A 113192-nucleotide genomic window follows, 5' to 3' on the forward strand; every position below is an offset into this window, starting at 1 on the left:
CGCCAAAGGCGCAGGCGCAGGACTCTCCAAAATCGGCGACATCACCAAAGGCCTCAAGGGGATCGGCAACGTCGAGATCCCCACGCTGCCCGACGATGCGATCGTGCTGCCCGAGGGTGCGCTCAAGCTGCCCGACGGGGCCGTGCACCTCCCCGAGGGCGCAGCCATCCCGGACGGGGCGGTCAAGCTCCCCGACGGCAACTTCAAGCTGCCCGACGACGTCCCGGTCCTGCCCGAGGGCGCCACCAAGCTGCCCACGGCACCCGGCGCACCGGCCCGGTATTTCGACAACGAGTACAACCTCCTCGACGAGAACGGCAACGTTCTCCAAAAGGTCGACGACGCCCGCGTCGAAGGCTCCCCCGACATCACCCCCGACACCGGCGCCGACACCCCTCACACCGAAACCCCTTCACCGGACAGGGAACCGGCGCTGGTCGGCGCGGGCGCGCACACCGCCGACACCACAGCCCACGTCGGCGCCAACGCGGGCGACCACGTCATCCGCATCGGCGACAGCCTCGGCAACGACCTCGGCGACATCGGCCGCACCGGCGACGACATCCCGGGCGCCGACATCGGCGACAACCTCCCCGGAGGCAACGCAGGAAGCCACCTCCCCGGAGGCGGAGTCGGCAACCACATGCCCACCGGCCACGCCGGCGACAACCTCCCCGGCAGCCATGCCGGCAACAACATGCCCAGCAACAACCTGGACAACGCCGCACCCGGCACCCACGTCGGTGACCACGTGCCGGGGCCCCGCACCGAGACCCCGGGCACGGGTCCCGCCGTCGGCCACGACGTACCCGGCGGCCCCAACGCCGACAACGGGCTCCCCCACACCGGCGGCCACGACCCGATCGGCCCCGGCAACCTGGACGACCTGGGACACACCGCGGACGACGCGGGCCACGTCGCCGACGACGGGGCCGCGCCCGCGAATCACGCGGACGAGGGCACCGGAAACGGCGGCCACAACGGGGAGCGTGAACTGACCCCCGCCGAGCGGAAGCAGATCCAGGACGAGCACATCCGGAAGGCCAACGACCCCGACAAGACGTGGTTCGAGAAGTACTACGACAGTCGGGGCCACCGATTGGACAAGTCCGCGACGGAGAGCGGCGTCGAGCTGCCCATCCTGGCCAAGGACAGCAACGGCAACTGGATATCCAAGTACGACCTGCCGCACGGACCGTCCGAGATCAGGTTCGATGAAACGCCGCTCAAGCGGGAGTCAGCCAGCCCTGGGGCTCTCGCACACCTTGACGATGTGGCAAAGCACCGCAAGGTCTCCATGGACCTCACCCATGCGGAGAGGACGTTCGAGAAGAACCCGTCCGCGGCGGCACAGGAGGCCCTCGACAAAGCGCAGGATGCGTACGCCAAGCAGCTCGGCGAGACGCCCAACAACAGCTCGATAGCCGAAAGGCTCGGTGAAGACGCGGCCGCATACCACGTCGTCCCCGAGAAGTTCCCCGACGCCCAGCATGTCCCGCTTCCGAAGACGCCCAACGGCGCCAACATGTTCGACCAGCTCTACAAGCGCGGCGACGGAAGCTATCTCATCGTCGAGGCGAAGGCGCCATCTGCGAGACTCGACTGGCGGCAGGGAGGCGGCGCCGCAGCCGGAATGATGGTTAAGCAGGGCACCAAGGAGTACGTCCAGACGATCATCGCCGAGATGCAGAGCCGCGCGACGCAGTCGGTGACGGACAGTGCGGGGCGCACCGTGACCAATGGTCAGTTGGCGCTCGAACTGATGAAGGCACTGGATAGCCAGAAACTGGAATACGTCCTGGTCAAGGCCAATGACAGTACGGGCACGTACGCTGGGGCGATGCTCGAACATTTCAAGATCAACTAGAGGAGAGTCAGTGGCTACGAGCATTCCCCGCCATGACTACCCCGTGGCCGGCATGGCCGACGGGATTGCAGTTCTCGACGAGACCGCGAGCTGGGTGCTTGAGCGCCTTGAGCAGTCGGACATCGCCCGTAGCCAGGCCCTGAATGCCATGCTGACCCTCGCGAAGTCGCGCTGCGCGATGGACCCACAGGTAACGAAGTTCGCGACCTGGGAGGCATGGGTCACCGCCATGCAGGTCGGCTCCGCGCTGTTCGCCGCGGCCACCACGACCGAAGACGGTGTGTCCTGCCGGATCAGGGAAGAGACACGGAACCTCCCCGCTACCGGGCCCCAGACCCACGTGAACGCGGGAACCTGGATCACCTCCTTCTACCTGGCCGTAATCTGCCGCGAGAAGGAGCGCCTAACGGAGCTGGCACAGGTTCCTGTCTCATTCCTGCGTGAGTCGGGTGCTGTGTTCGACGAGTACATCTACGCGTGGGTGGAGACTCTGCAGAGCTTCTGGTTCAGCCGGGACGACACATGGGACAAGCTGGTTACCGCGGTCGACGGCACGAGCCCGGAGGCGACCCAGTACGCCGATTCAGAGCTGATGCTCAAGATCCTGTATCCGCCGATCATCCTCTTCTACCGCTACCTGAGTCGGGATGCCGAGCAGTTCGGCGAAGCTCTGACCGATGCCCTCAAGTGGCACAAGGAGTACTGGTCCGCGGGCGAGGATCGGTCGACGAACAGCGACGGCCTCGTCGCCCTCGGCACGCTTGCCATCGCCTGCCTGGCCCGCGATGCCGGCATGGCGATCGAGGTCGAGTCCGAGTACCTGCCCAAGGAGCTCCTGGAGTTCGGCTGGGTCGGCGAAATCGACACCTGACCCCCAACCCGCGGCTGCCGCAGATCGCCGACTCATTGCGGACCGGCGCCCGGGGGGGAACTGCCGTGAGTAGTACAAGGACGGCACGCTCAGGTCCGAGGGAACAGCCCGAATGGGGCTTCCTGTAGGGGTTTCCAAAGAGTGGCACCCGAACGGCACCCTCGCCGCTGAGCGCGTGTTCGCCGAGGACGGGTTGACCTTGCTGGAGGATCGGCAGTGGGACGAGAAGGGTCGGCCCACGAAGAACTGGCGCAAGGGCGAGGGGTAAACCCCTCCGCGGCATAAGCCGGGTCACCGGACTGGTTCATCTCTCCGCTGAGCGGCATGTCCGCGACCACCCGTATTCCGGTCCAGGGTCCGTTCGACGAAACGGAGTTGCCACTGTGTCCGCGCGCCGGGCGTCCCGAGTGGCTCATCGTTGCAGGCCGGTGCCCCCAATTGCCCCGTACATCCTCCTGGTCGACGAAGAGGAAAGAATCAGTGAGCACGCCCGTTTCCCGTCATCAGTTCCCCATGGATGGTGTGGCGGAGACCATGGCGGCTCGCATCCAGAGCGCCGGCCGTGTACTCGACCGGCTTGAGACGTCGGAGACATCCCGCTCCCGTGCCCTGAGCAGCATGCTGACTGTGTCCAAGTCGTACTGCTTGGCGGACTCCACAGCGCAGAAGTTCCCGACGTGGGAGGCATGGGTCACAACCATGCAGGTCGGCTCCGCACTGTTCGCCGCGGGCACGGCGCCCGAGGGACCTGTGCCGTGCCGTATCGGGGCCGACGGCGAGGTGAAGAACCTGCCCGCGACCGGACCTCAGGACTACCTGCACGCCGGGAGCTGGCTCACCTCCTACTACCTGGCGGTGGTCTGCCGCGAGAACGGCCGCGCCAACCAGCTGGCTCAGGTACCCGTCTCGTTCCTCCGCGATTCCGGCGCGGAGTTCGACGAGTACACATACGCGTGGGTGGAAACCCTGCAGAACGCGTGGTTCGGCCGACAGGAGACTTGGGACACCCTGGTCACCGCGGTCAACGGCACCGACCCCGAGACCACACGGATCGCCGGTAAAGAACTGATGCTGAAGGTCCTGTATCCGCCCCTAGAGCTGTTCCACCTCTACCTGCGCCGGGAGGCCGAACGGTTCAACGAGTCGCTGGCCACGGCTCTCACCTGGCACAAGGAGTACTGGACCGCGAACGAGGCACGTTCCCTGAGCGGCGAAGGCCTGGTCGCCCTCGGCCCACTCGCCATCGCCTGTATGGCCCGCGATGCCGACATGCCGATCGAGGTCGAGTCCGAGTACCTGCCCAGGGAGCTCCTGGAGTTCGGCTGGGTCGGCGAAATCGATACCTGAGCCCCAACCCGCAGCTGACAACGATCGTCCAAGACGGCGCGGTCCCGTGCACGAGGATTCTTCGGTGTTCGGTCAGGCACCCGCGCGTACCGAGGCCGATGCGTGAGCAACTGAACCGCACGACTCGGCGGGCGCAGACCCACCGGGCCGAGCAGTACCGGCCGTTCACCGGCAACGGTGCGGGCAACGCGGCCCGGGCGCCCCGCCGTTCCGCATCCCCGCCCCACGCCGCACCGGTGCACCGGTGCACCGTCTGTATCGCCCTGATTCCTGTCCTTTGGAACTGCTTCATGATTGTCCGGGGTCTGTCCCACTCCCGGCTCCGGGTTGTACTGCTGACTTGTCCATGCCTTATGTTGCGGAGGCAAAGCAAGGGGGATTCCGTATGCCGCAACACACGCAGCCGACTGCAGCGCCGTGGACGACATCGGCCGGCGCCGGCGCGCTGACGCGCGTCGGGCGTGCCCGATGGGCAGCGGCCGGGCGAGGCGACGTTCATGCAGTGGACGCAGGACGCGGTACGCGCGACGGTTCGCCGACGACCGAGGCAATGGACGACTGAGGCAGCGGACGACGAATGGCACGGGATTACGACAGCCAGCTTCTGGAGTCGGTGGCGGTACGCCGCCGCAGGATGCGTGACGCGCTGCTGTTCGGTGTGCAGCGGTCGCGGCGCACGGCGGACGAGCGGCTCGGGAAGGTGTTCGCCGGGATCGCCATCGCGGCCGTCCTGTGCGCGGGATGCGTCGGGTGGTCCTTCCTCCAGCACACGCTGGCGAAGCAGAAGGCCGAGCAGGAGAAGCAGCAGCGCCAGGAGCAGCAGTACGAGCAGCCGACGCCCGCGGCGAAACCGGACGGGTCCGGGAAATCCAGCCCTGGTTCTCCGTAGCGCCGGCCGCCCGATGACGATTTCCATGAACAGCACCCTGGGCGCGTCCAGCCGGCCCCCGTCCTCAACGTCGCGACGATAGGTTCCCGTAAAGTGGTGAGCACAGCAATGACTTCCCGGGCTCAGCTGAGCCGGGTGACCCTGGTGGGCGAGCGACGCCGGGCCGACATCGTCCTGCCGTCCGACACGCCGATCGGCCAACTGCTCCCGGACATATTGCAGTTGCTGGACGACCGGGCCGCATCGCGTCCGATGACACGCCAGTTGATCACGTCGGACGGCTCCGCGCTGCCGCACGACAGCACGCTGTCCTCCGCCGAGATCGCGGACGGTGCCGTGCTCCGGCTGGTCCGGGCCCACTCCGCGCCGCCCGCCCCCGTCGTGCACGACGTCACCGATCTGGTGGCCGACGACCTCGACCTCCAGGCGTGGCGCTGGCGTCCCGCCGCCCGCCGGGCCAGCGCGGGCGTGGCGACCGTGGCATTCGCGGTGATCGCGGCACTGCTCGCCCGCCGCGAGTTCGCACTCGACGCCCTCGCGGGCGCGCTCGTCGCCGTGACGCTCCTCCTCCTGGTGGCCGGCGCGCTCGTCGCCAGGATCGGCCAGGGCAACCGCGGCCTCGCGACCGCCCTGCTGCTCGCCTCCGGCGGCCTCGGCATCCTCACCGCCTGGACCGCCGCGGACGCCTACGACTGGCCGGGCACCGCACGGCTCGCGGCCGTCGCGGGCGCGCTCGTCCTCGTACTGCTGCTGCTCGGCTACTTCTCGCCGCTCGGCCGCGGCGGACTGATCGGGGCCGTGGCGACCGCCGCGATCACCGTGGTGTGGGAGGCCGTCGCCGCCGTCCAGAGCGACCTGTCCCGGCTGGGCGCCGTCATGGCCGTCTTCTCCGTGGTACTGCTCGGGCTGCTGCCTCGGCTCGCCCTGATGGCCTCCGGTCTGACCGCACTCGACGACCGCCGCTCCGGCGGCGTCTCCGTCAGCCGCCACCAGGTGGGCAACGCGCTCGCGGCCACCCACCGCGGCCTCGCCCTCGCGACCACGGTCACCGCCGTCTCCGCGGCGGCCGGCGGCTGGCTGCTCACCCAGGCGCCGACACCGACCGTGTGGACCGGGGCGCTGCCCGCGCTCGTGGCCCTCGTGCTGCTCTCCCGGGCGCGGGCCTTCCCGCTGGTCGCCGAGGTCGTGGCACTCATCGCCGCCGCCGCGGTCCTCGTCGTACGCCTCGTCATGGTGTGGATGCAGCACTCCGGAGGCGCCGGGCCGCTCGCCGTGCTGTGCGCGGCCGCGGTCCTGCCGCTGCTCGTCCTGGCGGTGCAGCCGCCCGAGCATGTGCAGGTCCGGCTGCGGCGCATGGCCGACCTGGTCGAGTCCATCGGCGTCGTGGGGCTCTTCCCGCTCGCCGTCGGGGCGTTCGGCGTGTACGGACAGCTGCTCAACAAGTTCTGAGTCGACGCTCAGGCGCTCCGAGCGGGGCAGCAGGGCGGAAAGAGGAAGGCTGACATGCCGAACGGAGACAACTGGCAGGGCGATGTGCTGCGCGACCTGCGCGGCGCCGCCGGCCGGCAGAGCGCACCGCAGCAGGGCCCGCCGCCGCAAGGAGCGGGGCAGCAGGGCGCGCAGGACCCCGCCGGGTACGCGCAGGGCGGCCCCACACCGAACGCCGCCCCCGGGCATGCGGCACCCCAGCAGGGCGCCCCCGCACCGGAGCCCGGCTACGGATACCCGCCCCAGCAGGGCACCCCCGCGGCACCCGACGGATACGCCCGGCCCGACGCCGCATACGGATACGCACCACAGCAGCAGAACACCCCCGCACCGGACCCCTCCTACGGCTACCCGCCCCAGCAGGCCGCCCCCGCAGGCTCCGCCGGATACCCGCAGGCCGCGCCGGACCCCACATACGGCCACGCACCACAGCAACAGGCCGCCCCCTCACCTGCCCCCGGCTACGGCTACCCGCCCCAGCAGGCCGCCCACCGGGCCGCCCCCGCGCAGCAACAGCCCCCGGCCACGCCCGCGCACACCTCCGCCTACACCCCCGCCACCCGCCCCCACCACGCCCCCGACTCCCGGCCGGTGGTCGACAAGGCCCTGGTCACCGCGGGACGCAAGCCGCGGCACGGGCAGTCCTTCGCCTCGCGGGCCACGCGCGCCGTGCGCCGCACCGTCTCGTCGTCGGCCGCGAAGGAGGTCGCCGAGATCACCCGGATCGCCGAGGTGCTCCAGCAGCCCGTGACGACCGGCCGGCAGATCGCCGTCACCTCCATCCGGGGCGGCGCCGGCAAGACGACCGTCGCGGCCCTGCTCGGCACCACGTACGCGCACTACCGGCAGGACCCGGTCCTTGTCGTCGAGGCCGATCCTGCGCTCGGCTCCCTGCCGCTGCGGCTCGGCGCGGAGACGCTGCGCTGGACCATCGGCGACTTCGCGGACATCGTCGAACCGCAGATGTCGCTGCTCGACATCACCGGCTACCTCGTCCAACTGCCCGGCAACGCCTGGCTGCTGCCCGGCAGCCAGGGACAGATCGGCGCCATGCTGGGCAGCAAGGCGTACGAGGGCGTCATGGTCTCGCTGCGCCGCTACTTCGGTGTCACGGTCGTCGACTGCGAGACGCTGCCCGCCGAGGTCGCCCGGGTCGCGCTCTCCGCCTCCCAGGCCCGCATCCTGACCGCCCCCGCCACGCTGGAGGGCGTCACCAGTACGTACTCGGTGCTCCAGTGGATGCAGGGGCTGCCGCAGCACGTCATCGCCGGCACGGTCGTCGTGCTCACCGAACTCGTACCGCACGCGGGACTCGACCTGGCCGAGGCCGCCGAGAAGCTCAGGTCCACCGGGGCGAGCGTCCAGGTCCTGCCGTACGACCGGCACCTCGCGGCCGGCGGCCTGATCCGTACGGAGCTGCTCGCCCACTCGACCCGGGAAGCCGCCACCCGCCTCGCCGCGGACGTCTTCCAGCTCTCCCAGAAGCGCCACTGACCCAGATGCCGAGCCCGACCGTGAGTGACGGACGCCGATGAGTACCCGACTGATCCACCGCCCGGCGAGGACCACCCGGCCCGCGCCCCCCTCCGAGGCACGCACCATCGAGGCGCCGCCCAACCTCCCCGAGGGGAAGTCGGGCAACATCGCGATGTCGCTGCTGCCCGTCGCCGGTGTCATGTCGTCCGTCGTGATGATGACCGTCGTACGCAACAGCCAGTTCGCCGGGCTCGGCGCGATCATCCTCGTCGTCACCGTCATCGGCTCCGTCGCGCTCGTCTTCTCCCAGCGCGGCAAGGCCCAGCGCACCCGACGCACCCAGCGCGAGGCCTATCTCGCCTATCTGGAGGACCTGCGCGAGGAACTCTCCGGCGAGGAACGCGAACGGCGCGAACGCACCGAGATCCTCACTCCGCCGCCGGACGCCCTTTACGACATAGTGCGCGACCCGGCCCGGCTGTGGGAGCGCCGCCGCTCCGACGGCGACTTCCTGCGGGTCCGCGTCGGCACCGGCGAAATGCCCGTACGCGATCTGAAGGTCGCCCAGCAGGGCTCCTCGGTCCTCACCCCGCCCGACCGCTTCATGCTCAACGAGGCGTCGGCGCTGATGTCCCGGTTCCGCAGCGGCACCGAACTCCCGCTCACCGTACCGCTCGACCGCGTCGGCAACGTCAGCGTGATCGGCCCCCGCGAGGACTGCCTGCGTGTCGCCCGCGCCCTGCTCGTCCAGACCGCCGCCACCCACGCCCCCGACGACGTGGCGATGGCCCTCGCCGTGCCCGGCGACCGGCTCGCCGACTGGGAGTGGGCCAAGTGGATGCCACATCTGCTCGACCCCGAGCAGCTCGACGGCCCTGTCGCCGCCCGCCGCATCGCCCCGTCCGCACCCCAGCTCGCCCGGCAGATCGGAGCGGAGCTGCGCCGGCGCGCCTCGTACGCGGCCGAGGTGCGCCGCGGCCTGTCCGGCAAGGACGCCCTGTCCATGACGTCGCGGCTGCTCGTCGTCGCCGACGGACACGGCGAGGACGCCGTGGACCTGCCCTGTCCCGACGACGCGGTGGGCCTGCGCGAGATGAGTGTCACGATGCTGCACCTGCTCGAACAGCGGGTCCAGGAGCCCGGACACGTCGGCGTACGCATCACCGTCGACGGCGACCAGGTGCTCATCGAGGACCTGCGCGAGCAGGAACCGATCAGTGCCCACGGCACCGTGGACGAGGTCAGTATCCCGTTCGCCGAGGGCCTGGCCCGGATGCTGGCGCCGCTGCGGCTCGCCGCCGAGTCCCTCGTCGACGCCCCGCTGTCCGGCCCCGTCGACTTCGCCGACCTGCTCGGCATCGACGACGTCGCGCAGCTCGACCTCTCACGCCTGTGGGCGCCGCGCGGCGAACGCTCCTTCCTGCGCGTGCCGATCGGTGTCAGCGACGCCCGCGAGCCGGTGCTCCTCGACCTCAAGGAGTCCTCCGAGCTCGGCATGGGCCCGCACGGCCTGTGCGTCGGCGCCACCGGTTCCGGAAAGTCGGAGCTGCTGCGCACCCTCGTCCTCGCCCTGGTCGCCACCCACCCGCCGGAGGACCTCGCACTCGTCCTCGTCGACTACAAGGGCGGTGCGACGTTCGCACCGTTCGCCGACCTGCCGCACGTCGCCGGTGTCATCACCAACCTGGAGAACCAGGCCGGCCTCGTGGAGCGCGTCCACGCCTCGCTCGCCGGTGAGGTCAAGCGCCGCCAGCAGGTCCTCAAGGACGCGGGCAACGTCGCCGACATCGGCGACTACGCCGCCCTGCGGTCCGACAAGCGGCCCGACCTGGACCCGCTGCCTCACCTGTTCGTCGTCATCGACGAGTTCGGTGAACTCCTCACCGCCAAGCCGGACTTCATCGACCTGTTCCTGTCCATCGGACGCATCGGCCGCTCCATCGGCGTGCACCTGCTGCTGTCCAGCCAGCGCATCGAGGGCGGCAAGCTCAAGGGCCTGGACACCTACCTCTCGTACCGGCTCGGCCTGCGCACCTTCTCCGCCGACGAGTCCCGCACGGTCCTGGACACCACGGACGCCTTCCACCTGCCGCCGCTGCCCGGCTTCGGTTACCTCAAGGTCGACACCAGCCACTACGAGCGCTTCAAGGCGAGCTACGTCTCCGGGGCCTACCGCGGCCCCGTACAGCGCGCCCAGGAAGCGGACTCCGGACCGCTCGCCCTCGAGTACGAGGCGTTCAACACCCTCGCCAAGAAAGAGAGTTCCGGCGAGCAGGAGCCGACCGTACGGCGCCGCGAGACCGGGCCGACCGAGATGGGCGTCATCGTCGGACAGCTGGAGAACGCCGCCGGTCCCGTACGCCGCATCTGGCTGCCGCCGCTGCCCGACGCCATCGCCCTGGACAAGGTCGCCGGCCCGCTGGACGTCGGGCCGCGCGGCATGCAGCTGGCCAAGCGGAGCGGCCCGCTCCGAGTTCCGCTCGGTCTGCTCGACGACCCCACCAAGCAGTGGCAGGGCCAGTGGTACCTGGACCTCACGGTCGCGGGTGGCCACGCCGCCGTCATCGGCGGCCCGCAGGCAGGCAAGACCACCCTGCTGCGCACACTCGCCCTGTCGATCGCACTGACCCACACCCCGCAGGAAGTCGGCGTCTACGGCCTCGACCTCGTCGGCGGCGGCCTCCAGGCACTGGCGGACCTGCCGCACGTCGGCGGCGTAGCAGGCCGCGCCGACCGCGAACGCGCCGGACGCACCGTCGAGGAAGTACGCAACGCACTCGCCGCCCGCGAGGAGCTGTTCCGCGAACACGGCATCGACTCCGTCGAGCAACTGCGCACCCTGCACGCCGCAGGCCGGCTGCCCCAGCTGGCCTCCGCCGAGATCGTGCTCATCATCGACGGCTTCGGCGCACTCCGCGACGACTTCGAGGAGCTCGACGACGCCGTCGTCGACGTCCTCAAGCGCGGCGGCGGCTACGGCATCCATGTCGTCGCAGGCATGCTCCGCTGGAACGACGTCCGCATCGCCACCCAGTCGAACTTCGGCACCCGCGTCGAGCTGCGCCTCAACGACCCCAGCGAGTCCAGCATCGACCGCAAGCTCGCCCAGACCCTGTCGCCCGACGAGCCCGGCCGCATCCTCACCGACGGCAAACTCTTCGCACAGGTCGCACTGCCCCGTACGGACGGCCTCCCGGACACGTCCGACCTCGGCGCCGTCCTGGAACGGACGGCCCGCACCGTCCGCGCCACCTGGAGCGGCGACGTCGCCCAGCCCGTACGGGTCCTGCCGCACGTCCTGGAACCGCACCTGCTGCCCGGCCCGGTCGCCGAGCCCGAGCGGGTGCCGATCGGCCTGGACCAGACGGCCCTCGCACCCGTCCTGCTCGACCTGTTCCACCACGACCAGCACCTGCTGATCATGGGCGACAGCGAATGCGGCAAGACGAACCTGCTCAAGACCGTCGCCGGCGGACTCATCGAGCGCTACAGCGAGGACGAACTGGTCTTCGCCGTCATGGACCCGCGGCGCGGACTGCGCGGCGCGATCCCCGAGGAGTTCCGCGGCGGCTACGCGTACAACGCCAAGATGTGCGCCGGCCTCGCCGCCGGCATCGCCACCGAACTCGAGAAGCGGCTGCCCGACGACAGCGCGGGCACCGAGGACCTGGAACCCGGAAGCTGGGGCAGCGGCCCACGGATCGTGGTCCTCGTCGACGACTACGACGTACTGACCACCGCGGGACTCGCCCCGCTCGCACCCTTCCTGCCGTACATCCCCTCCGCGGTCGACATCGGGCTCCACTTCGTCCTGACCCGCCGCGTCGCGGGCGCCTCACGGGGCATGTACGAGCCGCTGATGCAGGGCCTGCGCGAATCCGGCGCCTCGGCGATCGTCATGGCGGGCGACCGCAGCGAAGGCCAGCTGTTCCCCGGGGTGTACGCCACCCAGCAGCCGGCCGGCCGCGGCGTACTCATGCGCAGAGGCCAGTCGAACCGCCTCATCCAGACCGTGTACACCACCGGATGACGCCCGCGGGAACCGTCCCGCGCACCGCACCGACATCCACGCCCCGCACCACGAAGGACCGGACGACCAAATGACCAAGGACGTCATCGCCCTCACCCGGAGAATGCCCGACCCGCTGACCGTGCTCGCGGGTCTGCTCTCCGGAGGCCCCGACAAACTGGTGGAGACCCTGGGCGAGGACGCCGTCGTACGGCTCTGCGACGAGGAGGGCCGACCCCTCGTCTCCGTCGAGGCACCGCTGCTCGTACAGGTAGCCGGCGAGGCCGAGCGGCTGCTCGGCGCGACCTCACCCGCCGTCCCGTTCTGGTGGACCGAAGCACGCGCCACCACCGGCGTCGAGGAGGCCGAGCGGCTCGCGGGCACCTTCGCGGCCCGCCTCATCGCCCTCGCAGGGGGATCCGCCTGGCCACCGGAGGCCGCGCGCTCCGTCGCCGTGGTGAAGACCGACGGCGTCAGCGTCGCACCCACACCCGCCGCAGCCCAGCCCGCGATCGACGCGCTCACCGACAAGGTGGCCGTCGTCATCCAGGACCGGCCGGTGGTCGCCATGACCGCCTGGCTCTCCGACGCGTTCCGGGCCACCGCCGACGCCGAGCTCGGCCTCCAGATCGTCACCTCCCCGGGCACCACGCTCTCCCCCGCCGTACGCAACAGCCTGACCGGCTGGCCGTCGCGCTGGGTCGTGCAGGACGAGCGCGACGGCTACTACGACGGCCTGTCCGGCGCCGTACTGCGCTGGCAGAACGGCATGTTCGCACCGGTCGAGGCGGCCGACGCGACGCCCGACGACCCACGCACCCCGGTGGCCGCCTCCTTCAAGGAGTTCACCGACACCGGCGAGCGTCAGCTCGCCATCTCGTTCCGCACCGTCCACCCCGCCGACGACCGGCTCGTGCTCGGCGGCGCCCTGGAAGCGGTATGGCGCGAGCTCACCGGCAACCCCCCGGCGGGCTGGGGCACCGCCGAGCCCGCCAACCTGCCCTGGTCACTGCGCCAGCTCACCGATGTCGCCCACGACAGGTCGCCCGCGCCGACCTGGGTGGTGGTGGTCGGCAGCCCGGACCGGCCCGGCCTCGCCACGGTCCGCGTCAGCCGTACGACAGGCGGCGTGGAGGAGGACGTCACCCTGGCATTCGGCTACGGGGCCGGCGAAGAACCGCCGGTGGACGTCCTGTCCCGGGTCGCGGAGATCCTCGCCACCCGCCACCACCTGCAGTCGATGCTGATCCAGATCCGCAAGGCCCGCCGCGACCTGGCGGTACCGCCCCGCTTCGAAGGTCCCGGCGTCCCGGTGGCGTTCGTGCTCGGCGCGGAGGAGGTCCGCGAGATGCCCGGCGACCGCGCCCGGCGCACCCCGCTGTCCGAGCCCCCGGTCCAGCTCGGCCCGAAGACCCGCCCCGCGCTCTACTACCCGCTGCCCGGCGACCCTTCGGACCTGTCCGGCTGGCAGGACTTCGAACGCCTGATGCGCCATCTGAAGGGCGCCTGACCGTTCTCCCCGGGGGCAACTCGCCCCGCAGCGGCACACACGCACGGCGACCGCCCCGCGGCAGCCCCCGCGCGCGGCGGCCACCCCGCCGGTCCGCAGCCCCCGCGATCCATATCGACGGGGGCGCGACGCCCTCACTTCACCGCTCTGCTGACGGACGTTCATCACCGGTGCTCAGCCTGGTCCTTCACCGTTTTCCCTTGTGGAGGTACCCACACATGACTCGACCGGCCCGCCGCCGGATCGCCGTCGCGGCAGTCCCGGCACTCGCCGTTTCCCTACTGCTGCCGGCCGCGGCTGACGCCACCACCCAGCCGGGACGCGAGCAGGGTGTCTCCGGCAAGGTCGTCCGCACATCCACCCTCCCGGACATCCCGCTCGCCGCCTTCTCCAACGCCCTGCTGCACCACTCGGTGGCCGACGACCACGGCGTCGACCTCGGCGGCATCGGCAGCGACCTCTTCCCGGCCGGACGCCGCGGGGAGTTCTGGACCGTCACCGACCGAGGCCCCAACGGCCAGATCAAGATCGACGGCGTCAACCGGCGGACCTTCCCGGTCCCCGGCTTCGACCCCGCGATCGTCAAGGTCAAGGTCGACGGCTCCCGGCTCGAAATCCTCAAGGCGCTCCCGATCCGGACACGCAGCGGCGCACCCGTGACCGGCCTGTCCAACCAGAGCGGCCGTGACGAGAGCCCCTACACCTACGACGCCTCCACCCCGCTGGGGTTCAACCCCGACGGGCTGGACACCGAAGGCATCGTGCGATCCCACGACGGCACGTTCTGGCTGGTCGACGAGTACGGCCCGTCACTCGTCCACGTCTCGACGACCGGCCGGGTGCTCACCCGGTACGTCCCCAAGGGCCTGGCCCTGAAGGGCGCCGACTACCCGGTGGTCGAGGGCCTTCCGTCGGTGTTCCTCACCCGCAAGGGCAACCGGGGCTTCGAGGGCCTCGCCCAACTTCCGGGCGGGGACCTGGTCATCGCCCTGCAGAGCCCCCTGCTCAACCCCTCCAAGCAGGTCGGCGAGGCGTCGGGGACCACACGTCTGCTGCGCTTCTCGCCCCGCCGGGGCAAGGTCACGGCCGAGTACGCCTACGCCTTCGACCCGGTCGGCACGGTGGACCCGGGCGAGGACGACCCGACCGAGCTGAAGCTCTCCTCGGTGGTCGCGATCGGCCCGGACACCCTGCTGGTGCAGGAGCGCACGGACCGGGCCGCCCGTCTCCACCGGGTGGTACTGCGGCCCGGGAGCGACATCCTGGGCACCGCCTGGGACTCGACCGCCACCACCCCGTCGCTGGAGGCGCTGCCGGACCCGGCGGCCGCGGGGGTGCCGGTGCTGTCGAAGAAGCTCGTCGTCGACCTCAACACGGTGCCCGGCGCGCCGAAGAAGATCGAGGGCGTCGCCGTCGTCGACTCGCGGACGATCGCGGTCATCAACGACAACGACTTCGGCATGACCGACGGCGCCGGGGCGTTCGGCCCCGACGGCCGGCTCGTCGACAGCGGTGTGGAGACCACGTTGGTCCAGATCCGTCTGGACGCACGGCTGCGCTGAGTCCCCGGCCGCCGACGGCGGCCACGAGCGGCCCCGGCCCGCGTGGAAGAGGGTGGCGGACCTGGGCGCCTGGCTCTGCTTCGAGGACGAAGCCGGCCAGGGCCCGAGGCCGCCCAAAGGCCGCACCTGGGGCCAGCGTGGCACACACCGGTCGTGCGGGTCACCGCCCAGGGCACCGAATGCGTCTCTATGGCGGCGCTGACCTGCACCAGGCCCGGCCGGCGGCCCCGGCTGATCTACCGCATCCACCTCGACCGCGGCCCTGCCAAGGGCGTTCAGGCGTCCGGTCTCTTTCCGCACCGGTCGTACACCGTCCGCCGCCCTCGGACTTGCGCGTCCGCCACCACCGTGAATCACGGGACAGCCCTCAGAGGCCGGCCCGAGCGCACGCGATGAGCTGACAGTCAAGCAACCAGGGAATTCTCATCGACTGCGAAGACGGAATCGCATCGGTCGCGGACCCGGTCGTCATGGGTGGCAATGACAACGGCGCATCCGGCATCGCTCATCTCACGGAGGATGTCGATGACTGCCGTGGCATTGGCATGGTCAAGCGCTCCCGTCGGCTCGTCAGCGAGCACCAGGGCCGGCTGCTTGACCATGAGCCGGGCGAGCGCCACACGCTGCTGCTCCCCGCCGCTCAGATGATGGATCTTCTCTTCCTCCCGCCCCGCAAGACCGACGCGGTCGAGGGCTTCGCTGATACTCGCGCCGGTCGCGCCTCGCAAAGCCCGCCTCGGTTTGACAGCAACCTCTAGATTAACGGCGACAGTGGCGTTCTCTATCAAGGCGTAGTTCTGGAAAAGGTATCCGAGGACATCACGACGGAATCGCCGGGTCTCGCCTCGCCCGAACCGGGTTATATCTTTTCCTTCATGACGGATTTCTCCTCCGTCCGGCTTGTCGAGGAGACCGATGCAGTTGAGGAGAGTTGACTTTCCAGATCCGCTGGGTCCGACGATTGCGACCATCTCACCGCGATTGACGGTGGTGGTGACATCGGACCACAAGGTGCGGGTTCCAAATTTCTTGGACAGCTTCAAAATATCGATCACGACTGTACTCCTGCTTGGCGGAGGGATTTCACCTGCATGGGGCTCAAGTGGCGATTGCCCCTTCCTTTACGATGCGCCGATGAAACACTCCGAGAGCGAGAAGGACGGCACAGAATTCAATGAGAACCAGCCCACCGATAGCACCCAGGTCCAGCGTGGTGATCTGGACGGGAGGGAAGGGGGAAGGGATGCCTCGAGAGGTGAATTCTTTTACGTCCTGATGCTCCTGCCACACCTGAATCGGCACCCACCAAGCAAGGAAAGCCGCAACAAGACCCTCCACAGCGAGTATCAAGCGGTGGTTGGCAATGAATCTCCAACCGTTGATGTGTTGAGCGAACACGGATTGGGCATTCTTGCGTGAGTGAATGATGCAGACACCGAAGCCGGTGATGAGAAGCACGGCCACGGATGCGATGAGGTTGAAGAGAAGCAATCTGAAGTCGTTCACGGCTTCCCTCAGTCCTAGTGCGGCGTTCTGCCCCACTGGATTCACCGCCGCCACATAGGCTTGCAAGCCGTTTTTGTTTGCATCAAGGGGTTTCAGGACGTCGCCAGGATGAGGAAAGACGATCCCGTCCTGCGTCGCGAAGGTGGCATAGGCGTCATCGGTGAGAATATTCGAACCATTGGGGACCACGACGAGGACCGGATCGCGAAGCAAAGTCCGATCATCGTCCGGAGTGTAGGCGGCATTGGGGCTTCGATCACCGGAGTTGTACCCGAACACACGCTGACCGCTCTTGGCCTGGAGCACGTCCACCTTGAGCCGCCGACGCACATCCGCATCCAGTCTGCCGAACACATCAGGGACCGTTGCCCTGATGTCCGCTGCATGGCGGCCGAGAGATGCAGGGATGATCAGCCGCACCGAATCGGCCTTCTCGTCCCTCTTGCTGCGCGGCACCGGCAAGTACCGCTGCCCCTTCAGCCCGAGGACCGGTTGTTTGTCGAGGAAGCTTTCATTGACGACAAGCATCTCGCCCTTGGGGAGGCGAGCACTGGAGGAGATGTTCTGGAGATCCTCGCGCCCGGCAACGATGATCTCGCCTGCCGCATCGGCTTGGCGCAGCCAGCGCCCCACCTGCGCGACCACCGACTTCGAGTCGCCTCCCCAACTGCCGTTGAGACGGATCGTGACGGCATCGCCCACCTTGGCATAGATGTCCTGGTTGTCCTGCCGTGCCATGACGTGCTGGCTCGCCAGTGTGACGTCCATGGCGAAGCCAAGGGCAAGCAGCACTGCGGGGATGCGCACCAGGTACGTAGCGACAAACGCCGTTCTGGCAGGCAGCTCACCCTTGAGGGCTCGCAGTGCACCCACCCTGAAGGTGAGAGCGAGCGCAGCGGCATGGGCAACCAGCACGAACAGGACGAGCAGGCCGGCGAGGCACGCAGCCACCACCGTGAACAGACCCAGCCAGGCGAGACCGTTGTAGAGGCTGAGGATGACCAGTACCGCCGCCCCGACAGTGCCTGCGGCCGAGGCCCAGAAGACCGCCAGCTGTTTGAGATCACGAGCAAGGAGATCCATGAAGGAATGGCCTTGCAGGCGCAGTACTCCATAGTTCTTGGCGCTCAGCAGCACACTTGCGCCAGTCATGGTCACCGCGGCGAGAGCGACCACCCAGAAGGACCAGAGCAGATCATCGCCCGAGAAGAGAAGGGCCAGCTCACTGCGCGCAAGAGGATGCTGCACACTTGCGCCCAGGCCCAGATCGGCGAACTCCGCCACCAACGCGTCAGCGGCTTCGCGCGGTCCGAAGACGTAGTAGAAGCCCCGTGGGTCACGCTGTCCGATCTCGACGATCGGATGCACGTCCGTGGTGATGTGCCCGCTGAACGCCGGGTAGCCCTCCTTCAGCCACGACGCTGCCTCGGAGTTCGAATCACCCGAGGCCAGATACAGGTGCCGGCGACCATCGGGATTCTTCACATCCGGCAACTCGCGAGCCACCGCTACCCCGTGCTCATGCGAGAACGCGGTGATCGCCCGGGCAACCTGAGCACCGCTCACCGAATCGTCGGACTCGGACACCCAGATCTGAGCCGAACTGCCCAGCACCAGCTCCTCGTCCAGTCCTCGAACGAACAGAAAGGACATCATCGCCGAGAAGACCAACACGGCGGCATGGACGAACTTGATACCTCGGTGGAGCATCGGTTACCTAGGCTCGGGCACTCCAGGAGCGCGCATTCACGTTGATTGAAGATGAAGACCTGGCTGCGGAGCCAAAGCACAAGCCCGCAGCCAGGAGCAGCGGCTCAGGATTCAGGGCCGCGTGCGCGACGCATCAGCACGCCGGGTCGTAGTACGCCTTACTGACCGTCAGAGCCTTCTCCGCGGAAGCCTTGGACCACAGCTTCTCCTTGGTGCAACCGCTCTTCGCCCAGTACTTACCCTCGACCGACGAGGCGTGGTAGTTGTCCTTGTGATAGTAGTTCGAGTACACGTAGTCGCCGCCAACGGCGTGGCTCCACCTGCCGCCGCCGACGTCTTCGGAGGTGGCCAACGCGGGAGCCGCAGCGGCCACGATTATGACGCCGGCAGCGGCAACAGCCTTGATTCCGTTCATCTTCTTCATAATTGACTCTCTTTCGCTTTTCGATCTGGCTGGCATTTTAATTCGGAGCACACCGCACAGACGGCCGAAAGACCCCCACCGTCTGAATGACATCGCTATCGACCGGCATCCTGCCAGAAATTCTCCGCCTCAGCGGTTGTGCGCTGCCGAGTTCGAATGACTGGCTCGCCCGGTATCCCATGTCTGGGAGAACTCTCAGCGCTCACCCCGAAGTCCCTTTCCGGGTGGATTTCCAATCTTCCGTGCGATGCGCGGTAGTTTTGCTACGGCGTTCCACAGAAAAAAACAGACCGCAGGAAACGGCTCAGGCAGCAACCCATGGAACGGGACAGACATGTGGGTCCAGGCCCTCAGGGCACAAAGCCTTGATCACTGCCTTACGGATTGTCCGCCAGGTCCTCAGGGAGCACACCACATGGACGCACAGCTCAACCGGCTCCCGGGCACCGCTGCTCTGGCCAGGATGCTCCGCGGCCCACTGTTCCGCCAGAAATTCGTACACGTCAGCGGTCTTCAGTTCGCTCCCGAAAACCGTGTGCGCGACCCTCTCTTCGACGATACGGGCGCTGCGGAAACCGACGGCCTCCTCAACAAGCTGTCTGGCCCAGGCCAGCCCCTGCTCATCTGCGTACAGGCCGAAGTTCAGCGTGCGCGTCCTCATTGCATCAGCCCTTCACGATCTTCTTCTTGTCGCAGTGCTTTGCACGATAGCCCTGGGACATCTGGTCGTTGGCGTCCTTGAGGGCCGCCTTCCATGCGTCCGGCTGCGTCTTGGCCCAGCCGTGCCCGTTGAAATACCCGTGGGCGGAGCTGTCTGAGATGCGCCACTTGACGCACTGCACGGTCGCATTCCATCCCCCGGCCGCCTGCGCGGGTGCGGCAACTCCAAAGGCGAGCGCAGCCGATATAGCAGCGGCGACAAGGGGGGAGACGGCAAGCAACTTGCGCATGTCTGTTTCTCCAAGAATTCGATGTGCCAAATGGCAGGGGGCAGTCAGGTTGTTGTGGCCCACACCTGCCCTGCTACTGATAGGCATGCCAGATAACGCCTCGGCCACACAGGCCGGGCGAAATCTGAGAGTTGGTCCCCCTACCCCCTGGGTCCACCCGCCGTCGGAGGTCAGCCGACCGGGTGAGCATGCCAAAACCTACGGGACGTGAAGGCTTTTTATCAAGCGATTACCGATGTTTGAATCCTCAACCTCCGCTGGTACATGCGTGCTTGGGAGGATTTCACGTCGAAGTTGATTTAGTTCGCAACGAATTGATGGCTCATCACACTCCGCCAGAACAACGCGGAGAGCCTTTTCCGCCTTCGGGCCGAGGTCGGCCGGCGCTTGTCAGTGTCGGGCCATAGACCCTGGCGGTCGACGAAGATCTTCTGCTCGTCCGGGTCGATACTGCCGACCGTGCTCGCCGGGAGCAGGACCTCCAGGACCATGACACCGGCCAGCACACCGCGGACCACCATGGCAGGCCACCGCCGACCCGTCGGGTCGCACGTTATCGATCAGCTCTCGGAGCCCCCACGCCGCAGCGCCGCAAAGGCGTCGGACCAAGTCGCCATCCCGTATTCGGTGACGAGCCTCGATACCCCGTCGGACATCACGGCGGCGGCACGCACACCTCCGAGTGCCGTCGTACCCGTCAAAGCGTGTTCCGCTGCGTCTGAGCTGGCGGCCGCAACCCAGTAGCTGTTTCCCCGATAGAACCCTCTGAAGTCGCTCAACTCGCCTTCGCGGATTGGCACCTGCGGCGGTACCCACCGGACCGTCGCTGAGCAGGGCGAGAATGGTCGGTAGCCGTCGTCGGTGGCCACCCTCGGACGGCCCACAGACGGCCCGGCCCGCCGGTGGAGTGGGCGCGGGACAGCCAGAGGGCCTGTGGCTTGGCGCGCGGCGCATACCGGTTCCTGAACCTCAGCCGACGGGGTCCGGCCCCATGTAGCGTCAGCGTCAGGGGGATGAGATGAGCTTCGACGAGAATGAACCGCAGTCTGTTCGTGAGCAGCGCTTCGCGGCAGAACGGGCCAGGCGCAGAACGGCACGCAAGGCTGCGTCGCTCGACCTGTGGGGAGCCCACGTAGGCGCGGTCATCGTGACCGTTGCCCTGGTGTTCCTCAGCTGGTACGGCAAGCTGGTCGCTCTGGGCATCGTCAGCGGAGTCTTTCTGCTCTGGTTCGCCGCAGCCCTCGCGTGGGCCTACGCAGACGGGGACCACGGTCGGCACGCCCTCCAGCGCGCGTACAACGTCACCTTCGGATGGGGCAACGGGCTCTGAGCACCAAGTACCTCGCAGCACATTGGCCATGCCCCGGGTCTCCTATGTGGGCGCCGGCGCGAGTCCATCGGCAGATTTACAGTCCGCCCCCAGCCTCCCCGCGGACCAGACACTTCCTCAGTCGCTGAATGTGGCGCCCCACACCAACCCCACGGGCCACCACGAGAGTTGGGGGTGGCAGAGAATGTCGGGATGGCCACTCCGAGAATCCGTGTCGCCGCGTACGTGATCCGGCATTCCACCGTTCCCGAGCTCCTCGTGTTCGACCACGTGGGCATTCCAGAGGCCGGTACTCAGGTCCCCGCGGGCGGTGTCCGACCTGGCGAAGACTTGAGACATGCCGTCCTACGAGAAGTCGCCGAAGAGACCGGGCTGCTGACCGCCTCAGTGATCAGGAAGATCCTTACCGAAGACAAGCCCCACCCCGACACGGGGCAGCCCCGGAGAACTACCTTCTTCTGGCTCCAAGCGCCCACGGGCACCTCCAACGCATGGGACCACCGTGTGTGGGGTGATGGAGACGACTCTGGGTTCACCTTCGCCTGCCGCTACTTGCCGCTTCCTCTGAAACGGGCGCTGGCCGACAACCAGGACACCCATCTGAGGCACATCAATCCGCTATGGGTCTTGCCGGCGCAGCATCGGGATGTCGTTGGTGAAGGCTGCTGATCATGCCGCCACAGCGGGTCAGTGGGCTCAAGAATCGAGCACGGCCGCGACGGCCTCGATCTCGACGAGTTGATCCTTGTAGCCGAGCACGGTGACGCCCATCAAGGTGCTGGGGACGTCATGGTCGGCGAACGAGTCCCGGACTACCTCCCAGGCAGCCACCAGGTCCTCTCGCCGGGCCGACGCGACGAGGACCCTTGTACTGATGACGTCCTGGAGCGATGCGCCTGACGCAGCGAGGGCGGCCTGCATGTTCTCGATGGCCTTCGTTGCCTGACCCGCGTAGTCACCGATCGATGCCGTGGAGCCGTCATCGTTCAGCGGACACGCCCCGGCGAGGAAGATCAGGCGTGACTCGGCGGGCGCCGTGGCCGCGTAGGCGTACTCGGCGACGTCGGACAGGGAGGCAGAGCGGATCAACGTGATGGCACGAGCCATAGTCGGCGGGTCCTTTCCTATCGGGTGCTGAGCTCGCACATCCTGCCAACACCCCGTTGGTTCCCTCCTTCCCTTTTTTTCTTCGCCGCCCGCCCTGTGCCGTCACTTCTGCTCGACAATCACGAGCCGAGTGATCACCAACCGGATCGGGATACGGGCGGTGGCCGGCTGCCCCCGGCTCTGCCGGTACTTCCTGGCCGGCGGCCGGACCGCCCCTGTAAGGTCTCGCCGCTCGTGACATGTCGATCTTGCGTGACCTGGGCGTTCTTGGCTGTCTCACGGCATCGTCACCCATGATCAGTCTCAAATCCGTGGCATTTCCTCGCGAGGGCGAGGTCGAGATCAGGCGGCTTGCCCGAGTCGGCCGAGTACACCACGCTGAGCCCCGAGCACGAGGACTACCGGCGAGCCCGGATCGCGCACCGATGAGTTTCCCGCGCCGCGCTGGTCTATACGCCGGACACCCACGGACGGAAGGCTGGGCCATGCGGAAACTGATCTACGGCATGAACCTGACCCTGGACGGCTACATCGCCGCGCCCGGCGACGACATCGGCTGGAGCGGACCGCCGAGCGACGAGCTGTTCCAGTGGTGGCTCGACCACGAGCAGGCGAGTGGCCTGTCGCTGTACGGGCGCAAGCTGTGGGAGACGATGAGCTCCTACTGGCCGAGCGGCGACCAACAGCCCAACGCCACCCCGGCGGAGATCGAGTTCGCGCGGAACTGGCGGGACACGCCGAAGGTGGTGTTCTCCTCGACGATCGACAAGGTCGACTGGAACACCCGCCTGGTCACCGGCGACGCGATCGCCGAGATCACCCGGCTCAAGGCCGAGGACGGCGGCCCGATGAACATCGGCGGCGCGACGCTCGCCGGGGCGGCCATGCGCGCCGGGCTGATCGACGAGTACGCGATCGCCGCCCATCCGGTCCTGGTGGGCAGCGGCACGCCGTTCTTCACCGCGCTGGACGGCTGGGTGAACCTGAACCTGGTGGAGACGCGGACGTTTCCCGGCGGCGTGGTCCTGACCAGGTACGAGACGAGGCGCTGAGCAGCAGCACCCACGCGCTAGTTGTATTGATCACGAGCGTTGTTGACACGTCGTGGGGCTTGATCATGACGAAGACCTCCGGTGTGGTGGAGCTGTCTAGGACTGCACCGCACCGGAGGTCTTCGTGTCCCACCGTAATGCCCGTCTGACCGTTCATGGCAGGCGGCTCCTGGTCGAGCGCGTCAGCTCCGGGCGTCCGGTCGCCCATGTCGCGGCCGAGATGGGCATATCCCGCACCACAGCGCACAAGTGGGTCCGCCGGTTCGCCGCCGAAGGCGACGCGGGCCTGCACGACCGATCCAGCCGACCCCGCACCACCCCGCACCGGACCCCGGCCGCCACCGAGGCCGAGGTCTGCCGGCTGCGGCAGGAACGCAAGCTAGGCCCCGCCCGGATCGGCCCGATCCTCGGCCTGCCCGCGTCGACCGTGCACCGCGTCCTGACCCGTAACCGCCTGAACCGCCTGGCGTTCCTCGACCGGCCCACCGGACAGGTCATCCGCCGTTACGAGCGCGAGCGCCCAGGCGAGCTGGTCCACATCGACGTCAAGAAACTCGGCCGGATCCCTGATGGCGGAGGCCACAAGGTCCTCGGACGACAGGCCGGACGCGCCACCCGCAGCAGCATGGGCTTCGACTACGTACATTCCGCCGTCGACGACCACACCCGCCTGGCCTACAGCGAGATCCACTCCGACGAGAAGGTCGCCACCTGCACAGCCTTCCTCCTCCGCGCCGCCGCGTTCTTCCAAGCCCACGGCATCAGCCGCATCGAACGCGTCCTCACCGACAACGCCTGGGCCTACCGCAAAGGCCTCGCCTGGAAAGAAGCTCTCGCCCACCTCGGTGCCACCGGCAAGCTGACCCGCGCCTATCGGCCCCAGACCAACGGCAAGGTCGAACGCTTCAACCGCACCCTGATCGAGGAATGGGCCTACGTCCGCGCCTACACCAGCAACGATGAACGCACCGCGGCCCTGGACGACTTCCTCCACAGCTACAACTACCATCGCTGCCACACCGCACTCGGAGGCCAGCCGCCCATCAGCCGAGTCAACAACGTCGCAGGGCAATACAGCTAGTCCCACGGTGATGTCGTATACGACATCGATACCTTGAGCAGATGTACCGGGCCATGCTCGATGCCGGCCATGCGCCGTCCCACGTGGTCAAGGTGCACCGCATCCTGTCGCGGGCCCTGAAGATTGCCCACCGTCGCCGGATGATCGGCGAGAACGTCGCCGGACTGGTCGACCCGCCCGGCATCGCCGAGACCGGGGCGAACCCGTTCACCCAGGAAGAGGCGAAGGCGTTCCTAAGGGCCGCTCGCATCTCTCCAAGACGCCATGCGCCGCATGGGAGACGCCTTCCTGCCCGCCCCGGAACAGGTGCCTAGGCCCGCGACTGAGACCAGAAGTGAGACTGGAGACCGCCGCGCGGCCCGCTCCCGCGCCCGCCGCCGCATCCGCTAGAGACAAAAGCCCAGGTCAGAGCACATCTGACCTGGGCTTCATCGGAGCCCCCTGTCGGATTCGAACCGACGACCTACGCATTACAAGCTGTCCGGGCTTGTTCCACGACGGTCCGGGGGTGTCCAAGAGAGGGCTCGCCTCGCAGGTCAGGTGACGCGCTGGACGTTCGTGGACGGGTGCAGACCGCGTCGGATTAGGCAGCAATCGAGACTAGAATTGAGACTGGCGGCCGCCGTTGCGTCACGGCCACGGACAGCCCAGCACTGCGAGTGCCCCGGGAAGCGCCCGAGACCGAATCGGTCTGCCGGCGCGCCGACGGACTGCCCTTACGACCTCTTGTCGGAGTCGTGTGGGGTCCAGGACGTCCCTCGGGAGCAGCTCGCGGACCTGCGCCAGCAGGCTGAGGAGAAAACCGTGACCCGCGTCCGACGATCGTGGGACGTCACGGAGCGCCAGCGGTCGGTACTCGCCGCGATACGCGCCCACATCGCCGATCACGGCGAGGCGCCCACCGTGCAGGAGATCGCTGCGGCCGTCGGCCTGGCTAGTGCCGCATCAGGCAACGTTCGCCCTGTGGAAGCGTCACTGGATTGCTGCGCTGGGGCGGCAGCTGGACGACGAACCCGACCCGGCCGTCCGCCTGAGCGGGGATGGCTGCTCGGTGCGGGTGAGCACGGCCTGGACGGCGTCACGCTGGAGCCGCAGGTAGATGACGACGGTCTCGTTCCCGGTGAGCTGCTGGTTGAGGTGCGCCAGGATCGCGCGGAGGCGTGGCGGATCGGGCGGCAGCTCGGACATATGTTCGATTGAATCACCCGGGTCGCGGTCGGTCGAGACGGCCCCCGGCCGGACAAGAAACGGCCCCCGCCTCGACGGAGACGGGGGCGATCCAGCGCACTACTCGGATGCCGGAATGTCTGCCGGTCAGCCTACGGATGCCCGTAGCGCACGCACTTGAAGTACGTGGGCGGAGGCGCGGACCCGTCATCCAGGCAGACCCGGACGACCGCAGCTCCGCCAGGGGCTTCAGCCGGCACGGTGAAACTGAACGGCACGATCTCGCCGGCACACGACCTGGTGTTGCTGTATCCGACTCCCAGCTGCCCGTTGCCGGCGTCAAGGGTGAACGCCGTGGTGCCTCGGCAATTCTCCTGGTCAGCCGACTTGTGGACCCCCTCCACGAGGACCGACCGGCCGTACCAGGTCAACGTGCCAGTCGTGTACGTGTTCGTGACGGTGACGTTGAAGGGGGTGGTGGGGTAGGCCGCGGGTTGGGCGCTGGCTGTGGGCGCGGTCAGGAGCATGCCCGTGGTCAGTGTGACGGCGCTGAAGGCTGCGGCGAGATGGGTGCGCAAGTCGTCTCCAGGAGTGAGGCCGGTCCGGTGGCTGAACGCCCAGTCTCCTGGCCAACATTGGGTCGCGTCCACGACAGATCGAGCCAACCGCCGCTACCCCGGCCGACGCCGACACCAGCTCATCCGTCCGGCGCCTCCCTCTTCGGCCACTCCCACTGTCCTTCTCATCGGGCCACGTCGTCAGAGTAGCCATCGACAGGGCGAACGTTGCCTGATGCGGCACTAGCCCTTCGTCAGTGCTGTACCAGCTGTGCCGCCTTGAGGAGCCAGGGGTCGTTCGGCGCGCTCGGGGCGCCGACTCGCGGGACTACCGGCTCAGCTGACGTCCGACGACGCCCGCCCCTCGTCGAGCATCAGCTGCTCAGGCTGGCCCAACTCCCGACGCCCGTACTCGACTCCGCATGAACCCGTACAAAGAATCTGTACGGGTTCACTCGGCCTCTCGGTCTACGGCGCGCTGGCTAAGAAGTCGCGTCGGCGCAGGTGGCGTAGACATTGATGAGCGTCGCGATCGGGGAATTCTCGCGGATCGCGATGAGCCACCCGTCGCCACTTGGGGTGGGCGAATCCCGGGAGATGACGGGTCCGGGGTCGAAGAGGAAGTAGCCGCCACCGATGACGAGCTTCCCGGCGGGGCAGGGGGCCTCGAATGACTGCGAGCCGCCTGTCCCCGCTTCCACGGTGAACTGCTTCTCCACGAATTCGTACCCGGTGAGCCCTCCGGCCCCGGCGGGCCCCTGCGCGCCTGTCGCGCCCTGCGGTCCGGCGGGGCCAACAGGCCCCTGCTGGCCCTGCTCGTTCCAGGTGACGAGGACCTCGGAGCGGCGGCATCGCTCGCCGCCCTCGTAGTCGATGACGCGGAGGTTGCCCGTGCCCTGGTTGTAGTTGCTCGTGCCCTGGTTGTAGTAGCCCGTGCTCTGGTAGTAGTTGCCCTTGCTCGGGTTGTAGCAGCCGGTGTAGACGCCGTTCGCGTCTGGAATATCGGCGTATGCCGTGCCGCAGAGGCCGACCGCAAGGCCGAGAGCCATAGCGGTGGTCACTGCGATCCGGGATGAAAGCATGAGTGCACTCCTGAAGGCGGGATGGATGTCTGCTGAGCCATTCCTGACGCCCTCTCTCCCAACACCGACCATCGTGAATCTCCCCCGCTTGCCCTGCCCCTGAGCGGCATACGTGGATCAGATGGGCGAACCCTTTCACCAGCGATCTGGCCGATTATCGAGGTCAGGGATGGTGTCGCGCATGAAAGTAGGCGGCCCGCCGGTGTGGTCGGCGCGGTGATCGTCTCCAGTGTTCGTGAACGCCACACGCAGCAGACCCCCTCAGGATCAGACAGGGGCGCTGACGTGCCCCGCAGTGCAGGCCGGGATGCGCGGGGCCCGGTCCGGCACGAGGATCGATGTACGGGTGGTGGCATAGATGTCCCTCCCTGCTGCGGCCTGGACTGCCGCCCGACAGGAGGTACCCATGCCGTCGACGATCTGGAGCGGCGCTATCAGCTTTGGCCTGGTCACGATCCCTGTGCGTGTATCGTCCGCCACCGAAAACCGGTCGATCGCGTTCCATCAGTACCACCTCGAAGATATGGGGCGGATCCGCACCCGCAAGATCTGTGAGATCGACGGCGAGACCCTGAGCCAGGACGAGATCGGCAAGGGCTACGAGCTCACCAAGGACGAGGTGATCCCGGTCTCGGACGAAGAGCTCGACCAGATGCCGCTGCCCACCGCGAAGGCAATCGAGATCGTCGCGTTCGTCGACCGCGAGTCCATCGACCCGGTCCGGATCGCCGACAGCTACTACCTGTCGGCTGACGGCGCCGTGGCGGCCAAGCCCTACGTTCTTCTGAGGCGGGCCCTGGAACGAACTTCGAAGGCGGCGATCGCGAAGTTCGCATGGCACAACCGGGAGCGCCTCGGGTTGCTCACCTTCCGCGACGACGCCCTCGTCCTCCACTCGATGAAGTGGCCGGACGAGGTGCGCGCACCCGACGAGCTCGCCCCCGACGCGATCGACCTGGACGAGGACGAGATCAAGCGGGCCATGGCGCTGATCGACTCCATGGCCGCCGACGACCTCTCCAGCTACCGCGACCACTACCGCGAGGCCCTGGAAGAGGTCATCGAGGCGAAGCGCGAAGGGCAGGAGCTGCCCGAGCCGGCTGCCAAGGAGGACAAGGGCACCGGCGGTGTTGTCGACCTGATGGAAGCGCTGGCCGCGAGCGTGCAAAGGGCCAAGGAGTCCCGCGGGGAGACCGGTGAGGATGCCACGGTCCACGAGATGAAGCCCCGCAAGAAGGCGGCCGCGAAGAAGACGGCGAAGAGGGCACCCGCCAAGAAGGCCGCAGCGAAGAAGGCCACGGCGAAGAAGAGTGCCAGCCGGAAGCCACACAGCGCCTGACTACCCGAGCACCCCGAGCTCGGTGTCGGGCCGGCAGTGGATACAGGCCCGGACCCCATCGGCGAGCGCGGCGAGGGCCTGCTCCCGGGTGATGATGCGCTGCCGTTTCCCAGCCATCCGGCACCCCCCGACGTGCACCTCGACGGGCGGTCGGCCGACGCCGATACCGAGCTCGACAATCCAGTCCGGGGTCGGCGCGCGCCGCTCCTCGCCCTGCCGCTTCTCCCGCTCCCGCTGCTCAGCCGCGGCAATGGCTTCGTCGATGCGGGCCAGCCACATCGCGTACCAGGTCCGCAGGGTGCGGAGGCGTGGCAGGTCGGGGGGCAGAATATCGGACACATGTTCGAGCTTACGCCCCGGCGGGTGTGCAGTATTGGGGTGTCGCCGTGCCAGCATGGTGCGCACCGCGAGGCAGTCAACGAGAGGAGCCGCGGCCTCATGACTGACGCTGACCTGCTGCGAACCCTCGGCGTGGACCCGCCGAAGCTGGACCCGGCCCCGTCGTCGCCGTGGCGAAGCGCAGGCGTCGAGCGGCTGGACGGCCGTCATCCGTGTGTGCGTTGCGGCAGGCCTTCGAACGTGGCTGGGGTCGTCGACGTACCCGGGCATGGCCGGCGCTGGCTGGACCGTTGCGTGCCCTGCCTCATCGCCACCACCCCCCCGCGGCGGCCCCCGCGCACCGCTCACGAACACGCTGGCTCTGCTGCGGGAAGCAGCCCGGGAAGCAAGAGTCACCCTGACCGTTGTGACTGACGAGTCGTAGCCTGCCGTTGTGGACCTTCAGCGCTTTCACGTCACCCTGTCGCACAGCGGCCGGCCCATCATGCACGGCTGGTGGCCCGACCTGAGGACGGCCGAGCGGAAGTTCGCGGCCTGGATAGGTGAGCGCGGCGGCAGGGACGGCGCCCGCATCACGCTGGTCGACGAAGTCGATGGCGGGCGGCTACTGAAGTCGTGGCCAGACGAGGACCGCTGATACCGCAGGCATTGCCAACGGCGCCTGCTGTAGGGTCTCGCTGCCCATCGCCAGCGGCGGTGCCGTGACCTGGTAGTTGTCGTCGTGTCTCACGGCTTGGCCAGCCGTCCAGTCTCACGATCGTGTCCGAATCCTCGGGGCGGCTGGCTTGCTGGCTCGACAGCTCGCTGGCTAATCACCAGCTGACGGAGTGCAGAACGCAAGCGGGGCGCCAGCCGGAGTGGCTGGCGCCCCGCTGCCATGCCGTCAGGCCGGTTCGGGTGTGGGCGTCACGGTCCGGCTGCCGCTCAAAACGTCCACGATGCGGAAGTCGTCGCGCTCCAGGGCCTCGACGATCGCCACGGCCACGTTCTCAAGGCCGTCCGTGTCGGCAGGTAGGCCGCCGTGCGCCTTCCGGTAGGCGACCATGGTGTCCACGATCCTGAGCACAACATCGATGTTCTCCGCACTGCTCTGCATCACGCCTCCTGTTCGTCGTCGCTGCCGCCGTTGACCGCGCGGAGCCGCTGGTGAGCCTTGAACCCCTCCCCGGGTTCCGGCCAGTCGTCGGCGTAGATTCCGTAGCCGGGCGGCACCAGACCCCGCTCACCCATGTGAGTGAAGGGCCTGACCTGCCAATCTCAAACTCGTGTCAGATCTGCCATCGCTTGGCCATCGATCGTGAGATTTGGCCACGAAATCTGAGACCCTACACCTGCCATACCGGCTGTGGCCCCGCTGCGTCCCCCGTCGGCGGGGCCACCTGCTGTACCGCCCGGTTGCCATACCGGCTCGCTACCGTGGCCTTATCACCGTCGAGCCTTTGACTGGCGCAGCTACCTGACCGCCCCGCCCGGTTCAGGGCGGACGCTTATCAGTCCTCGGGCGCCGGCTCCGGATGCAGGACCGCCTTCTTCGCGGCCATTTCCAATGCGTACCGGCCTTGTTCGGTTGCCTCGGCTTCGGCGATCACGGCTGCCTGGAACGTTTCTGCCGCCTTACGCCACGGCGCCCAGCGCTCCTCGGAGTACGGCTCACTCAGGGCCTGCTCCTGCGCGGACAGAGAGGCACGCGCCAGTTCAATCAGCTTGTTGCTCGGTTTCGCCACGGCCGGATCGTAAGCGGCGGCGCTGACAATCGGCCGGAGCCGCATAGCCCGTGGCGTGCACCAAGTGCCTCACCGAGGACACCTGCGCAGCGGCGGCGAGCTGCGGGAGACGCAGCAGGCAAGGGCCATCGCTAAGGCTCCGTCACCCTCCGCGCCCACCCGACCATACAAATGGAGCTTGCCCGGCTAACCTCCAGGTGTGATAACCCGCGCGCGACCAATAAAACCCCAGGTCAGGAGCGGGTTGCGCGACTAACCCTCCGCTGTTCCAAGGTGTCGCCACCCACACGGCAACCGTGTGGCACGGACACAGGAGCACACCCATGAGCAAGCGCACGACGGTCCAGCACCAGCCTGCGAAGAAGAAAGAAGCACGCCAGCCCAGCATGGAGTTCCGGGCGGGTGGATTCCACATCAGCCTCTACCAGGTTCCGTGGAAGGTCATCACCGCACTCGCAAGTGCCACAGTGACCATGCTGGCCAGCAGTCACCCCTGGATGCTCTGAACACTGGTCTAAGGGGTTGGTCCTGCGAAACCGACGAAGTGTCCGCAGGACCACCCCGGGAGCCCGCCCGCAGGACATCCAGAGGTGACCGTAGATCCACCCCCTCCCCAGGCACGTCAGGAGCATGCAGAACCCCCCGCTGATCTGCTGTGTTAGCAGGTCAGCGGGGGTTACCCGTTCTGTGGCGGCGCTAGAGTCCGAACCTGGGTAGGCCGAGCCGGCAGATTTACAGAGGGTCTGCTTCGACGACTCTGACCAGGGGATTCAGAACTATTGACCACCGTCGGGGGACACTTGGGGGAATCTGCGGTCCCAGGGCCTGTCGACCGTCGGCTCTCTCAGGCCCTTCCGCGCCGGCTCGGAACGGCGATATATAGCTGCTGAAGGCCGTACAGAGCAGCGTGGAACGCAGCCGCGATCTCGCGTGCCCTCTCCTCGCTCTCGATCGCCCACATGGAGACGTAGTCAGGCCCAACGGTGGCTCCACTCGCCACAGTGCCAGCGGATACCAACTGCTCAGCTGCGGACTGCAAGACCATCGTCGCCTGGTGCGGAACGATCGGCTTGCTGCTGGCCATGGCGTCAAGCTCCACCTTCCAACGCCGCCCCTGACGAGCGACGCACACAGAGATCACGTCGTTAGTCCTGGCACTTCTGTAGGCCGCGTGATGGGCCTCCGCTTTGGTGCAGTCGGGGATCAGTGCAGCGCGAAGAGGCATTCCAGGCGTCGGCATGCTCGCATCGTCGCAGGCGCTCGCACCACTAATCAGGCGAACACCAGTACAACGCGCTCCTTCAGCCGAGATGCCATCTTGGGCGGCGCACGCTTCGGAACTCTGCATGATCTGGTTCGTCTTGGTTCACGAACGTCCACCAGCCACGCCACGACTGCGCCTACTCGGAAGCTGAACGGCTGCGGATGAGACTGTGAAAGGTGAGAGACCTCCGGGCGGCGTGCTCTAGCCCGGGCTGGAGCACCAACTGACGTCTGGCCCACTACCGCTGGCCCACATGGATCACGAAGCCTACGGTGTCGCCGGCTGGGCGCGGAGGAGTTGAATGGCGGTCGGCATGGTTCCCTATCCGCCTCTCCCCCCGTAGATTGGTGCAGCCTAACCAGCTGCAGCTCATGGGTCAGTCACCACGTTCCTCGGGTGTGACGCCGCGTGAGATGGGGGGACAGTTGCCGGAGCTCTTTACGATCCTGTCGGACAGGGTCGTCGACGACCACAGATACGTACACGTTGTTCCAACAGATCAGGCGCTGTTCGCACAGAGCGTTGCACCTCTGGTCACGGCTCACTACTTCGACGAAGTCGACACCCGAGCGCGTCTGCTCCGGTCCGCTCAAGAACTCTCGCTCTTCAGTGGGGAATCTTTTGAGGTTTCCGAGGAAGACGTTCAGCTAGCTCTCGGCGAGGAGCTGGACGCGGTACTCCCGGAAGCTTGGAAAGGCGACAGGAAGCAGCACCTAGATGTTCAGCGAAGCGAATTCGGGGAGATTTTGGCAGCCGAAGCCCTGAAGCAGGTTTTCGGTACGGTCATCCCAGCCTCAAGGATCAAGCACAAAGAAATCCCCGACCAACAGACCAGAGGTGCTGACGTGATCGGCATCGAGAATCTTCAGCAACCTAGAGCAACGCTGGTTCTTGGCGAGGTGAAGGGGTCCCAAGACCGCAGAACACCGCCAGGTGTCGTGTCTGGGATGGAGAAGAAGCTTGGTGAGCTCGTTGGAAATCGCCGCGCCCTACTACAAGAATTGTGCTGGCTCCGAGACCACGCCGACGACCCTTACATAGCGATATGTTCACGCCTTCATGCCTCGTTCATCCTTAAAAAGAACCAGTTCGAAATAGTATTAGCTCCGCTGCTTGTGCGCACATCAGATACGCATCACGACGACGATCCAGGATCATTTAAAGAGGACCCGGACAGTTTCGGAAATCCTATTCGGTGGGTTAGCATTGTAGTCGAAGGCGACCTATTTGAGATCGCCCAGGAGGTATACCGCGTCGCTAGAGAGGGGGCCGCATAGTGGATCGCAATCAAATGTTCGTAGACGCCTTCATGAGTGAGGGCGGAGATGAGCATATTGGGTCCGTGCGCCTCGACTACCTAGCCCAGTTTCTCGACGCCGACATCGCCTCCCTTGAAGAAATCGACCCTGAGTCGATCGATGAGATTTCGTGGTCATTTGAGTCATTGGCGATTTCTGCTACACGCACCGAGCAAGACGAGGGTCGCGTGGCAGAACTGGCTCGGCGGTCATTCCATCTCCGCACAGCCATGTGGACATCATCAAACCAAGCATCTCTTTATGACCTGTGGATGTTGATTGTTTCCGGCACTTTGGCGCAGAAGCAACCTGAACTTCGACTTCTGTTGAGCGGGAATCAGCTTGAACAAATTCCTGATCGGGAAAGCTTTTCCTCGTGGAGCGATCAGGTATGGGCCGGATCGGTTCACACTCTGGCTATGCTGGCCCGTAAAAGTCGTTCGTGGGACGATGTCGATGAGGGCATAAGTTCCCTTACCCAGCTCTCCGATCTGCAAAGTGAAGCAGAGTCCGCAATTTTCGCAGAATCTCCCCAAAGGGATTGGCGGGAAGATAAACAGAAGTGCAGGCTGCTTGGCCTTTATCACGTAGGTGAAGCTCTCGCCGTACTAGGTTCGTATCTCCGAACCGGTGCTCCCGAGAGTGTTCTAGTCACGCTCCAACGGCACAGTGAGAACGCTCGCCTGCTTCTCGGTTCCAGCGGTGACTTGGAGCTTGAGCGAGTTGGAGAAAGCATTGAGCCACTAACTATTGCCATGGCGAAGGCTTCGATTTGGTACAACACATCTAGGCTATCTACAGCAGCTCGGGAATTTGCTCAACAGATTGCATCTGAGGATAGAGAGTTCCCAGTATCCGAACTGTGGTGGTCGCAACGGGAGGCCCTCTCACAAAGCCTACTCGACCCATTTAAGACGGCGATCAGTGTTCAGATGCCCACGAGCGCCGGAAAAACATTGCTAGCCGAATTTTCGATCGTGCAAACCATGGCTCTCAATCCCGGGTCAGTCGTTGCTTATATTGTCCCAACGCGCGCCTTGGTTAATCAAATGACGCGACGCCTTCGGCGAGATCTTTCCGGAGCAAGTTTTGATGGCTCCGATATCTCTGTTGAGGCGGCAGTGCCGGTTTTCGAGTTGGACCCAACCGAAAATACCTTGCTCGGCGTTCGTCCTGATGTCCTCGTGACCACTCCCGAGAAGCTCGATCTACTCGTCCGATCGGATCACCCAAGCGTTCGGGATCTGTCACTTGTTGTTGTCGACGAAGCACATCACATCGCTGACGAAAGTCGCGGTCCTCGCCTCGAGCTGCTCCTTGCTACCTTGAAGAAAGAGAGGGGGCGGCGCTGCCGCTTCCTTCTCTTGACTCCATTCCTTCCCAATGCGTCGGATCTTGCCAAATGGCTTGGTGCCGGCGAAGGGGCAGCGATTGAGCTCAACTGGAAACCTAGCGAGCAAATCCGTGCTCTCGGTCACTGGACAAGAGACCGAAAGGCTAAATGCTACAACGATACGCTTGAATTGGTACCATCAGCAACACAGCCCTCCAACTGGGATGGCGTGGTTATGGATCTCGGTCGAGCATCTGTGACACTCGATAGCCGTCAGAGGGAATCTCTGTCTACTTCCCTGGCGATATCGCTGAGTGAGCGAGCGCAAGGTGGCACGCTTATCCTTACTGGTGGTCCTGGCAAGGCAGAAAAGCGTGCCTTGCAGGTGGCTTCTCAGCTACCCGAGTCTGCCCTCACCGATTGCCCAGACCGGCAGCTACTTAGTGCCGCAATCGATTACATCGAAAACGAGCTAGGCATTGATTACCCGTTGGCTCGCACACTGCGATCTGGCGTTGCCTTCCATCATGCCGGTCTGCCTCCAGAGGTTCGGAGCCTCGTGGAAATATTGCTCGATAGGGGATGTATTCGAGTAGTAGCGGGCACGTCCACGTTGGCTCAAGGCGTTGACTTTCCGCTTTCCTCTGTAATCATCGAGACTTTGAAGGTCCCTCAGAAACGCGGCGAAAAATACCGACCTTTGAGATATTCGGAGTTCTGGAATATTGCAGGGCGGGCCGGGCGCGCACTGAAGGATCGCGTGGGCGTTGTGGTCTACCCATCGACTGGGATGGCCCAGGATAGCGAGTTTCGCAATTATCTCGAAGGGGAAGCGGTTCACGTCGTATCAGCTCTCCTCAAGGCAATCACGCTACTCGACGCAAACCGTCCTGAGTACAACTTGAAGCTAGTTAGAGGCCATCCTCAACTAAGTCACTTTTTTCAGTACCTTGCACACGCTTTGAAGGTGGGAGGATTCGAGTCTGCAAGCGCTGAAGTCGAAGAGATTCTCCGCTCGTCTCTTGTATTTCATGGACTACAATCGGACGATCGAGAGATCGCTGAACGATTGGTCAGCTGGTCGCGCGGTTTCATGGAGGAGTTTCGGTCTAACTCGTTCCTAGGGATTGCTGACGTTACAGGGCTATCGCTTCCAAGCGTCGGTCTCTTGTCTGCTTCTTCCCCTAGAGTTTTCAAGGAACCTGAATTCTGGGCTCCGGAGAACTTGTTTGGCGACAACCTCAATCCTCTGACGCAGATCATTGAGGTTCTTGCGGAAGTTCCAGAGATGTCACTAGCGCCATCCGATGAAGCCGGTGGACTGAATTCTCGACGGGTTGCCGGCGTTCTTCGCGACTGGGTAGCCGGCAAGACGCTTCCAGAAATTGCAGATAATTGGTTCCCTACGGCAACAAAGCCATTGACGGACGCGGGCAAGTATCTTTTCCGTGAAGTCTCGGGGTATTTGCCTTGGGGGCTCGGCGCGTTGCAGCTCATCGAGCTTGCAGGAAATGATAGCGAAGAGGCTGCAAGGGCCTTCCACGTTCCTGCCATGTCATTTTATGGCGTCAACACCATCGAGGCGTTGCCTCTCCGCATGGTGGGTGTCCCTCGAGCTGCCGCTACACACTTCGGAGCTAGCGCCCCTCAGTTCGCGTCTTTCCAGGAAGCCAGATCCTGGGTTGCGAGCCAGCCAATGGCCATGTGGCAGACAGCCGCCACAAGGACCTTCTCGCCGGAGACGTTGAAAATCATCTGGGACGCCGTAGGGGGTTCCACCGCGTGACGCTGGAGGCTTCGCCTGCTAGGGCCGTCCCTACCGCAGCGTGAGTGCCCGGATTGAGATGGTGACGCCAAAGGCCCCCAAGATGACCTTGGGGGCCTTTGGGCACTTGGCAGGATTCGAATACGACCTGACTTCAGGTCAGTCCGCCGGAGTGTGCTGAGACGGGATCGGAGCCGACCTGCCCTCGTGAGTCGGGCCCACCGTCAGTGGCAGGTGAGGAAGGCTGAGCGCGGTAGTCGGCCGTTGAGCGAGCCACCCAGAAAGGCGATGTGACGGGCTCTCAGTCCTCACGTGCCTGAACCCCAGTCGCTCGTAGTAGGAGTGAAGGCCCCCGTTCGTTCGCCAGGTGTCTATGCGCACCCAGTCACGACCTTCCATGGCAGCCAGCCTTGATGCCCAGTCAACGAGGCGCGCCCCGAGGTGCCGCCCGGCAGCTTGGCGAGCGACGATGAGCTTGTAGAGGTGGAAGGCAGTTTCTGGACGGTCCTCATCTGTCCAGAAGTCCCGATCCACGGGGCCTCTACTCACGGTGCCGATGACCTGGCCGGAGTCGACGACGACCCAGGCGCGCCCCTCATCGATCGATGCTCGCCACTTGTCGATCGCTTTGGCCCCGGTCTCGGCATCGCTCCATTGATCAGTGCCCTTTGAGCTGAGCCATTTCTCGGCTTCTGTCCGGAGAGCCATGAGGGAGGGCACGTCCTCCGCCCGCGCCGGGCGAAGGTACTCAGTCAGTGTCGACTTCATAGAGGATCTTGTGCCTATCTCCGGGGAGGATGGTGACCATGCAGCGCAGAGGCTTTCCGTCTGCGTCATAGCCCGTACGCGTGTGCTCCGCTACCGGAGTTGCCGCAGGTAGCGCTAGCAGTTCCGCCTCATGCCGTGTCGGCATACGCACCGCGATCTCATCCCTGTACTTGATCTGGATGAGCCCAACGGATGCGAGCACGCCACCCGGTGCTGCCACGTCGCGCGGCTCCATAAGGAGCGTCCCGGCGACGAGTTCCTGAGGGAAGTACGAGTCAGCGAGCGCGTAGGGGCGGTTGTCTATGTACCGGATGCGCTTGCGGGCCACAGCTAGACCATTGTCGGGCAGCGCGAGTGCGTCGCGAACGTGCGCGGGCGGCTCGACGATGGACACGGTGATCTCTTGCCGAGGGGACTTCCCATCCTCTGTGATGGCGCTCGCCCACTGGTCACCGGCGGTCTGACCCTCCACCGCGTTTGCGTGCCGGCTCCGGCTTTCCAGGGTCGTCCAGTTCCAGACCACCGGCGGATAGTCCTCACGGACGTACTTGCCTTGGCCCCACCCGGTGACAACGAGTCCCTCTTCGATGAGAGCACGGACGCCGGCGCGCACGGTCTCACGGCTGTAGCCGTACTGACTCATCAGCTTTGATTCGCTCGGGAGCACCGCCCCGGGGGCGAGCTCCCGATTCTCGATCTGCCTACGCAGGTCAGCTGCGATCTCCTGCGCCTTAGTCATTCCGCGTCGCACGGGCATCTCCAACCCTTCTGCTCCAACTCCTCCGTACAAGTTAGACGAGAGGGCTTGACGTTCCAAGTAGCCAGTGGGCAGACTCAGGTCGTGGCACTCCTCCAGACAGGTCGTACGGGGTGTCACGTACGTTGCTGCGCTCCGCTCAACAACTCCACAGCGTGATCCACCGCAGCACGACGGTCGTGACCGTTCCGGCCGAGGCGAGTGGAGACCAGCCGATCGAGACCGGGCCCGGCATCAACCGAGCCCCACCCCTCCGTGTGGGGGACACGCCATCGGCTCTAAAGAACCGCTACGGCACACCTTGAAACTGCGACGACTTCCGGGATCTCGGAACTCCCCGGAACGAGCAGCGCCGTGCGAGCAGGAGAACCGAACCCGTACCAGCGCTCACGGTGCCCGACATTCGCCCTGCCATTCCGGCGGGCTGCGGTGTCGGGTCGCCGCGGTCGCTCGTACCCACGAACGACCCACAAGACGGCGCGCGGCCCCGGTGTTGGAGCACCGGGGCCGCTGTTTTGGGCCGTCCCACTGTGAGGAGACAACGACCCATGAAGACCATCGTTGCTGGTCACGAAGCTGTTACCGCCACTGAGTTCGCTGAGCTGGCGTTGGGGATCGATCTGGAGCTGTTCACCGGTTCGGCCGCCGAGTCCGCGTTGGAGCGGGCGGCGCGGCTGGATGTGGCGCATGAGGTTCTCGCGGAGCTCCGCGAGAGCGACCCGGAGACCGCGGCGTACGCGGAGAGCCTGTTGCGGACGCTGCTTCTGAAGCAGCCGCGCCTGTCCGGTCGGCGTCCGCGTCGTGCGGTCCGCCGCCCGGTGAAGGGCTGCACCGCTCGTACGGCGGTCGCCGCATGAGCGCCCCACTGTCTGGCCTGTGGGCGTGGTGGCTGCGCCACGGCGGCGCGCTGCTGGTCGCGGCGTGCGTCGTGTCGTGGCTGCTGCCGTTGCCGCCGTGGGCCCGGTTCCTGTGGAACCTGCTCGTGGCTGCCGGCTGCTTCCGCCTGATGGCCCTGCACCGCGCGCACCGCTTCCGCGGTGGGGACGGGGGCCGTGATGAGGCGTAAGGCGAGCGCGGCCGAGCAGATCGCCGCACTACAGGGGCTGCAATCAGGCCTGACGAAGGTGCTCGTTGCGGTCGCGGTGGTCGCGCTGGCGTTCACCGCGACGAACGTGACGCTGTTCGCGATCGACCACCACATCAGCGTCTGGATCGCCTGGCTGCTCGACCCCATGGTCGCCGTCGCCCTCGGGGCGGTCCTGATCGTGGACGGCCGCCTGTCCGAACACGGGGTGCACCCGTCCGGATGGGCCACGGGGCTGCGCTGGTTCGCCGGCCTGGGCACGTGGCTGATGAACTGCTGGGCCTCGCTCTGGCCCGCGGGCACCGCCTTCGGTGTCCCGCGGGAAGTGGACCCGGCCGGTCTCGTCCTCCACTCGATTCCCCCCGTCCTGTTGATCGTTCTCGCGGAGGCGATCACGTTCTACCGGCGCGCGATCCTTGATCGAATCACCGTGCTGCGCGATCAGGTGGACGCCGTGGTGGAACGGGTGGAAGCCCCTCCCGTCCACCCCGCTTCCACCCCGGCATCCACCCCGTCCACGCTCACCGCCCCGGCTGCGCCTGCGGTGGCCGGTCGGAAAACATCGCCGCTGGTCATCTGCGGTGGACACCGGGTGTTCCCCCTCACCGTTCCTCCCACTTCCACCCAGAGCGGTGGCAACGTCCGGGAGGCGGTGAAACTGCCGGCCGATGAGGCTGCCCGGATCATCCGGGAGTGCTGGGTGGAAGGCGTCACCATCCCCGCGGCGGCGGTCCGTTCCACCCGTTCCACCTCCTACGTCCACAAGGTCTACAAGCAGCTCGAAGAGGACGGCGTGACCCGACGCCCGCACCTCGTCCCGGTGCCGGAGACCACGGGGGCGGCGCTCTGATGGCCACCGTCCCCGACTACCGGTGGCGCATGGCCCCGGACGGCTTGGCGACCCGTCGGCAGCTTCGTGAGATGGGGCTGTGGCCCGGCGGACAGGACGTGGCCGCGGAACTGCAGCGGCCCCGTCGTCGTCGCGGCCCGCTGGTCGCCTGCCTCTACCGCATTGACCGGGCCAAGCCCGTACGCCCGATGACCCCCGGCCGCGCCGCTGCGCTCGCCAAGGCGATGCGGGCTCGCCGGACCTGCCCCAACTGCGGCACGGACGCCGGGCACTGCATCCCGCGGTCGCTCGGCATGTGCGTCACCTGCGATGACATCCGAAGGGAGCGTTCAGCATGACGGAACTCACCACCGAACCGCTGGTGACCGACAACCAGCCCGCACCGACCACACCGCCCTCAGCCAACCGCGCACCGGCGCCGGCCGAGGTGACCGTGGAGCACACGGCGGGCGGCTGGCCCGTGGTCCCGATCGCGATGACCGGCGCCAACTCCACCGTGACGGCGCTCGCCGCGGCTGCCCTGGCTGGCGGGCCCATCGCCGCCGCGGTCGCCGCGACTGGCGCATGCGTCCTCGGGGTCGCCGCCGCAACCCGCAACCACCGGGCCCACCGCAAGCACGCCACCGGCCGCACCAACCGCGCCACGACCCACCACGGCGCCCGGATGGTCCGCGGAACGGGCGGTGGACACGGCGCATCCTCCCGCGGAACCGGCGGACGATCCGCGAAGCACACGGGTCGCGGCACCTCGCGCACCGGTTCCACCGGAAGCGTGCCGCACCAGCGCAAGACCACCAGCAACCGGCCAGGGAAGGCCACCGGCCACTCCTCCGGGAAGCCCACCCGGCAGCACGGCCCGGGGCGTGCGGGACAGGTCAAAGCGCTGCGCGCGTCGGCCCGCCAGTCGGCCCCGTCACGGGCAGCCCGCAGGGCCGAGACGGCCGGGGCACGTCGGGCCGTGGCCGATGCCCGCCGGGACGCCAAAGCGGTGGCCCGGTCGGCGTCGCTGGCTCGTAAGGGGCCGATCGGCCGGTCCGTGGGCAAGGCCGCGGGCCGGGTCGGAGCGGCCAAGGGCGCGCTGATCGACAGCAACAGGCAGACACGCGACCAGCGGACCGCCGGGAAGGTCGCCGCCCAGCGCGGCGACGTACGCAAGGCACCCGCCCGGAAGAAAGCCCGCAAGGCCCTGTGGCGGTCGGCCGCCCGGTTCCAGGGCCGCCGACTCCGAGCCGCCCTGCTCGCCGGGGCGTTGGGCCTGGTCGGCATGCTCACCACCCCGCTCGGCCGCAAGCTCGGCTGGGCCTGGCTCATGTATCCGGGCCGCCGCCTGTACGCCCGGATGACCCGTACCGCCGAGGAACAGCGCCACCAGCGGGACGACGCGATACGCGCCGCCCTGCAGAACGACGAGGCCGCCGCCGACACGGAGGCGATCGAGAACACCGACCAGATCAGCGACACGGCGGCACGCCCGACTGGGCCGCCGCCGGCAGCAGCCACCACCAGTGCGAGTGAGGGAGAGAACGTGTCTGGTTTCCGGTTCGAGGAGTACGCGGCGGAGATGGAATCCGCGGCCGGGCAGTACGACCCCGAGAACGCCATGGAGATCCTGGCCATGGTCGAAGGGCTCCCGGCCGCGCTCACGAGCGTGGCGAACGTGATGAAGGTCCTCGCCGAGCGGGCCGATTCCGAGTTTCCGCTGGAGAAGGACGTCGCGGACGGCTTCAACGACATCTTCGGCGCCGTGATGAGCGCGGTCGCGGTCGCTGAGGACATGGGGCCGCTGTTCCGCCAGTCCCACGAGCAGGACATCGCCCGTCACGAGGACCCGCGCAACGGGCCCGAGGCCGAGAAGGGATGGAACGTCTGAGATGACCACCAACACACAGGCCAGCACGGGGCCGGTGTGGGACTGGGCTGCCGGTCACGGACCCGTGACCGGCGCCATGTCCGCCACCACCGGATGCCTCGCCGTCGCCACCACCGGAGCCGCCACCGGCATGCCCCCCGGCTGGGCACTCGCCGTCGGCGCCGCCGGCGCCCTCGGCCACACCGTCTCCAGCCTGCGCGAACGACTGTCGGGCAGGACGATCGCCATGCGCTCCGCGTCCTGGCTGATCGGTGCCGGGTGGACCACGTGGGCCATGACCACCGGCCCGCTGACCTGGGCCGCTATCGGGTCTCTCGCCACGATCGGCGTGGGCATGGGCGCGGCCGCCCGCTCCACCCTCCTGTACGAGGAGGCCCGCGAACTGGAAGCCATCGCACAGGCCGAGCGCCAGGTCGCCCGCGAACTGTCCGCCGAACGCCGGGCGATCGCAGCGGAGTGGGTGGACCGGGTACAGCGGGTCTGCAACATCACCCTGCGGATCCTCGCGGTGGAGATCTGGCCGACCGGAACCGGCTTCACCATCGACGCCGAACTCCCCCCGGGCGGCACCACCTACGACCGAATCGCCCAGCACTCCGCCGCCCTGTCCGCCGACGCCCGCCTCCCGCACGGCTGCACCGCGGTCGCCTCCCAGGGCATCCACCAGGGCCGCGTCCTGATCGACGTGACCACAGTCAACGTGCTCTCCGAGGAGCGCACTTACCCGTCCGACTACAGCCCGCTGTCGATCTACACCGGCATCCCGTGGGGCTACCGCACCAACGCCGAAGAGATCTGCGTCTACCTGCGCGAGCAGTGCGCCCTGGTCGTCGGCCCCACCGGGTCGGGCAAGACGAACATGGTCCACGTCATCCTCGCCGGATTCGCCCGCACCACCGACGTGCTGACCTGGGTGATTGACCTCAACGCCGGATCCGCCGGCCTCCCGTGGATTCGTCCGGCACTGGACGCCAACGGGGTACCCGTCGACGGGGTCCGGCCAGGCATCGACTGGCTCGCCTCGACGTATGAAGAAGCCGTGCTGATGCTCGATGCGGCTCTGGCGGTCGGGCTGCGCCGCAAGGTCGCCTATCAGGACCTCATGGCCCAGGCGAACACCGACCAGCTCCCCATCAGTGCCAAGATCCCGCAGATCATGCTGGTCGTCGATGAGGGTGCGGAGATCCTGACCAGCACCGACCGGCGCATGAAGGATCTCGCGAAGAAGATCCTTGAGGTGATCCGGATGCTGCGGGCCATGGGCATCCGGACCGTGCTCACTGCATTGGGTGCCACGGGGTCCGTTCTCGGGAACCTGATGATTCGCCGGGAGGCCAAAGCCCGGGTCTGCCTCACCGGTGGGGAAGTCGAAGGGATGGACCTGAGCAAGGTCTTCCCCGGCTCTCGTGGGCTCCGCCCGGACCAGGCCCCGTACAAGGGGGCCGGGTTCATGGGGACGCCGGAGTCTGCGGCGGCGCTGTTCAAGAACTGGCGGATCCTGCCCAACCAGATCCGCGACATCGTCCACGCCACCTCCGACATGCACCCCGCCCTGGACGACATCTCCCGCAAGGCCGCGGGTGACGCCTACGCCTCCCGGTGGGATCCGGAGCGCACGGCCTGGATGCGGGACACCATCCACACCCCGGCCACCGACGCCCCGGCACAGACGGCCGGCAGCAACGGCGGGCTGAACCTGTCCGCGCTCCGGGACGATCGGGAGTCCGCTGAGGAAGCACTCGCCCGGAAGTTCCGCGAGCAGATCGACGCCGAGTTCGCGACCTTCGCCGAGTCCGGGACGACCACCGAGCACCCCACGGCGGGCGGGCTGAACCTGTCCGCGCTCCAGAACGAGGACAACGCCGCCCGGCATGCCGCGCTCTCCTTGCTGCTCGCCGCGGGCTCGGACGGGACCGGGGCATCGGCGATCGCCAGGGCGCTCGCCGACGAACACGGCACCACTCGGCAGACAGTCGTCGGCTGGCTCAAGACGTGGACCGAGGACGGCACCGCCCTCCGCGTCGGCACCGGCACCAAAGCCCGCTACGTCCACCGCCAGCACGCCCCCGACAACCCCAGCGAGGACTGAGCACCTGTCGCTTGTCGCCACCGGCACGAGAAGGGCCCTGGGCGGCTCTGGGCGGGCCGGAAACAGCTTGTGACCTGCAAGGCGACAAGCGACAAGACAAGACAAGCGACAAGGCACACGACAAGCCAGACGACAAGCGACACGACAAGTCAGCGCGGGCGGCACTCCCTCACATCACGGGGTGCCGCCCGCGCTGCTGAGGGAGCCCCGTCGTGCATGACACCGCGTACGAGATCACCACCCAGCCCCGTCCGGCCGACTACCCCGCCTACCTCCCCACCCCCGAGGGCCCGGTGATGCTGCCCTCGGAGATCCCGCCCGGCGTCCAGATGGTCACCCTGCCCGGCGGCATACGCACCCTCGCCTACACCCAGCCGTCCGCGCCGGCCGCACCGCTGGTGCCCGTCTCGCAGCCGATCCCGGCATGGGCCAAGACCACCGCGCTCCTTACGCCGACGATCGGCGGGGGCATCGCCGCCGCCGGCATCGGACTCTCCTACGCAGCCCCGGGACTGATCGCCGTGAGCCAAGCCCTCTGGTCCGCCGTCGCCCTCATCGCCGCCGCGGCCGTCGGCGTCCCCGTCCTTCTTCGCCTCGGGCGAGCCGCGACCGGCACCGGCCGGGGCAGTACGCACATCACGCAAAACATCACCGCGTCCGGGATGTTCGGCAAGGCCAACGGCACCATCAACCACCACTAACCCGGGAGTCGGTCGTGCCGCTCCTGGACTGGCGGGACGCCCGCCACTTCGACGCCTCCCGGAACCTGCCGTGCGTGCTCTGTGGCAAGCCCACCCCCATGCGCTCTCACGACCGCGAAGCGGTCCACAAGGTGTGCGCCGAGGACTGGTGCGACCAGAACCCCCACTCCAACCGCTTCCACAGCTGAACGCCGAGAGCGGCCCCCGTCTCACGCCAATGATCTGGGGCCGCTCTCGTCTGCCAGCACTCATCAGAACTGGAGACATCCAGCATGACGCAACCTGTCCCCATCCGGGAGCTCCCGCCGCCCGCGGGTGGCCTGAGGTTCTACCTGACCACCCACAAACGCCACTGGGTCAAGCTCACCCACGTGCCGCTGTTCCTGAAATCCGAACACTTCGCCGTCGCACGGACCCTGCCGGAAGCGCTCGGCCCCTACGCCGTGGACTCCGGCGGCTTCTCCGAGCTCCAGCGCCACGGCCGCTGGACCCGCACCCCACGCCAGCACGTCGATGATCTGCGACGCATCTGGGAACACGTCGGCCCCTACGACTGGGCCGCCGGCCAGGACTGGATGTGCGAAGACCTCATCATCCACGGCGGCCAAGCCGGACCCAACCACTTCGTCGGCACCCATCTCAGCGTTGCCGAGCACCAGCGGCGCACCGTGGAGAACTTCCTCGAACTGCGCTCACTGGCCCCGGACCTGCGGATCATCCCCACGCTTCAGGGCAGCACCATCCCGGAGTACGAGCACTGCCGGGACCTCTACGAACGCGCCGGCGTCGACCTGCGGGCGGAGCCGACCGTGGGGCTCGGCTCGGTATGCCGGTTGCAATCCACCAACGAAGGCGCGGCCATCGTCACCGCCATGGCCGCCCACGGATTACGCCTACACGGGTTCGGCTTCAAGACCCTGGGCCTGGCCAAGGTCGGGCACCTACTCGCCTCCGCGGACTCCGCTGCCTGGAGCATGCACGCCCGCAAGCGCCCGCCCCTGCCCGGCCACACCCACAAGAACTGCGCCAACTGCATCGACTACGCAATGCGCTGGCGCACCCGCGTCATCAACGCCATCCCCACCTGGCACCAGCCCACCCTCGAAGGGAGCGAAGCCGCATGAGCAGCCAACTGCATACCGCTCTCTCCCTGGCAGCCTCCGGCGTGCCCGTGCTGCCGTTACGAGCCGGGAAGGTGCCGTTCGGCAACTGTCGCCGCTGCGCCAACAACGCGTGCGGTGGGCGGCCGAACATGAAAACCCCCGGGCCCTGCACCTGCCTGGCGCCCTGCCACGGTTGGGCCGCCGCCACCACCGACCCCGGCGTCATCAACGCGCCGACGTGGGCCCGAGCGTGGCGGGAGGCGGCCGGGGTGGCCTATCACCCCGGCGGCGCTGGCCTCACCGTCGTGGACCTCGACAACGCGGCCGCCATCGCGTGGGCCCGTGCGAGCCTGCCCACCACACGGACTGTGCCGACGACCCGGGGCGAGCACTGGCTCTACCGGGGCGCGATGCAGGGTGCCAACGGGGTACGTTCGGGCGTCGACATCAAGTCCACCATGGCCTACGCCCGTTGGCTCGGCCCTGGCGCCGGAACCATGGGGGCCCTGCCGGACGTCGTGCGCGCACTGATCGTGAAGGACCCTTCCCCGGTTCGACCGGTGGCCATCACAGTGCCTGCGCTGGTCGGGGTCGGGGCGTGCCCGCACCGCACGCCCACCTATCTGGACCGTGGCATTGCTATGGCGGAGCAGCGCATCTCCGAGGCACGTGAGGCGGTGCACGCCACCGTCTATCGGGCGTTCCTCGCGGTGCTGTCCACGCACGGCCGGTGCGGCTGCCTCACCGAGGCGCACACCTTGCGTCTGTTCGCCGCGGCGCAGGCCAAGGGTGAATCGGCCCGGCACTGCACCGACGCGTGGACCAACGCCCTGACCACGTTGGGACTGAGCCATGGCTGAGGACGACAAGACTCCCGCCCGCGAGGTCATCGCGGACTACGCGCAGGAGCACTTCCGGTACTTCCGCACTGCCGACGGGACCGTGTACGCGCAGAAGAAGGGGCACCCCGTGGCCCGTCCGATCCGCTCCCAGGGAACGACAGGAAGCCACCGACAGGAACTGATGGTTGGTCTGTTCAAGGACGGTCGCGGCGCGTTCAACGGGTCCGCGCTCAAGGAGGCTTTGGACTTGATTGAAGCGCTCGCGCTGACCGAGGACGTCCAGCCCGTACATATCCGCGTGGCCCCCGGATTCAACGGAGCGACGTGGCTGGATCTGGGACGCAACGACGGGCAGTCCGTCCGCATCCACCCCACCGGCTGGGACATCCTCACCCCCGACCCGCATGAGGTCTGCTGGCGGCGGACCCAGCTCACCGGGGAACTGCCCCTGCCGGCCAAGGACACCGACGGCAAGGGCATCGACCTGTTGATGCGGCTGTGCAACTTCGCCAACGCCGAGACCGAATGCCTGGCCATCACATGGCTCATCGGCTGCCTCGGGCCGTCGGTGCCCGTGCCCGCGCCGTTCCTCACGGGACCGCAGGGCGCGGGAAAGTCCACGGGCGGGCGGATGCTCGTGCGGATCGTCGAGGGCATGAGCGGCGACCTGCGGCGAGCGCCGAAGGACGAGGAGAACCTGATCGCGGCCGTGGCGGCGGGATGGGTCACCGCCCTGGACAACCTCTCCCACATGACGCCGGACCTGTCCGACGCCATGTGCTGCATCGTGACCGGAGCCGAGAGCGTCAAACGAGCCCTGTTCACCGACGGGGACGTGTTCCGCGTCGGCTACCGCCGGCCCCTGCTCCTGACCGGCATCGATGTGGGAGTCATCCGGCCCGACCTCGCGGAAAGGCTCCTGCCTCTGCGGTTGGAGCGGCCCCGCGTCCGGCGCACCGAAGCGGAACTGTGGGCGGAGTACGCAGAGGTTCTGCCGGTCGTTCTCGGCTCGCTCCTGGATCTCACGGTCAAGGTCCGTGCCGTGGAGGCGGAGACCCCCACTGACCTGCGGATGGCGGACTTCGCGCACCTGTGCGCGCAGTTCGACGCCGCGACCGGTCTCGGGGCGCTCCCCGCGTACCGGGCCAGTCTGGACGACCTGAACGACGATGTGATCGAGGGCGACCTCCTCGCGCAGACCGTCCTCAGGCATGCCGAGACCATCGAGCCGGGCGCGGCGCAGCAGATGACGTCCACGGAGTGGCTGTCTTGCCTCAGCCGCCTCTACAGCGGCGACGAGTGCCGTCCCCTGCCCAAGGGGTGGCCGACCACGGGCAAAGTCCTCTCCGACCGGCTCAAGCGCCTCCAACCGACGCTGGCGGCCCGGAGTGTGCTCATCGACTCGGGCCGCACCAAGGCGGGCCGCTACCTCGAAATGACCCGCACGCTCCCCCCGGCCCCGCACGAGCAGGCACGGGCGTTCTGATCCGCGATCCGCACGCTCACGCGAACGGCAAGAAGAGCACGTGCTCCTCTTGCTGTTCGGCGGAACGCCGCCCCAAGGTCGTGCCGCGAAGCGGCTCCTTCTTCGCTCTGTAAGGCGCACCGAACTACTACAGGCAGCCCCTTCTTTGTCCTAAGTAGGAAGATGCTGCGTCACCTGCGTCACCCGGGCCGGAAAACGGCACCTGACCTGTGCCGACAGCGATGACGCAGACGGCCGGCTCTGCGTCATCCTGCGTCACCTGCGTCACCCGGTGACGCAGCCGATGACGCACGGGTGACGCAGAGCCGATCCGTAGCGTCACCCAAAATCGCAGGTCAGAGGCTTAAGTGACGCTGATGACGCGGTGACGCAGAAATCCGAACTTCGGACACACACGGCGCAAGGGCCCGCGCCCAACTCCCCTGCACGGCAATGCCGAACTGCCCTGGAGGCACCCCGGATGAGTACCGCGACTGCCGCCCCCGTCGACCGGCTCCTGTACAAGCCCGGAGAGGCGGCCGAAGCACTCGCCATCGGCCGCTCCACCGTCTACGAGCTGATGGCCGAAGGCTCCCTGAAGTACATCAAGTTGGGTCGCACGCGCCGGATTCGACGTGCGGACATTGAGGCGTACGTGGAGAGCCTCGTCACTCTGCCCAACTGACCAGAGCCCGCACTAGAGGCGCCCCGAGCACTCCGCTCGGGGCGCCTCTCGCATGGAGGAACAGATGAGCCCCCGCAAGTCCAACCTGGAATCCACCGTCTACTTCGGCGATGACGGCTGGTGGCACGGCCGCGTGACCATGGGCGTGCTGCCCGATGGGAGCTCCGACCGCCGGCACCGCATGGCGCGTACGGAGCCTGCGGTGCGCCGCAAGGTCCGCGAGCTGGAGAAGCTGCGCGACGAGGGGCGCACGACCAAGGCAGGCCGCAAACCCACGGTCGGACAGTGGATGGAGACCTACCTGACCGACATCGCGAGCCTGAAGCTCAAGCCTCGCTCGCTGGATGATTACTGGTCCAAGACCCGAAACGACATCATCCCCGGCGTCGGGAAGCACCGCATCGACAAGCTCGCCCCCGAGCACCTTGAGCAGATGTACCGAGCGATGCTCGATGCCGGACGCGCGCCGTCGCACGTGGTCAAGGTGCACCGCATCCTGTCGCGGGCCCTGAAGATTGCCCACCGTCGGCGGATGATCGGCGAGAACGTCGCCGCGCTGGTCGACCCGCCCAGCATCGACGAGACCGAGACGAACCCGTTCACCCAGGAGGAGGCGAAGGCGTTCCTGGAAGCGGCGGCCAAGCGGCCCACCTTCATGCGGTGGATCGTCGGCGTCGGCATGGGCTTCCGGCAGGGCGAGACCCTTGGACTGCGCTGGCCCTACGTCGATCTACAGGCGGAGCTGTTCCACCCGCGGTGGCAGCTCCAGCGGCTGACGTGGCGGCACGGCTGCGGCGACGCGCACGCCTGCGGGGCGCGCCTTCACCGCTTCGAGCCCTGCCCGCCGGACTGCGCCACGCACAAGGGCTACAAGCGCGGATGCCCGAAGCCGTGCACCAAGACGTGCGTCAGGCACGCGAGCATCTGCCCCGATCGCAAGGGCGGAGGTCTGGCATTCACCCGCCCCAAGACCAAGAAGAGCACCAACCCGGTACCGGTCCCGCCCGCGTTCATCCCCTACCTGATCGCGCACAAGGCACAGCAGGACGAACTGCGGAAGGCCGCCGGCGAACTCTGGCAGGAGCACCAGGCCGTGTTCACCCGGGCCGACGGACGCCCCATCGACCCCCGCGACGACTGGGAGGAATTCAAGGAGCTACTGGCGGAGGCGGGCATCGCGGACCGCCGCCTCTACGACGGGAGCCGCCACACGGCCGGCACGATCCTGAACGAGCTTGGGGTGGACATGCCCACGATCATGGAGATCCTGCGGCACACCCAGATCAGCCAGACGCGCCGCTACGTCAAGGGCCGCTCGCATCTCTCGAAGGACGCCATGCGCCGCATGGGAGACGCCTTCCTGCCCTCCCCAGAACAGGCGCCTGAGCCCACGACTGAGACTAGAACTGAGACTGGCCACCGCCGTGCGGCCCGCTCCCGCGCCCGCCGCCGCATCCGCTGAAGACAAAAGCCCAGGTCAGAGCACATCTGACCTGGGCTTCATCGGAGCCCCCTATCGGATTCGAACCGATGACCTACGCATTACAAGTGCGTTGCTCTGGCCAGCTGAGCTAAGGAGGCAACGCGCACACCAAAGCCGCGCGCGCAAGTTCCCTCACTCTACACAGCGGCTCGCCTCCCGATCCACGAAGTTCTTCGCGCCCGCGACCACCTGGCCGGTGCGAGATATCCGTCCCCCTCGAACTACTGACAGATTCTTAATGGCCAGGTAGCGTCGCTACGGGTTCACGCAAGTGGACCAGACCACTCCCTTACTCGGATCGTCCGGCACGTTCCTGCCGGTGGAGGAGAAGATTCAGCATGGCCAGTGTCACGTTCGACAAGGCGTCCCGCGTCTACCCCGGCTCCACCAAGCCCGCGGTGGACCAGCTGGAGATCGACATCGCGGACGGTGAGTTCCTCGTCCTCGTCGGTCCTTCCGGTTGTGGCAAGTCGACCTCCCTGCGCATGCTCGCGGGTCTCGAGGACGTCAACGGCGGCGCGATCCGCATCGGTGACCGCGACGTCACGCACCTGCCGCCGAAGGACCGGGACATCGCCATGGTGTTCCAGAACTACGCGCTCTACCCGCACATGTCCGTCGCGGACAACATGGGCTTCGCGCTGAAGATCGCCGGTATCAACAAGACCGAGATCCGGGCGAAGGTCGAAGAGGCCGCCAAGATGCTCGACCTCACCGACTACCTGGACCGCAAGCCGAAGGCGCTCTCCGGCGGTCAGCGTCAGCGTGTCGCGATGGGCCGCGCCATTGTGCGTGAGCCGCAGGTCTTCCTCATGGACGAGCCGCTGTCGAACCTCGACGCCAAGCTCCGTGTCTCCACCCGTACGCAGATCGCGTCGCTCCAGCGCCGCCTCGGCATCACGACCGTGTACGTCACGCACGACCAGGTCGAGGCCCTGACCATGGGTGACCGCGTCGCGGTCCTCAAGGACGGTCTGCTGCAGCAGGTCGACTCGCCGCGCAACATGTACGACCGCCCGGCCAACCTCTTCGTCGCCGGCTTCATCGGCTCCCCGGCCATGAACCTGGTCGAGGTCCCGATCACCGACGGTGGCGTGAAGTTCGGCAACAGCGTCGTCCCCGTCTCCCGCGAGGCGCTCACCGCCGCCGCGGACAAGGGTGACACCACGGTCACGGTCGGCATCCGCCCGGAGCACTTCGACATCGTCGAGCACGGTGGCGCCGCCGCCAAGACGCTCTCCAAGGACAGCGCCGACGCCCCGGCCGGCCTGGCCGTGTCGGTCAACGTCGTCGAGGAGCTCGGCGCCGACGGCTTCGTCTACGGCTCCGCGCACGTCGGCGGTGCCGACAAGGACCTCGTCGTCCGCGTCGGCGGCCGCGCCGTGCCGGAGAAGGGCACCAAGCTGCACGTCGTGCCGCGTCCGGACGAGCTGCACGTCTTCTCGACCTCCACGGGCGAGCGTCTCGTCGGCTGACGTCGCGCACAACGCCGTACGACGGCCCCGCACCCTTCGTGATGCGGGGCCGTTCGCGTATCCGAGCGCATGTTGAGGTTTGGGCGACGAGACTCCGGGGACACCGCCAAATACCCAGGGACTTCGGTCATTTCACCCGTGGTCGTCAACACGGAATTCGAAATGTTCTCTCGAACCGTCCCCCGCCAGGGTGACGAAATGTCGCCAAATCATCACTGCCCGCTACGCTCGCTGCGTGACCCACACCGCGCGCCGCATCGGCCGAACTCTCGCTCTCGTCCTGCCCGTCGTCATGGTCCTCTCCGGGACCCTCGCGGTCACCCGTGTGCCGTGGGCAGCGCACAATTCCACGTCGCAGGTACTCACCGCGTCGGCGGAGACCGTATCGAAGAAGCCCGCCGCGGCGCGCGCCCCGCAGGACGTGCTGCGCGACCGGCTCCTCGTGGAACTCCGGCAGAAGGACCCGGGTACCGCGCTGACGGACCTTCAGCGAACCGTCGAGGGAAGGCCGTCGCTCGCGCGCCACTGCATGTCGATCGCCAGGGCCCTGGGCCGGGCCGCGGTCGAGCAGTACGGTCCCGCGCGGGCGCAGCGGTTCTCCCGTCCCGTCTGTGACACGTCGTTCGCCTCGGGTGTCGCGCAGTTCAGCTGACCGGTGCGGGACGGGCACGGCATATCGTGCCTGGCATGCATACGTATCCGACGCAGGCCGTGATCCTGGCGGGTGGCCAGGGGTCGCGGCTGCGCCCGTACACCGACGACCGCCCCAAGCCGATGGTCGAGATCCCGGGCACCGGGACTCCGATCATCGGCCATCAGCTTTCCTGGCTGGCCGCGGAGGGCGTGACCGATGCCGTCGTGTCGTGCGGTCATTTCGCCGAGGTGCTCCAGGAGTGGCTGGCCGAGGCCGTGTTGCCGCTCCGGGTGACCACCGTGGTGGAGTCGGAGCCGCTCGGCCGTGGCGGCGGTCTCAAGTACGCCGCCGCCCGGCTGCCGGATCCTTCGGAGCCCTGGTACGCCACGAACGGCGACATCTGGACCCGTTTCTCGCTGCGTGAGATGGCGGCGTTCCATGCGGAGCGCGATGCGACCGCCACGCTGGCCCTGGCCCGTCCGCGGATCCCGTGGGGTGCCGTGGAGACGGATGCGTTCGGGCACATCACCGACTTCATCGAGGCGCCGCCGTCGCCGTATCTGATCAACGCGGGTGTGTACGTCTTCTCGCCGACGTTCACGACGCTGCTGCCGGACCGGGGCGACCATGAGCGGACGACGTTCCCGCGGCTGGCCCGAGAGCGTCGGCTGGCCGGGTATCCGCTGCCGCTGGGGGCGTACTGGCGGGCCATCGACACGGCGAAGGACCTCACGGAGGCGGCGCGGGAGCTGGACGGCCCGCAGGCCCGCTGAGGCGGACGGACGACGGGTACGGAGGAGGGGCGGTCGCCGGGTTTCCGGTGGCCGCCCCTCCTCCGCGTCTGTCGGGCGCCGGGCTCAGCCGAGCAGGCCGCCGATCGGGTTGCGGCCGCCGCCCGACGTGCCGCCGGACGTCGATCCCGTGGAGCCGCCGTCGGTCGAGCCGCCGCCGGTGGAGCCGCCGCCCGTTCCGGTGGAGCCGGACGAGGTCGGTCCCGAGCTGGTGGCCGGGGGCTGCTGCGGAGTCGTCTGCTGCTGGGGCTGCTGACCGGTGCCCTGCGTCTGGCTGGGCTGTCCGGCGCCGGCGGCCTGGCCGGACTCGCGGACGGTGTCCGTACCGGGCGTGGACGCCTGCGCGGACGGGGTGGCGGAGCGGGACAGCGACGGTGACGGCTTCTGCCCGGCGGGGGTGTGCGACGCCTGGCCGCCGGTGGACTCCTGCGGGAGCGGGGTTCCGGGCAGCTGGTTGGTCGGGTTGTCGTCCGGGCCGGGCACGGTGACGACCTGGGAGGAGCGGACGGCGCCGCCGAGCATCGAGCCGACCAGAAGTGTGAGCCCGACGACGACGGTGGCGACGACTGCGCCGCGGCGCAGCACGCGACGGCGCAGGTCCCAGATCGGGGAGCGCGGGCCGAGCCTGCGCCATGCCTCGCCGGCCAGCCGTCCGTCGACGGAGTAGACGGGGGCGCCCGCGATGACCAGCGGGCTCCAGGCCGCGAGGTAGATGATGTCCGGCGCGTCGTAGACGGCGACGGTGCGCCAGCTGACGGTGACCAGCAGCGCGGCGGACAGCAGGGCGCCGACGGAGGCGGCGACCCGCTGCCACAGGCCGAGGACCGTGAGGACCCCGACGACGACCTGGAGGAAGGCGACGGTGAGCCCGGCGCCGACGGGGTGGGAGAGCGCGAAGTCCCGCAGTGGTTCGGCGAGCGCCCAAGGGTGCAGTGACGACAGCCACTTGACCATGGAGCCGCGGTCGCCGCCGTCGAAGTACACGGGATCGCAGAGCTTGCCCATGCCGGCGCAGATGGAGATGAAGCCGAGGAAGACCCGCATGGGGAGGAGTACGACCCCGAGGTTCATCCGGCGGCCGGGGTAGTACGCGTGCCGGACGGTGTCCGTGCCGTGGCGGTGCGACCTGCTCCCGACGGTGCCGTCGAACTCGCCGTCTTCGTACCGCTCTTCCTCGTACGGCTCCGGCCCGTACGGGCCGGTGTCGACGGCGTCGTAGGCGCCGACCGCCTGCCGCATGGGCGGCAGCAGCGGGCCGTTGCCGGTGCGGCGGGGCTGCTGGGGTGCCGTGATGACGGGGTTCGGCTGGGTCTCGTCCAGGCGCGGGATGACCTGTGTGGCGCCCGGACCTCGACCGTCGTCGAACTCGGTGCCGTACGAGTGGTACGAGCCGTCGGGGCGGCCCGCGGTGGAGTTCCGTACGGCCTGGAGGAGTCCGGTGGCGCCGGGGTCGCCGGGGGCGGACCTGCCGCTCCACACGACGGGCGAGCGCCGGCCGCGCCCCGCGCCGGGGCCGCTCATGGCGGGGATCCCGACCGAACCCGCGGGAGCGGCACCACGCAGCCGTGCGTGCCGGCCGGGCGTGAGCTGCACCCGGAAGCTGGCGTGGTTGACGATGACCTGCGCAGGGTCGCAGTCCACCTTGGCCATACTCAGGGCGGGTAGTTCGTCGAACCGAGGCGTTCTGGTGTCCACACTCATCTAACCGAGTGATGTGTGTTTAGGACACTGCCTTGACGGACCCGATGTGTCCGAGGCCCGTCAACAGGTGGTGGCGGGTGCACACTCCGTCGGCCGACGTCCGACCGGGTGCATTTCCGTGGAGCGACTACTCGCGTTACTGCGGCGGGCGTAGGGGAATTGGCTCCGCCGCCCCGCGCCGAGGGGCATGTCCGACGGCGGCCACTGCCTGCGGTCCCCCGGCGCACCGGTTCGTGCCTGCGCGCCGACTCCGCCGACGGTGCCGCGCCGGCTGCCGGGAGGGTCCGCTGACCGGTCCGGTCGGCCCGGACCGGTCACCACCGGCGCGTCAGGCGCGGCGGCGTGCCGTCTCGTACAGCACGATGCCTGCCGCGACACCCGCGTTCAGCGACTCCGCGCCACCAGGCATCGGGATCCGTACCCGGTAGTCGCAGGTCTCGCCGACCAGGCGGCCCAGGCCCTTGCCCTCGCTGCCGATCACGATGACGACGGGGCCGCCGAGGGCCTCCAGGTCCTGCACGGTGTGCTCGCCGTCCGCGGCCAGGCCGACGACCGTGATGCCGGCCTTCTGGTAGCCCTCCAGGGCGCGGGTCAGGTTCGTCACCCGGGAGACCGGCGTACGGGCCGCCGTGCCCGCCGAGGACTTCCAGGCGCCTGCCGTCATCCCTGCCGCGCGGCGCTCCGGCACGACCACGCCGTGGCCGCCGAAGGCGGAGACGGAGCGGACGATCGCACCCAGGTTGCGCGGGTCGGTGACCCCGTCGAGCGCGACGATCAGCGGGTCCTCGCCGTTGTCGTACGCGGCGGCGGTGAGGTCCTCCGGGTGCGCGTACTCGTAGGGCGGGACCTGGAGGACGAGGCCCTGGTGGTTCAGGCCGTTCGTCATCCGGTCGAGCTCGGGGCGCGGCGCCTCCATCAGGTTGATGTTGCCGCGCTCGCCGGCGAGCTGGAGCGCCTCGCGGACCCGCTCGTCGTTGTCGATGTACTGCTGGACGTAGAGGGTGGTCGCCGGGACGCCGTCGCGCAGTGCCTCGTAGACCGGGTTACGGCCCACGACCATCTCGGACGTGCCCTTGGCGCCACCGCGTCGGGGCGCGGGGCGGCGGGCCGCGGCCTGCTTGGCCTGGGCGTTCGCCACCCGGTTCTTCTTGTGTCCCTTGCGGGCGGAGGCGGGCGGCGTCGGTCCCTTGCCTTCGAGACCACGGCGTCGCTGGCCACCGCTGCCGACCTGCATGCCCTTCTTGTTGGACGTGCGGCGGTTCCTGCGCTGGCTGTTCCCGGCCATGACCTACCTGTTTCGTTGCTTCAGACGTGCGTACGTAATGAAAGTGTGCCGCCCGGATCGCCGGGCGGCACACGGTGAGGACTACTGGCGCGGGCCGAGCGTCCATCGTGGGCCGGTCGGGCTGTCCTCGATGACGAGGCCCGACTGGTTGAGCTGGTCGCGGATCGCGTCGGCGGCGGGCCAGTCCTTGCGGTCGCGGGCAGCCTGACGCTGGTCCAGGACGAGGCGTACGAGCGTGTCGACGACCCCGTGCAGGTCCTCGCCGCGGTCGCCCTCGCCCGCCCAGTGCGGGTCGAGCGGGTCGAGGCCGAGGACGCCGAGCATGGCCCGTACCTCCGCGAGCCTTGCGACGGCCGCTTCCTTGTCGTCGGCGGCGAGAGCGGAGTTGCCCTGGCGCACGGTGGTGTGGACGATCGCGAGGGCCTGCGGGACACCCAGGTCGTCGTCCATCGCCTCGGCGAACGCGAGCGGCACCTCGGGGGCGGGCTCGACCTCACCGCCCGCCTTCTCGATGACGCGCTGGATGAAGCCCTCGATCCGGGCGAACGCGGACTCGGCCTCGCGCAGCGCCTCCTCGCTGTACTCGATCATCGACCGGTAGTGCGGGGTGCCGAGGTAGTAGCGCAGCACGATCGGACGCCATGCCTTGACCATCTCGCTGACCAGCACGGAGTTGCCGAGCGACTTCGACATCTTCTCGCCGGACATGGTGACCCAGCCGTTGTGCACCCAGTACTTCGCGAACTCGTCGCCGAAAGCCTTGGCCTGGGCGATCTCGTTCTCGTGGTGCGGGAAGATCAGGTCGATACCGCCGCCGTGGATGTCAAAGGCGCTGCCGAGGTACTTGTGCGCCATGGCGGAGCACTCCAGGTGCCAGCCGGGCCGGCCGCGGCCCCACGGCGTCTCCCAGCTGGGCTCGCCCGGCTTGGTCGCCTTCCACATCGCGAAGTCACGCTGGTCGCGCTTGCCGGTCTCGCCCTCGCCGGACGGCTGGCGCAGGTCGTCCAGGTCCTGGTTGGACAGCTCGAGATAGCCGGGGAACGACCGCACGTCGAAGTAGACGTTGCCGTCCGCCTCGTAGGCGTGGCCGCGCTCGATGAGGCCCCGCATCATCTCGATCATCTCGGTGATGTGGCCGGTCGCGCGCGGTTCGTAGGTGGGCGGGAGGCAGCCGAGCGCGTCGTAGCCGTCGTTGAACGCGCGCTCGTTCTCGTACCCGATCGACCACCAGGGGCGGCCCTGCTCGGCCGATTTGTTGATGATCTTGTCGTCGATGTCGGTGACGTTCCGGATGAACGTGACGTCGTAGCCGCGGTACTCGAACCAGCGGCGCATGATGTCGAAGTTCAGACCGGACCGGATGTGCCCGATGTGCGGGGCGGCCTGGACAGTCGCGCCACAGAGGTAGATCGAGACACAGCCCGCTGTGAGCGGGACGAAGTCACGGATCTGCCGGGCGCTGGTGTCGTACAGGCGAATAGTCACCCCTCAAGGGTAGTGGGCCCGCACCAGTGCCCCGCGACCCATTCGGGATCGCGAGGACAACTTGTGACAGGGACGATCCCCGAACGGGTCCTCAGATACGCCCGACGATCTTCTGCGGGGTGATCCGGACGACGACACGCTCGTCGTCGTCGCCGGAAGCGGGGTTGAACTCCGCGTACTTCTTCCCCGTGTACTTCACGGACAGTTCGTCGATGAGTGCGTCGCCGCCCTCCGTGGTGAGAGCCGCGACACCGCGGATCTCGGCGTAGGTGTACGGGGCGGCGAACGGCTGGACGACGACGGAGACGCGCGGATCGCGGCTCAGGTTCTGCTCCTTGCGGCGGCCGCGGGTCGTCGAGAAGAGGACGTCGTCGCCGTCCCTCTTCACCCAGACAGGGGACAACTGGGGGCTGCCGTCGGGCTGGATGGTGGCCACGGTCACGAAGACGGGGGTGTCGAGAAGCGACCTGAGCTCATCGGAGAGTTCGGCGGTCATGGCGTGCGTCCTCCAGGAGACGGGGTGCGTGCAGTGCTCCTACACGTACCCCGGCCGGGCGACGCCGCCCCGGCTTCCCGCACCGCCCACCCGGAAGGTGGCTGCCCCGTCCTCCGGCAGGGACCGGCGCACGTGACGGCTCGGTCCTCGTTGCCGGTTCCGAGGAGACACCCCGGAGGGGCGCCGGCAGCCGCCCGTCGGGCAGCGGCCGGCTGTGCCCGACCGGGTGCGCCGTCAGCCTGTCCGGTAGACCAGGGCCGTCGCGAGCCCCGCGAGCCCCTCCGCGCGCCCCGTGAAGCCGAGGCCGTCCGATGTGGCGGCCGACAGCGAGACGGGGGCGCCGACCGCAGCCGACAGCACCTTCTGCGCCTCGTCGCGCCGCTTGCCGATCTTCGGCCGTACGCCGATGACCTGGACCGCGACGTTCCCGATCTCGAACCCCTCGGCCCGGACGATCCGCGCCGCCTCGGCCAGCAGGGTGACGCCCGCGGCGCCCGACCACTCGGGGCGCCCCGTGCCGAAGTGCCGGCCCAGGTCACCGAGGCCGGCCGCGGAGAAGAGCGCGTTGCAGGCGGCGTGGGCGACGACGTCGGCGTCGGAGTGGCCGGCGAGACCGGGGCCCTCGCCCTCCCAGAGCAGTCCCGCGCACCACAGCTCGCGGCCCTCCTCGAAGGCGTGGATGTCCGTGCCGATGCCGACCTGCGGGATCACCGGTGCGTGCTCAGAACCCATCGTTCGCCCTCCTGCGCGCGAGAACCGCCTCGGCCAGCACCAGATCCAGCGGCCGGGTCACCTTGAACGCCTCTTCGTGCCCGGGTACGACGACGACGGGCGCCCCGAGCCGTTCGACCATGCCCGCGTCGTCGGTCGCGCCCTCGCCGTCGAGGGCGACCGTCGCGTGGGCGCGGACCAGGGTGTCCCGGTCGAAGCCCTGCGGGGTCTGTACGGCGCGCAGCCTGGCCCGCACAGGTGTGCCGAGCACCGGTTCCGGCTCGCCGGGCGCGCCGGGCTCGACCTCCTTGACGGTGTCGGCGAGCGGCAGTGCGGGTACGACGGCGGGCGCCCCGTCACGTACGGCCTCGATCACCGCGTCCACGGTGTCGACGGGCACCAGCGGGCGGGCCGCGTCGTGGACGAGGACGACGGAGATGTCCTCGGGCAGGGCGTCGAGGCCGAGCCCGACCGATTCCTGGCGGGTGTCCCCGCCCGGCACGACGACGTAGTCGGTGCGTTCGGGCAGGGCGTGTTCGTCCAGCAGGTTCTTGACCTCGGGCGCGCCGTCCGGCGGCGCGACCACGACCACGAGGGAGACGGACCGGGACGCCGCCATGGCCCGTACCGCATGGATGAGCATGGGCGTCCCGCTCAGCGCGCGGAGCGCCTTGGGGGCGCCCGGACCGAGCCGTACGCCGCGACCGGCCGCGGGAATCACCGCGGCGGTGCGGTACGGACGCGATTGATCAGACATCGGTTGCACTCCGAAGCATCAGCATGTTTGTTTCCACGGCCGACATGGGTATGGCCACAAGCGAGCCGGGCGCGATGCTTGACCTGACCGGGACCCTTTCCGTGATTCCCGGTCGGTGGGGCAGCCGCATCGGCCGCTCGGGGTCGGCTGTGCAAGATCGCAAGCAAGATATCGAAAGGTATCGATGGGCTGGTCCGGACCAATTCCGGACATGCCGCAGCGCCCGACGACACACCGTGAATACGGCTGGTCAGCGGGCACCGCGGCACATTTATTTACGACCGGTGCGATCCGGGTCAGGACGCGAGGACCTCGTCGAGCAGAGCCTCGGCCTTGTCTTCGTTCGTGTTCTCCGCGAGAGCGAGCTCGCTCACCAGGATCTGCCGCGCCTTGGCGAGCATGCGCTTCTCACCTGCGGAGAGTCCACGCTCGCGCTCACGACGCCACAGGTCGCGCACCACTTCGGCGACCTTGATGACATCGCCGGAGGCGAGCTTCTCGAGATTTGCCTTGTAGCGCCGGGACCAGTTCGTCGGCTCTTCGGCGTACGGCGCGCGCAGCACCTCGAAGACCCGGTCCAGCCCCTCCTGCCCGACTACGTCGCGCACACCCACGAACTCCGCATTGTCCGCCGGCACACGAACCGTCAAGTCGCCCTGGGCGACCTTGAGCACCAAGTAGGTCTTGTCCACGCCTTTGATCTGGCGAGTTTCGATAGCCTCGATCAGCGCGGCCCCGTGATGGGGATAGACCACGGTGTCGCCAACCTTGAACGTCATGTGACAGGTACCCCTTCCGTGGCTATCCAGAGTAACACGAGAACGGCTTCTCCTGAATGGCGTTTTCGCAGGTCAGGGCATATCTCGGGGCTTGACAACAGCAACACGAACGTGCTGCGGAAGACTCCCTGGAGACGGTATTCGCAGGTCGGAGGCGCTGTACGGGCGAGGCGAAACGCGCGCGTTACGCATCCTCGAACCCGCTCGGAAGTGGTTGAACGTCCCGGTTTGCCGGATTCCAGATGGCGGACTTTCCCTACTCCGTTCGGAGATCGATCACCCGTACGGACCTAAGTACCGATGGCCAATGAAATTGATCACCGCTCGGCCGCTGCGGAGATTATGTGCAAGGAATGCGTCAAGGCTCGGAGAATTGATCAAGCCCGTTATGTGAACGGCGCGCAAATCGCGAGGCGGGGGCCGGTGCGGGGACCGGGTGAGGGCTCCGGTGGTGATGCCCGGGGCGGTAGGGGCGGGTCGGGTGCGGGGCGGGGACGGCGGCTCGGTAACCTAAGGCCGCTGACACACCCTTAGGGCGGCTTTACGTCGCTCGCCCCTCCGTCCGTGAAGTCGTACGTTCAAGGAGTTGCCGCAGCCGTGAGCCGCAGCCTTCGACGCGGCGCCCTTGCCGCCGCCGCCATCGTGATCTCGATCGGTGCACTTTCCGCGTGTGGTGCCGGCAATGACGCGCAAACGCTCGAGATCAAGCCGGACAACGCTGCCACCACCCTCGGTGACATCAGGATCCAGAACGCGAACGTCATCACCCAGCCGGAGCACGGCGCCGAGGGGCCGGCGGTCATCGCGGCGACGGTGTTCAACAACGGCACCAAGCGCCAGACGCTCGACGCCATCACCCTGCCGGGCTCCGACGTCTCGGTGCAGCTGCACGCCGCCGAGGGCGGGGGACCGGTCGTCGTCCCGGCCGGCGGCTGGGTCGTCCTGGGCGGCAAGGGCAACGCGTCCGCCGTGATCGAGAACAGCCGCGAGGCCGCGCAGAACGGCAACGTCCAGGCGGTCGTCTTCAAGTTCAGCGAGACCGGTGACGTACCGCTCGGCGCGTTCGTCGTCCCGGCCACCAGCTTCTTCAAGGGCTTCGGCCCGAGCTCGCTGCCGTCGGCGCCGGCGCAGACGCCGTCCGCCTCGCCGTCCGCCTCGCCGTCCGAGTCCGGGACCCCGGGCGCGCCGTCCGAGGAGACCGGCGCCGCCGGCAGCGAGAACGACAACGCCGCGGGCAGCGAGAACCAGGACGAGACCACCCCGACCGACGCGGCCTCCGCGTCGGTGTCGACGGACACGTCGAACGGCTGACGTGACGCACGTATGACGCAGGCGCCCCCGGATCCGGGGGCGCCTGCGTCATACGTGCGTGGTGGCCGGTTTACGGCTCGAACTTGTACCCCAGGCCGCGCACCGTGACCAGGAAGCGCGGGGCTCCCGGGTCCGGCTCGATCTTGGCGCGCAGGCGCTTGACGTGGACGTCGAGGGTCTTGGTGTCGCCCACGTAGTCCGCGCCCCAGACGCGGTCGATCAGCTGCATCCGGGTGAGCACCCGGCCCGCGTTGCGCAGCAGCATCTCCAGCAGGTCGAACTCCTTGAGCGGGAGGTCGACCTTGCCGCCGGAGACCGTGACGACGTGACGGTCCACGTCCATCCGGACCGGACCCGCCTCCAGGGCCGCCGGCGTGACCTCCTCCGGCTCGCCGCGACGGCGCAGCACCGCGCGGATGCGCGCGACGAGCTCCCGCGAGGAGAACGGCTTGGTCACGTAGTCGTCGGCTCCTATTTCCAGGCCGACGACCTTGTCGATCTCGCTGTCCTTGGCCGTGACCATGATCACGGGGACGTTGGACCTGCTGCGCAGCTGGCGGCAGACCTCGGTACCGGGCAGGCCCGGCAGCATCAGGTCGAGGAGGACGAGGTCGGCGCCGTTGCGCTCGAACTCGTCGAGCCCGTCCGGGCCGGTGGCCGCGATGGCGACCTCGAAGCCTTCCTTACGAAGCATGTAGGACAGAGCGTCGCTGAAGGATTCCTCATCCTCGACGACAAGCACTCGGGTCACGGAAGGACCTCCGGGGCAGGAAATGTTTCAAGGGTGTCGGGGTTGGCGGTCCGGTAGGTCCCGTCGTCACCGTTGACGATGAGCGGTCCGCCGGTTGCACGGTCTCGGTCCCGTACGGAACCCGCTTCGGGCAGCCGCAGGGTGAAGGTGGAGCCCTGGCCCTCCGAACTCCACACGGTGACCTCCCCGCCGTGCGAGGCGGCCACATGCTTGACGATGGCGAGGCCGAGACCGGTGCCACCGGTGGCCCGTGAGCGGGCCGGGTCGACGCGGTAGAAGCGTTCGAAGACCCGCTCGCGGTCCTTCTCCGAGATGCCGATGCCCTGGTCGGTCACGGCGATCTCGATCTGGTCCCCACCCGGTACGGCCAGGCGCCTCGCGGCGATGCCGACGCGGGTGCGAGCGGGGCTGTAGTTGACGGCGTTCTCGACGAGATTGCCGAGTGCCGCTGCGAGCTGGCCGCGGTTGCCCCAGATGCGGAGCTCCGCGGTGCCGCCGGCGGCCATGGTGATCTGTTTCGTTCCGGCCTGCTGGCGGCAGCGGTCGATGGCCTCGGCGACCAGTTCGTCCACCCGGACCGGCTCGGCGTCCTCCAGCGGGTCGTCGTTCTGTACCCGGGAGAGGTCGATCAGTTCCTGTACGAGGTTGGTCAGCCGGGTGGCCTCGATCTGCATCCTGCCGGCGAACCGCTCCACCGCCTCCGGGTCGTCGGAGGCGTCCATGACGGCCTCGGAGAGCAGCGAGAGCGCACCGACCGGGGTCTTGAGCTCATGGCTGACGTTGGCGACGAAGTCACGCCGTACCGCTTCGATACGGCGTGCCTCGGTGAGGTCCTCGACCAGCAGGAGCACCAGCCGGGAGCCCAGCGGGGCGACCCGGGCGGAGACCGCGAGGGCCTCGCCGCGGCCCGTACCGCGCCTCGGCAGGTCCAGTTCGACCTGCCGTATCTCACCGTCCCGGCGGGTGTCCCTGGCCATGTGCAGCATCGGCTCGACGGCCAGCCGGCCGCCCCTGACCAGGCCCAGCGCATACGCGGCGGAGCTGGCCTTGACGACACTGTCGCTCTCGTCGAGCACGACCGCGGAGGAGGAGAGCACGGAGAGGACCGTGTCGACTCCGGGGGGCAGTGCCCCGTTGCTGTCGGGCCGCAGAGACGTGCGCGTCGGTTTCTTCTGGTCGCGCTCGCTCCAGCGGAACGCCAGCATGGCGATCACACCGGTACACAACCCGGCGATCGCTGCAGCTGCGGCGACCGCCGCGTTCACGTCCATACCTAAAGGTTAAGCGGGTGCCGACCCACTCTCCCAGCCGTCCGAGTGCTTACTCGAACACTCGTCGCCCAGAGTTCACCGAGGGGCAAGGGTTGGTTCACTTGGTCGGCCGGATCCGGACGCGTACGCCACGCAGGGTGAGACCGTGGGGTTCAGACCTGGCCCCGGCCTTAGTGAGGACTGGAGAGGACTTCCATGCGTGACGCTTACCACGAGGAACTCGACTCGATCGGCGAAGGGCTCGTCGAGATGGCGCGGCTCGTCGGGTCGGCGATCGGGCGGGCGACGACGTCCATGCTCGACGCCGATCTCAAGCTCGCCGAGAGCGTGATCGCTGCCGACCAGAAGGTCGACGACCTCCAGCACGACCTGGAGGCACGGGCGATCGCCCTGCTCGCACGCCAGCAGCCCGTGGCGACCGACCTGCGGATCGTGGTCACCTCGCTGCGGATGAGCGCCGATCTGGAGCGCGCGGGCGACCTCGCCCAGCACGTCGCCAAGCTGACCCGGCTGCGCTTCCCGGAGTCGGCGGTACCGAACGACCTGCACGCCACCATCCTGGAGATGGGGCAGCTGGCGCAGCGGCTGATGGCCAAGGCCGCCGAGGTGATCATTACGAAGGATGTCGACCTGGCGCTCCAGCTGGAGCAGGACGACGACGAGATGGACCTGCTGCACCGCACGCTGTTCCAGCACCTGATGGACGACCGCTGGAAGCACGGCATCGAGACCGCCGTCGACGTCACGCTGCTCGGCCGCTACTACGAGCGTTTCGCCGACCACGCGGTGTCGGTCGCCAAGCGGGTCGTCTACCTGGTGACGGGCGAGCACGCCGATGACCTGCAGACGTCGACCCCGGTGGAGGGCGCGTAGCGAAGACCGGGCGGCTTCTGCGCTAGTGCGCCGTCGGTGCGCCGTTCACGTGCGGGCCTGTTTGGGCATGCAATGGGGTGGGGCGGTACGCCGACGTCGTACGCCCCGGTCGTGCGTCGTCGTCAGTCGTACGGCCCTGTCGTACGCCTGGATGTACGTCCTTGAGGAGGAACGATGGATGACTCCCCCACGACCGACCCACAGCAGGAGACACCCGCTGAAGTGGTCCATCTGACGGTGCTCGGTGCCTGTGGCTGCGGCTCGGGCTGCGGGTGCGGCTGCCAGTCGGGCGCCCCGTGCCAGTGCGGCGGCTGACCGAGGCCGACCGGACGCAAGCGTGCAGACGGCGCCCCGCGCGGATCACTCTCCGCGCGGGGCGCCGGTCGCATGCCCTTTCAGGCGGTGCGGGTTCACGCGGTGACGGGCTCCGGGGAGCGGCGGATACGGGCCGCCGCGTGGCCGACGGCACCGATCAGCAGCAGGGCAACCGGGGCGAAGCGGCACCGGCACCGGCCGGCGGGACGCAGCGCGCGAGCCGGCCGCAACCGCATGGCGGACGCGTCGGGGATCGGGCACACCCTCGCCCGCTCCCCGACGCCGTTCAGACGGCCGGCTCCACCACGCCCTGCGGCGCGCCCGAGGCCGCGTCCGGCCCGGCCTCCGCAGCCGTCGCCGCCACCACGCCGGTCACCTTCTCCTCCGGCGAAAGCCCACGCATGAGCATCCAGTACCCGAGCGCCGCCACGGTCCCCAGCACCCCGCACATCCCCCACAGCCACTTCGCCCCGTAGTGGTCGATCACCAGACCGGACATCAGCGGAGCGACCAGCGCCGCCGCCGACCACGACAGCGTGTACATGCCCTGGTAGCGGCCCCGGCCGTGGGCCGGGGAGAGACGGACGACCAGGTTGCTCTGGACCGGTGCGTTGATGATCTCGCCGATCGTCCAGACACAGATCGTCAGCGCGTACACGGCGACCGATCCGGCGAACGCGGTCAGCCCGAATCCGTACCCCGCCAGCAGCGACGACACGATCAGCAGCCGGCGCGGGTCGCGGTGCTGGATGAAGCGGCCGACCGGGATCTGGAGCGCCACGATCATCACACCGTTGACGGCGATCGCGGTGCCGAAGTCGGAGCTGGAGAGCCCGTCCGTACCCATCGCGACCGGCAGCCCCACGTACCCCTGCTGGAAGATCAGAGCCACCACGAACGACAGCCCGACGACGCTCATGAACCGGCCGTCGCGCAGCACGGTGGAGAGCCGGACGGCAGGCTCGGCCGGCAGCGTGCCGCCGACCGCCACGGGCGCCTTCTGCGGCCGGGACTCCGGCACCTTCAGGAAGACGACGACCGCGCAGAACAGCGTCATCGCGGCCTCGACCATGAACCCGGCGAGATAGCTGTACTCGGCGATGAACCCGGCCCCGGCGGAGGAGATCGCGAAGCCGAGGTTGACCGCCCAGTAGTTCAAGGAGAAGGCACGCACCCGGTCCTCGGGGCGGACGATGTCGGCCATCATCGCCTGCACTGCGGGCCGCGAGGCGTTGCTGGCCATACCGACGACAAAGGCGACGGCGGCGATCGCGACCGGATGGACCATGAAGCCGAGCACGGCCACCGACACGGCGGTCGAACTCTGCGCGATCAGCATGGTGGGCCGGCGTCCGAGCCGGTCGGTCATCACCCCGGCACCGAGCGAGGAGATGACCCCGCCCAGTCCGTGCAGCGCGGCGACCAGACCCGCGTACGAGGCGGAGTAGCCGCGGTCCAGGGTCAGATAGAGCGCCATGAACGTGGCGACGAACGCCCCGAGCCGGTTGACCAGGGTGCTGGTCCACAGCCACCAGAACTCTCTGGGGAGACCGGAGACGGTCTCGTGTGCGGCCCGTCTGAGACCGGCGACAGACATACGGGTTCCCCCCGGGGACGTACGGAACGGATGCGATCGGTAAGTGTCCCGACCGCACTCCGAACGTTACGAAGCAGAGGTTCCCGACCGCCACTCGATTGACGCCCGCCGTCAATCGTCCCTGGCCGCCCCCTTGCGCTGTCCGCCCTGTGACCGGTTGAGCGAAGGCGCCGAGGCTTCGATTACGCTCGGGCCCATGGCCGACGCACCGTACAAGCTGATCCTCCTCCGCCACGGCGAGAGCGAATGGAACGCGAAGAACCTGTTCACCGGTTGGGTGGACGTCAACCTCACCGAGAAGGGCGAGAAGGAGGCAGTCCGCGGCGGTGAGCTGCTCAAGGACGCCGGTCTGCTCCCCGATGTCCTGCACACCTCCCTCCAGAAGCGCGCCATCCGCACCGCCCAGCTCGCGCTGGAGGCCGCGGACCGCCACTGGATCCCGGTCCACCGCTCCTGGCGTCTGAACGAGCGCCACTACGGCGCCCTCCAGGGCAAGGACAAGGCGCAGACGCTCGCCGAGTTCGGCCAGGAGCAGTTCATGCTCTGGCGCCGCTCGTACGACACCCCGCCGCCCGCCCTCGAGGACGGCACCGAGTTCTCGCAGAGCGACGACCCGCGCTACGCCACGATCCCGAGCGAGCTGCGCCCGCGGACCGAGTGCCTCAAGGACGTCGTCGAGCGCATGCTGCCGTACTGGTACGACGCCATCGTCCCGGACCTGCTGACCGGCCGCACGGTCCTGGTCGCCGCCCACGGCAACAGCCTCCGCGGCCTGGTCAAGCACCTCGACGGCATCTCGGACGCCGACATCACGGGCCTGAACATCCCGACCGGCATCCCGCTCGCCTACGAACTGGACGCCGACTTCCGCCCCCTGAAGCCGGGCGGCACGTACCTCGACCCGGACGCGGCAGCGGCCGCCATCGAGGCCGTGAAGAACCAGGGCAAGAAGAAGTAGCTTTTGTGATCATGCCCCTGAGCTGCGCAGACGGCGCGACTCGGGGGCATTTTCACGGCCTGGGCCCTCTTTGGGCCCAGGCCCCCGGGTCCTGCGCGCCGGAGCGCTCGCCCGAGAGCCTTCCGGGCCCGTTCCCGGCTGCTCGGCGTGAGGTGCGCGTACACCTTGAGCGTCAGCCCCGGATCGGAGTTGCCCGCGGTACTCAGCGAGGGCCTTGATGCTCTCTCCGGGCGTCCAGTAGGACGGACGCGTAGAAGTGACGCAGGGCGTGCATGCCGTGCTCGCGGGCGGCGGCGTGCTCGCGGCTCTTGGCCTTGAGGATGACGCCCACCTTCGCGACTTCCCCGACGGGCAGAAACGCCAGGCCGAACAGCGGCTGAGTGCCACGCAGGCAGACATAGCCCGCGGCCACTTCATCGACCCGCGCGCGTCCCGTGCGACGTTCCAGGAGTTCGCAGAGAAGTGGCTCGCGAGCCAGAGCGGCGACCCGAACACCCGAGCATCGATGGAGTCTCAGCTCAGGTTGCACGCCTTCCCGCGTATCGGCTCGCGTCAGCTCGGGTCGTTCCAGCCGGGCCACATCCGGGAGTTCGTGACGCAGCTCGAAGCGTCCGGCATGTCCGGCGCGTACGCACGCGTCATCTTCTCCAACGTCCGCGCTGTGCTCTCCGCTGCCGCGGAGGACGGATGCCTGCGCCGGAACACTTGCAACTCGCGCACGGTGACCCCGCCGGCCATGGGCGCGCGGCGCGTCGTTCCCTGGGAGCCTGAGCGGGTCTTCGCGGTGCGCGCCGCCATGGTCGAGCGCTTCCGGCCCATGCTCGACGTGGGGGCGGCTTGACCTGCAGCGACGACTTTCCGAGCCCCACAGGTTGCTAGGAGAGGGCCTTGTACCCGCCCCAGCCGGTGGCGATCTGGGTACGGGACCCGAACGACCCCTTCCCGTCACCGTAGTTGCGGTACAGCTTGCCCGCGCTGTCCCGGACGACGATGTCCGCCTTGCCGTCACGGTTGAGGTCGCCGACACCGACGACGGCGTTGTACGTGCCGCCCCAGTTGCCGAACACCTTGGCGCGGGCGCCGAACGTGCCCTTGCCGGTGCCGTTGTAGCGGTACAGGGTGTTCGAGGTGTCCTGGACGACCAGGTCGCCGATGCCGTCACCGTTGAGGTCACCGGTGCCGACGATCTTCTTGTAGCCCTTCCAGCTGTCGTACAGCTTCACGCGCGCGGACAGCTTGCCCGTGCTGGTGCCCTTGTACAGGTACACCGCGCCGGTCGAGGCGTTGCGCGCAATCAGGTCGGGCCGGCCGTCACCGCTGACGTCACCCGGAGAGGTCAGCACGTCGTACTGGGTCCAGCCGCTGGTCGCCAGCGTGGTGTACGACGTCGTCGGCTTGAGCGCCGCGCCGCAGCCCGGCTTGTACAGGCGCAGGGCCCCGCTGCTGTAGCGCACCAGGACGTCGTTGCACCGGTCCCCGCTCAGGTCGCCGAACGGGACCGCCTTGACGCTGGTCGCCCAGCCGCTGCCGCTGACCTTGCTCGAGAACGTCCCCGTGCCCGTGCCCCTCTGGAAGGTCAGGGCGCCCGAGGAGTTGAGGGTCAGCAGGTCGCCAGTGCCGTCCGGGCCGTCGGGGCTGCCGAAGTCGTGCCGTACCGGTGCCCCGTTGTTGAGGAAGCCGCTGCCGGTTGCCACGGTGGTGGCGGTGGACGTGTTCAGGCCCGTCGCCTTCAGGGTCCAGGTGAACCGGCCATTGGGGAAGCGGGCCCCGCTCGCGGTCTTGCCGTTCCAGCCCGCCGAGACCCGGGCGGCGCTCGCACCGCCGGTGACCGAGCGGCTCGCCTTTCCGGTCTCGCCGCTCTCCACCGAGGTGAAGGTGAGCGACCAGGAGCCGACAGGGCGGGACAGCAGCCACGAACCCGTCCAGGAGTCGGCGGTGGAAGGCGCGGCGTAGCTGTCGGCGCTCGAGTCGAACGCGGTCAGGGTGGACGGGGTCATGCCGGTGGTGGCGACGTGCGTCTGCTCGAACGCGTCGAACCAGGCGACCAGGCCCGTGTATTCGTCGACCGTCCAGCGGTAGCGGCGGTCTGCGGCCAGGCCGGTGTCCGGGACCTTAGCGGCGACCACGCGGGTGGCGCCGGTGGCCGCGTCGGTGAGGACCAGCTCGTCGGCGGCGTGGTCGTGGCGGACGGTGAAGCCGTCGCCGAGCAGCACGTCACCGGGGGCCACGGCGGCGGACGTGCCGGCCTTGGTGTCGTACACGCCCGCTGAGGCCGTGCCGCAGGCCCAGTACAGCCAGCGGCCCGCCGCCTGCAGCTCGGTCGGCACACAGCCGGCGCCGGGGACCGTGACCGTGGTGAGGGTCTTGTCCGTGGTGAGGCTGTAGGAGCTGACCTGGCCGGCGGTGGCGGTGGCGCTCCACAGGACGGGCCCGTTCAGGGCCGCGGCGCGGACCGAGCGCTTCAGCTTCTGACCGTAGCCGAAGTGGCCCACGTACTGCATCGGGGCGGAGCCGCCCGAGTTGTAGACCGCGTAGTCGTCGGACACGTCGACGATCGCGCCCTTCTCGGTGCCGAACTCAAGGTCGGGAACGCCCGAGCCGTCGCCGACGCGGGCCACCCGGTCCGCGTCCGACAGGCCCGATCCGCCCTCGTCGGCGTCGTAAAACGTCTCGAGGTAGGCGTCCCGGGGGGCGGTGACCTTGTTGCCCCACATCGCCGAGCAGGAGGTGCCCGGGTACGGGCACACGGCCGAGACCTTGTCGCCGGCCGTGGCGTCGGACGCGGTGAGCGTGGTGCTGCCGTTCGTCGTCAGTGTGCGCACGGACGTGGCGTCCATAGTGCTGCTGACGGCGGGGTCGCGCTCCGCCACGCGCAGGCTGCCTCGGCTGAGCGCGAGGCCCGTCTTGGGGTTCTCGTACGGCGGCACCTTGGCCACCTTCTCCAGCCGCGGGGTGCCGTCGGCGCCCTGGACGACGCGCTGCACCCACCAGTCGGTGGTGCTCGTGCCGCCGGTGACGAGGGCGGAGCCGTCGGGGGCGGCGACGGGGTCGCCGTACGAGCGGGTCAGCAGGGTCTTCGTGGTGCCGTCGGTCAGCGAGACGGCCGTGACGGGTCCGCGGTCCGCCACCAGGACGAGCCAGTTCCCCACGACCACAGGGGAGCCGGCCGTGCCGTTGCCCGCCACCGGGACCGTCTCCTCGGCGGCGAGGTCCGCGCGGGACCGGAGGTGCAGGCCCGCGGCCGGGGTGTACCAGCCGATCCGGTCACCGGAGAGGGAGAGTGACAGCCCGCTCCCGGCGCCGGAGAAGACCTGGGTGAGCTCCGCGGTGGCGAAGTCGAGGTAGTGGATGTCGAAGGTCGCGGCGCCGGTCGAGTCGGCGGCGCCCGGGTACGCGAGCAGCGCGCCCTTGGCGTCTCCGGTGCGCACGGAGGTGACGCCCGTCTTCCAGACCTTGTCGGCCGGGCCTCCGGTCACCACGCGGGTGCGCTGCTTGCCGTCGACGTAGTCCAGCAGTTCCAGCCCGGTGCCGGGCCGGGGCGAGCCGTCGACGCTGGTGTTCTGCTCGGCCGCCACGACCGTCCCGCCGTACGTGCCGACGTAGTCCAGCCGCGGCATGTCCAGCGTGCGCAGCGTGCCGCCGTCCGCTCCGCCGGGCGTCCACAGCGAGACGGGTTCGGTGTACGACCGGTGCGGGAGCGCGACGGTGTCGGAGCCCTGTCCGAACGTGCCCGAGGGGCAGGTGGCGCTGATGTCGTAGCAGCTGGTGGTGGTCGGCTGGTACGGCTGGCCCGCACCGGCGTTGCCGGGCGGGGTGGTGACGGTGGTGGTGCCGCCGTCCTCGTAGTTCGTCCAGAGCAGCCCGGCTCCACCGGCCTGCCGGTGCAGGAAGCCGGTCTCGCCGGCCGCGAGCACGCGGTCCGAACGCGTCGTTTCCGTGCGCGGGTCCTGAAGGAGAATCTCCGTCGTTCCCGCTGTCTGTGCGGTGGCCGCGCGGGCCGGCTCGCCGCCCCCCGAGACCACGGTGACGGCCGCGACGGCGACCGAGAGTGCGGAGACGGCGACGGTCAGACCGCCCCGTCCCAGGGCATGTCTGCCCACGTGAGAGTCCCTCCCTGCGAGGGCCCCTGCCCCGCCCAAGTGAGCGGACTTTACCAGCCTCTTGCCATTCTCTTACCGGGAGCCTGAGTGTTCACGTCCTCGGCCCCAGGCCCCCGGCGGCTGCCGGGCGGCCGTCACTCAGGAGACTCCTCGTCGGGCGACTCGCCCTCCTCCATCAGCCGCGAGCAGGCTCTCGCCGACGGGATCCGCGCCTTCATCCATTGCCGGCCTCACACCGAGTTGGGGGTGCTCGGGTAGCCAGGCAGCAACGCAGGCGGGAAACCGTCATTGTGCGCGCGGTAGAACTTTCCCTACTTCATCGAGCTCTTCGGCACCTGCGGCGACTGCGCCGCAGGTGCCGAAGAGGAGTGAGCCCCGGGCCCGCCCGCTCAGAAGTCGTAGCAGGCGTAGTCGCCGTCGGGGCCCTGGGTGATCCGGTCTGAGCCCCAGCAGTGCAGCATCGGCCCGATGCGGTAGAGGGCGGCGCCGCCGACCAGCAGCACGGCTGCGGCGAGCACGGCGGTCACGATCCGCATCACCTTCATCCGCCGTACGGCCCACCATCCGCCGACGACGGCAGGCACCCCCAGGATCAGGGCGATGGCAGAGACCGGCGCGTTGTTGTGCTGGAGCCCGGGGAAGGCATCTGGGTCCGCGGACTTCTGGACGGCGGCGTAGGCGAAGAAGAACAGGACCAGCCCGAGGAGCAGCAGCCCGACGACGCCCGCTCCGCGCCGGACGGCCCGGCCCCGGCTCGGCGTCCTATCGGCGTCCGGCGCCGCAGCGGCATCCGAGCGTACGAGGTGCCGATCGAGGATCGCCCGCAGCCGGCCCGCGTCCTCCGGGCTGCTCAGGCCGCGCTTGGGCAGGACGACGACGCCGACGGCGGACTTGTCGGCGCTGAGCAGCACGAACAGCTCCGGGGTCTCGGCATAGCGCGGGTACAGGTGCCAGTCGAGAGTGCCCGAGCTGTGGGCGGTGGTGAGGCGGATCCCGGTCTCGTCGACGACGACGCGGAAATCGCCCTGCCGCTCGCTGAGCCGGTGGAGCTGGCGGGCCTGCAGCCGCGGCACGGCGGTCATGAAGGCAACGAACGCCAGCGCCAGGTACAGCTGCCACGGTGTGTCACGGTGGCCGTCTCCGAGCGTCGAGAGCAGGAATCCGACGGCCGTGACCACCAGCGTGAAGATCCGCAGTTGGCGCCGGAAAAGGCCCGCCCTGGTGGTCTTCGCCCGGGTGCGGATCGCTGCCGCGAGGTCGTCAACGGTGTGCCGGTAGGCCAGCTCCACCGGTCTCTCCGCGACGGCGTCCGTCGCTTCCCGGCCATCGGCCATGTCCCCTCCCCGGTTCGTTGATCAACCGGAGCGTAGCGCCGGGGAGGGACGGGACCTGCTCGGGGTCAGGAGCGGAGGGTTGCGGCTGGTGTCTGGGCTAGGCCGTTTCCTTCGGGTCTTGCCGAGGCACCGGAGGCAGCGCCCCAGAGATTCGTCGCAGGGGTGGTGCTCGTAAGTTGAACCCAGGGGTGGTGCTCGTAAGTTGAACCTCAGATACGACACGTCGCGCGGTGCGGGTGGCGGGATGAAGGGTGGGACATGCGCGGGAGAGACGCGGTGGCGGCACTTGCCGAACTCATGCCGGTGGCCCACGGGGTGGACGAGCGGTTCGACTGGAGGCAGCGACGAGATCCTGCTGCCGCACACCGGGAGGGTTCCTGGTCGCTGCCCGTACCAGCGGCGGCGGCACACGTTCGAGGGGCGGTCTCCGTGAGACCGCCCCTGACCACCCACCAGCCAACTACATCCCGGCCGCCCAGCGAAATCCGCAGGTCAGGCAGCGAAATCCTGCTGGAGTACTAGAGCCAGCCGAGTCGTACAGCCTTCACTCCGGCTTCGAAGCGGCTTCGAGCACCGAGCCGCTCCATCAAGGTGGTGGCGATGCGGCGGGCAGTCCGGTGTGAGACACCAAGGCGCTTGGCGATGGCCTCATCCGTGTGTCCCTCGGCGAGCAGCTTCAGCGTCGTGGACTCCGTGTCGGTCAGGTCGTGCTTATCGCGAGGTGCGGTTGCCCCCAGTGGAGTTGCGCTCGCCCACACGCTCTCGAAGAGCGCGCAGAGGGCGATCAGGGTTCCGTGGCCGCTGAGCACGACAGCCGCTGCAGCGGTGTCGTCTCCGTTGACCGGAATAACAGCGGCAGCCCGGTCCATGATGATCATTCGAGTGGGCAGGGTAGCGACGGTTCGCGCTTCTCGGCCCAGCGAGGTAAGCCACTCCGCGTACTCCACGATGGGCGGGCAGTTGCGAACACTGTCCAGATAGATGGTCCGCATCCGCACACCCCGCCGAAGCAGCGCCTCGTCGCGCGGCCGAGCCTGCTCGAGTCCCGCAACAATGTGCTCGCTCTGGGGCGAGAAGATCATTACTTCCTCGCGCACTTCGCGCTCGAGCAGGTTCAGCCGGTCGCGGATGTGGTTGAGGCCGACCAGGTGCTCAACGCCTGGATGTGCTGCAGACGGTCTGAGGTCCGCGCACTCTGCGATGAGCCGGGCCGCGGCAGCCCGGGAGGCTTCGATGCGTTGCTGCTGCGCAGCCAGCTCGGCCTGCTGGCGAGCCAGCAGTATCTCCATGCCGATTTCGGGGCTGACCGCTCTGATCTGTCCGGGCTCTTCCTGCGAGGGCCTGACCAAAGCTAGTTCGCTCAGACGGTCGAGGCCGCCACGGACTGATTCCTCAGGCATGCCGAGTCGCTCGCACAGTGCGGCGACGCCCTCGGCCGGATACGTGAGCATGGCCCGATAAAGGGTTTCTGTCTCCTGGTCGAGTCCAAGCGTGGTCAGCAAGAGGCCCCCCTCAAGGTGTGGACGGCGATAATTTCATGGATCTTGTAAATGCCAAGAGGATGATCGGCAAACGTGGCCGCTTCAGTCCAAGGCCCCAATAGTCCAGCTTGATCAAGTGGTAAGTAGTTCGCCCCAGTTGGAATCCTGGGACCATGTATCTCATCCATGCTCATCTCAAGGGCCCTGCGGGAGCCGTGCTCGCCGACCAAACGGCGGAGCTCATCCACGCATGGGCACTGAGCCAGGAACAGGTCGAGCACGTCACCGCCCACCCCGGCGCCGCCCCCCACCCCGTCGTCGGTGTCTACGTACTGGCCGACTCGCTGCACCAGGCCGAAGAGCGCGTAGCCGCAGTCTGTCACCGCGCACTGCGGCAGGAGCCGTCGCTGTCCACGTGGACGCTCGTGCGGGCCGAAGCGCCGCTGCTGGCCCCATTGGTCCATGGCCCGTTGGGTCCACCAGAGAACCCTTCCATGGGGTCTGACCTACGACGAAAGTAGTTGTTGCCAGCAGGGCGACAAGCTCAGTCGGCACCACCGGAGATCAGGCCACCGCGGGACCTGAGGCCGGCGAAGTCCCCCTTACTGCTCATGGCCCAGAAAGGTCACTCACCATGAATGCCATCCGTTTCGCCAAGGCCGCCGCGGTCGCCGCCGCCGTTGTCGGAGCCTTCCTCATCACCGCCGTTCCCGTCATAGCGGAGACCACCCCGCCCCCGCCGGCCGCCGCTGCGGAAACCGGGGCTGGCGACGAAATACCGGCACATTCCCACGATTTCGATTGGGGATAACCCTGCTGGCTGCCCAGGCGAGCATCAGCCGCCGGAATCCCGTCCCGTACTCGTAACTAGCCCCGCAGAACAGCTGTCGATCTCGGCCTTCCGCGCCATCATCCCGCCACTGCCTCATCGGCAGACAGCTGCGCAGATGACCAGCTGACTCGTGTCCCGCGCACCGAGCAGCTCGGTAAGGGCAGCGGCATCAGAGGGATCCAATCCGCAGGAGAGTTCGGACGTGTCTTCCTCCGTCCGCAGAGCAACGACCCACTCCAGTGCGCAAGACAGTTACCGATCCGCATCGACCGATTGCGAATTGCCATGCATGGAGATGTCAGTTATGTGCAGGCAGGTCCGATACAGGGCTTCCCTGACCTGAGGCCGGCTGCCCGCCGAATCCCCCAGTTGTCGGAGCGCGAACACCAAGTTCTCCTCCTGCTCGCAACAGGCGGAACGAATCACGCGATCTCTCGACGTCTCGGCGTTGCCGAGGGAACCGTTAAGGCTCATGTCGGGCGCATCCTCCTGAAACTGGGACTGGAAAGCCGAACAGCCGCTGCCGTCACCGCCGTTTCCTATCTGAATCCGTGCCCGTGCGCTGTCGCATCTACGGAAATGGGCGATTTCGACCGTCTTGGCTCCTGCATCATCGCCGATCCGGTTATACCGAAAGTCTAATTGCCGGACAGGCGGCCCTAGCGGAATGCTTAGGGCAGCAAGAAGGAACAGGGAAGAAATCGCAAGGGCGAGGATTTCTGATCGAGTTCTCAGAAATCTAGGTTTCTGTAGCAGGGCTAAATGATGCCCAAATGGATCTTAGATTCAGATGCTGAGGATTACGTCAGGAACCCTGGCCACCCACTCGCTACGTGAATTAGTTGCATCGCGGATAAGCGTCATTCATTTCAATCAAGAGGAGTCTCTCCAATGCTTAGTCAGAAGATCTCTAACCGGAAGTCCGTGCGGGCCGGTATCACTGGCGTGGTTGCCGCCACGGTGGCCGGCCTCGCACTGGTGGCCCTGCCGGGCCAGGCCTCCGCCGCCGCCGACGGGGGCGTGCAGCCTCCGGGGCCCACTACCACTGCCGCGAACTATGTCGCCTACCTGGATGGCAGGGCGCTTGCGGGCGACGCCGAGGCTGCCGACATCGCCACGCAGTTCAAGGCACTCTCGTTTGAGGATCAGTTCAGATTCCTCACGCTGATCAGTGACTCGAATACGACCCAGGCGTACACCCAGGCGGTTAGCGAGCTGGGAGACGAGGCGGCCGACCTGCCACCCACGGAGGGATCGTCCACGAAGATGCTCGGCGCGGGACACGCGGTCGAGACCGTGACCGAGACCGGAGAGGCCGCACCGCTAGCACCGCAAGCCCAGAAGAACACCGTCATGGCGGCCGCAGCCTCCTACAGGGACATGTGGGCCTCGTACTCGGTCTACGACACGGTTTTCGGTATTCGCGTCACCAAGGTCACCATCCGCACCAACTACCAGGTCAACGGTACTGACACGACCAAGGTCTACCCCGGTAGTGCCTCGCACTACAACTACGTCCCGGCCGCCTCGTTCTCCAACACTGCGGTGTCCGAGTGGATCTCCTCGCCGCCCGCCGACAATGCTCAGTCGGAGACCGTTTGGACGGCCACCTGGAAGGGTGGCCTCGGCTCCTGGTCTGCGCGCGAGCGGGTGTGGGGCGACTACCGCGGCTTCGTCGGCGGCTACCTGAAGTAGCAGTCCGTACCGCGTCTCCAAGTCGGGGGTGGTGCAGACGGTGCGCGCCGTCCGCACCACCCCCGACCGCGTTGATCTGGGGGTTCCATCGCCACCCCTGCTCGTGTATCGTTTTTCGATAACAATGTTAATCGATAAGTGAGGTAGGTGCTGTGATGCAGGACCAGAAGCTGCTCGAACCCATCGCCACCGTGGTCTCGGTGACCCTGCGTCTACTCGTGGCTCTGATGGTCGCCGCATTCATCCTCTCCACGGTCCACGGCTGGGGTGCCGGCAGTGTTTGCATCACAGACTGGTCCTCCAACAGCTCGTACGCGGCACGAGACTTCACCCCTGAACCGGGCGCCAGCGTCGGCTCCGTTCCACGCTACTGCGCAGAGAGCGCAACCACCGCGCAGAACGTCCTGGCCGGCCTCAGCCCTCTGGCGTCACTTGCCTTGGGTGTTGGGAGCCTCTTGCTCCTCAACCTGCTGCTCCGCGGCGCGTCACGCGACGGAGTGCACACTCTTCAGACCGCCACCCGGCTGAGACTGCTGGGGTGGTGGCTCCTCGCGGGCAGCGTCGCTGCTGCGACCATCGCTGCCGTTTCGCAGGCGGCCCTCCTGGCGTCACTTGCCCGCGGCGTGGATCTCACAGCCGTCTCCTGGCTTCAGGTCTGGAACGCGCCTTATCTGGCCATATTTACTGGTCTTGGTCTACTCACTTTCGCCCGGATCACTCGTGCCGGCTCCAGGATGCGAGAAGACCTCGAAGGACTCGTCTAATGGCCCCCGAAGAAGGCGACGGCCATGCTGTCGTTGTTCATCTCGACAAGCTTCTTCAGCGTCGTGGAATGACGTTGACCGAACTTGCCGCTCGGGTTGGCGTGACAAATGTCAACCTGTCTGTACTCAAGAACGGTCGCGCAAAAGCGATCCGCTTCAGTACGCTCACGCGCATTTGTGAGGTATTGGAGTGCCAACCCGGCGACATCCTCACCGTTCGGACAGGTGAGGGTGAAAGTTCAGAAAACTAACCACCGGGCCTCGATGGTTAGCCGTTCAATGTGATCAGGGAGAGCATTCATGTACGGAACGATGGACACCGGGTCAAAGGTCGCGATCGGCTTGGTCGTCGCGCTGATCGCCGTAGGAATCTTCGCTGGAGTCAGGTGGCTTGGGAGATTGGCATCAACGGACTCGCCGGGCGACGAGTAGTTGCACTAGTACTCCAGCAGGATTTCGCTGCCTGACCTGCGGGTTTCGCTGGAGTACTAAGGGCTGTCCCGTAATCCCTGGTGGATCAGCGCGCGGCGTCGGATGCGGTGCATCGCAAGGCGGAGGGGCGTGCTCATACTGGACGTATTCGGGCGTTCCGACAACGCAGCGAGGTGCCGTAGCTGTCGTCGTGCGCCCGCCAGGGATAACGGGACAGCCCTTAGGCTGCTGCTCGTCGGTCAGCAGTAACTCACTTGCTGACCAGGGGATCAGGGGGACGAATGGCGATGTGCGATGCGCCCGGGGTGTTCCAGCCGCTGCAGGCGGACGATCCGCCTGTGGTGGCCGGTTACCGTCTGGCCGCGCGGCTCGGCGCAGGCGGCATGGGGCGGGTCTATCTGTCGCACACGCAGGGCGGCCGACCGTTGGCGATCAAGGTCGTCCGGCCCGAACTTGCCGACGACCCCGCCTTCCGGCGGCGTTTCCGCCGGGAGATGGAGGCCGCCCGGCGGGTCAGGGGCGCGTACACCGCGGAGCTGATCGACGGGGACGCGGACGGCGCACCGCCCTGGCTGGCCACGCTGTACGTACCCGGACCCTCACTGGCGGAGGCTGTCGGACGGGGCGGGGCGCTGCCGGTGCCCGCGGTGCTGTGGCTGATGGCCGGAGTCGCCGAGGCTCTCCAGGCCATCCACGGAGCGGGGATCGTACACCGCGACCTGAAGCCGTCGAACGTCCTGCTCGCGTCCGACGGACCGCGCGTGATCGACTTCGGCATATCGCTGGCTACGGGCGTCAGTTCGTACACCGCCACGGGGTCCACCATCGGCACACCCCAGTTCATGGCTCCCGAGCAGGCGTCCGGGGGCGCGGTCACGGCGGCGACCGACGTGTTCGCGCTCGGCCAGACCGCGGCGTTCGCGGCGCTCGGTGAGCCGCTGTACGGGGAAGGTCCCGCGGTCAGCGTGCTGTACCGGATCGTGCACTCCGAGCCCGATCTGTCCCTGCTGCCCACTCGGCTCCGCCCGCTGATCGCCCGCTGCCTGGCCGCCGACCCGGCGGAGCGGGCCACCCTGGCGGAGGTCGTGGAGTGGTGCCGGGAGCAGCTGGGCGAGGATGCCGACGCGGGCGCGGGGCCGACCGTCTGGCGAGAGGTCACGGGACCGGAGGTGACGGTGCCGCCGCCGGTGCCCGATCCCGCACCGGCACACACGCTGCCGCTGGTCGCCACCGGGCCGCAGCAGGTGCAGGATCCATGGGCGGCGCCGACGGACCCGGGCAGGGCGCCGTCACGAAGACGTGGGACCAGACTGGCTGTGGGCGCGGCCGGGACGGCGGTCGTGCTGGTGCTCACGGTCCTGGCGTGGACGGTCATGGACGCGACGGGCGCGCTCCGTGGCCGGGATCATGGCGGCTCGGGGGGTACGGGCTCGGCGGCGGGGGCTCGTCCGGGGACGACCGTGAAGGCGTCGACCTCCCCTTCCCCGTCCGCCCCTGGGGCGAAGTCGGGGGCCGACGGCGAGGGGACGGCCAAGGGGCCGGGCGCCGCGTCGGGAGCAGCCCAACCCTCCGCGACCGCACCCGAGTCGACGCAGGGCGAGCCCTACTCCCAGCAGTGGCTGGACGCGAAGAACTCACTGAGCTTCAAGAGACCGACCCAGCGCAAGGACCGCGCGGGGGACATCCGTTTCACCTGCGCGAAGGAGGTCAGCTGCACGCTGGAGAGCGACACCAGCGTGTTCACCATGGTCTTCGGCGACCCGGTCGCGGGCGTCGACGAATGCCGCCTCCTCACCACCGGTCAAACGGCCCATCGCCTCCCGCTCGCCGCGGCGGCGTCCGGCAGCGAGATCTGCGTCCGGCACCGCAACGGGGACATCGCGCTGCTCGTGATCGTGACGAAGGCGACCGCGATGCCGGACAGCGCCTTTGTGACCGCGGACATGACGGTGTGGCGACGGGCGAGCCAGGACTCTTGACGCCCGAGCCGTCCGGCGCCCCTTGCCGGAAGCGCTGCGGGGACGTCGTTCGCGCCGAGTCCACCGTTGCTTGGCTCCGCGTCCATGCCGACGTGACCGTTCCCTGTCGCACTGAAGGGAGTTACAGCCCCTAAGGCCGTCCCGCAATCCCTGGCGGGCGCACGACGACTGCTACGGCACCTCGCCGGGTCATCGGAACGCCCGAATACGACCGGTATGAGGACACCCCTCCGCCTTGCGATGCACCGCATCCGACGCCGCGCGCTGATCCACCAGGGATTACGGGACAGCCCTTAGATTGGTGCGCGCGCGTTGAGAGATCGGGAGAACGAACATGGGTGAGCCTCTGAAGACCTTCGTCGGCGGCACCGAGGTCGACGTGCCCAACAGCATCCCGGACATCCGTGCCACGCTCCCCGAGGACAGACGCGAGGAGTTCGACCACGCCATCAACGGGGCCGGGGTGCACGAGATCCAGGCGGTCATGCGGCACTGGATGCTGGAGGCCGTGCCCGATCCCGAGGCCGAACGGATCCTGGACCGGCTGGCGCAGGACGAGGCGGAGAGGCGGAGCGTCTCTTGAATTTCCGCATCTCCTACGCCCCGCCCGCCGACGACACCCTGGCCAAGATGCGGGAGAGCGGTACGTTCCGCGACGAGATGGCGCGGACCTTGGGGCGCGACCCGTACGGGCACGGGTCGTCGGCCGTCAAGAGTGAGCACGACCGGCGCGAGGCGACGGTCCTCGGGGCCATCGTGCTCTATTACGTCTCCGGGTCCGTTCTCACGGTCACCGTGGTGCGGCTCGTCCCGCTTCCCTGAGGCCGTTCGCCCCAGGGCCGTTCGCCCGGACGAACCCCGCCGATCAGGCCAGCTTCGCGAGCTGTGCGTCGACCACCGCGGTCGGCAGCTCGTAGTCCTTGCCCGTGCCGGACGCCGCCAGGTTGAGCGATGTGAACGAGGCGATCGTGGCGCCCTGGCGCACGACCACGAGCTTGAACGGGGCCTTCTCGCCGCCCTGTTCAACCGTGACCGTCCAGGCAGCGGCCTCCTCGCCGCCCGAGACCTCCTCCTCCTCGATCTTGACGACCTTCTGCTTGTCGCCGGCCACGGTGAGGCCGAAGCCGCCGGAGCACGCGGTGGCCGCGGTGCGCAGCCCGTCGATCGTGTCCTGGGCGCCGTTGCCGTCGTACGAGGAGAGGGACGTCATCGTCGTCGTGATGTCGAAGGCCGCGATGAACGCCTCCTCCGCGTCCGCGCTGTCCTGCTTCTCCTTCTGGTCCTTCTTGGGCTCGCTGACGACCTTGCGCTGGTTGGCCGCCACGGGCTTGCCGACCTGGGCGCCCAGCAGTGCGTCGGCGAAGGTGTCACAGGCCTTGTCGTCCACGGTGACGGCGGACGCGGCAACGGCGTCGTCCTTGCCCGCCTTGCTGACCCTGTGTCCCTTGACGTCACCCTGGACCAGCGCCGCCTTGTCCAGTTCGGCGGCGGTCAGCGCCTTGGCCACGGCGGGCTCGGCCGCGGCGCTCTCCTTGCCTGTCCCGTCCGCGCCCCCACTACCGGAATCCGAGCTTCCGCAGGAGGTGGCGGCCAGAGCGAGGAAGGCCGTGCAGGCGGCAACGGCGGCGCGGCGTATGACAGTAGGTCTCATGACACAACTCTAGGAGCCGGCTGTGGTTTGACGATCAACCAATTCGGGCAGACGAGTTGATCGTAATTGCGTTGTGATCATGCCGTGAAGACGCCGGGTGGTGCCCGGGTCGGCGCAGAGCATCCGGTCCACAACCGGCGCAAAGGGGCAGGCCCATGCGGAGCCGAGCAACCGTCTCCACCGTCCTCGACGACATCGGGATCGGGGCGGACCGCATCGCGGCGTGCAGCCCGCTCACCGGTGGCACGTACAACACCGTCACCCGCGTCACGCTCACCGACGGGCGGGACTGGGTGGTGAAAATACCGCCGCCGACCACCGCGAGGATGAGCTACGAGCGCGACCTCCTGGTCAACGAGGTCACCTTCTACTCGGCAGCGGCGGCGACGGGGGACGTCGCGGTCCCTCGTGTCGTGCACAGCCGGCTCGATCCCGGCTCCGCGACCGGACCGTACCTGATCATGTCGGCCTGCCCCGGGCAGCCCTGGTACGGGATCGGTCCGGCCCTGGCGGACCGCGAGGAACGGCGGCTCAGGCATGAGCTGGGGCGGCTCGTCGGGCGGCTGCACTCCGTCACCGGGCCCGGCGGATTCGGCTATCCGGCCCGGGCGCTGGGCCCGTTGGCCCCGACCTGGGGGCAGGCGTTCACCGCCATGACGGACGCCGTGCTCGCCGATGCGGACACGCACAGCGCCCGGCTGCCGCGCCGGACGGACGCGATCCGCGCGCTGCTCGCCGCTGCGGCGCCCGTCCTCGACGACGTCACCCGGCCCGCCCTCGTCCACTTCGACCTGTGGCAGGGCAATCTGCTCGTCGACGGGGAGCCGGGGGCCCGGACGATCGGCGGGATCATCGACGGGGAGCGGATGTTCTGGGGCGACCCGGCCGCCGACTTCGTCTCGCTCGCCCTGCTCGGGGATGTGGAGAAGGACGAGGATCTCCTCGCCGGGTATGCGTCGTCGGCGGCGGACGGGGCCGTGGTGTTCGACTCGTCCCTGCGGCTGCGGCTGGCGCTCTACCGCAGCTATCTTTACCTGATCATGCTGGTGGAGACCGTCCCCCGCCGCTCCTCCGCCGAGGTGCGGGAGTGGGTTTGGCGCGAGGTCGCGCCGCAGCTCGAATCGGCGCTGCTGGACGTCGAGTCGGCGCTGCGGACCCGAGAGTGACCGCAGCGCCGGGCCCCGTCAGCGCACCAGCGCGCGCTGTGCGTCGTGCAGGTTCGGCGGCCACACCGCTTCCGGTGTGCCGTACGCCTCCAGCCGCGTGTGCAGGTCGCCGGTGAAGTCCGGGACGTCGATCTGGTCGAACTCCGTCACCTCGCTGACGCCGACCGTCGCGCTGTACGGGGCGAGCCCGTCGATCCGCATCAGGCCGGCCCGCCCGTTGGTGACCCGGATGTTCCAGTGCGTGAAGCGGGCGCCGAAGAGCGGTCCCGCGCTCGCGTCGCCGCCGTGCCGGCCGTTGTTGTTCACCGTGATGTCGGTGCGGACGTTGGCGAACGGCATCCCGCGGTGCGAGTCGAACGTCCCCATCTCCATCTCGCCGCGCGACCAGACGTTGTAGCTGGACAGCCCCTCGACGTTGATGCCGTGCAACTGCGTCCCCGCGGGCGCCGGGACGGTGCGCTGAGCGATGGTGAAGTCCTCGATCAGGTTGTCGTGCGAGCCCTCACGGCAGTAGTACGGGTGGTGGGAGCCGCGGCCCTCGACCCGCGTGCGGCGCAGGGTGCAGGCGGACGCGCCGATCAGCCCGAAGCCGTTGTCGACGTGGCGGACGGTGATGTCGTCCGCCCAGCAGTCGTACGCGCACTGGAAGGCGACCCCGTTGTATCCCTTGTCGAGCAGATGCTGCGACTGCGGGGTCTCGACCGCCTCGAGGGTGAGGCCCTCCACGCCCGAGCCGGTCAGCGGGGTGGCGAGCGTGGTCAGGCGCGGGTCCCACTCGGGCCGGACATCCAGCGGGAGCGGGCGCTCCAGGGTGACCTCGCGCCCGTGTACGGCGGTGATGCGGACCGGCCACTCGTAGGGAACGTACGAGGTCAGTTTGGTCTTGTCGTCCCAGTAGTACGCCTCAGGGCCGGGGCCGCCGCCCGCCATGTGCTCCAGGAGGGTGTGGCCGGCGTCGTCGACGAGGCGGAGCAGGACGAGCCCGCCGCGCTTCAGCTGCTTCGTGGACTCGACGGTGATCGACCGGTCGCCGCGACGGGCGGGTGCGACCGCCGTCAGTGTCTGCCACTCGTCGCGCTTGTTGCCGGTCCAGCCTTCGAAGGGCCAGGCCTTCGCCTTGATGGCGTCGGTGAGCGAGGTCCAACGGTCCTCGGGGCAGAGCCAGATGAGGCCGCCGGCCCAGGACCAGCTGGACTTGTCGCCGCCGTAGCGGCTGCCGTACACGCCGATCAGCTCGGTGAGGTTCTTGGTCGCGTACAGCTTCGTACGTCCGCTGCCCGCACCGCGCACCACCACATCGCTGTGGCCGATCCGGATGATGTCGTCGATGCGGTACGTGCCTGCGGGAATGAGCACCGTGCCACCGCCACGCTCTCCGGCAGCGGCGATGGCACGGTTGATCGCGGGGGCGGCGTCGGCGGAACCGTCCGGTCGGGCACCGTAGTGCAGGACGTTGGCGACGACCTTGCGGTGCCGGGGGAGGTCGGAGCCGCCCCGGTAGCCGGCCCGGCCGATGAACGGGACCTGGGCGTGGGTGAAGGGGGCGGCGGCGAACTCGCGCCAGAGGGGGGTGACGCCGCCCGGGGCGTGACCACCCTGCGCGCCCTGGGTGGCCGCCCGGGCGGTGCCCGCACCGGTCATGCCGGTCGCCGCCGCGGCGGCGACGGCCACCGCGCTGCCGAGCAGTCCACGTCTGCTGATGTTCCCCACAGAAGCCATCGAACCGACCCGCCTTTCATGCATGTGAACGACGTTCATGTTTGCGTCGGCGGTGAGCATGCCACGGCGCGACAGCACAGCGAAAGAGTCGTGCGCCGCCGAATTGGGCCGACCGAGAAGGTCAGTTGGTGGTGCGCTGGGTCAGATGCGTGAACGCGTCCAGATTCCGCGTGGACTCCCCGCGCGACACCCGCCAGGCGTACTCCTTGCGGATCGCGCTCGCGAAACCCAGCTCCAGCAGCGTGTTGAAGGAGCCGTCGGCCGCTTCGAGGACGACACCGAGCAGCCGGTCCAGCTCCTCGGGGGTGACCACGGAGAGCGGCAGCCGGCCGACGAGATAGATGTCGCCGAGCCGGTCGATCGCGTAACTCACGCCGAAGAGCCGCAGGTTGCGCTCCAGCAGCCAGCGGTGGACCGCCGCGTCGTTCTCGTCCGGGTGGCGGATGACGAACGCGTTGAGGGAGAGCGAGTGCGCGCCGACGATGAGGGAGCAGGTGGTGGACAGCTTGCGGGTGCCGGGCAGCTTCACGACGTAGCTGCCGGACTCGGGGCTCTCCCACTCGAGCTCGGCGTCCTTCAACGTCGTCTCGATGACCTGCGCTGTTGCCGCTGCGGCGGATACGTCAGCCATGGGGTGAGCGTACGTCAGCGGTGGCTGCGCACGGGCGTCGGCCGGGACGGCACATGGGGCGTGGGTGCACACGGGTCCGCCGTGACGCTCGCGTGCCTCGGTCATGGGCTCACCCGTGCCTCAGCCGTGGTGCAGGCGTACCCGACGGCGGTGCTCGTGCAGCGCGGCCGTGTAGACGTCGGCGGTCGCGGACGCCGCCGTGTCCCAGCCGAAGCCCTGCGCATGCGCGGCGGCCGCCGCACCCATCCTGGCGACGAGCTCCGGCGACTCGGCGAACCGGGCCAGCTGCTGCGCGTACGCCTGCGGGTCGTGCCCGGGGATCAGGAAGCCGCTCGCCCCGTCCCGTACCGCCACCGGCAGGCCGCCGACGGCGGCCGCGACGACCGGGGTGCCGGCCGCCTGCGCCTCGATGGCGACCAGGCCGAAGGATTCGCTGTACGAGGGCATGACCAGCACGGACGCGGCCCGGAACCAGTCGGCGAGCTGGTCCTGCCCGACCGGCGGGTGAAACCGTACGACATCCGTGATCCCGAGCCGCGCCGCCAGCTTCTGCAGGCCCTCCGGCTTCGCGAGCCCGCTGCCGCTGGGGCCGCCGACCACCGGTACGACCATCCGGGTCCGCAGCGACGGATCGCGGTCCAGCAGCACGGCCACCGCACGCAGCAGCACATCGGGGGCCTTCAGCGGCTGGATACGGCCGGCGAAGACCGGGACGAAGGCGTCCTGGGGCAGTCCGAGGCGGTTCCGGGCGGCGGCCCGGCCGTCCGCGGGGCGGAAGCGTTCCAGGTTGACCCCGGGGTGGACGACGGCGACAGCCGACGGATCGGCCTCGTAGAACCGGACGAGTTCGTCCGCCTCCTCCGCGGTGTTCGCGATCAGCCGGTCGGCGGCGCTGACGATCTGGGTCTCGCCGATGACCCGGGCGGCCGGCTCGGGGGTGTCACCCTCGGCGAGCGCCGCGTTCTTCACCTTCGCCATGGTGTGCATGGCGTGCACGAGGGGTACACCCCAGCGCTGCGCGGCGAGCCAGCCGACATGGCCGGAGAGCCAGTAGTGGGAGTGGACCAGGTCGTAGTAGCCGGGGCGCTGGCCGGCCCAGGCCTGCATCACCCCGTGGGTGAAGGCGCAGAGCTGCGCCGGCAGGTCCTCCTTGGCCAGGCCTTCGTACGGCCCCGCGTCGACGTGCCGCACCAGGACGCCGGGCGCCAGCTCGACCGCCGGGGGCAGGGCGCCGGTGGTGGCCCGGGTGAATATCTCCACCTCGATGTTGATCGCGGCGAGCCGTCTGGCCAGCTCCACGATGTAGACGTTCATGCCGCCCGCGTCGCCCGTGCCCGGCTGGTGCAGCGGGGACGTGTGCACGGAGAGCATCGCGATACGCCGCGGTTTGCGGTGGCTGCCGGGGAAGGCGCCGGGAAACCTCAGGCGTGGCGCCATGCGGTTGCTGCCGAGCCGAGAGACGTACTGGCTCACGTCGTCCGGTCCTCCTCGCTCGGGGCATGACACTGAAGGGGCATGCGCCCCCTCGGAAGCCTGAAACAGCGGAACGCGCCCTTTCATTTCCGCTTCCGTTTCCGTTTTGCCAAATCATTACGATCAGCTACGGCGCGTCACCACGGCCCGCCCGGGCCCGCGGGATCGTTAGGCTCGCTGTCATGCGCCCCATCGGCACCGCGACCCGCGGGACCACCAACCCGAACCGGCTCCGCCGCATGGACCGCTGGATAGCCGCCACGCACGGCCCCGCCCTGCGCCGCTCCGACGCCCCCGTCGCGGTCGACCTCGGATACGGCGCCGCCCCCTGGACCGCCGTCGAGCTGCTGCAACGCCTGCGCACCGCCGAGCCGCGCACGGCGGTCGTCGGCATCGAGATCGACCCGGAGCGGGTCGCGGCAGCTAAGCCGTACGAGCGCGAGGGCCTCACCTTCGTGCACGGCGGCTTCGAGATCCCGCTGACCGGCCGCCCCACGCTCATCCGTGCGGCGAACGTGCTGCGGCAGTACGACGAGGGTGAGGTCGCCGCGGTCTGGCGGCGGCTGTGCGCCCGGCTCGCCCCCGACGGACTTCTGGTGGAGGGCACCTGCGACGAGATCGGACGCCGCCATGTATGGGTGGCGCTCGGCCCGGAGGGCCCGCGCACGGTCACGTTCGCAACCCGCCTCGGCTCCCTCGACCGCCCCTCCGACCTCGCGGAGCGCCTCCCCAAGGCGCTGATCCACCGCAATGTGCCGGGCGAACCGGTCCACGCGTTCCTGCGCGACTTCGACCGGGCGTGGGCCGCGGCGGCTCCGTACGCCTCACTGGGCGCGCGGCAGCGCTGGATCACCGCGGTGCGCGCACTGTCGGGGGACTGGCCGCTGACCGACGGGGTACGACGGTGGCGGCAGGGCGAAGTCACGGTGGAATGGTCGGCGTTGCGGCCGGAGCGGTAGCCGGACGGGCGCGGAGCGGTGGCCCGTCGGGCGCCGAACGGCGGCCCGACAGGCGCTGAACAGGTGCCGTTCGGGGCGCGACCGGGAACACCGGCGCGACGCCGTTCGTCCGGGATGGAGGGGAATGCCTCTGTTGCTTTTCGGTACGGCATGGCACGATCGCGACGCCACGAAAAGTTACTGACGGTAAATCAGATCCGCTCGGAGGGGGAGCTTGTGAACCGACGTCACTATGCCGCTGCCGCGATCACTCTGGTCTGCGCTCTGGCCGTACTGACCGTGCCGACCCAGGCCTTCGCCGCGCCCGCACCGCCCTCCCCCTCCCACTCCCCCTCCTCCACCACCGCACCGGCAGGTCCGCAGAGGAAGAGCCTCGAAGAGGTACGCGAGGAGATCGACGCCCTCTACCGCAAGGCCGGGGCCGCCACCGACGCGTACAACCTCGCCGAGGAGCAGGCGAAGAAGCAGTCCGGCGAGATCGTCAGACTGGCGCAGGCGATCGTCGCGGGGCAGGCGAAGATCGCCGACCTCAAGAGCCGGGCGGGCGCCCAGGCCCGCGAGCAGTACCGCACCGGCGGGCTGCCGCCGGGCGCGCAGATGATGCTCAGCGACGACCCGGGGATGTTCATGGACGGCGTGAACAGGGTCTGGCAGGGCCAGCAGGCCGCCAAGGGGGTCCTGGGCGAACTGACCAGGACCCAGGAGGACTTGGAGGCGTACACCAAGGACGCGAGCAGCAACTGGAAGAAGCTCGAGGCCAATCGCGTCAAACAGGCCAAGGCCAAGAAGCGGATCAACGGGCAGATCGCGGCGGCGAAGAAGCTGGAATCGCAGCTGGAGAAGGAGGAGCGGGCACGCCTTCTCGAGCTGGAGCAGGAGGCGGAGTACAAGGCGCAGACCGCCTGGCTCGGCTCCGGCGCCCTCAAGGAGATCAACCGCGAGGCGAGCGCGCGCGGAAAGAAGGCGGTGGCCTTCGCGACGGCCCAGATCGGCAAGCCGTACGTCTGGGGGGCCGAGGGCCCCAAGTCGTACGACTGCTCGGGCCTGACGTCCCAGGCCTGGGCGGCGGCGGGACGGCCGATCCCGCGCACCTCGCAGGAGCAGTGGCGGCAGCTGCCGCACATCGCCGTCAAGGACATGCGCCCCGGCGACCTGATCATTTACCACGGTGATGCCAGCCATGTGGGGATGTACATCGGCGACGGCGCCATCGTGCACGCACCGCGCCCGGGGCGGAACGTGACGCTCGCGGGGGCGGGCTCGATGGAGATCCTCGGGGTGGTTCGCCCGGACCGGTGACCGGGCCGCGCCGGTACGGCCCCGCGCGAGTGACCCGGACCACGCGCTCGCTCCACCGCGCCGTGAGGCACGCCACCCGCGCCCATACCGCAGGGGTGATGTTCGTCATGGCCCTCGGACCGCCCACGGGCACGTATTTCTCGCCGGATCCGTGGTGGGACGCGGCTTATGGCTCCGCATATGCCAAGGGTCGGATGACATTCGCCATTCCGTTCGCATGTCCGGTACCGCTATCGTCCCGGTCTGGTGGGTCGTCGATCGTCGTTCTGCCGCGCCCTCGGGGGGAGGGAAGGAAACCGAACCTATGCCCGTACCCGTACCGCAGCAGCGTGCAGCTCCCACCGCGGAGACCACCCCCGTCGCCCACCTCACCCTCCTGGTGATCGAGGACGACCCGGCGGGCACCTTCACCGTCCCCGAGCTCCCTGCCGCGGCCGGCACCCGGGTCCGCGTCCGGACCGCCCGCAATCTGACCGAGGCGGGACGGCTCCTCACGGACGACGTCGACTGCATCCTGCTGGACCTGGCCCTGCCGCCCAGCAGCGAGACACGCGCCGACGAGAGCGCCGAGGGACCCGCGGGGCTCGCCACCCTCAAGCACGTCCTGCGCATCGCACCGCGCCACGCCGTCCTCGCGCTCACCGCGGAGGACGACACCGAGCTGGCCGCCGAGGCGGTACGCGTCGGCGCCCAGGACTACCTCTTCCGCGGCGAGCTCGACGGGCGGCTGCTCACGCGCGCCATCCGCTACGCCGTCGAACGCAAACGCGCCGACGTCGCGCAGCACCAGCTCACCGAGTCGAAACTGCGCGCCCAGGAGAACGCCCGGCTGGAACGCGGCCTGCTGCCCACCCCGCTGCTGCAGGGCTCCGATCTGCGGTTCGCCGCCCGCTACCGCCCCGGCCGCAGCCGTGCGCTGCTCGGCGGGGACTTCTACGACACGGTGCGTACTCCCGACGGCACCGTCCACGCGATGATCGGTGACGTCTGCGGCCACGGCCCGGACGAGGCGGCGCTCGGCGTCGAACTGCGCATAGCGTGGCGGGCGTTGACGCTGGCAGGACTCTGCGGCGACGAACTGCTCTCCACGCTGCAGCAGGTTCTGGAGCACGAACGGGAGAGCGAGGAGATCTTCGCGACGCTCTGCACCGTGGACATCACCCCCGACGGCCGGCGCGCCGGACTCTGCCTGGCGGGCCACCCCGCCCCGCTGATCACCCGCCACGGACGGGCGGCGCAGCTGCTCCCGTACGAGGACGGCGGCCCGGCGCTGGGCCTGCTGCCGCACGCCCGCTGGCCGCGCCGCCAGGTCGAACTGGGCGGGTCGTGGAGCCTGATGATGTACACGGACGGGCTGATCGAGGGCCGTGTCGGACCGACCGAAACCCAGCGACTCGGCCAGGACGGCATGGTCGCGATGATCAACCGTCAGCTGACGGAGGGGCTCAGTGGCGAGGCGCTGCTGGAGGCGGCCGTCGCCGAGGTGCGCGAGCTGAACGGCGGCGAACTCACCGACGACGTCGCGGTCCTGCTGCTCGATCGCGACCGGAGCACCGAACGGAGCCGCAACGGTGATCGGGGCCGGAGCGCTTCCCTTCCGCGCCCCCGCCCCGGATCGGCGTCACCCGTGAGCGCTCAGCGCCCGCCGTTGTAGGGCCCGTACGGGCCGTCGCTGCTGGAACCACCGCGCCGGCCGCCGCCACCGGAGACCGCCTTCAGCGCGGGCCGTACGTCGACCATGAAGACGATCGACGCGACCGCGCCCGCAAGCTGCAGGAACAGCATCGGCACGAAGAGGTTCACGGCAACGGTGATGCCGAGAATGATCAGCCAGAAGGACTTCTTCTGCTTGTCCGCGGCACGGTACGCATCCTCGCGTGCCGTCGCCGCCAGGAACAGCGCGACCACGGCCAGGACGAGCATGATCAGGTAGAGCAGCCAGACAAGTGTGCTGAACCCCGTGAGCAACATGGTGTGCACCGCCTAATGAATGGATGAGCGCCTCGCCGCCAAGGTACCGGGACAACGAGCCGGCCACCCCGAAAGGTGCCCGGCCCGAGCCCCGGTACACATCGGCCGCGGCGCTACTTGGCGGTCGGCGGCGTGGTCTTCTTCGCCACGGGCTTGCGCGCGGGCGTCGGCGCCGGCTTGGCGGGCGTCGGCGACTTCTTGGCGGGGGTGCCGGCGGTCCGGGTCTCGGCCTTGGCGGCGCTCTTCGGCTCGCTCTTCGCGGCAGGCGCCGGCTTCGGCTTCGGCTCGGACTCCCGCCGCGGCTCGACCACGACGGCGATCTCGACGAGATCCTCGGCGGTCTCGCCACGCCACGTCTTCACGGTCTGCTCGCCGCGCTCGGCGACCTTCTCGTACGTCTCCCGGGCCCGGACCGCGTACTCCGCGGCCACACCCAGGCTCCGCAGCGCCAGGTCCTGAGCGGACTCGCCGAGCTTCTTCAGATCGGTGTCGAGCGAGCCCAGCACCTCGGTGACCTTGGCCTGCACGGTGGCCTGCGCCTCCTTGGCCTGCGTGGTCACCTTCTCCTGCACGGCCCGCGGGTCGGCGTTGCGCACGGCCTCGAACCGCTCGGGCGCCTCGGCCCGCAGCTGCTCGATCAGCGCCGGGACCTTCCGCGCCTGCTCGACGGCGAGGTCGGCCGTACCGGCGGCGAAGTAGAGAGGGGTCGGGTCGGTGAGGGTCTTACGCAGGTCATCGGTGATGGCCATGACTGTGGTCCTCCCGGATCATCAGACTCAGTTTGAGGGTGGTGAAGGCTTTGAAGCTGTATCGGCATCTGTGCCGTCGGCGCTGAGGCCGGATTCGTCATCGGTGTCGCCGGGGCCGAATTCGAACCCGTTCTCCTTGCGGAAGGAGTCGTAGATCTGCAGCAGCACGTTCTTCTGCCGCTCGTTTATCGACGGATCGGCCAGGATGACCGCCCGGGTCTCCAGCTCCTCCCGCTCCCGCTCGTCCAGAATCCCGGCCCGCACATAGAGGGTCTCCGCGGAGATCCGCAGCGCCTTGGCGACCTGCTGCAGCACCTCGGCGCTCGGCTTGCGCAGCCCGCGTTCGATCTGGCTGAGATAGGGATTGGACACCCCGGCGGCATCGGCGAGCTGCCGCAGCGAGAGCTGAGCAGTGCGGCGCTGCTCACGCAGGTACTCGCCGAGATTGCCGACGTTGAGTGATGCCATGTCTCGATAGTGCGCCATCACCGCTAACTATTGCAAGCACGTGCTTGCAATAGTGTCTCACGTCACGGTACGTGACCGAGCGGACCTGAACGCGATCGGCCGTTGAGAGAGGCAGTGCCCCGAGGGGGGAGAATCCCGATGACGTCGCACGCGACACCGGCCTAGCGTGCCGTCCATGACCTCCCTGGGCGCCGACACCAACGACAAGGCCAGCGTGACCATCCGCTGCCAGGACAACACCTCCGTCGGTGTGACCTTCTGCGACCGGTTCAGCTCCGACGCGGACTCTGTGCACTATTCCGTCGAGCTGCGGGCCCCAGGCCTGACGGCTCGACTCAACGAGGCTGTCGCCTGGATCTGGGACAGCGATCTCACCGCGTTCCCGAGCCGGGTGAGGATGTCGACGGTGGACGGCAGGGCAAGAGTCTCAGCACCTCGTTTCCTCGCCCGTCGGAGACGAGCCGCGTAAATGCTGGCAAGCTGCTGACTGGGAACGCGGCCGTCCCATACGACGAAGTCGCCTCCGGCGAGAAGCGCCTCCCTGGCGGCTTCGCAGGCCGTGGTCTGGTCGCCCAGCATCCCGGCGAGTTCTGCCCGGTCCGTCTGTCCTCCTCTCACGTGGTGTCCCGCTGGCCGCTCAGTCGTCAAAGTGGAGCTCAGGCCGGGTCCAGAGAGTGAGGTCACTGCTGGTGGCGACCGCGAGGGTCAGGCCGGAGGGAGAGAATCCGGCTGCGCGGAGTTCTGACTTCTCGGAGTGGAAGATGTGCCACCACGTCCCTCCCGTCGGCCCTTTGTGGGACCCGCCGTCGGCGGAGAGAATGACGCGGTCGTGGGGCCACTCGGGGTTGACGACGTCCAGGGTCCAGCCGTCCGGCGTGGTGCTGTGCAGTCCGCCACCGAAGAGTCCGGCTATGCGTACCGGGACGCCCGCGATTGGGCCGAGCCCAGGGCAGGTGAGGTCCGGGTGGGCGTCGGGGGTGCTCGTTTCCGGGTCAGGGTCCCGGTCGCGGGCGATCTTCTCGCCGGTGACCGCGTCGAAGAGTCCATGGCCGGCGCTGGACACGACCATGACGAGGTCGTGTCCGCTGTCGGGATGGACGGCGAATCCAATACCGAGAACGCCCCCGATGGGAGTCCTGCGGTCCATCACCGGCTGCCACGGCTCGGGAGCCGGCATGACGGTGGCGGCGAGGTAGCGCTCACGCAGCTTCTGCTGGTACTCCGTGATCAACTCGTCTCCTCAATGCGATCCGCGTCGAGGGTCTCTGGCGCAGCGGCCCACGTCGACTCGAATTCAAGATGCCCCATCGCTGGTCACGGCCTCGACTTGGTTCACCTGCACTGAGACGGGCCGGCCTCTGGACGTGAGCCGATCCCGGTCTGCCGGAACCATCCGGGTGGAACAGGCTGCGGGTGAGGTCCCGGCACCCATCGCTTTCGCGCAGGCGGGCATTGAGGGGGGCGGCGAGCCACTGCTCGGCGTCGCGGGCGGGGACTCATAGTGGATCCCGCACGTCATCCACCTGGGAGGACCCATCGTGACGGACCGTTACGACCCCAGTCGCACAGCAGTACTGTTGGTGGACCCCTACAACGACTTCCTCTCCGAAGGCGGCAAGCTGTGGCCGCGCGTGGAGCCGGTGGCCGAGGAAGTGGGTCTGCTGCACAACCTGCGCACGGCCGTCGACGCCGCGCGCGCAGCCGGCCTGACGGTGGCGTTCGTCCCGCACCGGCGCTGGGAGGAGGGCGACTACGTCGGCTGGGACCACCCCAATCCCAGCCAGCGCAAGGCGCAACGCCAGCAGATCTTCGCCCGCGGCAGCTGGGGAGGCGAGTTCCACCCGGACTTCCAGCCGCAGCTGGGAGACCTGCTGATCAAGGAACACTGGGCTCAGAGCGGCTTCGCCAACACCGACCTGGACTTCCAGCTCAAGCAGCACGGCATCACGTACGTCGTCCTGATCGGAGTGCTCGCCAACACCTGCATCGAGTCCACGGGCCGCTTCGCGATGGAGCTCGGATACCACGTCACCCTCGTCACCGACGCGACCGCGGCGTTCGGCGCCGAGATGATGCACGCCGCACACGAGCTGAACGGCCCCACCTTCGCCCACGCCATCGTCACCACCGCGGAGCTCGTCCACACGCTGGCGGGCTGAACCCGCGAACGGCTCACGCGGCGCCGCTGCCCAGGACCGCCCGGACGGCGCTGCACGCCGGAGCCGAGCGGCCCCGGGCCGCTTGCGCACCGCGCTGCGGCCGCCGTCGCACCCGACGAGATGGCGCGAGGGCGGGTGCGTGCCGTCCGCCGGTCCGACGGTCAGCCCGTCCTCGTCCTTGCTCGGCCCGACCACTGCGCAGCCGCGCCGGATCCCGGCACCTGGTCCGGGGATCCCGTCGTGCGTCCCGAAACAGATGACCGGACCGGTCAGGATTCGAGAAGCGCGGACCCCCGAGCCGCAGTTAGCGTGACGGCGCGGAGGTGGTTCCGGTGGTTCTCCTTCTCTTGCGGGCTGGGCCCGGTCAAGACGAACGGCCAACGGAGAAATCACCATCCGAGGCGATCGGGCTGCCGATTGCCGGACAACCCCGACCGGACCCACGACTTTCAGGAGTGACCATGACCGGCTCTTCCACCCAGGGAATCAAGACCGTGCTGCATCCCGTTTCCGACCTGGCGAAGGCCAAGAAGGTGTACGCCGCCCTGCTCGGCGTACCGCCGCAGGCCGACGAGTCCTACTACGTCGGCTTCGAGGCCGCGGGCCAGCACATCGGGCTGGTGCCGGGCGGTGGACCGCAGAGCATGACCTCACCCGTGGCCTACTGGCACGTGCCGGACATCGAGGCGAAGCTCGCCGAGGTGACCGCCGCGGGTGCCACCGTGAAGGAACCCGCTCACGACGTCGGTGGCGGCCGCCTGGTGGCCACCGTCACCGACCCCGACGGCAACGTCCTCGGGCTGCTTCAGGACCGATGAGCGCAGGCTGAGTGCCGGTCCCCGCTCCCGCTCCCGTGCCCTGGTCCACCCGCGAGGTGTCCATGATCGGGGGGCAGGCCGAGGTCCTCGGGACCGACGGCCTGAGGCAGGAGCGGGGTGGCCGGTTCGACGCGTACACCGGCCTCGACATGCGTGCGACGGCCACCGCGTACCTCTCGTTCCGTATCGCCCCGCGTACCGCCGGCTGGTCCGGCACTTCGGCGGGCGGGACGCGTCGCCGGGAACCGGAGGTTCCACGGGCCGAAGCAGAAGAGAACCGGACGTACTGCTCGGATTTTGGTTGGATCGAGCCAGGCGACACCGACGGAGACCGCGAAGGCGGGCCCGCCCGACAGATGGAGACACCATGAGCCCGGCCCAGAGGAAGAACACGCAGTCGCCTGCGCCGCACGCCGCCGACAGCCACGATCTGCTCCGTGTGCACGGCGCACGCGTGAACAATCTCAAGGACGTCAGCATCGAGATCCCCAAGCGCCGACTGACGGTGTTCACCGGTGTCTCCGGCTCGGGCAAGAGCTCGCTGGTGTTCAGCACGATCGCCGCGGAGTCGCAGCGAATGATCAACGAGACCTACAGCGCCTTCGTGCAGGGCTTCATGCCGACGCTGGCGCGGCCGGAGGTCGACGTACTCGAAGGGCTGACGACCGCGATCATCGTCGACCAGCAGCGGATGGGGGCCGACCCCCGCTCCACCGTCGGTACCGCCACCGACGCCAACGCGATGCTGCGCATCCTCTTCAGCCGGCTGGGCAAGCCGCACATCGGCCCGCCCAGCGCGTACTCCTTCAACACCGCCTCGGTGCGGGCGAGCGGTGCGATCACCGTCGAGCGCGGTGCCAAGAAGACGGTGAAGGCGACCTTCAACCGCACCGGCGGCATGTGTTCGCGCTGCGAGGGCCGGGGCACGGTCTCCGACATCGATCTCACCCAGCTCTACGACGACTCCAAGTCGCTCGCCGAGGGTGCGTTCACCATCCCCGGCTGGAAGTCGGACAGCCAGTGGACCGTGGGGCTCTACGCCCAGTCGGGCTTCCTCGACCCGCAGAAGCCGATCCGCAGGTTCACCAAGAAGGAAATGCAGGACTTCCTCTACGGCGAGCCGACCAAGGTAAAGGTCAACGGCGTCAACCTCACCTACGAAGGGCTGATCCCCAAGATCCAGAAGTCGTTCCTGTCCAAGGACAAGGAAGCGATGCAGCCGCACATCCGTGCCTTCGTGGAGCGCGCGGTCACCTTCACGACCTGCCCCGAGTGCGACGGCACCCGGCTCAGCGAGGGGGCCCGGTCGTCGAAGATCAAGCGGATCAGCATCGCCGACGCCTGCGCGATGGAGATCCGCGACCTGGCCCAATGGGTCCGCGGCCTCGACGAGCCGTCGGTGGCGCCGCTGCTCACCGCACTGCAGCACACCCTGGACTCGTTCGTGGAGATCGGCCTCGGCTACCTCGCGCTCGACCGGCCGTCGGGCACGCTGTCGGGCGGCGAGGCGCAGCGCGTCAAGATGATCCGCCACCTCGGCTCCTCGCTCACCGACGTCACGTACGTCTTCGACGAGCCCACCATCGGCCTGCACCCCCACGACATCCAGCGCATGAACGGCCTGCTGCTGCGACTGCGGGACAAGGGCAACACGGTGCTGGTCGTGGAGCACAAGCCCGAGGCCATCGCGATCGCCGACCATGTCGTCGACCTCGGCCCCGGCGCCGGTACGGCGGGCGGCGCCGTCTGCTTCGAGGGCACCATCGAGGGGCTGCGGGCCAGCGGTACGGTCACCGGCCGCCACCTCGACGACCGGGCCGCCCTCAAGGAGACGGTGCGCAGGTCCACCGGCACGCTGGAGATCCGCGACGCCACCCGCCACAACCTGCAGGGCGTCGACGTAGACATCCCGCTCGGGGTGCTGTGCGTCGTCACCGGCGTCGCCGGCTCCGGCAAGAGCTCACTGATCCATGGCTCCGTCCCCGCCTCCGCGGGCGTGGTGTCGGTCGACCAGGCGCCCATCCGCGGCTCGCGGCGGAGCAACCCGGCGACGTACACCGGACTGCTCGACCCGATCCGCAAGGCGTTCGCGAAGGCCAACGGCGTGAAGCCGGCCCTGTTCAGCGCCAACTCGGAGGGCGCCTGCCCCAACTGCAACGGCGCCGGCGTCATCTACACCGACCTGGCGATGATGGCCGGCGTGGAGACCACCTGCGAGGACTGCGAGGGGAAGCGGTTCCAGCCATCGGTCCTCGAATACACCTTCGGCGGCCGCGACATCAGCGAAGTGCTCGCGATGTCGGTGACCGAGGCCGAGGAGTTCTTCGGCGCCGGCGAGGCGCACACGCCGGCCGCGCACAGAATCCTCGACCGGCTCGCCGACGTCGGGCTCGGCTACCTCAGCCTCGGGCAGCCGCTCACCACGCTGTCCGGCGGCGAGCGGCAGCGGCTCAAGCTGGCCACCCACATGGCCGACAAGGGCGGGGTCTACATCCTCGACGAGCCGACCACCGGCCTCCATCTCGCCGATGTCGAGCAGTTGCTCGGCCTGCTCGACCGGCTCGTCGACTCCGGCAAGTCGGTCATCGTCATCGAGCACCACCAGGCGGTGATGGCGCACGCCGACTGGATCATCGACCTGGGCCCCGGTGCCGGCCACGACGGCGGCAAGATCGTTTTCGAGGGCGCACCGGCCGACCTCGTCGCCGACCGCTCCACCCTCACCGGTGAACACCTCGCGGACTACGTCGGCGCCTGACCGAGTCCTGGCAGACCCCGGCCGGGGCGAAGGAGTCATGACGCGGCCGGACGGAAGCGGCGCGGCGCGTCTGCCGCCTCGGGCGCGGACGCGGGGGCATTGCGGGTGTCCCTCGGCGCCGTCCTCGCCGAGGGATATCGCGTACATCTTCACCTTCGACAGTTCGACAGCTGGAACCAACGCACTGCGCAGGGATCTTTCCGCGAGCGGTGTCACCGGCGACGCCTCAGTGGTCGAGGACTGTCAGGTCGAGCTTGTGCAGCCGTTCGGGATCGGACAGTACGTCGATGGCGACGGTCCTCCCGTCCGTGACGGTGAAGGCCATGACGGACAGCGGCCTTCCATGGGCGACGACCACGACTCCGGCAGCCCCGTTGATGAGCGCCGGTCGTGCGAACGGCGACAGTTGCCCGAATGTGAGCGCCTGGCCTGCCACGGTTCGTGCGCCGTGGAGCACGGCCGTGTGGCGGGCGCCCGCCACGCCGCCGTCGGACCGCAGCACGACATCGGGGTCGAGTACGGCGACGAGCGCGTCCAAGTCTCCGTCGCGAGCTGCGGCGAAGAACGCGTCGACGGCCTCGCGTTGGCGGGTGGGATCAGGGTCGGGAACCGGGGCTCCTCCCCGCACCCGGCGGCGGGCGCGGCTCGCGAGTTGTCTGGTCGCGGCCGGGGTCTTCTCGATCAACGAGGCGATCTCGTCGAAGGGCACGGCGAACATGTCGTGCAGGACGAACGCGAGCCGCTCGGCCGGGGTCAGCGACTCCAGCACCACCAGCATCGCCAGTCCGACCGAGTCGGCCAGCAGCGCCTCCTGCTCCGGATCGATCCCGTCCTCGTGGCTGATGACCGGGTCGGGCATACGTATGTCGAGAGGCTCCTCGCGCCGTTGCTCACGCGCACGCAGCATGTTCAGACAGACCCGTGCCACCACCGTGGTCAGCCATCCGGCAAGGTTCTCGACGCCACCGGTCCCGGCGCGATCGAGGCGCAGCCAGGTTTCCTGAACGGCGTCGTCGGCCTCGCTGAGCGAGCCGAGCATCCGGTAGCCGACCGCTCGCAGACGGGACCGGTGCTCCTCGAAACGCTCCATCAGCAATGCGCTTTCGTCCACGTGTCACATTCCTTCGTCGCGGCGGGTCGATGCAGTGGAACCACGCAACCTCGACTGATCCAACCGGGAGATCGGCTCCCGTACGAACGAATTGGAGATGACCGTGACGACCTCACCCATCCTGGTCACCGGTGGTACGGGCACCTTGGGAGGCCACGTCGTCCCGCTCCTGCGGCAGGCCGGCCGCGACATACGTGTCCTCAGCCGGCACGGCCGCGAGTCCGGGGACGGCATCGAGTACGTGGCCGCCGACCTGCTCGGGGTCGAGGGGGTGGAGCCCGCGATGGACGGGGTCGAGACCGTGCTGCACCTCGCGGGCGGCCCCAAGGGCGATGACGAGGCGACCCTCAATCTGGTGCGGGCCGCGTCGCGGGCCGGGGTGCGGCATCTGGTGTACATCTCGGTGATCGGGGCGGACAAGGTGCCGCTGGGCTGGTTCCGGACCAAGCTGGGCGCCGAGCGCGCCGTGGCCGACTCCGGCCTGGAGTGGACGACGCTGCGTGCCGCCCAGTTCCATGAGCTGACCCTCGACGTGGTGGCGAAGATGGCGAAGCTTCCGGTGGTCCCGTGCCCGGGCGGACTCCGGTTCCAGCCGGTCGACTCGCGCGAGGTGGCGGCCCGGATCGTGGAACTGACCCTCGGCAGGCCCGCCGGGCTGGTGCCCGACCTGGCGGGGCCGAAGGTGTACGGGATGGCCGATCTGGCCCGCGGATATCTGCGGGCGCGCGGCAAGCACCGGTTGATGATGCCGGTGCGCATGCCGGGAAAGGCCGGGCGCGCGTACCGGGCCGGCGAGAACCTGTCTCTCGAGGGGGCTGTCGTGGGGCAGCGGACCTGGGAGCAGTTCCTGGCGGAGCGGGTGGGTTAGTACTCCGACGAGGGTTCTCCGTCACTGCCGGCCGCCGCCCACCCCCGGTCGGGTCCGGCCCGGATGCGGAGGGCCGGGTCGGGCCTCCGGCCGGGCGGCGGGACGCCGCCGCCTCCTCCACGCCGCACGGAACGTTGGCGGCACACCGCACCAGCCTGTATTTCAGGGGTAGTTGGAGGTTTATCTACGCGCGGAGCTATGCCTACCGAACGATCATTCGGGCATATCCGGCGACTTCCTGCACGGCTATTACCGGCCGGTACCCACAGCTGCTAGAAACGTGCTCGCTCACTCAACCCCCCACCCACCCCCCACACTTCGGAGGGCTGACAGTGATGTCAGTACGGAGATTATGGGCGTCCGCATCCACTCTGGTCCTCGCAGCCTCGGCCGCACTGGGCATTGCCCAGCCGGCCTCGGCAGCCTCCGCGGCCGCCGCCGGCGGGTACGTCGCTCTCGGCGACTCCTACTCGTCCGGCGTCGGCTCGGGAAGCTACCTCTCCGACAGCGGTGACTGCCATCGGAGCACCAAGGCCTACCCCTACCTCTGGGCCACCCAGAACTCACCGTCCTCGTTCGCCTTCGTGGCCTGTTCGGGGGCTACGACGGGTTCGGTGGCGAGCAGCCAGCTGGGCGCGCTGAGTGCCTCCACCACCTTGGTCAGCGTCACGGCCGGCGGCAACGACGTCGGCTTTGCCGATGTCATGGAGGACTGCGTTCTGTACAGCGAGGCCACCTGCCTGAGCAGCGTGAACACGGCCGTCTCGCAGATGCGGAACACACTGCCGTCCGGCCTCGGTTCGCTCTACGGCTCCATCCGGTCACGCGCCTCACAGGCCCATGTGGTGGTGCTGGGCTACCCGCGCTTCTACCAGCTGAGCGGGGACTGCATCGCCGGTCTCTCCGAGACCGAGCGCTCCGCCATCAACAACGCGTCCGACGTACTGAACGGCGTCATCGCCCAGCAGGCGGCCGCTGCCGGATTCACATTCTCCAGCGTGGTCGACGAGTTCACGGGGCACGAGCTGTGCTCCGGCAGTCCGTGGCTCAACAGCGTGACCGTCCCCGTCTACGAGTCGTACCACCCCAAGTCCGCAGGGCAGTCGGGAGGCTATCTGCCCGCCTTCCGCTCGGTCGCGTAAGTCGCTCGCACACGGCCCTGCTGGAGATGGCGGTCCACCGGCATGTCACCGGTGTGGACCGCCATCTCCCTGTGACGTGTCAGCCGCGGCCTGCGGCGCCCGGCCGGGGCAGTACGAGGGCCGCCGCCGCGGCCAGTACGGCGGTGGCGGCCGCCGCCCACCAGCCGTGCCGGAACGCGTCGAGCGCCTCGGCCGGGCCGTCGGGAGCCGCGAGCAGCGTGACCATCAGGGCGACGCCGAGGACCGAACCGGTCTGGCGGGCCATCGTGGTGACGGCCGATCCGGTCGCGAACCGGGTGGGCGGCAGGGCCGCCGCGGCCGCACCGACCAGGGTGGGCAGAGCGAAGCCGACGCCGATGCCGGTGATCAGCATGCCGGGCAGGAGTCCGGCCGCGTAGTGCGGGGCCGTATCGAGCGCGACGGCCCACCAGCCGAGGCCCACGGCGAACAGCAGACAGCCGAACGCCGCCGTGCGGCCCGCGCCGAAGCAGCGGACCACGGGTCCCGATGTGACGGCGAGCACCGGTACGACCAGGGGCCCGGGAGCGATGGCCAGTCCGGTACGGATCGCCGAGTAGCCCCAGACCTGCTGGCACCAGAGCACCGACGTCAGCAGCATCGCTGCGAACGCGACGGAGAAGAGCAGCGCAGCGAGGGTCGCCGCCGCGAAAGCGGGGGTGCGCAGCATGGGCAGTTCGACGATCGGGGCGCTGTGCCGGGCCGAGCGCAGCCAGAACGCCCCGGAGAGGACGACCGCCGCGACGAGCGAGCCGATCACCCCCGGCGAACTCCAGCCCCACGCGTCCGCCTTGACCAGGCCGAGCGCGAGTGCGCCGATGGCGAGGGTGAGCAGCGCGGCGCCGACCAGGTCCGGCAGCCGCCCGTCGCGGTCCGGGCGGGCATCGGGCAGCAGCCGGGCCCCGGCCACCAGGCCGACCGCACCGACCGGCACGTTGACGAGGAACACCCAGCGCCAGTCGGCCTCCACGAGCAGCCCGCCGATCACGGGACCCAGACCGGCGGCGATGCCTCCGATCGCCGCCCAGCTGCGGATGGCCTGCGGCCGGCGCTCCGGCGCGGTGTTGACCAGCAGCAGGGCCAGCGAGGTGGGCATCAGGGCGGCGGCTCCGGCCGCCTGCAGGGCACGGGCGGCGACCAGCCAGCCGACCCCGGGAGCGACGGCACACAGCACGGAGGCCACGGTGAAGGCCGCCAGGCCGAGGAGGAAGCCGCGCCGGTGACCGTACCGGTCCGCGAGCCGGCCTGCGACGACGAGCAGCGCGGCGAAGACGATCGCGTACGCGTTGAGCACCCAGGACAGCGAGGCGAGCGAGCTGCCGTCGAAGGTGTCACCGAGGGCGGGGACGGCCACATTGACGATGAACAGGTCGAGGTTCACGACGAAGACCCCGGCCGAGACGATCCAGGCCGTCGCACGTGATCCAGTGGATGGACTCTTCACGGACCCCTTCGCCGAGCCGTTCGCGGGCCTGCTCGCCATGGGCGGCCCAGGCTCCGCGGGCGGCCCCGGGTCGGCCGCGTCCGCAAGTGAGTTTGATTTTCCAACTGTCATGACGGCAAGGTAGCGCCAGTAAGTTTGAGATGGCAACCTTGTAGGGGTGAGTGCAATGAATGGTTCCGGCAGCCGTATCGACATCGGCGCACTGCCCGGCCGCCCGTGTTCCGCCGCCGCCGCCCTGCAGGTGGTGGGCGAGAAGTGGACGCTGCTCGCGGTGCGCGAGATCTTCTTCGGCAATCACCGGTTCGAGGCGATCGCCCGGAACACCGGTGCCCCCCGGGACCGGCTCGCGGCCCGGCTGCGGTCACTGGAACACGCCGGGGTGGTCGGGCGGCGCCTGTACAACGAACGGCCGCCGCGCCACGAGTACCACCTGACCGACGCGGGCCGGGACCTCGCTCCGGTGATCCGGGCCCTGCTGGACTGGGGCGACCGCTGGGTGCACGAGGAGCCGCCGATCGTCATGGTCCATGAGCCGGTGGCCACCACGGACACGGGGAGCCGTGCCGAGGGTGACGACGCACACGGGCACGACCTGGACACCGCGTGGATCTGCCGCACCTGTGGCGAGGAGGTCGCAAGGGGCACCCTCACCGTCGACGTCCGTTCCCCCGGCTGGGACCGGGCCGGCCCCGCATCCGCACCGGCGACAACCTGACAGACCGCCAGCCGGGCCGCGTGCGCGATGCCGCTTCCCCGGCCGGCCGGGGAGTTGTCCACAGGCTGCGGACGATGCGAGCCGAGTGTCCGGCCCCCGGCGCAGAATGGGGGGCATGACTGAGATCACTGGCTCGACGACCGATTCCGTTCCGGCGCAGACGACCGATTCCGTTCCGGAGTGGGAGCAGCGCTTCCGGGCGCCCCGGGTGTCGTTGCCCGACTGGGCGGAGGACGCGCCGGACCGTGCGCTGTTCGTCTCCAACGCGACGGGGACGTACGAGCTGTACGCGTGGGACCGGTCGACCGGGGAACAGCGACAGGTCACCGACCGGCCGAACGGGACGACGGACGGGATACTGACGCCGGACGGCGAGACGATCTGGTGGTTCGACGACACCGACGGCGACGAGTTCGGGGTGTGGATGCGCCAGCCGTTCCACGGCGGCGGGAGCGGAGAGGCGGCGGACGAGCCCGCGGCTCCGGGGCTCGAACCCTCGTACCCGGCGGGGCTCGCGATCGGGCGGGACGGCACGGCTGTGGTCGGCCGGTCGACCGATGAGGACGGGACGACGATCCATGTCGTACGCCCCGGGGCTCCGCCCGTCGAGATCTACCGGCACCGCGAGTCGGCGGGCGTCGGGGACCTGTCGCACGACGGGACGCTGATCGCCCTGGAGCACACCGAGCACGGCGACGCGATGCATTCGGCGCTGCGCGTGGTGCGGCCGGACGGGACAACGGTCGCCGAGCTCGACGACACCGAGGGCGGTACGAAGGAGCTGGGCCTGTCGGTGCTGGGCTTCGCGCCGGTGGCCGGCGACACCCGGCTCCTGGTCGGGCATCAGCGGCGGGGCCGCTGGGAGCCGATGATCTGGGACCCGGTGGCGGGGACGGAGACGGCTCTTGCGATCGATTTGCCCGGTGATGTGGGCGCCGAGTGGTATCCGGACGGCTCCGCGCTGCTGATCGAGCACGACTTCGAGGCCCGCAGCGACCTGTGGCGGTACGAGCCGGGGGCCGAAAGCGCCCCGGTTCGGGTGGAGACACCTGCCGGATCGGTGTCGGGTGCCACGGCCCGCCCGGACGGCACCGTGGAGTACCTGTGGTCGTCCGCCGCCCAGCCTCCCGCCGTGCGGTCCACGACGGGTGCGGTGGTGCTCGACCCGCCGGGTGCGAAGGCTCCGGCATCCGTGCCGGTGGAGGACGTGTGGGTGGACGGACCCGGCGGCCGGATCCACGCGCTCGTGCAGCGGCCCGCGGCCCCGGCCGAGGGTCCGTTTCCGACCGTCTTCGAGATCCACGGCGGTCCGACCTGGCACGACAGCGACGCCTTCGCATCCGGGCCCGCTGCCTGGGTGGACCATGGCTACGCGGTCGTCCGCGTCAACTACCGCGGCTCGACGGGGTACGGGCGGGCCTGGACGGACGCGCTCAAGCACCGGGTCGGCCTGATCGAGCTCGAGGACATCGCGGCGGTCCGGGAGTGGGCGGTGAAGTCCGGGCTGGCGGACCCCGCGAAACTCGTCCTGGCCGGGGGCTCGTGGGGCGGCTACCTGACGCTGCTCGGCCTCGGTACGCAGCCGGAGGAATGGGCGCTGGGTCTGGCCGCGGTCCCGGTCGGGGACTACGTCACGGCGTACCACGACGAGATGGAGGCACTGAAGGCGATGGACCGCACGCTGCTGGGCGGCACGCCGGAGGAGGTGCCGGAGCGGTTCGAGGCGTCGTCCCCGCTGACGTACGTCGACGCCGTGCGGGCGCCGGTCTACATCTCGGCGGGGGTCAACGACCCGCGCTGCCCGATCCGCCAGGTCGAGAACTATGTGGACCGGCTGAAGGCCCGGAAGGCGGTGCACGAGGTCTACCGGTACGACGCGGGGCATGGCTCGCTCGTCGTCGAGGAGCGCATCAAGCAGGTACGGCTGGAGCTGGACTTCGCCCGGCGCCACCTCGGATAGCGGGCGCCCGGGCCACCGGGGGTGGTGACGTCGGCGGCACCCCGCTCCGGGGTTCCGGAGCGGGGACCGTACCGTGGAGGGGTGTACCGGTTCCTGCTGACCCCGCGATGGTGGGGGATCAACCTCTTCGCCGTACTGGCCATCCCGCTCTGCGTCTTCATGGGCACCTGGCAGCTCGGCCGCTTCGAGGACCGCGTGCAGTCGCACGAGCAGGCCGCGAAGCAGCCGGCCCCGGGGGCAAGAGTGGCAAAACCTCTCGATGATCTGCTGCCGGTCGACACGGTGACGTCCGGCCGCCCGGCCACAGCCACCGGCCGGTACGCCGACCAGTTCCTGGTGCCCGGCCGCGAGTTGAACGACAAGAGCGGCTTCTACGTCCTGAACATGCTGCGCACCGACGGCGGCAAGGCCCTGCCGGTGGTACGCGGCTGGCTGCCCGGCAGGGCCGGGCACACCCCGGTGCCCGCCGCGCCGACCGGCGAGGTCACGGTGACCGGCGACCTCCAGGCGTCCGAGAACACGGGCACCGACGGCGTCGACACGGCGGGAGGCCTCCCCGACGGGCAGCTCGGCATGATCAGCGCCGCGTCCCTCGTCAACCTCGTGCCGTACGACGTGTACGACGCATGGGTGACGCTGCAGGACACCGACAGCAGCGGCGACGCCCAGGCCGGCACGCTGCGCCCCGTACCGGCCGTGGCACCGCAGGGCAGCGGTCTCGACCTGAAGGCGTTCCAGAACCTCGGCTACACCGGCGAGTGGTTCGTCTTCGCCGCCTTCGTGCTCTTCATGTGGTTCCGGCTGGTCCGCCGCGAGGCGGAGGCCGCGCGGGACGTGAAGCTGGGCCTCGTGCCCGACACGGACACGGACACGGGTACGCGCACGGCCTGAGCCGTCCCGGCGTACGCACATACATGAGGGGGCCCGCCGTTCGAACCGGCGGGCCCCCTCACGTATACGTCATGGTGCTAAGGCTGTCCCGCAATCCCTGGCGGGCGCACGACGAGAGCTACGGCACCTCGCTGCGTTGTCGGAACGCCCGCATACGTCCAGCACGAGGACACCCCTCCGCCTTGCGACGCACCGCATCCGACGCCGCGCGCCGATCCACCAGGGATTACGGGACAGCCCTTTAGGCCGTCGGTGCGAGCACGCCCGTCCGGTAGATCGTGCCCGCGCAGGCGTTGGGGATCTTCGCCTCCGCGACCGGCGCCCCGGGCTCCGGTGTGTGCGTCACAGCGACACTGCCGTCGAGCGTCGTGCCGCCGTCCTCGCTGCCGAGCTGCACTTCCGCCTGCGAGTTGCCGTCACCGCTGCCGTCGGAGGTGCCCGCAGCGCCGTCGGTCGGGGTCGGGGTCGGCGACCCGCCGGAGGTCGGGCAGGTGTCCTTCGGGACCCAGGCGAACTGCACCTCGTACGTCATGGCCGGCTTCAGCAGCACCGTGCCCGCCTCCTGCGACGGGTCGGGCAGTCCGGCCGCCGCGTCGCCCGCGGTGTGCTGCACGACGTCGATCTTGGCCGGGTCGGCCGCGCCCATCGCCTGGAAGCCCACGGTGCCGCTGGTGGTCACCGAACAGTCCTTGCCGGAGACGTTGGAGATCCGGAAGCTGCCGTACACCGTGCCGTCGGCACCCGCCGCACCCGTATCGGCCGAGGCGACGCCGAGCTGGCCCGGGTCGCAGACCGGCATCGAGGCCGCCGTGCTGTCGGCGGGGCCCGCACCGCCGACAGCCGCGTTGCCGTCGGCGCCCTGACCACGGGTGTCCGAGGAGCTGCTGGCGCTGTTCGGGTGGCCGTTGCCGCCGGTGCTCTGTCCGTCGGCCGCGCCGCCACCGGCCTTCTCACCGGCTGCCGAGCCGGTGTCGGAGCCGCTGCCGCCCTGTGCCTGCTCGCCGTGCCCGGCGATGGCCGGGTTGGCGGTGCTCGAGCCGTCGGAGTTGGCGACGTGGACGAACGCGGGGATCGCGGTGCCGATCAGCAGCACCGCCGCCGCCGCTCCGACGACCGCCTGCCGCTTCCTGGCGCGCCGGGCGGGGACGGCGCGCTTCAGATGGTCGAGGGTGCCGTCGCCGGGTTCGAGGCCCTCGACAGCGCCCCGCAGCATACGGCGCAGGACGACCTCGTCCAGGTCAGAACCTGAGTCGTCGAAGTCGCCGGAACCACCGGAGCCGCCGGAGCCGCCACCGGCACCCCGGCCCGATCCCGCACCCGGGCCCGCGCCCGAAACCGCGCCGAAGAGCGCCGTCAGGCCGGCGAGCCGTTCCGTCTCGGCGGTGTCGTGTGCCCCGCCCTGCGATTCCGGCACTCCCTCGGCGGACACGGCATCCGTGTCCGGGTTCCCGTCCGAGTTCACGTTCGGCGCGTTCGACGCGTTCTCCGGCCCGTGGTTCACAATTCCGTTTCCAGTCCGGTCGATCTCGAGCTCGTGCGTGCGTTCCTGCGCGGGGTCCTTGTGCTCGCGCCGACTCATGCCTGAGCCTCCATCACGGCACGCAGCGCCGCGATACCGCGGGAGCCGTACGCCTTGACCGACCCCAGGGAAATACCCAGCGTCTCGGCCACCTGGGCCTCGGTCATGTCCGCGAAATATCGCAGCACCAGCACCTCTCGCTGGCGCCGTTGCAGCCCCCGCATCGCTTTGATCAGCGCGTCCCGCTCCAGCTGGTCGTACGCACCCTCCTCGGCGCTCGCCATGTCGGGCATCGGCTTGGAGAGCAGCTTCAGCCCGAGGATGCGGCGGCGCAGCGCGGATCGCGACAGGTTGACGACCGTCTGGCGCAGATACGCGAGTGTCTTCTCCGGCTCACGTACCCGGTTCCGCGCCGAGTGCACGCGGATGAACGCCTCCTGCACCACGTCCTCACACGACGCGGTGTCGTCCAGCAGCAGGGCCGCGAGGCCGAGCAGCGAACGGTAGTGGGCGCGGTAGGTCTCGGTGAGATGGTCGACCGTGGTACCGGCTGCCACGGCCTCCTCAGCACCCCCGCGCTGCGACGGCAACTGGGCCGGGCGCGCGGCGGGCATGGGCGCAATCACCGGCATACCGCCGGGTGCGCGGGGCCGCCGGAGCGGACGCACGGAAGCGCCTCGCAACGGGCCCACCACTGTGATGTCGAGAACCTCTGCCACGCCAGTTGGACACGCGTCCCCCCGTCAGGGTTGTACGCGTGCGGCTCCGCGTTTGACGCTGTGCGACATGCCCTCATACGTACCTGCTCTTCCACAAATGCCCCGTTTTCGCGCCCCACCACTCGCGAAGTGACGGCATAGACGCGCGCTGCCCGACCACTGGTTCCAACGGGCCGAAAGGTCATCGTCGGACACCGCAACACCCCAGCTCAAGAGGTTCAGACCAGCAACTTGCTCACAGGGGCTTCACAGAGAGTACAAAACAGGTTCGATCGTGAACCGTCGGGCCGGATCAGGCACGAGGAAACTCGGCAGCCACGGACTCGGCGATCTGCGCCACGTTCAGCGCCGCCCCCTTGCGGAGGTTGTCGCCGCATACGAACAGCTCCAGGGCACGTGGATCGTCCAGCGCCCGCCGCACCCGCCCCACCCAGGTCGGGTCGGTGCCCACGACATCGGACGGCGTCGGGAAGTCGCCGGAGGCCGGGCTGTCGAACAGGACCACACCGGGTGCGGTCGCCAGGATCTCGTGCGCCCGGTCGACCTCGACCTCGTTCTCGAAGCGCGCGTGCACGGACATCGAGTGCGTCGCGACGACGGGTACGTACACACAGGTCGCCGCCACCGGCAGGTCCGGCAGGTCCAGGATCTTGCGGCACTCGTCGCGGATCGCCAGCTCCTCGGACGACCAGCCGTCCCCGGCCTCCGTTCCGACCCAGGGCACGACGTTGAGGGCCACCGGAGCGGCGAAGGGCGAGTCCTCGGTCTCCCCGACGGCCCGGCGCACGTCTCCGGGCTTGGTGCCCAGTTCCGTACCCGCGACCATCGACAGCTGCTCGCGCAGCGCCGCGACGCCCTCCCGGCCCGCTCCGCTCACCGCCTGGTACGAGGAGACGACGAGCTCCCGCAACCCGAACTCGGCGTGCAGCGCGCCGACCGCGACGATCAGCGACGCCGTGGTGCAGTTGGGGCTGGCCACGATGCCCCGGGGCCTCATCCGTACGGCGTGGGGGTTGATCTCCGGCACGACCAGCGGCACGTCCGCGTCCAGCCGGAACGCCGCCGAGTCGTCGACGACGACCGCGCCCTTGGCCGCGGCGATCGGCGCCCAGCGCGCGGACACGTCGTCGGGCACCAGGAAGAGGGCGACGTCCACGCCGTCGAGCGCGTCCTCGGTGAGTTCGAGGACTTCGGTCTCCTCACCGCGTACGACCAGCTTGCGGCCGGCCGAACGCGGCGAGGCGATCAGCGACACTTCGCCCCAGACGTCCGCGTGCTGCGAAAGGATCTGGAGCATGACGCCGCCGATCGCCCCGGTCGCTCCGACGACCGCGAGCGAAGGGCGGCGAGGTGTCATCGGCCGGTGCCCCCGTACACGACGGCCTCGTCGGAGTCGCTGTCCAGGCCGAAGGCCGTGTGCACGGCGCGCACGGCCTCGATGACGTCGTCGGCGCGGGTGACCACCGAGATGCGGATCTCGGACGTCGAGATCAACTCGATGTTCACGCCGGCGTCGGACAGCGCCTCGAAGAAGGACGCGGTGACCCCGGGGTTGGTCTTCATACCGGCGCCGACCAGGGAGATCTTCGCGATCTGGTCGTCGTAGCGCAGCGACTCGAAACCGATCGTGCCGCGGTTGCGCTCCAGGGCGTCGATGGCCTTGCGGCCCTCGGCCTTCGGCAGCGTGAACGAGATGTCGGTCAGACCGGTCGCCGCGGCGGAGACGTTCTGCACCACCATGTCGATGTTGACTTCCGCGTTCGCGATGGTGCGGAAGATCGCGGCGGCCTCGCCCGGCTTGTCGGGCACGCCGACAACGGTGACCTTGGCCTCGGAGACGTCATGGGCGACTCCGGAGATGATCGCGTGCTCCACCTTCTGGTCCCCTTGCGGCTCGTTGCTGACCCAGGTGCCACGCAGTCCGGAGAAGGACGAGCGGACGTGGATCGGGATGTTGTAGCGGCGTGCGTACTCCACGCACCGGTGCAGCAGCACCTTGGAGCCGGACGCGGCCAGCTCCAGCATGTCCTCGAAGGAGATCCAGTCGATCTTCCGGGCCTTCTTCACGACCCGCGGGTCGGCGGTGAAGACACCGTCCACATCGGTGTAGATCTCACAGACCTCGGCGTCCAGCGCGGCGGCCAGCGCGACGGCGGTGGTGTCGGACCCGCCGCGGCCGAGGGTGGTGATGTTCTTGCCCTCCTGGCTCACCCCCTGGAACCCGGCGACGATGGCGATGTTGCCCTCGTCGATCGAGGTCCGGATACGGCCCGGCGTGACATCGATGATGCGCGCTTTGTTGTGGACCGAGTCGGTGATGACGCCGGCCTGGCTGCCCGTGAACGACTGGGCCTCGTGGCCCAGGTTTTTGATCGCCATCGCCAGCAGGGCCATGGAGATCCGCTCTCCTGCGGTCAGCAGCATGTCGAACTCCCGCCCGGCAGGCATCGGTGACACCTGCTCGGCGAGATCGATCAACTCGTCCGTCGTGTCGCCCATCGCGGACACCACGACAACCACCTGGTTGCCGTTCTTCTTGGCATCGACGACTCGCTTGGCGACGCGCTTGATGCCTTCGGCATCGGCTACGGAGGAGCCTCCGTACTTCTGCACGACAAGGCCCACGTGCGCTCCTCGCTCATTCCATTGCTTCGGTCCGCTCAGTTTAACGAGCAGTCCGGAAACGCCTCGTCGATATCACATCGTGAGATGTCCCGCTCACCACGTGATCTCGACGTGCCGCTCCGAACTGCTCGTACCGGGCTGCTTCCCGGCGCACCGGAATCCACTCCTGTATGTGCCCCACTCCACACGCCGGGCCGTCCGCCCGGTGCGGCCGGGCGACTACTTCACCGGGCGCAGGCCCAGCGGTCCCGCGATCTCCTCCGCCATGACCCGGCCCGCCTCCTCGGCCAGGTCGTCCTCGCCCGCGTCCTGGTCCGTGTCCAGCCCGTCGAGCTCCTGGAGGGGCTGGTTCAGGCGGATGTGGGCGACCAGGGACTGGATGGCACGCAGGGTCGCGGAGGCGGTGGAACCCCAGTTGGAGAAGTACGAGAACTGCCACCACCACAGCGCCTCGGTCGTACGGTCCGCCTCGTAGTGGGCCAGGCCGTGGCGCAGGTCCGTCACCAGGTCGGCAAGGCCGTCGGAGATGCGGTACGCGACCGGGGCCTTGCGGGGCTCGTACGGGTCGAAGACCTCGGAGTACACGTCGATCGGCTCGAGGAGGATCGCGAAGCGCTCGCGCAGACCGTCCGCGTCCGGTTCGGCGCCCAGGTCCGGCTCGTAGCGCTCGTCCGGGACGATGTCCTCGTACGCGCCGAGGCGGCCCCCCGCCAGCAGCAGCTGGGAGACCTGGAGCAGCAGGATCGGGACGGCCTGCTCCGGCTCGTCGACCTTGGACACCTCGGTCACGGCGACGATGAACGACTTGATCTGGTCCGCGATCTGGACGGCGAAGTCGTCCGGATCCTGCGTGACGGAGTTCAGCGTGGCGTCAGACATCGAGGGGACCTCCCGTGGGCACGGTCACGAACGGTGAGTAGAACATAGCGCCGCTGAACGTAAAACCGACGTGAGACGTGGTGGTAGGGGTGCTACACATCGAGCAGCCGCCTCCCCTCGAACGCGCGGCCCAGGGTGACCTCGTCCGCGTACTCGAGGTCGCCGCCCACCGGCAGCCCGCTGGCCAGCCGCGTCACCCGCAGACCCATCGGCTTGATCATCCGCGCCAGATACGTCGCGGTGGCCTCGCCCTCCAGGTTGGGGTCGGTGGCCAGGATCAGTTCCGTGACGGACCCGTCGGCGAGCCTCGCCAGCAGCTCACGGATGCGCAGATCGTCCGGACCGACGCCCTCGATCGGGCTGATCGCCCCGCCGAGGACGTGGTAACGGCCGCGGAACTCACGGGTCCGCTCGATCGCCACGACGTCCTTCGGCTCCTCGACCACACAGATGACCGTCCGGTCGCGACGCGCGTCGCGGCAGATCCCGCACTGCTCCTCCTGCGCGACATTGCCGCACACCGAGCAGAACCGGACCTTGTCCTTGACCTCCAGGAGGGCATGGGCGAGACGGCGTACGTCGGTGGGCTCGGCCTGCAGGATGTGGAAAGCGATCCGCTGCGCGCTCTTGGGACCGACGCCGGGCAGCCTGCCCAGTTCGTCGATGAGGTCCTGGACCACGCCTTCGTACAACGGAACGCCTTCCTGAGGTGAGACCCGCGGCTGTCGCCGTCGTGGTACGTACGGTAGTTGGTGTGCTGACGGATCAGAAGGGCAGACCGGGCATGCCGCCCAGCCCCTGGGCCAGCGGGCCCAGCTTCTGCTGCTGAAGCTGCTGCGCGTTCTCGTTCGCCGCCTGGACGGCGGCGACGACGAGGTCGGCGAGCGTCTCGGCATCCTCGGGGTCGACGGCCGCGGGGTCGATGACCAGACCGCGGAGCTCGCCGGAACCGGTCACGGTCGCCTTCACCAGACCGCCGCCCGCCTGCCCCTCGACCTCGGTCCTCGACAGCTCCTCCTGGGCCTCGGCGAGGTCCTGCTGCATCTTCTGGGCCTGCTGCAGCAGCTGCTGCATATTGGGCTGACCACCACCGGGAATCACGGTCACTCCTGGCATTTCGACGACAAATGTTTTCGGTAAGCCGAGCCTACGTGTTCCCCGGACACCACGCCCCACCCACTGGCGAGCAACTCTTTCGGGTGAGATCCCGTCAACGACAGCGACTCCTATACCTGATCACAGGCCCTACCCACCCAGAAATACCGCGATTTCGACCCCACGCCCCACCATTCGGCGGTAGGAAGGGCATGCGTATCAGTACGCATACGTGCACCGCCCGTCACGCAGGGTTACGTAAGCGGGACAGGTCGGCCACGTCGAAAGTCCGCGAAAGTCCGCCCGCCGTCGAGTGCACGCGTCGAAGTACGCGTTGGTACGTCGATACGCAGAGTGCAGAGGAGTGCCCCGGTGAGCCAGCCGGAGATGCAGCCCGAGGGGGCGCCCCGCAACGAGCCCGGTGCGCAGGGTTCGGCCGTTCCGCCGGGTTCGGGCCCGGAGACGAGCCCGGGCCCGGCTCCGGGTTCCGGTGCGCGGGGCGGGGATCTGACCGGGCGGCCGTTCCCGCTCGGCGACTGGGGTGAACCCGCGGAACGCCTCGACGAGCTGTACCGCTACGTCGAGGCCGACGCGCTGCGCACCGCCGGCTGGTACCTGGCCGACCGCGTGTGGAAGCGGCGCGGCGCCCGGGCGCTGCGGATCGGCACGGCGGCCGGGGTGGTCGCGGGTGCCGCGCTGCCGCTCCTCGATCTGACGGGGGCACTGGACGGCGCGGCCGGCTGGGGCTATCTGTCGCTGTTGCTGGGCGCCGCGTGCATGGCCTGCGATCGGTTCTTCGGCCTGACCTCCGGCTGGATAAGGAACCTCGCCACG

The 113192-nt window shown here is 68.6% G+C and carries 106 protein-coding genes, 1 tRNA gene and 6 pseudogenes (1 of these 113 running past the window's edge); 65 read left to right on the top strand and 48 right to left on the bottom strand.

All coding sequences use genetic code 11. The features are described from left to right. From ACFYP5_RS28285 to ACFYP5_RS28330, 10 genes and pseudogenes are all read left to right on the top strand, one after another. Positions 1-1867: pseudogene (locus ACFYP5_RS28285) on the top strand (hypothetical protein); the annotation flags it as partial. Between the two features lie 52 nt (positions 1868-1919). After that, positions 1920-2738 carry an immunity 49 family protein gene (locus ACFYP5_RS28290; RefSeq protein ID WP_389041605.1) on the top strand — a complete coding sequence of 273 codons (819 nt, stop codon included), beginning with the start codon at positions 1920-1922 and terminating at the stop codon, positions 2736-2738. 112 nt (positions 2739-2850) lie between these two features. Beyond that, positions 2851-3006, top strand: coding sequence for a hypothetical protein (locus ACFYP5_RS28295; RefSeq protein WP_389041287.1), 156 nt, complete (start codon positions 2851-2853; stop codon positions 3004-3006). A gap of 350 nt (positions 3007-3356) precedes the next feature. Continuing rightward, on the top strand, positions 3357-4085 hold the full coding sequence (locus ACFYP5_RS28300) for an immunity 49 family protein (RefSeq protein ID WP_389041289.1): 729 nt from the start codon (positions 3357-3359) through the stop codon (positions 4083-4085). A 577-nt stretch (positions 4086-4662) separates the two neighbouring features. Then, positions 4663-4974, top strand: coding sequence for a hypothetical protein (locus ACFYP5_RS28305; protein ID WP_389041290.1), 312 nt, complete (start codon positions 4663-4665; stop codon positions 4972-4974). A 108-nt stretch (positions 4975-5082) separates the two neighbouring features. Further along, positions 5083-6423, top strand: coding sequence for a type VII secretion integral membrane protein EccD (eccD, locus tag ACFYP5_RS28310; protein WP_389041292.1), 1341 nt, complete (start codon positions 5083-5085; stop codon positions 6421-6423). Between the two features lie 54 nt (positions 6424-6477). Next, entirely contained in the window at positions 6478-7956 is a 1479-nt protein-coding gene (locus tag ACFYP5_RS28315; RefSeq protein ID WP_389041294.1) for a MinD/ParA family protein, read from the top strand. A gap of 37 nt (positions 7957-7993) precedes the next feature. After that, positions 7994-11968: a type VII secretion protein EccCa gene (gene eccCa / locus ACFYP5_RS28320; protein ID WP_389041296.1), complete on the top strand. Its 3975-nt coding sequence runs from the start codon at positions 7994-7996 to the stop codon at positions 11966-11968. A 70-nt stretch (positions 11969-12038) separates the two neighbouring features. Further along, on the top strand, positions 12039-13457 hold the full coding sequence (locus tag ACFYP5_RS28325; RefSeq protein ID WP_389041298.1) for a DUF6177 family protein: 1419 nt from the start codon (positions 12039-12041) through the stop codon (positions 13455-13457). Positions 13458-13675: 218 nt separating this feature from the next. Beyond that, a complete protein-coding gene (locus ACFYP5_RS28330) occupies positions 13676-15019 on the top strand; it encodes an esterase-like activity of phytase family protein (RefSeq protein WP_389041300.1) in 1344 nt (447 codons plus the stop codon). 404 nt (positions 15020-15423) lie between these two features. Here the strand turns inward: ACFYP5_RS28330 and ACFYP5_RS28335 are convergent, their stop codons facing one another. The 6 genes from ACFYP5_RS28335 to ACFYP5_RS28360 form a co-directional block, all read right to left on the bottom strand. Continuing rightward, entirely contained in the window at positions 15424-16074 is a 651-nt protein-coding gene (locus ACFYP5_RS28335; protein WP_389041302.1) for an ABC transporter ATP-binding protein, read from the bottom strand. 43 nt (positions 16075-16117) lie between these two features. Further along, positions 16118-18199 carry a hypothetical protein gene (locus ACFYP5_RS28340; protein WP_389041305.1) on the bottom strand — a complete coding sequence of 694 codons (2082 nt, stop codon included), beginning with the start codon at positions 18197-18199 and terminating at the stop codon, positions 16118-16120. 169 nt (positions 18200-18368) lie between these two features. Beyond that, a complete protein-coding gene (locus ACFYP5_RS28345) occupies positions 18369-18659 on the bottom strand; it encodes a lactococcin 972 family bacteriocin (protein ID WP_389041307.1) in 291 nt (96 codons plus the stop codon). Between the two features lie 304 nt (positions 18660-18963). Further along, positions 18964-19320, bottom strand: coding sequence for a hypothetical protein (locus ACFYP5_RS28350; RefSeq protein WP_389041309.1), 357 nt, complete (start codon positions 19318-19320; stop codon positions 18964-18966). 4 nt (positions 19321-19324) lie between these two features. Then, positions 19325-19609 (bottom strand): hypothetical protein, encoded by a 285-nt coding sequence (locus ACFYP5_RS28355; RefSeq protein ID WP_389041311.1) that lies wholly within the window; start codon positions 19607-19609, stop codon positions 19325-19327. A gap of 299 nt (positions 19610-19908) precedes the next feature. Next, positions 19909-20130 (bottom strand): hypothetical protein, encoded by a 222-nt coding sequence (locus tag ACFYP5_RS28360; protein WP_389041313.1) that lies wholly within the window; start codon positions 20128-20130, stop codon positions 19909-19911. 497 nt (positions 20131-20627) lie between these two features. Between ACFYP5_RS28360 and ACFYP5_RS28365 the strand changes: the two genes are divergently transcribed. Together ACFYP5_RS28365 and ACFYP5_RS28370 are read left to right on the top strand one after the other, a co-directional pair. Continuing rightward, entirely contained in the window at positions 20628-20939 is a 312-nt protein-coding gene (locus tag ACFYP5_RS28365) for a hypothetical protein (RefSeq protein WP_389041315.1), read from the top strand. 192 nt (positions 20940-21131) lie between these two features. Next, a complete protein-coding gene (locus ACFYP5_RS28370; protein WP_389041317.1) occupies positions 21132-21608 on the top strand; it encodes an NUDIX domain-containing protein in 477 nt (158 codons plus the stop codon). Between the two features lie 27 nt (positions 21609-21635). Here ACFYP5_RS28370 and ACFYP5_RS28375 read toward each other — a convergent pair whose 3' ends face one another. Next, on the bottom strand, positions 21636-22046 hold the full coding sequence (locus tag ACFYP5_RS28375; RefSeq protein ID WP_389041319.1) for a RidA family protein: 411 nt from the start codon (positions 22044-22046) through the stop codon (positions 21636-21638). A 485-nt stretch (positions 22047-22531) separates the two neighbouring features. Here ACFYP5_RS28375 and ACFYP5_RS28380 point away from each other — a divergent pair, with 485 nt between their 5' ends. The 4 genes and pseudogenes from ACFYP5_RS28380 to ACFYP5_RS28395 all read left to right on the top strand — a co-directional run. Then, positions 22532-23098 carry a dihydrofolate reductase family protein gene (locus ACFYP5_RS28380; RefSeq protein WP_389041321.1) on the top strand — a complete coding sequence of 189 codons (567 nt, stop codon included), beginning with the start codon at positions 22532-22534 and terminating at the stop codon, positions 23096-23098. A 124-nt stretch (positions 23099-23222) separates the two neighbouring features. Beyond that, complete coding sequence (locus ACFYP5_RS28385) at positions 23223-24179, top strand: IS481 family transposase (RefSeq protein ID WP_389041323.1); 957 nt, start codon at positions 23223-23225, stop codon at positions 24177-24179. Between the two features lie 32 nt (positions 24180-24211). Continuing rightward, positions 24212-24436: pseudogene (locus ACFYP5_RS28390) on the top strand (integrase); the annotation flags it as partial. Positions 24437-24983: 547 nt separating this feature from the next. Beyond that, positions 24984-25115 (top strand): annotated as a pseudogene (locus ACFYP5_RS28395) (hypothetical protein); the annotation flags it as partial. A gap of 36 nt (positions 25116-25151) precedes the next feature. Here ACFYP5_RS28395 and ACFYP5_RS28400 read toward each other — a convergent pair. The 3 genes from ACFYP5_RS28400 to ACFYP5_RS28410 all read right to left on the bottom strand — a co-directional run bounded on the left by ACFYP5_RS28400 (position 25152) and on the right by ACFYP5_RS28410 (position 26985). Then, positions 25152-25367 carry a hypothetical protein gene (locus ACFYP5_RS28400; protein ID WP_389041618.1) on the bottom strand — a complete coding sequence of 72 codons (216 nt, stop codon included), beginning with the start codon at positions 25365-25367 and terminating at the stop codon, positions 25152-25154. Positions 25368-25498: 131 nt separating this feature from the next. Further along, positions 25499-25924, bottom strand: coding sequence for a hypothetical protein (locus tag ACFYP5_RS28405; RefSeq protein WP_389041325.1), 426 nt, complete (start codon positions 25922-25924; stop codon positions 25499-25501). Positions 25925-26385: 461 nt separating this feature from the next. Further along, positions 26386-26985 (bottom strand): hypothetical protein, encoded by a 600-nt coding sequence (locus ACFYP5_RS28410; RefSeq protein WP_389041327.1) that lies wholly within the window; start codon positions 26983-26985, stop codon positions 26386-26388. Between the two features lie 406 nt (positions 26986-27391). Between ACFYP5_RS28410 and ACFYP5_RS28415 the strand changes: the two genes are divergently transcribed. Beyond that, positions 27392-28324, top strand: a complete 933-nt coding sequence (locus ACFYP5_RS28415; RefSeq protein ID WP_389041329.1) for a Ku protein — start codon at positions 27392-27394, stop codon at positions 28322-28324. Here the strand turns inward: ACFYP5_RS28415 and ACFYP5_RS28420 are convergent, their stop codons facing one another. Next, on the bottom strand, positions 28325-28663 hold the full coding sequence (locus ACFYP5_RS28420) for a DUF6233 domain-containing protein (protein WP_389041331.1): 339 nt from the start codon (positions 28661-28663) through the stop codon (positions 28325-28327). A gap of 433 nt (positions 28664-29096) precedes the next feature. Here ACFYP5_RS28420 and ACFYP5_RS28425 point away from each other — a divergent pair, with 433 nt between their 5' ends. Continuing rightward, positions 29097-29300 (top strand): hypothetical protein, encoded by a 204-nt coding sequence (locus ACFYP5_RS28425; protein WP_319324403.1) that lies wholly within the window; start codon positions 29097-29099, stop codon positions 29298-29300. Positions 29301-29546: 246 nt separating this feature from the next. On the opposite strand, the gene ACFYP5_RS28430 is transcribed toward ACFYP5_RS28425, so the two are convergent. The 3 genes from ACFYP5_RS28430 to ACFYP5_RS28440 all read right to left on the bottom strand — a co-directional run bounded on the left by ACFYP5_RS28430 (position 29547) and on the right by ACFYP5_RS28440 (position 30387). Next, positions 29547-29759 carry a hypothetical protein gene (locus tag ACFYP5_RS28430; protein ID WP_389041333.1) on the bottom strand — a complete coding sequence of 71 codons (213 nt, stop codon included), beginning with the start codon at positions 29757-29759 and terminating at the stop codon, positions 29547-29549. Further along, positions 29759-29893, bottom strand: a complete 135-nt coding sequence (locus ACFYP5_RS28435) for a hypothetical protein (protein ID WP_389041335.1) — start codon at positions 29891-29893, stop codon at positions 29759-29761. Before ACFYP5_RS28435 ends, ACFYP5_RS28430 begins: the two co-directional genes overlap by 1 nt. Before the next feature lie 260 nt (positions 29894-30153). Beyond that, complete coding sequence (locus ACFYP5_RS28440) at positions 30154-30387, bottom strand: hypothetical protein (RefSeq protein ID WP_326817047.1); 234 nt, start codon at positions 30385-30387, stop codon at positions 30154-30156. A gap of 323 nt (positions 30388-30710) precedes the next feature. On the opposite strand from ACFYP5_RS28440, the gene ACFYP5_RS28445 reads away from it, so the two are divergent. The 3 genes from ACFYP5_RS28445 to ACFYP5_RS28455 all read left to right on the top strand — a co-directional run bounded on the left by ACFYP5_RS28445 (position 30711) and on the right by ACFYP5_RS28455 (position 36068). Next, positions 30711-30893 carry a hypothetical protein gene (locus ACFYP5_RS28445; protein WP_389041337.1) on the top strand — a complete coding sequence of 61 codons (183 nt, stop codon included), beginning with the start codon at positions 30711-30713 and terminating at the stop codon, positions 30891-30893. Between the two features lie 1156 nt (positions 30894-32049). After that, positions 32050-32928, top strand: a complete 879-nt coding sequence (locus ACFYP5_RS28450) for a Hachiman antiphage defense system protein HamA (protein WP_389041339.1) — start codon at positions 32050-32052, stop codon at positions 32926-32928. 65 nt (positions 32929-32993) lie between these two features. Beyond that, on the top strand, positions 32994-36068 hold the full coding sequence (locus ACFYP5_RS28455; protein WP_389041341.1) for a DEAD/DEAH box helicase: 3075 nt from the start codon (positions 32994-32996) through the stop codon (positions 36066-36068). 138 nt (positions 36069-36206) lie between these two features. On the opposite strand, the gene ACFYP5_RS28460 is transcribed toward ACFYP5_RS28455, so the two are convergent. Both ACFYP5_RS28460 and ACFYP5_RS28465 read right to left on the bottom strand, forming a co-directional pair. Next, a complete protein-coding gene (locus tag ACFYP5_RS28460; protein WP_389041343.1) occupies positions 36207-36884 on the bottom strand; it encodes a GNAT family N-acetyltransferase in 678 nt (225 codons plus the stop codon). Continuing rightward, a complete protein-coding gene (locus tag ACFYP5_RS28465) occupies positions 36796-37554 on the bottom strand; it encodes a GntR family transcriptional regulator (protein WP_389041345.1) in 759 nt (252 codons plus the stop codon). The genes ACFYP5_RS28460 and ACFYP5_RS28465 overlap by 89 nt, the downstream gene beginning before the upstream one ends. 566 nt (positions 37555-38120) lie before the next feature. On the opposite strand from ACFYP5_RS28465, the gene ACFYP5_RS28470 reads away from it, so the two are divergent. The 13 genes from ACFYP5_RS28470 (at position 38121) to ACFYP5_RS28530 (ending at position 49723) form a co-directional block, all read left to right on the top strand. Then, positions 38121-38429: a hypothetical protein gene (locus ACFYP5_RS28470; RefSeq protein ID WP_389041347.1), complete on the top strand. Its 309-nt coding sequence runs from the start codon at positions 38121-38123 to the stop codon at positions 38427-38429. Continuing rightward, positions 38426-38638 carry a hypothetical protein gene (locus tag ACFYP5_RS28475; protein WP_389041349.1) on the top strand — a complete coding sequence of 71 codons (213 nt, stop codon included), beginning with the start codon at positions 38426-38428 and terminating at the stop codon, positions 38636-38638. Before ACFYP5_RS28470 ends, ACFYP5_RS28475 begins: the two co-directional genes overlap by 4 nt. Further along, entirely contained in the window at positions 38628-39506 is an 879-nt protein-coding gene (locus ACFYP5_RS28480; protein WP_389041351.1) for a hypothetical protein, read from the top strand. The genes ACFYP5_RS28475 and ACFYP5_RS28480 overlap by 11 nt, the downstream gene beginning before the upstream one ends. After that, on the top strand, positions 39506-39844 hold the full coding sequence (locus tag ACFYP5_RS28485) for an RRQRL motif-containing zinc-binding protein (protein ID WP_389041353.1): 339 nt from the start codon (positions 39506-39508) through the stop codon (positions 39842-39844). Before ACFYP5_RS28480 ends, ACFYP5_RS28485 begins: the two co-directional genes overlap by 1 nt. Continuing rightward, positions 39841-41376 (top strand): hypothetical protein, encoded by a 1536-nt coding sequence (locus tag ACFYP5_RS28490; protein ID WP_389041355.1) that lies wholly within the window; start codon positions 39841-39843, stop codon positions 41374-41376. The genes ACFYP5_RS28485 and ACFYP5_RS28490 overlap by 4 nt, the downstream gene beginning before the upstream one ends. Position 41377: 1 nt before the next feature. Beyond that, on the top strand, positions 41378-43465 hold the full coding sequence (locus ACFYP5_RS28495; protein WP_389041357.1) for a hypothetical protein: 2088 nt from the start codon (positions 41378-41380) through the stop codon (positions 43463-43465). A gap of 212 nt (positions 43466-43677) precedes the next feature. Then, positions 43678-44166 (top strand): hypothetical protein, encoded by a 489-nt coding sequence (locus ACFYP5_RS28500; RefSeq protein WP_389041359.1) that lies wholly within the window; start codon positions 43678-43680, stop codon positions 44164-44166. Between the two features lie 14 nt (positions 44167-44180). Continuing rightward, complete coding sequence (locus tag ACFYP5_RS28505) at positions 44181-44354, top strand: hypothetical protein (protein WP_389041361.1); 174 nt, start codon at positions 44181-44183, stop codon at positions 44352-44354. An 84-nt stretch (positions 44355-44438) separates the two neighbouring features. Next, the gene (locus tag ACFYP5_RS28510; RefSeq protein ID WP_389041363.1) at positions 44439-45290 is read left to right on the top strand and encodes a hypothetical protein; all 852 of its coding nucleotides are present in this window, start codon (positions 44439-44441) and stop codon (positions 45288-45290) included. Then, positions 45287-46129, top strand: coding sequence for a bifunctional DNA primase/polymerase (locus ACFYP5_RS28515; protein ID WP_389041365.1), 843 nt, complete (start codon positions 45287-45289; stop codon positions 46127-46129). Before ACFYP5_RS28510 ends, ACFYP5_RS28515 begins: the two co-directional genes overlap by 4 nt. Next, positions 46122-47597, top strand: a complete 1476-nt coding sequence (locus tag ACFYP5_RS28520; RefSeq protein ID WP_389041367.1) for an ATP-binding protein — start codon at positions 46122-46124, stop codon at positions 47595-47597. Before ACFYP5_RS28515 ends, ACFYP5_RS28520 begins: the two co-directional genes overlap by 8 nt. 460 nt (positions 47598-48057) lie before the next feature. Next, positions 48058-48261 carry a helix-turn-helix domain-containing protein gene (locus ACFYP5_RS28525; RefSeq protein WP_389041369.1) on the top strand — a complete coding sequence of 68 codons (204 nt, stop codon included), beginning with the start codon at positions 48058-48060 and terminating at the stop codon, positions 48259-48261. Between the two features lie 64 nt (positions 48262-48325). Then, complete coding sequence (locus ACFYP5_RS28530; protein WP_389041371.1) at positions 48326-49723, top strand: tyrosine-type recombinase/integrase; 1398 nt, start codon at positions 48326-48328, stop codon at positions 49721-49723. Between the two features lie 45 nt (positions 49724-49768). Here the strand turns inward: ACFYP5_RS28530 and ACFYP5_RS28535 are convergent. Beyond that, a tRNA-Thr gene (locus tag ACFYP5_RS28535) sits at positions 49769-49842 on the bottom strand. 240 nt (positions 49843-50082) lie between these two features. On the opposite strand from ACFYP5_RS28535, the gene ACFYP5_RS28540 reads away from it, so the two are divergent. The 3 genes from ACFYP5_RS28540 (at position 50083) to ACFYP5_RS28550 (ending at position 52626) form a co-directional block, all read left to right on the top strand. Beyond that, positions 50083-51219, top strand: a complete 1137-nt coding sequence (locus ACFYP5_RS28540) for an ABC transporter ATP-binding protein (RefSeq protein ID WP_389041373.1) — start codon at positions 50083-50085, stop codon at positions 51217-51219. Between the two features lie 235 nt (positions 51220-51454). Beyond that, a complete protein-coding gene (locus ACFYP5_RS28545; protein ID WP_389041375.1) occupies positions 51455-51871 on the top strand; it encodes a hypothetical protein in 417 nt (138 codons plus the stop codon). Positions 51872-51906: 35 nt separating this feature from the next. Then, positions 51907-52626, top strand: a complete 720-nt coding sequence (locus ACFYP5_RS28550) for an NDP-sugar synthase (RefSeq protein WP_389041377.1) — start codon at positions 51907-51909, stop codon at positions 52624-52626. Between the two features lie 84 nt (positions 52627-52710). On the opposite strand, the gene ACFYP5_RS28555 is transcribed toward ACFYP5_RS28550, so the two are convergent. From ACFYP5_RS28555 to ACFYP5_RS28585, 7 genes are all read right to left on the bottom strand, one after another. Next, complete coding sequence (locus ACFYP5_RS28555; RefSeq protein WP_389041379.1) at positions 52711-54345, bottom strand: DoxX family membrane protein; 1635 nt, start codon at positions 54343-54345, stop codon at positions 52711-52713. A 328-nt stretch (positions 54346-54673) separates the two neighbouring features. Continuing rightward, positions 54674-55630, bottom strand: coding sequence for a 23S rRNA (guanosine(2251)-2'-O)-methyltransferase RlmB (gene rlmB / locus ACFYP5_RS28560; protein WP_389041381.1), 957 nt, complete (start codon positions 55628-55630; stop codon positions 54674-54676). A gap of 81 nt (positions 55631-55711) precedes the next feature. Next, positions 55712-57115 (bottom strand): cysteine--tRNA ligase, encoded by a 1404-nt coding sequence (cysS, locus tag ACFYP5_RS28565; protein WP_389041383.1) that lies wholly within the window; start codon positions 57113-57115, stop codon positions 55712-55714. A 91-nt stretch (positions 57116-57206) separates the two neighbouring features. After that, a complete protein-coding gene (locus ACFYP5_RS28570) occupies positions 57207-57611 on the bottom strand; it encodes a PPOX class F420-dependent oxidoreductase (RefSeq protein WP_389041385.1) in 405 nt (134 codons plus the stop codon). 234 nt (positions 57612-57845) lie between these two features. Beyond that, positions 57846-58343 (bottom strand): 2-C-methyl-D-erythritol 2,4-cyclodiphosphate synthase, encoded by a 498-nt coding sequence (gene ispF, locus ACFYP5_RS28575; RefSeq protein WP_389041387.1) that lies wholly within the window; start codon positions 58341-58343, stop codon positions 57846-57848. After that, on the bottom strand, positions 58333-59079 hold the full coding sequence (gene ispD / locus ACFYP5_RS28580; RefSeq protein ID WP_389041389.1) for a 2-C-methyl-D-erythritol 4-phosphate cytidylyltransferase: 747 nt from the start codon (positions 59077-59079) through the stop codon (positions 58333-58335). Before ispD ends, ispF begins: the two co-directional genes overlap by 11 nt. Before the next feature lie 296 nt (positions 59080-59375). Further along, complete coding sequence (locus ACFYP5_RS28585) at positions 59376-59858, bottom strand: CarD family transcriptional regulator (protein ID WP_006380568.1); 483 nt, start codon at positions 59856-59858, stop codon at positions 59376-59378. Between the two features lie 597 nt (positions 59859-60455). Here ACFYP5_RS28585 and ACFYP5_RS28590 point away from each other — a divergent pair. Continuing rightward, entirely contained in the window at positions 60456-61169 is a 714-nt protein-coding gene (locus tag ACFYP5_RS28590) for a DUF461 domain-containing protein (RefSeq protein WP_389041391.1), read from the top strand. Positions 61170-61239: 70 nt separating this feature from the next. Here the strand turns inward: ACFYP5_RS28590 and ACFYP5_RS28595 are convergent, their stop codons facing one another. After that, positions 61240-61920: a response regulator transcription factor gene (locus ACFYP5_RS28595; RefSeq protein ID WP_030977814.1), complete on the bottom strand. Its 681-nt coding sequence runs from the start codon at positions 61918-61920 to the stop codon at positions 61240-61242. Beyond that, positions 61917-63191 carry a sensor histidine kinase gene (locus ACFYP5_RS28600; protein ID WP_389041393.1) on the bottom strand — a complete coding sequence of 425 codons (1275 nt, stop codon included), beginning with the start codon at positions 63189-63191 and terminating at the stop codon, positions 61917-61919. The genes ACFYP5_RS28595 and ACFYP5_RS28600 overlap by 4 nt, the downstream gene beginning before the upstream one ends. Before the next feature lie 195 nt (positions 63192-63386). On the opposite strand from ACFYP5_RS28600, the gene phoU reads away from it, so the two are divergent. Then, positions 63387-64064: a phosphate signaling complex protein PhoU gene (gene phoU, locus ACFYP5_RS28605; RefSeq protein ID WP_389041395.1), complete on the top strand. Its 678-nt coding sequence runs from the start codon at positions 63387-63389 to the stop codon at positions 64062-64064. A gap of 601 nt (positions 64065-64665) precedes the next feature. Here phoU and ACFYP5_RS28610 read toward each other — a convergent pair. Continuing rightward, entirely contained in the window at positions 64666-65976 is a 1311-nt protein-coding gene (locus ACFYP5_RS28610; RefSeq protein WP_389041397.1) for an MDR family MFS transporter, read from the bottom strand. 196 nt (positions 65977-66172) lie between these two features. Between ACFYP5_RS28610 and ACFYP5_RS28615 the strand changes: the two genes are divergently transcribed. Beyond that, positions 66173-66934 (top strand): phosphoglyceromutase, encoded by a 762-nt coding sequence (locus ACFYP5_RS28615; protein WP_313938480.1) that lies wholly within the window; start codon positions 66173-66175, stop codon positions 66932-66934. An 86-nt stretch (positions 66935-67020) separates the two neighbouring features. Here the strand turns inward: ACFYP5_RS28615 and ACFYP5_RS28620 are convergent. Then, a pseudogene (locus ACFYP5_RS28620) lies at positions 67021-67274 on the bottom strand (site-specific integrase); the annotation flags it as partial. Between ACFYP5_RS28620 and ACFYP5_RS28625 the strand changes: the two are divergent. After that, positions 67269-67769: pseudogene (locus ACFYP5_RS28625) on the top strand (site-specific integrase); the annotation flags it as partial. The pseudogenes ACFYP5_RS28620 and ACFYP5_RS28625 overlap by 6 nt on opposite strands. 40 nt (positions 67770-67809) lie before the next feature. On the opposite strand, the gene ACFYP5_RS28630 reads toward ACFYP5_RS28625, so the two are convergent. The 3 genes from ACFYP5_RS28630 to ACFYP5_RS28640 all read right to left on the bottom strand — a co-directional run bounded on the left by ACFYP5_RS28630 (position 67810) and on the right by ACFYP5_RS28640 (position 73870). Further along, positions 67810-71034 (bottom strand): FG-GAP repeat domain-containing protein, encoded by a 3225-nt coding sequence (locus tag ACFYP5_RS28630; protein WP_389041399.1) that lies wholly within the window; start codon positions 71032-71034, stop codon positions 67810-67812. A 389-nt stretch (positions 71035-71423) separates the two neighbouring features. Next, a complete protein-coding gene (locus ACFYP5_RS28635; RefSeq protein ID WP_389041401.1) occupies positions 71424-72368 on the bottom strand; it encodes a YcxB family protein in 945 nt (314 codons plus the stop codon). A 518-nt stretch (positions 72369-72886) separates the two neighbouring features. Beyond that, positions 72887-73870 (bottom strand): LuxR C-terminal-related transcriptional regulator, encoded by a 984-nt coding sequence (locus ACFYP5_RS28640; RefSeq protein ID WP_389041403.1) that lies wholly within the window; start codon positions 73868-73870, stop codon positions 72887-72889. Positions 73871-74022: 152 nt separating this feature from the next. Here ACFYP5_RS28640 and ACFYP5_RS28645 point away from each other — a divergent pair, with 152 nt between their 5' ends. The 9 genes and pseudogenes from ACFYP5_RS28645 to ACFYP5_RS28685 all read left to right on the top strand — a co-directional run bounded on the left by ACFYP5_RS28645 (position 74023) and on the right by ACFYP5_RS28685 (position 80373). Next, positions 74023-74370, top strand: coding sequence for a hypothetical protein (locus tag ACFYP5_RS28645; RefSeq protein ID WP_389041405.1), 348 nt, complete (start codon positions 74023-74025; stop codon positions 74368-74370). A 113-nt stretch (positions 74371-74483) separates the two neighbouring features. After that, the gene (locus ACFYP5_RS28650; protein WP_389041407.1) at positions 74484-74660 is read left to right on the top strand and encodes a hypothetical protein; all 177 of its coding nucleotides are present in this window, start codon (positions 74484-74486) and stop codon (positions 74658-74660) included. A gap of 387 nt (positions 74661-75047) precedes the next feature. After that, positions 75048-75215 (top strand): annotated as a pseudogene (locus ACFYP5_RS28655) (response regulator transcription factor); the annotation flags it as partial. A gap of 357 nt (positions 75216-75572) precedes the next feature. Beyond that, entirely contained in the window at positions 75573-76376 is an 804-nt protein-coding gene (locus ACFYP5_RS28660) for a hypothetical protein (RefSeq protein ID WP_389041409.1), read from the top strand. Between the two features lie 155 nt (positions 76377-76531). Further along, entirely contained in the window at positions 76532-77140 is a 609-nt protein-coding gene (locus ACFYP5_RS28665) for a hypothetical protein (RefSeq protein ID WP_389041411.1), read from the top strand. Next, positions 77140-77391: a helix-turn-helix domain-containing protein gene (locus ACFYP5_RS28670; RefSeq protein ID WP_389041413.1), complete on the top strand. Its 252-nt coding sequence runs from the start codon at positions 77140-77142 to the stop codon at positions 77389-77391. Before ACFYP5_RS28665 ends, ACFYP5_RS28670 begins: the two co-directional genes overlap by 1 nt. A gap of 468 nt (positions 77392-77859) precedes the next feature. Continuing rightward, complete coding sequence (locus ACFYP5_RS28675) at positions 77860-79551, top strand: serine/threonine-protein kinase (protein ID WP_389041415.1); 1692 nt, start codon at positions 77860-77862, stop codon at positions 79549-79551. Positions 79552-79885: 334 nt separating this feature from the next. Further along, on the top strand, positions 79886-80134 hold the full coding sequence (locus tag ACFYP5_RS28680; RefSeq protein ID WP_389041417.1) for a hypothetical protein: 249 nt from the start codon (positions 79886-79888) through the stop codon (positions 80132-80134). Continuing rightward, complete coding sequence (locus tag ACFYP5_RS28685; RefSeq protein ID WP_389041419.1) at positions 80131-80373, top strand: hypothetical protein; 243 nt, start codon at positions 80131-80133, stop codon at positions 80371-80373. The genes ACFYP5_RS28680 and ACFYP5_RS28685 overlap by 4 nt, the downstream gene beginning before the upstream one ends. 43 nt (positions 80374-80416) lie before the next feature. On the opposite strand, the gene ACFYP5_RS28690 is transcribed toward ACFYP5_RS28685, so the two are convergent. Then, positions 80417-81202 (bottom strand): hypothetical protein, encoded by a 786-nt coding sequence (locus tag ACFYP5_RS28690; protein WP_389041421.1) that lies wholly within the window; start codon positions 81200-81202, stop codon positions 80417-80419. A gap of 155 nt (positions 81203-81357) precedes the next feature. Between ACFYP5_RS28690 and ACFYP5_RS28695 the strand changes: the two genes are divergently transcribed. Further along, positions 81358-82368, top strand: coding sequence for a phosphotransferase family protein (locus ACFYP5_RS28695; protein ID WP_389041422.1), 1011 nt, complete (start codon positions 81358-81360; stop codon positions 82366-82368). Between the two features lie 18 nt (positions 82369-82386). Here ACFYP5_RS28695 and ACFYP5_RS28700 read toward each other — a convergent pair whose 3' ends face one another. From ACFYP5_RS28700 to mshA, 3 genes are all read right to left on the bottom strand, one after another. Next, the gene (locus ACFYP5_RS28700; RefSeq protein WP_389041424.1) at positions 82387-84087 is read right to left on the bottom strand and encodes a glycosyl hydrolase family 28-related protein; all 1701 of its coding nucleotides are present in this window, start codon (positions 84085-84087) and stop codon (positions 82387-82389) included. A gap of 121 nt (positions 84088-84208) precedes the next feature. Beyond that, the gene (locus tag ACFYP5_RS28705) at positions 84209-84718 is read right to left on the bottom strand and encodes a YbjN domain-containing protein (RefSeq protein ID WP_389041426.1); all 510 of its coding nucleotides are present in this window, start codon (positions 84716-84718) and stop codon (positions 84209-84211) included. Positions 84719-84838: 120 nt separating this feature from the next. Beyond that, positions 84839-86191, bottom strand: a complete 1353-nt coding sequence (gene mshA, locus ACFYP5_RS28710) for a D-inositol-3-phosphate glycosyltransferase (protein WP_389041428.1) — start codon at positions 86189-86191, stop codon at positions 84839-84841. Positions 86192-86373: 182 nt separating this feature from the next. Between mshA and ACFYP5_RS28715 the strand changes: the two genes are divergently transcribed. From ACFYP5_RS28715 to ACFYP5_RS28725, 3 genes are all read left to right on the top strand, one after another. Continuing rightward, entirely contained in the window at positions 86374-87150 is a 777-nt protein-coding gene (locus tag ACFYP5_RS28715) for a class I SAM-dependent methyltransferase (RefSeq protein ID WP_389041430.1), read from the top strand. Between the two features lie 216 nt (positions 87151-87366). Continuing rightward, on the top strand, positions 87367-88449 hold the full coding sequence (locus ACFYP5_RS28720) for a C40 family peptidase (protein ID WP_389041432.1): 1083 nt from the start codon (positions 87367-87369) through the stop codon (positions 88447-88449). Between the two features lie 304 nt (positions 88450-88753). Then, a complete protein-coding gene (locus ACFYP5_RS28725; RefSeq protein ID WP_389041434.1) occupies positions 88754-90103 on the top strand; it encodes a PP2C family protein-serine/threonine phosphatase in 1350 nt (449 codons plus the stop codon). Here the strand turns inward: ACFYP5_RS28725 and ACFYP5_RS28730 are convergent. From ACFYP5_RS28730 to ACFYP5_RS28740, 3 genes are all read right to left on the bottom strand, one after another. Continuing rightward, on the bottom strand, positions 90085-90420 hold the full coding sequence (locus ACFYP5_RS28730) for a DUF2516 family protein (RefSeq protein WP_030929444.1): 336 nt from the start codon (positions 90418-90420) through the stop codon (positions 90085-90087). The genes ACFYP5_RS28725 and ACFYP5_RS28730 overlap by 19 nt on opposite strands. 113 nt (positions 90421-90533) lie before the next feature. Beyond that, a complete protein-coding gene (locus ACFYP5_RS28735) occupies positions 90534-91169 on the bottom strand; it encodes a hypothetical protein (protein ID WP_389041436.1) in 636 nt (211 codons plus the stop codon). Positions 91170-91196: 27 nt separating this feature from the next. Next, positions 91197-91637 (bottom strand): helix-turn-helix domain-containing protein, encoded by a 441-nt coding sequence (locus tag ACFYP5_RS28740; RefSeq protein ID WP_389041438.1) that lies wholly within the window; start codon positions 91635-91637, stop codon positions 91197-91199. 175 nt (positions 91638-91812) lie between these two features. On the opposite strand from ACFYP5_RS28740, the gene ACFYP5_RS28745 reads away from it, so the two are divergent. Then, positions 91813-92106 (top strand): DUF6228 family protein, encoded by a 294-nt coding sequence (locus ACFYP5_RS28745; protein WP_389041440.1) that lies wholly within the window; start codon positions 91813-91815, stop codon positions 92104-92106. A 168-nt stretch (positions 92107-92274) separates the two neighbouring features. On the opposite strand, the gene ACFYP5_RS28750 is transcribed toward ACFYP5_RS28745, so the two are convergent. Further along, positions 92275-92868, bottom strand: coding sequence for a hypothetical protein (locus ACFYP5_RS28750; RefSeq protein WP_389041442.1), 594 nt, complete (start codon positions 92866-92868; stop codon positions 92275-92277). A gap of 307 nt (positions 92869-93175) precedes the next feature. Between ACFYP5_RS28750 and ACFYP5_RS28755 the strand changes: the two genes are divergently transcribed. The 4 genes from ACFYP5_RS28755 (at position 93176) to ACFYP5_RS28770 (ending at position 97372) form a co-directional block, all read left to right on the top strand. Then, a complete protein-coding gene (locus ACFYP5_RS28755) occupies positions 93176-93796 on the top strand; it encodes an isochorismatase family cysteine hydrolase (protein ID WP_389041444.1) in 621 nt (206 codons plus the stop codon). 461 nt (positions 93797-94257) lie between these two features. Further along, positions 94258-94614, top strand: coding sequence for a VOC family protein (locus ACFYP5_RS28760; protein WP_389041446.1), 357 nt, complete (start codon positions 94258-94260; stop codon positions 94612-94614). 62 nt (positions 94615-94676) lie between these two features. Further along, on the top strand, positions 94677-94985 hold the full coding sequence (locus ACFYP5_RS28765) for a hypothetical protein (protein ID WP_389041448.1): 309 nt from the start codon (positions 94677-94679) through the stop codon (positions 94983-94985). Then, positions 94982-97372 (top strand): ATP-binding cassette domain-containing protein, encoded by a 2391-nt coding sequence (locus tag ACFYP5_RS28770; protein ID WP_389041450.1) that lies wholly within the window; start codon positions 94982-94984, stop codon positions 97370-97372. The genes ACFYP5_RS28765 and ACFYP5_RS28770 overlap by 4 nt, the downstream gene beginning before the upstream one ends. A gap of 226 nt (positions 97373-97598) precedes the next feature. Here the strand turns inward: ACFYP5_RS28770 and ACFYP5_RS28775 are convergent, their stop codons facing one another. Next, on the bottom strand, positions 97599-98483 hold the full coding sequence (locus tag ACFYP5_RS28775; RefSeq protein WP_389041452.1) for a sigma-70 family RNA polymerase sigma factor: 885 nt from the start codon (positions 98481-98483) through the stop codon (positions 97599-97601). A gap of 97 nt (positions 98484-98580) precedes the next feature. On the opposite strand from ACFYP5_RS28775, the gene ACFYP5_RS28780 reads away from it, so the two are divergent. After that, positions 98581-99351 carry an SDR family oxidoreductase gene (locus ACFYP5_RS28780; protein ID WP_389041454.1) on the top strand — a complete coding sequence of 257 codons (771 nt, stop codon included), beginning with the start codon at positions 98581-98583 and terminating at the stop codon, positions 99349-99351. Positions 99352-99686: 335 nt separating this feature from the next. Then, on the top strand, positions 99687-100493 hold the full coding sequence (locus tag ACFYP5_RS28785) for an SGNH/GDSL hydrolase family protein (protein WP_389041607.1): 807 nt from the start codon (positions 99687-99689) through the stop codon (positions 100491-100493). Between the two features lie 79 nt (positions 100494-100572). Here ACFYP5_RS28785 and ACFYP5_RS28790 read toward each other — a convergent pair whose 3' ends face one another. Further along, complete coding sequence (locus ACFYP5_RS28790; protein WP_389041456.1) at positions 100573-101955, bottom strand: DHA2 family efflux MFS transporter permease subunit; 1383 nt, start codon at positions 101953-101955, stop codon at positions 100573-100575. Between the two features lie 166 nt (positions 101956-102121). Here ACFYP5_RS28790 and ACFYP5_RS28795 point away from each other — a divergent pair, with 166 nt between their 5' ends. The 3 genes from ACFYP5_RS28795 to ACFYP5_RS28805 all read left to right on the top strand — a co-directional run bounded on the left by ACFYP5_RS28795 (position 102122) and on the right by ACFYP5_RS28805 (position 105521). After that, positions 102122-102670: a winged helix-turn-helix transcriptional regulator gene (locus ACFYP5_RS28795; protein WP_389041609.1), complete on the top strand. Its 549-nt coding sequence runs from the start codon at positions 102122-102124 to the stop codon at positions 102668-102670. Between the two features lie 106 nt (positions 102671-102776). Beyond that, on the top strand, positions 102777-104630 hold the full coding sequence (locus tag ACFYP5_RS28800) for a S9 family peptidase (protein WP_389041458.1): 1854 nt from the start codon (positions 102777-102779) through the stop codon (positions 104628-104630). Positions 104631-104711: 81 nt separating this feature from the next. After that, positions 104712-105521, top strand: coding sequence for an SURF1 family protein (locus ACFYP5_RS28805; RefSeq protein WP_389041460.1), 810 nt, complete (start codon positions 104712-104714; stop codon positions 105519-105521). Positions 105522-105762: 241 nt separating this feature from the next. Here ACFYP5_RS28805 and ACFYP5_RS28810 read toward each other — a convergent pair whose 3' ends face one another. From ACFYP5_RS28810 to ACFYP5_RS28840, 7 genes are all read right to left on the bottom strand, one after another. Beyond that, positions 105763-107100 carry a hypothetical protein gene (locus ACFYP5_RS28810; protein WP_389041462.1) on the bottom strand — a complete coding sequence of 446 codons (1338 nt, stop codon included), beginning with the start codon at positions 107098-107100 and terminating at the stop codon, positions 105763-105765. Then, positions 107097-107759 (bottom strand): SigE family RNA polymerase sigma factor, encoded by a 663-nt coding sequence (locus ACFYP5_RS28815; RefSeq protein ID WP_389041464.1) that lies wholly within the window; start codon positions 107757-107759, stop codon positions 107097-107099. The genes ACFYP5_RS28810 and ACFYP5_RS28815 overlap by 4 nt, the downstream gene beginning before the upstream one ends. A gap of 292 nt (positions 107760-108051) precedes the next feature. Further along, entirely contained in the window at positions 108052-109116 is a 1065-nt protein-coding gene (locus ACFYP5_RS28820) for an aspartate-semialdehyde dehydrogenase (protein WP_389041467.1), read from the bottom strand. Continuing rightward, a complete protein-coding gene (locus tag ACFYP5_RS28825; protein WP_389041469.1) occupies positions 109113-110384 on the bottom strand; it encodes an aspartate kinase in 1272 nt (423 codons plus the stop codon). Before ACFYP5_RS28825 ends, ACFYP5_RS28820 begins: the two co-directional genes overlap by 4 nt. A 219-nt stretch (positions 110385-110603) precedes the next feature. Then, positions 110604-111263, bottom strand: a complete 660-nt coding sequence (locus ACFYP5_RS28830; RefSeq protein WP_389041471.1) for a DUF5063 domain-containing protein — start codon at positions 111261-111263, stop codon at positions 110604-110606. Positions 111264-111355: 92 nt separating this feature from the next. Then, positions 111356-111955, bottom strand: a complete 600-nt coding sequence (recR, locus tag ACFYP5_RS28835) for a recombination mediator RecR (RefSeq protein ID WP_030929396.1) — start codon at positions 111953-111955, stop codon at positions 111356-111358. A gap of 73 nt (positions 111956-112028) precedes the next feature. Continuing rightward, positions 112029-112364 (bottom strand): YbaB/EbfC family nucleoid-associated protein, encoded by a 336-nt coding sequence (locus tag ACFYP5_RS28840; protein WP_389041611.1) that lies wholly within the window; start codon positions 112362-112364, stop codon positions 112029-112031. A gap of 366 nt (positions 112365-112730) precedes the next feature. Here ACFYP5_RS28840 and ACFYP5_RS28845 point away from each other — a divergent pair, with 366 nt between their 5' ends. Continuing rightward, positions 112731-113192 carry the 5' portion of an SLATT domain-containing protein gene (locus tag ACFYP5_RS28845; protein WP_389041473.1) on the top strand. Its footprint extends 348 nt past the window's final position, so the window shows 462 of its 810 coding nt (coding positions 1-462); it begins with the start codon at positions 112731-112733; the stop codon falls past the right edge of the window.

The organism is Streptomyces sp. NPDC005262 (assembly GCF_042872425.1).
In the GTDB taxonomy this organism is placed as follows: Bacteria; Actinomycetota; Actinomycetes; order Streptomycetales; family Streptomycetaceae; genus Streptomyces.

Coding starts and splice junctions, on each gene's coding strand:
- ACFYP5_RS28760 (WP_389041446.1), top strand. CDS start 94,258: ATGACCGGCTCTTCCACCCAGGGAATCAAGACCGTGCTGCATCCCGTT.
- ACFYP5_RS28715 (WP_389041430.1), top strand. CDS start 86,374: ATGCGCCCCATCGGCACCGCGACCCGCGGGACCACCAACCCGAACCGG.
- ACFYP5_RS28370 (WP_389041317.1), top strand. CDS start 21,132: ATGGCCACTCCGAGAATCCGTGTCGCCGCGTACGTGATCCGGCATTCC.
- ACFYP5_RS28615 (WP_313938480.1), top strand. CDS start 66,173: ATGGCCGACGCACCGTACAAGCTGATCCTCCTCCGCCACGGCGAGAGC.
- ACFYP5_RS28730 (WP_030929444.1), bottom strand. CDS start 90,420: ATGTTGCTCACGGGGTTCAGCACACTTGTCTGGCTGCTCTACCTGATC.
- ACFYP5_RS28690 (WP_389041421.1), bottom strand. CDS start 81,202: ATGAGACCTACTGTCATACGCCGCGCCGCCGTTGCCGCCTGCACGGCC.
- ACFYP5_RS28485 (WP_389041353.1), top strand. CDS start 39,506: ATGGCCACCGTCCCCGACTACCGGTGGCGCATGGCCCCGGACGGCTTG.
- eccD (WP_389041292.1), top strand. CDS start 5,083: ATGACTTCCCGGGCTCAGCTGAGCCGGGTGACCCTGGTGGGCGAGCGA.
- ACFYP5_RS28735 (WP_389041436.1), bottom strand. CDS start 91,169: ATGGCCATCACCGATGACCTGCGTAAGACCCTCACCGACCCGACCCCT.
- ACFYP5_RS28290 (WP_389041605.1), top strand. CDS start 1,920: ATGGCCGACGGGATTGCAGTTCTCGACGAGACCGCGAGCTGGGTGCTT.
- ACFYP5_RS28675 (WP_389041415.1), top strand. CDS start 77,860: ATGTGCGATGCGCCCGGGGTGTTCCAGCCGCTGCAGGCGGACGATCCG.
- ACFYP5_RS28650 (WP_389041407.1), top strand. CDS start 74,484: ATGAATGCCATCCGTTTCGCCAAGGCCGCCGCGGTCGCCGCCGCCGTT.
- ACFYP5_RS28375 (WP_389041319.1), bottom strand. CDS start 22,046: ATGGCTCGTGCCATCACGTTGATCCGCTCTGCCTCCCTGTCCGACGTC.
- ACFYP5_RS28360 (WP_389041313.1), bottom strand. CDS start 20,130: ATGGTGGTCCGCGGTGTGCTGGCCGGTGTCATGGTCCTGGAGGTCCTG.
- ACFYP5_RS28830 (WP_389041471.1), bottom strand. CDS start 111,263: ATGTCTGACGCCACGCTGAACTCCGTCACGCAGGATCCGGACGACTTC.
- ACFYP5_RS28670 (WP_389041413.1), top strand. CDS start 77,140: ATGGCCCCCGAAGAAGGCGACGGCCATGCTGTCGTTGTTCATCTCGAC.
- ACFYP5_RS28780 (WP_389041454.1), top strand. CDS start 98,581: ATGACCGTGACGACCTCACCCATCCTGGTCACCGGTGGTACGGGCACC.
- ACFYP5_RS28530 (WP_389041371.1), top strand. CDS start 48,326: ATGAGCCCCCGCAAGTCCAACCTGGAATCCACCGTCTACTTCGGCGAT.
- ACFYP5_RS28765 (WP_389041448.1), top strand. CDS start 94,677: ATGATCGGGGGGCAGGCCGAGGTCCTCGGGACCGACGGCCTGAGGCAG.
- ACFYP5_RS28585 (WP_006380568.1), bottom strand. CDS start 59,858: ATGACGTTCAAGGTTGGCGACACCGTGGTCTATCCCCATCACGGGGCC.
- ACFYP5_RS28350 (WP_389041309.1), bottom strand. CDS start 19,320: ATGAGGACGCGCACGCTGAACTTCGGCCTGTACGCAGATGAGCAGGGG.
- ACFYP5_RS28300 (WP_389041289.1), top strand. CDS start 3,357: ATGCTGACTGTGTCCAAGTCGTACTGCTTGGCGGACTCCACAGCGCAG.
- ACFYP5_RS28325 (WP_389041298.1), top strand. CDS start 12,039: ATGACCAAGGACGTCATCGCCCTCACCCGGAGAATGCCCGACCCGCTG.
- ispD (WP_389041389.1), bottom strand. CDS start 59,079: ATGTCTGATCAATCGCGTCCGTACCGCACCGCCGCGGTGATTCCCGCG.
- ACFYP5_RS28295 (WP_389041287.1), top strand. CDS start 2,851: ATGGGGCTTCCTGTAGGGGTTTCCAAAGAGTGGCACCCGAACGGCACC.
- ACFYP5_RS28635 (WP_389041401.1), bottom strand. CDS start 72,368: ATGGCCGATGGCCGGGAAGCGACGGACGCCGTCGCGGAGAGACCGGTG.
- eccCa (WP_389041296.1), top strand. CDS start 7,994: ATGAGTACCCGACTGATCCACCGCCCGGCGAGGACCACCCGGCCCGCG.
- ACFYP5_RS28470 (WP_389041347.1), top strand. CDS start 38,121: ATGAAGACCATCGTTGCTGGTCACGAAGCTGTTACCGCCACTGAGTTC.
- ACFYP5_RS28475 (WP_389041349.1), top strand. CDS start 38,426: ATGAGCGCCCCACTGTCTGGCCTGTGGGCGTGGTGGCTGCGCCACGGC.
- ACFYP5_RS28695 (WP_389041422.1), top strand. CDS start 81,358: ATGCGGAGCCGAGCAACCGTCTCCACCGTCCTCGACGACATCGGGATC.
- ACFYP5_RS28510 (WP_389041363.1), top strand. CDS start 44,439: ATGACGCAACCTGTCCCCATCCGGGAGCTCCCGCCGCCCGCGGGTGGC.
- ACFYP5_RS28740 (WP_389041438.1), bottom strand. CDS start 91,637: ATGGCATCACTCAACGTCGGCAATCTCGGCGAGTACCTGCGTGAGCAG.
- ACFYP5_RS28785 (WP_389041607.1), top strand. CDS start 99,687: ATGTCAGTACGGAGATTATGGGCGTCCGCATCCACTCTGGTCCTCGCA.
- ACFYP5_RS28480 (WP_389041351.1), top strand. CDS start 38,628: ATGAGGCGTAAGGCGAGCGCGGCCGAGCAGATCGCCGCACTACAGGGG.
- ACFYP5_RS28700 (WP_389041424.1), bottom strand. CDS start 84,087: ATGGCTTCTGTGGGGAACATCAGCAGACGTGGACTGCTCGGCAGCGCG.
- ACFYP5_RS28610 (WP_389041397.1), bottom strand. CDS start 65,976: ATGTCTGTCGCCGGTCTCAGACGGGCCGCACACGAGACCGTCTCCGGT.
- ACFYP5_RS28550 (WP_389041377.1), top strand. CDS start 51,907: ATGCATACGTATCCGACGCAGGCCGTGATCCTGGCGGGTGGCCAGGGG.
- ACFYP5_RS28555 (WP_389041379.1), bottom strand. CDS start 54,345: ATGAGTGTGGACACCAGAACGCCTCGGTTCGACGAACTACCCGCCCTG.
- ACFYP5_RS28345 (WP_389041307.1), bottom strand. CDS start 18,659: ATGAAGAAGATGAACGGAATCAAGGCTGTTGCCGCTGCCGGCGTCATA.
- ispF (WP_389041387.1), bottom strand. CDS start 58,343: ATGGGTTCTGAGCACGCACCGGTGATCCCGCAGGTCGGCATCGGCACG.
- ACFYP5_RS28410 (WP_389041327.1), bottom strand. CDS start 26,985: ATGCTTTCATCCCGGATCGCAGTGACCACCGCTATGGCTCTCGGCCTT.
- ACFYP5_RS28525 (WP_389041369.1), top strand. CDS start 48,058: ATGAGTACCGCGACTGCCGCCCCCGTCGACCGGCTCCTGTACAAGCCC.
- ACFYP5_RS28465 (WP_389041345.1), bottom strand. CDS start 37,554: ATGACTAAGGCGCAGGAGATCGCAGCTGACCTGCGTAGGCAGATCGAG.
- ACFYP5_RS28460 (WP_389041343.1), bottom strand. CDS start 36,884: ATGACGCAGACGGAAAGCCTCTGCGCTGCATGGTCACCATCCTCCCCG.
- ACFYP5_RS28725 (WP_389041434.1), top strand. CDS start 88,754: ATGCCCGTACCCGTACCGCAGCAGCGTGCAGCTCCCACCGCGGAGACC.
- ACFYP5_RS28495 (WP_389041357.1), top strand. CDS start 41,378: ATGACCACCAACACACAGGCCAGCACGGGGCCGGTGTGGGACTGGGCT.
- ACFYP5_RS28315 (WP_389041294.1), top strand. CDS start 6,478: ATGCCGAACGGAGACAACTGGCAGGGCGATGTGCTGCGCGACCTGCGC.
- ACFYP5_RS28660 (WP_389041409.1), top strand. CDS start 75,573: ATGCTTAGTCAGAAGATCTCTAACCGGAAGTCCGTGCGGGCCGGTATC.
- rlmB (WP_389041381.1), bottom strand. CDS start 55,630: ATGGCCGGGAACAGCCAGCGCAGGAACCGCCGCACGTCCAACAAGAAG.
- ACFYP5_RS28540 (WP_389041373.1), top strand. CDS start 50,083: ATGGCCAGTGTCACGTTCGACAAGGCGTCCCGCGTCTACCCCGGCTCC.
- phoU (WP_389041395.1), top strand. CDS start 63,387: ATGCGTGACGCTTACCACGAGGAACTCGACTCGATCGGCGAAGGGCTC.
- ACFYP5_RS28600 (WP_389041393.1), bottom strand. CDS start 63,191: ATGGACGTGAACGCGGCGGTCGCCGCAGCTGCAGCGATCGCCGGGTTG.
- ACFYP5_RS28515 (WP_389041365.1), top strand. CDS start 45,287: ATGAGCAGCCAACTGCATACCGCTCTCTCCCTGGCAGCCTCCGGCGTG.
- ACFYP5_RS28380 (WP_389041321.1), top strand. CDS start 22,532: ATGCGGAAACTGATCTACGGCATGAACCTGACCCTGGACGGCTACATC.
- ACFYP5_RS28355 (WP_389041311.1), bottom strand. CDS start 19,609: ATGCGCAAGTTGCTTGCCGTCTCCCCCCTTGTCGCCGCTGCTATATCG.
- ACFYP5_RS28705 (WP_389041426.1), bottom strand. CDS start 84,718: ATGGCTGACGTATCCGCCGCAGCGGCAACAGCGCAGGTCATCGAGACG.
- ACFYP5_RS28330 (WP_389041300.1), top strand. CDS start 13,676: ATGACTCGACCGGCCCGCCGCCGGATCGCCGTCGCGGCAGTCCCGGCA.
- ACFYP5_RS28305 (WP_389041290.1), top strand. CDS start 4,663: ATGGCACGGGATTACGACAGCCAGCTTCTGGAGTCGGTGGCGGTACGC.
- ACFYP5_RS28490 (WP_389041355.1), top strand. CDS start 39,841: ATGACGGAACTCACCACCGAACCGCTGGTGACCGACAACCAGCCCGCA.
- ACFYP5_RS28415 (WP_389041329.1), top strand. CDS start 27,392: ATGCCGTCGACGATCTGGAGCGGCGCTATCAGCTTTGGCCTGGTCACG.
- ACFYP5_RS28435 (WP_389041335.1), bottom strand. CDS start 29,893: ATGGGTGAGCGGGGTCTGGTGCCGCCCGGCTACGGAATCTACGCCGAC.
- ACFYP5_RS28445 (WP_389041337.1), top strand. CDS start 30,711: ATGAGCAAGCGCACGACGGTCCAGCACCAGCCTGCGAAGAAGAAAGAA.
- ACFYP5_RS28795 (WP_389041609.1), top strand. CDS start 102,122: ATGAATGGTTCCGGCAGCCGTATCGACATCGGCGCACTGCCCGGCCGC.
- ACFYP5_RS28800 (WP_389041458.1), top strand. CDS start 102,777: ATGGGGGGCATGACTGAGATCACTGGCTCGACGACCGATTCCGTTCCG.
- ACFYP5_RS28520 (WP_389041367.1), top strand. CDS start 46,122: ATGGCTGAGGACGACAAGACTCCCGCCCGCGAGGTCATCGCGGACTAC.
- ACFYP5_RS28570 (WP_389041385.1), bottom strand. CDS start 57,611: ATGACCGCCGAACTCTCCGATGAGCTCAGGTCGCTTCTCGACACCCCC.
- ACFYP5_RS28430 (WP_389041333.1), bottom strand. CDS start 29,759: ATGCAGAGCAGTGCGGAGAACATCGATGTTGTGCTCAGGATCGTGGAC.
- ACFYP5_RS28820 (WP_389041467.1), bottom strand. CDS start 109,116: ATGACACCTCGCCGCCCTTCGCTCGCGGTCGTCGGAGCGACCGGGGCG.
- ACFYP5_RS28665 (WP_389041411.1), top strand. CDS start 76,532: ATGCAGGACCAGAAGCTGCTCGAACCCATCGCCACCGTGGTCTCGGTG.
- ACFYP5_RS28365 (WP_389041315.1), top strand. CDS start 20,628: ATGAGCTTCGACGAGAATGAACCGCAGTCTGTTCGTGAGCAGCGCTTC.
- ACFYP5_RS28770 (WP_389041450.1), top strand. CDS start 94,982: ATGAGCCCGGCCCAGAGGAAGAACACGCAGTCGCCTGCGCCGCACGCC.
- ACFYP5_RS28745 (WP_389041440.1), top strand. CDS start 91,813: ATGACCTCCCTGGGCGCCGACACCAACGACAAGGCCAGCGTGACCATC.
- ACFYP5_RS28400 (WP_389041618.1), bottom strand. CDS start 25,367: ATGTCCGAGCTGCCGCCCGATCCGCCACGCCTCCGCGCGATCCTGGCG.
- ACFYP5_RS28810 (WP_389041462.1), bottom strand. CDS start 107,100: ATGAGTCGGCGCGAGCACAAGGACCCCGCGCAGGAACGCACGCACGAG.
- ACFYP5_RS28645 (WP_389041405.1), top strand. CDS start 74,023: ATGTATCTCATCCATGCTCATCTCAAGGGCCCTGCGGGAGCCGTGCTC.
- ACFYP5_RS28680 (WP_389041417.1), top strand. CDS start 79,886: ATGGGTGAGCCTCTGAAGACCTTCGTCGGCGGCACCGAGGTCGACGTG.